Below are 115,343 nucleotides of genomic sequence, written 5' to 3'. Positions count from 1 at the left end.
CCTATGGAATGGCTAACGCCAATTCTCTTTATTTTACATATTTTGTCTTTCTTTGGAATATTTTATTCTATGTATTTTGCTGCAAAGACACTCAAAACTGCTGAATTACAAAGAGAAGTAACTTTTAAAGATTTTGCTAGTGAGTTTTTTATGTTTTGGTTTTTTCCTATTGGAGTTTGGATATTACAACCTAGAATTAATGAAATGGCTGAGAAAAATGATGTTGAGAGCAATGTTTAAAATAGAGAAATATTATATCTTATTTGTGATTACCTCCCTAAACTAAATGAGTAAAATATAAATTCATTCTGACTTACTGTTTCTGAACGTAAAGTGTATTCTTCATCATTTTCATCTTCAAGTCCTTCTAATATAAATCCTAGATGTACTCCAGATTCTAGTTCTAGTCTGACAGATTTTGATTCATATTGATTAGTTTTTTTGCTAAAATTAATTCTTTCTACGTTTAGATATTCAATGACACTGAGAAGATTGATTTTATCTGATTTTTCTAAAAACCATTTCTTAATTTCAAGATATTCTCCTCCATTTAGGTCATTTTCATCTAAATATTTTGAATGAAATAGTATCAGCTTTTCTTCATGAAAGATTAGCTCCACATTTCCATACCTCCAAATATCGTTCTGATATATTTTATCATCTTTCCCAGTAAAGAAATCAGGATCAGGAAAATTATTTATTATCCATTCTTTAGTTTTACCAATTTTGAGATAATCAAATTTACCTGTTTTCAGAAACTCTTTAAAATCTATTACTATTTTGTTGTTTAAATTCATTTTATCTTTGGTATTAATTAATCAGAGGATTTAGAAAAAGGTTTCCAAGCTTCAAAAAACGCCATAAATAAGGTAGCAATTCCTATTATAATCATTCCCAAAAACACAAAAATATAAGAATAATGTCCTTCTGTATATCCATATAAAAATTTATCTTTCTCCTCACTATAAATAAGTTTAATAATTTCTCCCTTTTTGTAATCATTACTTCCTCCTTTCACATAATAGGTTTCTCCTTGAAATAAAACATCCATTGAGTGAATTTTATTTACATAACTTTTAGACAGGACTTTGACTTTTACTTCTCTGCCACTTTTTTTTATATCCTTTAAATCCATATAATCTTGAATAGAAAAATAGGAAATAAAGCCTCCAAATAGTATTGCAAAAATTCCAGTAATTACATTTATTTTATTCAATCGTCTGATAAAACTCATCTTTTACAGTTTTATGTAAAAAAACGCATTTACCCAAAAGCAAATGCGTTTCAAATTTTTAATAAATATTCTATCTAATAAACCTTATCACGGTTTATATTAAGGTAGTTCAGACTTCCAGTCTGAACATCAGAAACAGTATTTTATCAAATTCAACAGTCTGGCAGACTGTTATACAAAAAATAACCTTGATAACCTTTAATCCTAGTCTTTCTTCACAATTCCAGCTGTAAGAGTAGCTTCACAAACTAATTTACCTGCTACATAGGCTTGTCCTTTCATTTTGGCAATTCCTCTACGAATAGGCGCAACAAGTTCACATTTGAAAATAATTGTATCACCAGGTAAAACTTTCTGACGGAAACGACAATTATCAATTCCGATAAAATAAGACCAGTAATTATTTGGATCTTCGACTGTATTCAAGACCAAAATACCTCCCGTTTGTGCCATGGCTTCTATTTGCAAAACACCAGGCATTACTGGGTTTTCTGGAAAGTGTCCTTGAAAAAATGGTTCATTCATTGTTACATTTTTTACTCCAATAACCGAAGTTTCATCTAAATAGATGATTTTATCGACGAGCATAAACGGATAACGATGAGGAAGAATTTTAGATATTTGATTTACATCTAAAACTGGAGGTGTTTTTGGATCGTATTTTGGAATCTGAACGCCTGATGCTTTCTGAATTCTTTTCTTTATTTTTTTAGCAAAAGCAACATTTGCAGCATGCCCTGGGCGAGCAGCCAAAATTTGAGCTTTTAACGGACGACCAACTAAAGCCAAATCGCCAACTAAATCTAATAGTTTGTGTCTTGCAGGTTCGTTTTTATAACGAAGTTCTACATTATTCAATGTTCCTTCTTTCTTAACTTCTATTTTATCTTTATTGAACATTTTTGCAAGACGAGCCATTTCTTCGTCCGACAAAACTCTATCTACAATTACAATGGCATTATCAAAATTGCCTCCTTGTATAAGATTATTGTTATAAAGTGTCTCTAATTCGTGTAAGAAACAAAAAGTACGACAACTTGCAATTTCCTTTTCAAACTCTGAAATATCATTTAAAGCTGCATACTGACTTCCCAAAACAGGCGAATTATAGTCTACCATTACAGTAAGACGATAATTATCTAATGGAAGAGCTGCAATTTCTATATTTTTATCAGCATCAGAATAATGAATGCTTGTATCTATTTCAAAGAAGTTACGAGGTACATTTTGTTCTTCTAGTCCTGCTTCTTTCAAATGATTAATAAAATCGATAGAGCTTCCATCCATAATTGGAGGTTCAGGACCATCCAATTCAATCATTACATTATCGATTTCCAAGCCGACAAGAGCAGCCAATGTATGTTCCACAGTGTTTACTCGTGCTTCTCCTTTTTCGATAGTTGTTCCTCTTGACACATCAACTACAAAATCTACGTCTGCATCTACGACAGGTCTTCCTTCTATATCTATTCTACAAAATTTTATTCCATGATTTGGTTTGGCAGGTAAAAAAGTCATGGTAGATTTTACGCCTGTATGCAGACCGATTCCTGAAACGGTAACGGATTTTTGTATAGTGTGTTGATTGGTTTTCATATATATAAAGACAGATTTAAAAGCAAGTTATTGAGCCAGTTATGACCTTATTATCAATTTCTAATACAGATTAAGAGAAATAACGAAATAGGCTTAGTTTATTAGTTTTACAAAGGTAAAAACTTCTTTTGAATAATGGATTATTGATAATGGTTAATTGTAAATGATAGAGTATAAATGAATATAATTCTTTTTCTAGTAAATAGCATTTTTCTTTTCATAGAAGTTTCAGTAATTCCTGTATCACTTACAATTTACAACCTATCACTTATCACTAACCATTCACTTTCCTATCCAACTCATCTACTTTTTTCTTCAAAGAAGCTAAGTTTTTAATGACGACAAAGTTTTTGATTTGTTGTCCGTGTTCGTTGGCAGGCGAACCCAAAAGGTTTCCTCCTTTTTTGGTATAGGTTTTCGAAACACCACTTTGTGCAGCAATGGTTACTTTATCAGCAATTTTGATATGTCCGACTACTCCAACTTGTCCAGCTAAAATACAGCTTTCTCCAATTTCAGAAGAACCAGAAACACCACTTTGTGCAGCAATAACAGTATTTTTTCCTACCTGAACATTATGAGCAATCTGAACCAAATTGTCAATCTTGACACCTTGTTTTATCAAAGTAGAACCCATTGTAGCGCAATCAATAGCAGCATTTGCACCAATACTGACATTATCTTCCAAAACTACATTTCCAATTTGAGGAATAGCTTGGTACGAACCATCTTTTTGAGGCGCAAAACCAAAACCATCACTTCCGATGACTGCGCCCGAATGAATAATGCAATTTTTACCAATTTTAGTGTTTGAATAGATTTTTACGCCTGCATAAATAACAGTATCATCATCTATTTTACAATTATCTCCAATATAAGAGTTAGGATAAATCTTTACATTATTTCCTATTTTGGTATTCTCACCTACATAACTAAATGCACCCAAATAAACATCTTCGCCCAAATCACTTGTGCTAGACTGAAAAGAAGGCTTTTCGATTCCTACTTTTTTCATCAATGTCATTTGTTGATAAGCTGTAAGGAGTTTTCCAAATGCTGTATAAGCATCAGGAACACGAATAAGTGTAGTAGAAATAGGTTCTTTTGCTTCAAAATTTTCACTTACCAAAACAGCCGTTGCTTTGGTTTCATAAATGAAGTTTTCGTATTTTGGATTTGCCAAAAAAGCAATCGCACCTGCTGTACCTTCTTGTATTTTGGCAACTGTATTAATTTTTGCCTTCTCATCTCCTTCCACTTTTCCACCTACCAAATTGGCGATAGCCTGTGTAGTTAGTTCCATTTGTTATGTATTATTTCCCTACTTTCTATTAAACCCTAAGGGTCTTCAAGACCCTTAGGGTTTTGAATTGTTATGTATTTATTGGTTATATTTTCTTTGCCTTTTGCCAGTAATTTTCCATTTCAGCTAAGGTCATTTCTTCTAATTTTTTTCCGTCTTTATGTGCTTCTGTTTCCAAAAACTCAAAACGACCTATAAATTTTCTGTTTGTTTTTTCAAGTGCATTTTCAGGATTTATACCCAAAAAACGAGCATAGTTAATCATTGAAAAGAGCAAATCGCCAAATTCTTGTTCGGCTTCTTCTTGATTGGTTACTTTATGAATAGTTTCATCAGAAGTATCAATATGTTCGAATAATTCACTTTCTTCTTCCTTGACTTTCTCCCAAACATCAACTGCTTTATCCCAATCAAAACCCACTCCACGAGCTTTTTCTTGAATTCGGATTGCTTTTACAAGCGCAGGCATAGATTTAGGAACACCTTCAAAAAGACTTTTATTTTTTTGTTCAGAATTTGATACAGAATCAGACTTATCTAAACTACTTTTTTCTTGTAATTTGATTCTTTCCCAATTTAGTTTTACTTCTTCCTCTGTTTCTGCAATAATATTGCTATAAATGTGAGGATGGCGATGAATAAGTTTTTCACAAACAGAATTTAAAACATCTGTAATATCAAAATCATTAGTTTCAGAAGCAATTTTGGAATAAAAAACCAAATGTAGCATCAAATCGCCTAGTTCTTTTTTGATTTCTGTTTTGTCTTTCTTATTTTTTTGTGATAAAATGGCATCAGAAAGCTCATAGACTTCTTCAATTGTAAGGTATCGAAGCGATTCTAGTGTCTGTTTTTTGTCCCAAGGACAGTTTTCTCTAAGGTCTTCCATCACAAAAAGCAATCTTTGAAAAGCCTTTGTAGGTTCAGTTTGGGTTTCTTTTACCCGAGCAAGAAGAGATTCTGATTTAGTTTTTTGCAAGAGATATATTCAAAAGTAACTAAAATTACTAATCATCAAAAAAGAAACATGTATTTTCTTTCAAGTTATTTAATTCGTAATTTTTAATTTGTAATTCGTAATTGATTTGTACAAATTTCTTAAAAAAAACTGGATTGACAAAAGATAGCTAATTATTACTTATCTTTCAGAATAATTCTTAGAAAGAAACTAAAAGAAATGGCTACAATTTGCAAAATACAATTTTTAAACAAATCTTTGTCTTATGTTGTATTCAAATTTTAATTAGAAAGTTTTTATACCAAAATCATTCATGTAGAAGTTTGATTTATCAAACCCTCAAAAAACGTAATTTATCATTAATATGACTGCTGATAATCAAGAGCTTAGAGCTAAAATAGAACAGGTTTATACAGAAATGGGAAAAGTTGTCGTGGGACAGCGTTATATGGTCAATCGTCTTTTGATTGGACTTTTCACACAAGGACACGTACTTTTAGAAGGTGTACCAGGTCTTGCCAAAACTTTGACTGTCAATACACTAGCAAAAGTATTGGATTTAGGTTTCCAACGTATTCAGTTTACACCAGACCTTTTGCCTGCTGACCTTATCGGAACAATGATTTATAATCAAACAAGAGGAGAATTTGAGGTAAAAAAAGGACCTATTTTTTCAAATATTATTCTTGCTGATGAAATCAACCGTTCTCCTGCCAAAGTACAGGCTGCACTTTTGGAGGCGATGCAAGAAAGGCAAGTGACGATTGGAGAAACTACTTTTAAGTTGGATAAGCCATTTTTGGTATTGGCAACACAAAACCCAGTCGACCAAGAAGGAACATATCCACTTCCAGAAGCACAAGTCGATCGTTTCATGATGAAGGTTTTTATTACTTATCCTGATAAAAAATCAGAATTAGAAATTATGCGTCGTATGGCAAATACGAATTATAAAGAAGAAGTAAATCCAGTTCTGTCTAGTGATGAAGTTTTTGCTATTCGTGAAGCCATCAATCAAGTAAAAATGAACGAGCAGCTTGAAGAATATGTAGTAGAACTAATTTTTGCAAGTCGTTTTCCTAAAGATTATGGCTTGAAAGAAGAAGCAAAATATGTTCAGTTTGGTGTTTCACCTCGTGCAGGTATTGCTCTTAATCGTGCTGCAAAAGCAATGGCATTTATGGAAGGAAGAGATTATGTTATTCCAGAAGACATCAAAGAAGTAATCTATGATATTTTCGGACACCGTATTATCCTTAATTTTGAAGCCGAAGCAGAAGGAATAACAACAAGAAACATTATTGATGGAATCTTGCAGAAAGTAGCTATTAATAAAGTGTAATTTATTGCAAATTATGCATTTGTGTGAGTTTTTAAAAAGCACGAAAGAGGCTGTCCGAAAAGTACGGATAGCCTTTTTTTTATGGTTAATTTTTTTTATTTTCGAGGTATATATACTTTTATACTAACGTTATATAGCCTATGGCAAAAGTAGTTTTCAAAAACCAAAGTGGTAAGCAGCCCGAACTTTTTCCTGTCAATATATTTGACAAAATTCCAGCTCACCATCCTGTTCGTTTAGTTGAAAAGGTGGTTGATTCATTGGATATTAGCGATTTGATTTCTCAATACAAAGGTGGAGGTTGTTCAGCTTATCATCCAAGAATGCTCGTTAAAGTGCTATTCTATTCTTATTTATCCAATATTTATTCTTGTCGTAAAATAGCTAAAGCTCTTGGGGAGAATATTCATTTTATGTATTTATCAGGCAATTCTACACCAGATTTTAGAACAATTAATGACTTTAGAGGTAAAATTTTGAAGGCACACATTCATCGTTTATTTGGAGAAGTTGTTAAAATGTTGGTTGAAATGGGTTATGTAAGTCTTGATGTTCAATATATTGATGGAACAAAAATAGAGGCTTGTTCTAATCGTTATACTTTTGTTTGGCGTGGTAGTATTGAAAAAAATAAAGAAAAGTTAGAAACTAAAGTAAATAAAATTTTATCTGATATTGAAAGTAGTATTCAATCAGATAATCAAGAAGAAAATAAAGAAGAAGTATCTACTCCATTAGATTCAGAATTATTAAAAGAAAAACTCGCTCAAATCAATAAAAAACTAAAAGAACCGAGTAAACAACAGGCAAGAGAACTAAAAAAAATGCAAGATGAATATCTTCCTAGATTAAGTAAATATGAAGAGTCTCTGAAAATTTTAGGTTGTAGAAACTCGTATAGTAAAACAGATACGGATGCTACTTTTATGCGGATGAAAGAAGATCACATGAAAAATGGACAACTCAAACCTACTTATAATGCTCAAGTGTCCACAGAAAATCAATTTATTACCCACGTTTCTATTCATCAAACGGCAGGAGATACCACCACTTTATCCTCTCATTTAGAAGGATTTGAAAATCAGTACAATAAACAAAGTAAAGAAGTAGTAGCTGATGCAGGTTATGGAAGTGAAGAAAATTATGAATTACTTGAAAAAAAAGAAATTACTGCCTACGTTAAGTACAATTATTTCCATAAAGAGCAAAAAAGGAAAATGAAAAATAATCCTTTTTTAGTTCAGAATTTATTTTACAACAAAGAATTAGATTTTTATGTCTGTCCGATGGGGCAAAGAATGAAGAAAATAAGAGATGGAAAACGTACTTCAAGTAATGGATACGAATCGCAAGTATCTTATTATCAAGCAAAAAGGTGTCAAGATTGTCCTCTTCGCAATTTATGTCATAAAGCTGAAGGCAATAGAATAATACAAGTGAATCATCGTTTAAACCAACTAAAAGAGAAAGCTAGAAATTTACTAACTAGTGAGAAAGGATTAGAGCAGCGCAGTAAACGCCCTATAGAAGTAGAAGCTGTTTTTGGGCATCTCAAATATAATAATAAGTTTAATCGATTTACTTTTAAGGGATTAGTAAAAGTAGAAATGGAGTTTCTATTGATGGCTCTTGGGCATAATTTTAGAAAAATGGTGGCAAAAACTGCCGATAAGCTAAAAAATACTTTCAATTCTAAAAAATCATCTTTTTGCACCTTTTTTTATACTCAAAAAAATCACCAAAAGACAAAATTTGTTTGCATCATCAAAAAAATCAACCAAAAAGAAGAATTACAAAAAATAGCTGCATAAAAAGAGGCTGACCTTTTCGGACAGCCTCTTTTGTATTTATATCAAAAATTAATTTACAGCTCTAATTTTACCTAATAGTACCTCTTTCATATTTCCTTTTGCTTCAATACTCAGCCAAATCAGATAAGGCGCAAAAACAACCATTCCAAGTATAGAGCAGACAATACCTAAAAGAACTCCTCCACCTGAAAAGTTATTTCGCCAAGCTGCCCATAGACCAGAGAGAACAAGATAAGTAGAAAAGTCTAAATTAAATTGTCCTGCCCAATCTACTTGTTTGATTTGTGATAGAAAAATATCAAACAGAATCCAACCATCATTTATTACAACAATAAGTGTATAAATAAAAATACTTATAAAAAGAAAGACTAAAAAAAACTGAAATACTCTCATACTTTTACTCATTATTTACTTTTGACAAAATTGTCAATACAAAATTGCTAAAGAAAAATAGAGAATTTTAGACGGTAACGTACAAAACAAAATATAACTTTTCTATTAAATGGAAGAAACGAACTTTTTTATTTTTATTAATGTTGGTTTCGCTTCAAACAGTCTAACTTAAACAACTCAACTTTCTCTACTTATACTTCTATGATAATCTACGGAACAGGTTCAAAACACCTCAAAACAAAACAACCAAAAGATACATGTTGTCCTTTGTGCAAATCAGAAGATTCTGTTTTAATGAGTGTATATTCTAGGCATGCCCATATTTTTTGGATTCCTTTATTTCCTTTTGGAAAAATGGTTGCTATGCAATGCCAAAATTGCCAAGAGGTTTTGGATAAAAAGAATGTACCTGAACATCTCAAAACTAAATCACAAGAACTAAAAAAAGAAACTACCACTCCAGCATGGCAATTTATAGGCTTACTTCTTATTGCTCTTCTAATTGGTGGTATAGCTTATTCAGATTACCAAAGCGAACAAAACTTTAAATCTTATTTAAAAGCTCCTCAAAAAAATGATGTTTATAAATACACTACTGAAGTAGGAATGTATAGCACATTCAAAGTAATTGAAGTATCAAAAGACAGCATTCTAGTAGTTCAGAATGAATATGAAGTAAACAAAGCATCAGGTATTAGTGATATAGACATAGATCCAAATTATGCAGAATCACTATATATGATGGCTAAAAAAGATATACAACAAATGTATGAAACAAATAAAATATATGATATTGATAGAGAATAATCAATACCAACTCTAAAACAGACAAACCCGTTATTTAAAAAAATAATGGGTTTGTCTGTTTTAAGATACAAATAAAAAAATTTTTAAATAGGAATTTCAATAAAAAAAGTAGTTCCAATTCCTTCTTGTGTTTCAAACCAAATTTTTCCATCATGTTTATCTATTATTTTTCGTGTAATATCTAAACCCAAGCCACTTCCTTCTCCTATCGGTTTGGTAGTAAAGAAAGCATCAAATACTCTATCTTGAATTTTTATTGGAATTCCACTTCCTGTATCTTGAATAGAAACCAAAACCATTTTATTGCCTTGTTTTTCGATAGTTTTGGTAGAAACAATCAATTCTCCTTTGCCTTTCATAGCTTGAATAGCATTATGAATAAGATTTGTCCATACTTGCATAAGCTCATCTGGATATCCTAAAAAAATAGGTACATAATCTAAGATTCGATTTATATCAATTCCCTGTTTAATTTGATTATGATATAATATTAGTGTAGTCTCTAAACTTTGATTGATATCAACATTTGATTTTTCTTCTGAATGATCTTGTCGTGCAAAATTTTTGAGAGCAAACACTGTTTTTGCAGCTCGTTTAGTGGCTTCCTTTATGGTTTGGTTGCTTCTGATAACTGTAGAAAGTTGATATGCAGTTTCGAAAACTTCTTCTTTATTTTGAGTTTGAAGTAATATTTTAATTAACTTTTTCTCTTCGTGCATGTTCAAATCAGCAATCAAATCAGCATATTCTTCTACATTCTCAAAACCTAGATTTTCTAATTCATCTATCAATTCATATTTTACAATTCGCTGTTCTCGTGTAGAAAGTAAATCCGTCTTTTGGGATGATTTTTCGACAAACTCATTAAATACAGCTACTGTATTATCATCTAATTTTTTGAGAAAATTAGATAGATTTGGAAGAGTTTCTAATAGAATATTTTCAATGCTATCAGCCGAAGAACGAATTGCTCCTAAAGGTGTGTTTATCTCGTGTGCAATATTTGCAATGAGCTGTCCTAAGCTGGCAAGTTTTTCGGACTGGATAAGTTGTTCTTGAGTAAATTGAAGTTCTTTATATGCGTTTTCTACTTCTGTTTTTTGTTTTTTTAGTTGTTCTTGAGTAGCTTTTAGTTCTTCTAAATTTCGCTTTAATTCTTCTTCAGATAATTGTAATACTTTGTTACTTTCTTGAATAGTCAATGTTTGTATTTGTATTTTTTTGCGTTGTTGCTCTCTGTCTTTAGATTTTTTGTAATATGAATGTCGGTCTCTATCTACTAAAAAAGCAAATACAAAAGCTAAGATGATAGCACTTACTAAGTCGTTGAGGCTATATTTTGAAATATCCTGCATAATATTAACCTCTAACAACAATAAAGTAATAAAGAAGCAAATTACAGATAAGGTCAGAGCAAGATAATACACATATATGCGAAGAGGAACAAACAAAGAAGCCACCAAAACCATACAATAACCTCCCATATAAGAAGGATTGCCTCTTGTAAGACCTGTAATAATAGCTGTACTGATAAGAGCATATGCTCCTAATACACTCATCAAATAAATAGCTTTTTTTCTAAAAAACGGAATCCAATACAATCCAAAAGCAATAAAACTAACTACAGATAAGCCTATTCGGAGATAAAAAATTCCATCTACATTTGGGTATAATTCTGCATCTAAAGGAATATAACCTATCCAAATAAAACTAAAAACTAAACTAACAAGTGGCAACAGCCTTGCACATTGGTAACTTTGTTCTTCAAAATAAGTATCTGGATATTGTCTATTATCATCTCCATAAACAATAAGACGCAATACTGTTTTTAGTTTATTCATGTTGTATTTGTAGTAATAGGAATTTCTACAAAAAAAAGTAGTCCTGACTCTGCCACCTACTTTACTTTCAAACTAGATATTTGTTTAAAATCTATTTTTTTTGTCAGTTCCATTAAAAAAGAGTTTTTCTAAGAATTAATTTCTGACAATCAAAAAGAGGAATTGATTGTCAGAAATTAAGTACTACAAATTAGTTAACTTTTTAGTATTTCATTCACTTTATCAATCAAATCTTGTTTGTTCCATGGCTTAGAAATAAAATATTTTAGATTGGAGTTTTTAAACGCATTTTGTACGGCTTCATTTTGAGCTTGTCCTGACAGCATAATTTGTCCTACTTTCGGAAAACGGTCTTTTATTTTTACTAAAAGCTCATCACCTTTCATTTTGGGCATCAGCCAGTCGCTAATAATTAGAAGAGTATCAATATCTCTTCCTCCCAAAAAGTCTATAAGCTCTAAAGCTTCTTCTCCACTTTCTGCTGTTTCTATGATAAACTGACCATCAAAACTTTGAGTAAGCTGCAATTTTAGACTCATCAATATCATTGGATCATCATCTACACAGAGAATTGCTTTGTTTTTTTTAGCTGCCATAATTTAAATTGTTAAATAAAATAAGTGAGTAATTATTATATTAATTAAGAGGAAGTTGAATGAAAAATGTTGTTCCGATTCCTTCTAAAGTTTCGAACCAAATTTTTCCATTGTGTTTTTCTACAATTTTTTTAGTAATATCTAGTCCTAGACCACTTCCTTGTCCTGCTCGTTTGGTAGTAAAGAAAGCATCAAAGACACGGTCTTGAACTGCTTTAGGAATACCTCCACCGTTATCTTGGATGGTTACTAAGACATTATCTTTCTCTATGCTTGACTGGATAAATAACCTACCACTATTTTTCATAGCTTGTAGAGCATTATGGATAATATTTGTCCAAACCTGTACAAGTTCATCAGGATAACCCATAAATTCAGGAATATCTCCTAAATCACGAGTGACATCAATACCATGTTTAATTTGATTGTGATAGAGAGTAAGTGTTGTTTCAAGACTTTCATTAATATTAACTACTGATTTTTGTCCTGTTTGGTCTTGACGAGCAAAGTTTTTGAGAGCAAAAACAATTTTTGCAGCTCTATCTGTTGCTGTTTTGACAGTTCGGTTACTTCTCACAATGGTAGAAAGCTGATAAGCTATTTGGAAAATTTCTTTTGCGTTTTCGTTTTTTAGAAAAGGAATAAATAATGCTTTTTCTTCATACATATTCATGTCGACAATTCTGTCTGCAAATTCATTTACATCATCTAGTTGAAATTCTTCAAATTCTTCTACCAAATTATATTTTATTGTGCGTTTTTCTCTACTAGAAAGTATATCAGATTTTTGAGAAGATAGCCTTACAAACTCATTAAAATTATGAAGAGTAGCATCATCTAACGTTTTCAAAAATTTTGGTAGAGTAGGCAATGTTTCTTGTAGAATATCTTCAATACTAATAGCCGAAGAACGAATTGCACCTAGAGGTGTATTAATTTCGTGGGCAATATTAGCAACAAGCTGTCCCAAACTTGCCATTTTTTCAGATTGAATAAGTTGGCTTTGAGTAGTTTGAAGTTCGTTAAAAGCACTTTCTATATTTTCTTTCTGCTGCGAAAGAAGTTGATTTTGTTCTTGTACAGCTATTTCAGTTTTTTTAATATAAGTGATATTACGAGTTACACACAAAATATCTTCTACTTCTTCTTGTTGGTTTAAAATAGGAGAAGCTATCAAACTAAACCACTCATCACCATGAAATAATTCAAGTTTGTACTCAGCAGTTGCTTTTTCCTTATTTTTAAGAGCTTTCTGTAAAGCTGTAATAATATGATGTAACGGTTTTTCAGGAAAGCCAACTTCTGTAATTTTCTTGTTTAGGAAATTTTCAGGCTCTAAGGCTAAATCTTTATCAGATGAAGCATAGTATTGCTTAAATACTAAATCACTATCTAATAAAAACACTAAATCACCTACATTTTCGATAAGATTTTGTAGTCTATTGTTAGTTGCTTTAATTTTATCTTCAAAGTCTTTTTGTTCATTATAATTTGAAGCTACTTTAATAATTTTTACTACCTGACCTTCTTTATTTTTGACTGGGCAATATGCACCATAGAGCCAAACCTCTTTTCCTTCTTTATTTTTTCGTTTAAAAACATCTGTAAAAGTTTCTCCTTTTTCAAGGGTTTGCCAAAGTTTTTCATATTTTTCTTTGTCTTCTGATGTATCTGGAATAAGCTCAGCATGTCTGTGTCCTTGTAATTCTTCAACAGAATACCCCAACCAATCAGCAAATAATTGATTTACTCGTTCTATTTTTCGGTCTGTATTCATTTCTACATAGCCAAGTGTTGTGCTTATAGCTATAAACTGAGCGTCAAGTTCTGAGAAAGCATTATTTATAAGTTCTTGTGTAGTTTGAAGTTCTTCATAATTTTGCTGCAACTCCTCTTCTGATGCTTGTAGTTCTTGATTTTTAGCTTGAATTTGCTGTTCTAATTCTTTGTATTGAGTTATTTCTTGCACAATTCCACTCCAAATAATACTTCCGTCTTCTTGCTTTTTAGGCTTTGAATTTCCTCTTATCCAATATTGTTTACCATTGATTACAGCACGCAAATCAGCTTTCCAATCGGTCATGTTTTGTGCAGACTCTCCCAAACTATGTTGAAAAAGTAATCTATCGTCCTCATGAATAGATGAAATAACAGAAGTTGCATCATTCATAATTACTTGAGGAGGTAATCCATACACTAACTCTGAACCTTTGCTCACAACAGGAAAAGACATATGCCCATTTTTTTCTAGTTTAAATTGATAAATCATAGCAGGAACACCATCAAAAATCTGTTCTAAACGTTGCGTTTGAAAATGCAATTCTTCTTGTGTGGTTTGAAGCTCTTCATAATTTTGTCTTAATTCTTCTTCAGAGGCTTGTAATTTATTATTTTGTTCTTTTATTTCTTGTTCTCTTTTTTGCTGTTCAGTTATATCTCTAGATACAGCTACCATAAATCCTTTATTATTGATTTCTGTATATTTTATAGAGACCTCAACAGGAAACTCTCTGTTTGTCTTCTTATCCAAATTTGTACTTTGCAAAATAAATGTATCGACAGCTTTCACTTCTTCTACATGTTTTTGCCAAGTTCCTTTCTCTTTAAAAGCTGACTCAATATCGGCTGTCGTATAATTTGTAATGTCTTTACCTAATAATCCAAGTCTACTCCTTCCTACATCATTCATATAAATAAAATTTCCCTCAGTAGAAGCCACTTGTACAGCATCAGACGTATTATTAATTAATGTTCTTAAAAGCTGATTATCTTCTTCTCTTTGCTTTGTTTCTGTAATATCTTGTACAGTACCTATAAGTTTTTCAGGGTTACCTATTTGGTCATATATAAGTTCTCCAACGGCTCTATAATATTTATATTCTTTAAAATTTGTTCCTTTCGAACGATAGCAAATATCATAATTTTCTATTTCACCTTTGACAGCTTGTTTTAATGTATTAACCACTGTATCAGCATCTTCTGGATGAGCAATTTCGATAACTTTTTGCACATCGTTTAATTGACTTTCTCCATAGATAAAAGGCAAATTATCAGAATGAGTGAGTTTTTGAGTAACCAAATCAATTTCGTAGCTTGCTAATCCTACTAACTTTTCAGCTCTATTCAATAGTTTTTGTTTTTCTTCTATTTCTCTTTGAATAACAAACATTTGGTCATTTGTACTCTGTAGTTCTTCTGAGTTTTGACGTAATTCTTCCTCTGATGAGCGTAATTCTTCATTTTGTGCTTGTGTCTCAAACTGTTTTTCCATCAGTTTAATGCTGTTTTCTCTAAAAATAACAGCCCACCAACCACAAACAAATCCCATCATGGAAGCGAGTCCAAAATGAAAGAACAATTGAAAAGTAGTGATATAAGGTACAGTTTCGCCTTCAATTGTACGCCCTGAAAAACCAATAAAATAATTACCTAGATTTATTCCATCTAAGAATCTCAAATCAGTCGCATTAGCTTGAAGAATAGCCAGTATGCTATGATGACCAATAGCAAGAAAGGTGTAAGGAATCATAATACGCCAATCTTGATAAATAATCAGAAGGGCAATATTAATGAAAAAGAAAAAATGAGCTTCTGCCATTCCGTGCATCTGTCCAATAAATTGCAGCATAAAAACTGCATAGACTACACTAATAATCATGCGAGCATGAAATTTATTATTTAAAACAAAACGAGCTATCGCATAAAGTCCTGCTATAATAATGCTGTTAGCAATTGTGAATGTCCATGTATCATACACAGGAGCAAGACATAAACCTAAAATAAAAAACATTACCACAAATCTATCTGATATTTTATCAGCCTTATTTTGTACATTGGATAAGTAGGTTTCCAACTCTAAGGTATAGATGGTTGGTTTTTTATCACGAGGATTTGTCAATGGTTTCATAGATTAAAAAATGAATTCTCTTAATTTTTTTAATTTTATTTAGTATTGTTTTACTTAAAATAGTCTTCTGGAAGCTCACAGCCATATGCTTTAGTAGCTAGTTCTCCAAAGTCAGGAGGATTTTTTCCTTCCAATAATGCACCTAGAGCTTGTTCAGCAAAATTTGTATCTCTATTATTACAATATCTACTAACATTATAATTTCCTTTATAGAATAATTTGCCTTCTGATGTAATAATGGCAGCTTGAGGGGTTGCATAAACTCCACAAGAAGAAGCAATCATATTTTTTTTATCTAAAATAGTAGGAATAGAAATATTATATTTTTCTGAAAAATCAATAAATTCCATATCGTATTCTGAATCATTAAAAATAATAGCATAAAAGTGTACTTGTTCTCCATATCTTTCAACAAGATAGTTAATATGAGCAATATTAAACTTCGAACAAGGACAAAAAGGACTAAAAAAGTGCAGAAAGATAGGTTTCTGTGTAGTCTCTTGTTTGTTATTTTTTTGAAATTCAGAAAATTGAAGTAAAACTTTTTGAGGAATTTGTTTGCCTACAAAAACATCTTGATAACCTTCAGGAATAGGAGTAGGGAGTAAATACTGCCATTCTTGCCACCAAAAAGAAGCAAAAACAGCACCTATAAGACCAAGACAGGTTGCCAATGCCAAACGTTGAAACCATTTGGTGTTTTTTATTTTTTGCATATTTGTTAACACTTAACAATGGGGAATAAATAGGAAGTAGATAACACTAATCCATGAGATACAATTATTTAATATAAGGGAATAAATACTTGTATATAAATCATTTAGCTACCTAATTGTTTGATAAGAAAACAGTTCAATTATGTAACCAAATTAACCATTTTTTAGAAAAAAACAAGTTTTTTAGATGTTTTATTCGATAAGCTATTTTATTGCAAAACTTGTTAATATATATATTCTTGTTATTATCCTATTTTTATTCCTACTACTAATTTGTTATTCCTAGTCTTCTTGTACTTACCAAAAATAAGTGTTTATTTTTCTTCTTTGAATTCTAACACTTCTATATAGTTTTTGCTTTTTGTTTAGAATGACGAGATAATTGATGCTTCTGTTGAATAGGGAAAATTTTAATTTATACAAAAAAACTACTTGCTTTTTTAAACTTTGACAGTCCTTTCAGAAGGCTGTCAATAGTTGAAAAAAATACATTTGTACGAAACTATTGTCAGAGTTATTTTGGATTACCAAAAAACTACTGACAAAGTTTTTATGAATATCATAATATACTACTAGCTATCAATTATGCTTTCAATAAATTTAATTCTGCTTTGTATATCCTCAATCCCTTCTGTTTCAACTTGCGTAATAAACGAAGTAAAATCTTGAGGAAAAGGACTATATTCTTCAATAGATTTCAAAGATAGTTGCTCTTGTTTTCTATTTAAATCTGCTTTTTTTGCTGTAGTTATTTTACTGCTCATAACCCAATTTACCGACAACCATTGATAAGAAATCCAACCTGAAAAGGTATAAGAATCATCATTTTCTTTTATAAAAAAAGTAGAACCATTATATAAATGCCAATAATTGTCCTGCTTTTCATTTAATATCTTAATAGCTTCTTTTAACTGAAAATGTAATTTAAAAGAAGTTATGGAGTTTTGTTTTTCAAGGATAAAATCTGATATTTCTTTTAAATCATGAGGTTTATTACTTGTAGCAATCTTACAACCTGCATGTTTTGCATAGTATCTATATAAATTAGCTTTCTCTGTTCTCCAGTCAACTCCAAATATATCTTCAAAATCTATTAAACGCTTATCTACAAGTTTGGTATAATTATCTTTGTCTATATATTTAGATAAGACATCATAAGCATAATCGTGTGTTTGTGTACGAACATTGTTACATTCTCTACAAATAATTTTTTTGAATTTAAGTAAATCTGATTTATAAGATTCTACAGAGTGTTTTTCATTTCCTCGTATGTAAAACATAGCTTTGTCGTTCTTATAATGTTTTCCATATTTTCTCATGTCTGATGATTTAAATTTATGCTCATCAGACAAATCTTCACTTCCACATATCCAGCAATTTTTCATTTTTTATTGAAGTATAAGAGTTCTCTAAAAATAAATGTTATAAGTTACAAAAGATATTTTTCAGGTATCTCTTGGTAATTATATATTACATCCTTCTCCTTAATTATTTGCTTTATTAATCTATCTTCCTGATTAGCTTTTGAAGAATCTAGTATTGGATATATTGTATGAATGTCTAGTTCTTCATTTATTATGACTGTATAAAGTTGATTTTCGTGATATATTACTTTTTTACCTTTCTCAAAGTCACCAGCATCAATAATATTAGCTATATCATTGATTAATGTAAATAGTTTACTTGCTGATTTCGAAGTTTCATCATACAAATCATCAGCAAAAGTAGTCCCATCTCTCTCATTTGTTTTTACTATCTTAAAATGCCTAAATAAAATATGAAAAACAGTAGCATTAGTTAGTTTCAGATTGATATCCTCTAAGGCTGTAAATTCTTCAAATAAACTTATCATAATATCATATTTTTCGTCAAAACTCTTTAGAGATAATAATACTGGCTCTTCACTATCAAATATTTTACCCTTTTTTAGTGCTGAATTTAACTCAATTAAAACTTCTGTTGGAGAACCTATATATGGAGAAAGGTTCATTAAGTCAGATTTGAAATTTTCATATATAAAATGATGAAATTCTTCCTCAGAAATAGGCTCTTTTTCTATTTTTTGACGAAAATCATTCATTCTAATAAATTCAACAAGATTTCTACGATTAACTGATAGACAATCCATCATATCTGTATTGTTAGATAACTCTTTTGAAATATCATTATAAGTTGTTTCTATCAATTTCTTATCTTCAAAGTATTTTTTCCAATATAGATTACTGTTTATCTCCTTTTCTGCCATTATAGTTAAAAATTGGAGGTGATAGTTTATAATTTCAGAATCGCTCATATATTATTCTATTTAAATAAAAAAAAGAGGCTGTCCGAAAAGTACGGACAGCCTTTTTTTTATGGTTAATTTTTTTTATTTTCGAGGTATATATACTTGGTTGTCTGACAATTTTTGTGTTTTAGTTTGAAATAGCTAATGCTCTCCATCTTAGATGCTCAAAGTTAGGCATTCCGAATGCGACTCTTCTTATACTTCTAATTAGATTATTTAATCCCTCTGTTACAGCATTTGATAATGAATTTTTGACATAATTGGCTACATATTCCATTGTACTATTTAAAGTATTTGTAAACGATTTAAAGATGTTTTTCAGCTCCTCATTCATACTTCCTACCCATTCCTCTATTTTTTGTAGTACTATTTCTATTTTTTGGTTATTATCAAGAATATGATGAAACTGTTCTCTTTTCCAATAGACTTCTTTTAACAAGGGACAATCTTCAAAACAAAGTTGTAAGTTAATTAATTCCTTGTCTGATAAGTTATGATATTGTTTATATAAAATCCACTTTAAACGGCGATAATTTAGGTTATCAGTTTCTGACTTTCTGAGCAGTTTACGAAATTTATCAACACAACTATTGAGTAAGTTAGTCACATGAAATCTATCTAAAACGATAGTTGCACTAGGAAAACAGTGTTGAGCTACACTAATATAACCTCTCCAATAATCACAAGAAACATCTGTAATTTGCTCACAGAAGGAACTACCTAACGACTCAAAATGAGCAATCAAATCTTCTTTTTTGCGACTTTTTAGTATATCTACTAGTGTTCCTCTATCTAAATCTGTTAAAACACATAGATAATCTTTCTTACCTTTTCTATGGCTTTGTTCATCAATTCCTAAACGTTTTACTTGAGCATAACGTTGGGCTAAATCAACTCGTTCTTTACAAAGAGACAAAACTGTACGCTCAACCGTTTTAGGATGAACATTTAAAATGACTGCACTTTCTGAATAGCTTTGTTTCCGAGCCACCATAAACATAAAATCTTCTTGACGATGAGTATGAGATTTATTCGCATCTGCAAAATCAAGTGACTCAGTAAAATAACTAGTACAGGTTTTACAGTAAAATTGACGTATTTTTATGGATAAATAAACCTCTCTTGAAATTAAATTTAAATCACGAACAATGCGTTTATAACTCTGATGAACTTGAGAACTAACTTGACCACAAGTAGGACAAATACAAGAACTCGTTGATAATTTACAAGAAATAGTAACTTTGTCTTTTGTCAATTCAACAGCTTCTACTTTTACAGAAGACAAATTGAGTAAGTGTTCATATAATTCTAAATTTTCCATTGCTAAATATAAATACTTTTTGTGTTTCCACAAAAATTGTCAGACAACCATATACTTTTATACTAACGTTATATAGCCTATGGCAAAAGTAGTTTTCAAAAACCAAAGTGGTAAGCAGCCCGAACTTTTTCCTGTCAATATATTTGACAAAATTCCAGCTCACCATCCTGTTCGTTTAGTTGAAAAGGTGGTTGATTCATTGGATATTAGCGATTTGATTTCTCAATACAAAGGTGGAGGTTGTTCAGCTTATCATCCAAGAATGCTCGTTAAAGTGCTATTCTATTCTTATTTATCCAATATTTATTCTTGTCGTAAAATAGCTAAAGCTCTTGGGGAGAATATTCATTTTATGTATTTATCAGGCAATTCTACACCAGATTTTAGAACAATTAATGACTTTAGAGGTAAAATTTTGAAGGCACACATTCATCGTTTATTTGGAGAAGTTGTTAAAATGTTGGTTGAAATGGGTTATGTAAGTCTTGATGTTCAATATATTGATGGAACAAAAATAGAGGCTTGTTCTAATCGTTATACTTTTGTTTGGCGTGGTAGTATTGAAAAAAATAAAGAAAAGTTAGAAACTAAAGTAAATAAAATTTTATCTGATATTGAAAGTAGTATTCAATCAGATAATCAAGAAGAAAATAAAGAAGAAGTATCTACTCCATTAGATTCAGAATTATTAAAAGAAAAACTCGCTCAAATCAATAAAAAACTAAAAGAACCGAGTAAACAACAGGCAAGAGAACTAAAAAAAATGCAAGATGAATATCTTCCTAGATTAAGTAAATATGAAGAGTCTCTGAAAATTTTAGGTTGTAGAAACTCGTATAGTAAAACAGATACGGATGCTACTTTTATGCGGATGAAAGAAGATCACATGAAAAATGGACAACTCAAACCTACTTATAATGCTCAAGTGTCCACAGAAAATCAATTTATTACCCACGTTTCTATTCATCAAACGGCAGGAGATACCACCACTTTATCCTCTCATTTAGAAGGATTTGAAAATCAGTACAATAAACAAAGTAAAGAAGTAGTAGCTGATGCAGGTTATGGAAGTGAAGAAAATTATGAATTACTTGAAAAAAAAGAAATTACTGCCTACGTTAAGTACAATTATTTCCATAAAGAGCAAAAAAGGAAAATGAAAAATAATCCTTTTTTAGTTCAGAATTTATTTTACAACAAAGAATTAGATTTTTATGTCTGTCCGATGGGGCAAAGAATGAAGAAAATAAGAGATGGAAAACGTACTTCAAGTAATGGATACGAATCGCAAGTATCTTATTATCAAGCAAAAAGGTGTCAAGATTGTCCTCTTCGCAATTTATGTCATAAAGCTGAAGGCAATAGAATAATACAAGTGAATCATCGTTTAAACCAACTAAAAGAGAAAGCTAGAAATTTACTAACTAGTGAGAAAGGATTAGAGCAGCGCAGTAAACGCCCTATAGAAGTAGAAGCTGTTTTTGGGCATCTCAAATATAATAATAAGTTTAATCGATTTACTTTTAAGGGATTAGCAAAAGTAGAAATGGAGTTTCTATTGATGGCTCTTGGGCATAATTTTAGAAAAATGGTGGCAAAAACTGCCGATAAGCTAAAAAATACTTTCAATTCTAAAAAATCATCTTTTTGCACCTTTTTTTATACTCAAAAAAATCACCAAAAGACAAAATTTGTTTGCATCATCAAAAAAATCAACCAAAAAGAAGAATTACAAAAAATAGCTGCATAAAAAGAGGCTGACCTTTTCGGACAGCCTCGTTTAGACATTACAACTGCTTAAATGATTTTGCAATTTCAACCATTTGTTTTTCAAATAAGGCTCTCTGATTTTTGGCAGTCCATTGAGCAATCTGATAATAATTGTCTTTTCCTTTTATGATTGTAAAGCTATAATAAACAGCAATTTTATCTTGTGTTTGTCCTTGAATGGTAAAGTTTTTGGCAGCTAAACCATTAATTTCCCAATCTTCGATTTCAGTACGTGCGCTGATAGTTATGGTTTCACCAATAGAATGATTTATAATATCTGTATAACCTTTTAGATTTGGTGGATAGACTTCTTCTGCATTATTATCTATTATCTTTTTAGTAAACTCTTTACGATCTTCTTCTATTACAATGACAAAGAGTTCTTTATCAAGATTTTGATATTGAAGTGAAGCATTAGGATTTAGAGAATCGGTTGTACTCAAGAAGTCAGGCAATTCTAAAGAATAGTCGGTGTTGATTTCTATAATTTTGTTCATAATTTAGTATTTTTAGGTTTTATAGAAGCAAAGTTAGTCATTTTAAAATCTCATCATTAGAATTTTTGAAATGACTTTATAGTTTTATTTTTTATCAAAAAGCTATACAAAAAGTAATAATAAAGTCAGAATAACTCCTGCTAAGGTAAAATACAAGCCTTTCTTGAAAACACTTGTCTTAGGTAAAAACATAAAGAATGAAGAAAATGAAAAGAATAGTAGCGCAATTCCAAAAAAGATATTAAGAAAAAACAATGAATCCCCAGATTTTGATTTGTGTAAATGTGTCATTTTATCCAAAATAAAAGGTAGTTCTTTTACTTTATAGTCAGCAATTCCAGTTTCTTTATCATATACTCCATTTTGAAAATAGATTTTATTACCTTCTTCTTTAGTAACCTTTAGTCTCCTCATTTCTAACAATTTACCTAACTCATCTGAAGAAGCATTTACTTTTATTTGCGTTGTAACTTCTCTTTCTTGTTTGAACGCATCCGAATCTCTAAAAATCAAAATAATTCCACTAAGCGCATACACACTCATAATCCCAACTAGAAAAAAGCCTAAATAGCGATGAATAATTCGTATCTTTAAAGACATAGAGTTTTTATTTGCCATTGTTTTTTTGATTGATTTTTATAAAAATAGTTTTGTAGTCTATAAAAATACATTTATTTAGAATGATTATAAACAAAATCAAAAGTAATAAATCTTTTGGGTTTTGCTACCACTCATATTGCTTTTTAAGTTATATTCTATTTTAACCACATGGCATTCTGTGTGAAACAGAGTTTTTTTTTATTAGTTTGAGTATAAAATGGTAGGCAAATCAAAAAAAGCACTTGTTTTTTACAAAAAAAAACTCACTCATTTGAAATAAGTGAGGAAATACTATTAAGAAAAGTGTCTTTTATTAACGTAATTTAAAGCGTTTGCTATCTCTTACTTGACTTACTGTATTCTTGATACGAGTAATATCTTCCATAGAAGCTCCTGCTGTAAGAATATCCAAATCTGCACTTGAGACAATTACTTCTACATTTTCCAAACGTTGGCGCAGTTCATCATTTTCTTGCATTATCATATCAAGTTGTTGTTGTTCTTGTTGGCTAAGACGACGAGCAACTTCTAGTTTTTTTACTTTATAGAAATAATTTGTGACAATGGCACTTGTAGCAATTCCAAATGTACTACCAAATATAATTAATAGCTCTAGCATAAATGTTGGATTAAAGTTGATTTTAATGTTATCCTAATGTACGAAAAAAAACTAAATCAAGTTATATGAAAAAAAGCTATTCACTCAAATTTGAATGAATAGCTTTATCAGATTTATTAAAATAGTTTTAATTTATACTTTTTGCTAAAACTACTTTACTTTTTTTTCCATTGCAATAGACTAGTTTCAATGCTTGCTTTACGAGCGTCATAAAAACCACCACCATTTTTTGCACCCATTTCTTGTGCTTTTTTGGCATGTGCAATAGCTTCTTTATATTTTCCTTGTTTTGCTTTTACTTGTGCCATAATCCACTGAGGAAAGAAATGTTGTTCATTTAATTTTGTAGACAGAGTAGCCCAAGTAGCTGCTTTTGCTATATCCAAATCATTCTGAACATAATATTCAGCAGCCGAAGCATAATCATACCATGCTCTACCATAAATGCCCATTCCTTTATCAATAGAAGCAACAGCATTTGCTTTTGTATCTGTCGTAATCTTTACAGCAATACTCAATTTTTCCCAACGCATTACTAAATGTGCTTCCATATCTGACTGAGGCAAAATCATATAAGATAAATATTCACGCATATCCGTTTCTTTTGGAGTTACTTCTACACGAATTACATCATCTTCTTCTAAATAAGAAAACACGCCATTGCCTTTAGAATCTTTATTTAAAATAACAGTCCATTTTTTTTCATTTGGAATGGTAATAATTGTATAAGAACCAGCCTCTACTTTTTGTCCTTCTACCATAACATCAGTACTGAAAGTAACTTTTGTAGGTGAGTTTGCACCTGTACGCCACATTTCGCCATAAGGAATAAGTTTTCCCCAAATCTCACGATCACGAACAGCAGGAGAAGAGTAATCTACTGAGATTTTGGTAACCCCAATTACTTGTGAAACCGAAGCTGCTGGACTAGGGACAGGCATTTCTACTTGAGCACAAGATTGTTGAATGGCAAGCAAGAAAAGTGCAATGATAATGGGAACGATTAAGAGCGTATGTAAATGTTTCATAAAAAAGAGAGAAATAATAAAAAATAGTGAATAGTAAATATTGTCTTTAAAATTACCCAAAATTTACGTAAAAAATTGATTCAAAGATAAAACAATTCTTTATTTATGAAATGATTTAGTTTTTTTTACGAAAAAGTAGTTGTCTTGTTGCCAAACTCTTTTAATTTTGTGCCTTTGATTATGAAAAACAAGACTTTAGAAATAAAATAAAAAAGAATTTATGGAATGGTTGGAAGCTCTCATTTTAGGTATTTTGCAAGGATTAACAGAATTTTTGCCTGTCAGTAGTAGTGGACATTTAGAATTAGGAAAAGCTCTTTTGAGAATAGAACCCTCTGATGATCTTCTTTTTTCTATCATCTTGCATGCTGCAACAGCTCTTAGTACAGTTGTTATTTTTAGAAAAGAAATTGGTTTTATTTTGAAAGGAATGCTCAAGTTCAAATGGAATGATGAATGGGAATTTGCTGTAAAAATGGTTATTTCGATGATTCCTGTCGGAATAATTGGTGTGTTTTTTAAGAAATGGGTAGAGTCTTTCTTTGTAGGAAATATTCCTTTTGTGGGTGGCATGTTGATGATTACAGGAGTTTTGTTACTCATTACTCGCCTAAAGCAAGAGAATAGTGTTCCTACAAGTGGACAACAATCTATTTTAGACGATGAAACAACTCCAAAAGAAACGCATAGCCAAACGGCTGCTCTCAATCAAAATATTTCTTATTTACAGGCTTTTATTATCGGACTTGCACAAGCAATAGCTGTTTTACCAGGAATTTCTCGTTCGGGTGCTACCATTGCAACAGCTCTTTTGATTGGAGTTCCACGTAGTGAAGCTGCTCGTTTTTCGTTTTTGATGGTTCTTGCACCTATTTTTGGAGCTACACTTTTAGAAGTAAAAGATTATTTTGAAAGTCCAAATCCTGCTTCTTTAGATATTTCTTTTCTCTCCATTGGATTTATTACAGCTTTCATAGTCGGACTGATTGCTTGTTATTGGATGGTAGAGCTAGTTAAGAAACGTAAACTTATTTATTTTGCTATATACTGTTTGATTGTTGGTTTGATTGCGTTTTTTATATAATATTTTTCTAAGGAATAAGAAGTAAATAAACTACTATTTTCAAATATTCAATTAACTGGTAATCAATAAATTAAATTCGTAATTGTTCCTAAAGTTATTATTAGCTAAAAATGTAAATTTATTTTTTTAGTCTTCCTTTGCTATCCTCATCTTAGCAAACAGACAAATCAAGAAAACTATATTCTATAAAAATATCTTTACACAAACAAAAGCAAAAAAAATATATTCTTTTTTGTTGGAATAATTCTGAAATAGCTATAAAAGTGTTATTTCCAGTCAAATAATGAACAGATTTTTAATTTTGCTTTTAAAAACTCTTAACTTGCCTACTTGTTATATCATTTTCAACTAACAAACCCTAAGGGTCGCTGAAGACTCTTAGGGTTTCGAAACTAACTAATCAACTATGTTATTCCGAAATTTTAAAACTGTTTTATCAGTATTGCTCTTTATGAGTATTTGTTTTGCTGGTTTTTCTCAAAAAATCAATTATAAAATAGAATTTCCTGCTCCACAAACGCATTACACAAGCGTTACGATTGAGGTAAATGAAATTCCGAAAGACAAAGAAACAATTGACTTTGTGATGCCTGTTTGGGCTCCAGGGTCGTACCTGATTCGTGAGTTTGCAAAAGGTGTAGAGAGTGTAAAGTCTGATTCTGATATTGAAAAAACATCAAAAAATGTATGGAAAGTCCAAACAAATGGCAAATCAAGTGTCAAGATTATGTATGATGTCTATGGTTTTGAGCATTCTGTAAGAACGAGTTTTATTGATGCTTCTCACGCTGCACTTATTCCAACAAGTATTTTTATGTATGTGGACGGAATGAAAAATGAACCTGCCATTTTAGAAGTTGAAAAGCCGAGTGATTGGAAAACTATCTCTACTTCGTTAAAGAACAAAGATGGAAAAGAAAATATTTTTGAAATTCCTAATTATGATATTTTGGCAGATTCTCCTATCGAAATAGGCAATCAAGATATTTTAGAGTTTGAGGCAGCAGGTGTAAAACATTCTGTAATTATGTATGGAAAAGGAAACTACAACAAAGACCAAATCACAAAAGATATGGCGAAAGTAGTAGAAGAAGCAACAAAAGTTTGGGGCGAAAATCCAGCAGAAGACTATAAGTTTATTGTTCATAATTCAAGATATGGAGGAGGAGGATTAGAACATCTCAACTCTACAAGTTTGGTTGTCGATAGAATGTCGTATGGAACAGAGAAAGGTCATTTACAGTTTTTAGGTTTAGTTGCTCACGAATATTTTCATCTTTGGAATGTAAAGCGTTTGCGTCCTTTTGCACTTACTAATTACGATTACACACAAGAACAGCATACCAATTTGTTATGGATTTTTGAAGGTTTTACTTCGTATTATGATGAATTGCTACTTACTAGAGCAGGTTTTGTAGATGATAATTATTATCTCAATACACTTTCAGGGAATATTTCTTCAGCAGAAAACAAAAAGGGAAGACACGTTCAGCCAGTTACAGAAGCAAGTTTTGATGCGTGGATAAAAGCCTACCGTCCAAATGAAAATTCTGGAAATACTACTGTTTCATATTATGGACAAGGAAGTGTTTATGCTGCTATGTTAGATTTAATGATTATTGAAGCAACTGATGCAGATAAAAATTTGGATGATGTAATGCGTTATTTATACAATGAATATTACAAAAACCAAAAAAGAGGTTACACAGATGAAGAGTTTCAGGCAGCAGTTGCAAAAATTGCAGGAAAACCTTTTAAATCGTTTTTTGATAATGTAGTTTATGGAACACAGATGCCAGATTATGCAACTTATTTGGGTTATGCTGGTCTTAAACTAATGGTTTCTGAAAATACAAGGAAGGCTACTCTAGGAATCAGAACTTCTGAAAGTGGTGGAAATCTAAAAGTAAGAAGTACAGAAAGAGATGGCGCAGCTTACAAACAAGGGTTAAATGTAGATGATGAAATTATTGCAGCCGATAATTTTAGAGTAACTTCAAATGGGGAACTTTCAGAAGTTTTGCAATATAAAAATGTAGGTGATGAAGTAACTTTGCTTATTGCTCGTGATGGACTTTTGCAAACGCTTACTATAAAATTAGAAGCTGATGACACAAAAGGCTACAGAATTGATAAAATAGATAAACCTTCTAAAACACAGGAGAAAATCTATAAAAAATGGTTTGAGAAAAAGTAAAAAATAGCTTTTCAATCTTTTTTAAAAGCAAAAAACCAATCTTTAAATAGCTTTAGAGATTGGTTTTTTTGTTAGTTTGATTTTAGATGTTTAATCACAATCGTATTCAAAATACGATTTGAATCTAATCTTATCACCATCATATACAGAGTAATAAGACTCTAATAATCCTCTCTCATCATATTCAAATATAGTCATAGTTATGTAAGGGTTTCTGCCATTTTCGCTAATATAAGTGATTTTATTTATGGAGCAACCAGATCCACAGCCTAAATACAAATACTCATCTATCTGACCTCTAGTTACTTGAAATATATTATCAGATATATATTTGGTGTTTCCTCCTAACTTACAATTATTGTAATCATATTTCCTAGTTTCCCATAAATTTCCATGGCGATCATACAATAAAACTAAAGTAGGCTGACCAAAAGAATTATACTCTTGTACTATAAACTCTTCTTTGTATCCTAATTCTACTGCGTAGTATGTCGTCCCCTTGATTCTTCCTTTTGAATCATATTTGATAATGGTTTCGAACTTACTATTGTTGCGATAGCTGCTTCCCTTAATATTCGTTTTTTGTCCATTATTATTATAAGTAACTATACTCTCATACGAGAGTTCATTTTGGTAATAATCCTTAGAACCAATATGACGGTTATTATTATCATAAGACATTTCTGTATAATATTCTATATCTTGTCTCAAAAATTTATCTAAAAATTTTTCTCCATTTATAACTTTATATTGCCATATTATACTATTGTCACTACTATCAGTTACAGTTCTAACACTAGAAATATAACATTTGGGTACATCACAATTTCCTTCTACTCCTAGATTTTCATTTTCATCGTCTTCATTGCAGCCATTAGACAATAACACAAGACACAATAAAAGCAGAGATAATAATTTAGTAATTTTCATTTTTGTATAAAGATTAAAATAATTTTGATTTTTATTAAAAGGAATGCAAAGGTAAGGTTTATATTTTTAAAAGTGAGTTTATACCCTCAAATAAAACAGACAATTGAAAACTAAATTTGTATTCAATTCGTTCCAATAAAAAAAATAGCTAAAAAATTTACATCAAAAATATAGAATTATGGAAGGTTATCGCTTCGGAAAATATACACCACCCAAATCAAAAAAAAATAGTGGCTTTGATAAATTATTAGATATTTTTCTTCAACTTTTATCAATGGCAGGAGGAGATGTCGGAAAAGCAATGTCTTGGCTTACTGATTTGGACAGACAGCACTCACTTACTTCAGAAGGTTATGGAATAGGAGATTTTTTTGAGGATTTGAAGGAAAAAGGCTACTTAGAAGAAAATGCAGCCACTGGAGAAATAAAGGTTACACCAAAAAGTGACCAAACTATCCGAAGAAGTGCATTAGAAGAAATATTTGGAAAACTCAAAAAATCTAAAGGAGGAAATCACAGAACGAAGTTTCACGGAAATAGTGGCGATGTTTCGGCAGACGAACGTCCGTATCGTTTTGGAGATGATTTAGACCAAATTTCTTATACAGAATCTATCCGAAATGCTCAAATAAATGGTGGGATTGGAGAGTTTAGAATGACAGAAAACGACCTTACTATCAGAGAAAAGGAATATTTAGCACAAACTTCAACCGTTTTGATGATTGATATTTCGCACTCTATGATTTTGTATGGAGAAGACAGAATTACACCAGCCAAAAAAGTAGCGATGGCACTTGCCGAACTTATCACAACCAAATATCCAAAAGATACATTAGATATTATAGTTTTTGGAAATGATGCTTGGCAGATTGAAGTCAAAGATTTGCCTTATTTGGAAGTAGGTCCTTATCATACCAATACAGTTGCAGGTTTGGAACTAGCAATGGGAATTTTGCGTCGTAGAAAAAATCCAAACAAACAGATTTTTATGATTACAGATGGAAAGCCAACATGTATAAAACAAGGTTTAAAATACTACAAAAATAGCTTTGGACTGGATTCAAAAATCTTAAATAAAACATTGAATTTGGCAGCACAATGTAAAAAACTCAAAACGCCAATTACGACTTTTATGATTGCTTCTGATCCTTATTTACAGCGTTTTGTAAAAGAATTTACAGCTACAAATGGTGGAAATGCCTATTATTCGGGTCTGCAAGGACTAGGGCAATTAGTTTTTGAAGATTTTAAAAGGAATCGTAGAAAGCAGTTTTAATAGTAAAAAATTCAAACTTTGACAGACCTTTCAGAAGGCTGTCAATAGTTTAGAAAACGAATAGTTTTTATATAAAAATGATACTTTCAAAAAAGTATCATTTTTTTTTAGTTTCATTTCAATTTAGCTTTTTCGATAAAAAAAGCTGATTATCAGACAAATAACTTTATTTTTTCTGTTAAAACATTCTTAAAAATCAGTAGTGTAAAATTAACACTAATATAATAGGCTTTGTTACCTCTTTTTTGTAATTTTAAGTCTGATTTTTGCTTTATTATGCAATAATTACTTTCCTCTAAACAAAAAGACTTCATATAACTATGAGTAACAATACTTCTACTACAACAATTGATCGATTACTAACTACTAAACAGAAAGCATTAAAAATTAACCTTGATGCAAGTATTTATGGCTCATTTGCCGAAATTGGAGCAGGACAAGAAGTAGCTGCACAATTTTTTAAGGCAGGAGCAGCTTCTGGAACAATTGCCAAAACTATGTCAGCGTATGACATGGCTTTTAGTGATGCTATTTATGGAGCAGAGGAAAGTGGACGTTATGTTTGTGAATCTCGTCTGATAAAAATGATTTCACACGAATATGAACTTGTAGAAGAGCGTTTGAGAGAACACCGTCCTGATACATGCTTTTTTGCTTTATCGAATACGATTGAAGTTTTGAATTATAATAAAACCAATCGTGGACATGGTTGGATTGGACTTCGCTTTCAATTAAGACCAAACACACCTCCCAATGAAGTAATTATTCATATTAATTTATTAGATAATCATAAGTTTTTACAAGAACAAGTTGTTGGAATTATTGGTGTTAATCTGATGTATGCTTGTTTTTATCATTCCCATACTCCTGACTTGATGCTTACTTCGCTGATGGATAATCTTTCTAGAGATAGAGTAGAGATTGATATGTTTAGAATGACTGGTGCAGATTTCGAACATGTAGATAATCGTTTGATGAGTTTGAAATTAGTAAAAAATGGAATGAGTAATGCAGCTATGTTTGGTGCAAATGGAAATGTTTTGCAACCTTCAGAAGCTCTTTACAAGAAAAATATTTTAGCTCTTCGTGGTCGTTTTCGTCCACCTACCCACGTAAATGTGGACATGTTAGATAAAGGTTTGGATATGTTTAAAGATGAACCTGATGTAGCTAATAAAGATGTGTTGGTCTTGGTAGAACTTACTCTTGCCAACCTTCGTGCAGAAGGAACAATTAGTGATGAAGATTTCTTGGATAGAGTAGATATTCTTTGTTCGATGGGAAAGACAGTAATTATTTCTAATTACCAAGAATATTATCGTTTGGTAGAATATTTATCCCTCTTTACTCGTGGTAAAAAAATCGGAATTATTCTTGGTATTTATTCACTTGCTGATGTTTTTGAAGATGAATTTTATACAAATTTGAATGGTGGAATTTTGGAAGCCTTCGGAAAGCTATTTGGCTCAAATGTAAAAATGTATGTTTATCCTTCACGTATTCCAGGAACAGATAAAATTTTGGGTTGTGAAGACTTTGAGGTTTCTCCTAAACAGACATTTTTGTACAAGTATTTATTAGAAACTCAAAAACTAGCTACTATTCAGAATATTAATACTGAAAACTTGCATATTTTCTCTGATAACGTATTAGAAATGATAAAATCAGGAAAAGAAGGTTGGGAATCAATGGTTCCTAAAATTGTAGAAAAAGCAATCAAAGATAAATGTTTGTTTGATTATCCTTGTCCGACTGATAAACTTTCAGAAGCTGAAAAAGAACGCAAACAAGCCACTTTGGAAAGAGAACAAAAAGAAAGACAAAAAGTAATTGATAATAATTTATAAAGATTTGAATAAAAAAACGCCTTATAAATCAAAAATTATAAGGCGTTTTTGATTTTAGAGCAATTCCATTTTACTCTACAATTTTCTCTACATAATTTGAATTCATAAGAGAAAGTGCGCCCATATATTTAAGTCTGAAAGCAACCACATCTCCAATTTTATAATTATTTGGATTCGTTTTTAGGTCAATAACAAGCATATCTGAGCTTGCTCCTACAAGTTCAATTGTTTCATCTTTGGGAATTAAAAACTCGGGACGGATATCAAGCAAACCTACATCGATGATACAACGATAAGACATCTTTCCATAATCCTCTTCATTGATTTGAAACATTTCACCACTTGGATTTTCTGCCAAAACACCTGTCGGAATAAGAGGTTTTTTAGTGATTTCTACAATTTCAGCAAAAAACTCTAAAATATCAGTTTCCATCCCTTCAATATAACCATTTGAAAAAATATCATTTCCCCAATAAAGAGCTTCTCCAATTCTAAAATGGTTTACTCCCTTTGGAAGCTGTTTTCTCAATAAGAGAGGAAGTGTTACAGTTGTTCCTGCCGAAACCCAAGGGATTTGTCTACCAAATGTAAGTTCAATGATTTTTTTATAAAGAGAAAGTTGAATAAGTTTGTCCTCTGAAGGCAAAACACCGTGCAAACAATTTAGATTTGTTCCCAAACCAATAACACGAATATTTGGAAGTTTGAAAATTTGAGCATAAAACTCAACGACATCATCAGGCATGACTCCTTCACGAAGGTCACCCATTTCTATCATAATAATAATTTTGTGAAGTTTGTCTTGTCGTTGAGCTTCTTTTGAAAGCATTTCTATGGTATCAAGTTCTGTATTCAAACTCACATCAGCATAAGAAATAATATCTTTAATACTTCTTTTTGCAGCAGGTTTTATATAGACAGTCTGAATATCAGGCTTTAATTCTTTGAGTTTTCTGAGATTACTAATTCGTGAATCGTGTACTTCTATAACCCCCAAGTTTACTATTTCTTGAAGGTATTTTTCTGTTCCACAAAATAGTTTTGTTACCACACCCCATTCTACACCTTCTTCTTTGAATAGTTTGTTTAAAAATGCGTGATTGTGTTCTAACTTTTTCTTGTAAAGTTTTACGTAAGCCATAATTTGTTTTTTTATACTGGATTATCAATAATATGAAATAAATTTTTCATATTTATTCTAATCCTTCAATACGAAATAAAATCTACTCATTAATCAAAACAAGTAGTTTAATCGTTTTACTAAAAGTAAACAAAAAGTAGGCTATATTGTTTTTATGGGGGAATTTGTCAGGTTTCTACATCTAATCCATTAACCAAAATAGTAAAGAAACTAATATAGAAACAACAATAAAAAGATAAAACTGTACTTTTCCATTTTGCAAACTCTTCAACTGTTTGCCTGTATAGTTTATTAAAAAGACTATAAAATGAGTCATAAAGTCCACTATATATTTGTCTGTCCAAGCCAAAAAATAACCACTAACCACAGTAATTTTTGAAAAAGTATCAACAAATGAATCTAATTTTCTATCCAAGAGAGAGAGAATTGCTGCTATGCCTACCCAAAGGTTAGCAAACTTTTGAGTAGTAACCACAGATTGTTTTTGTGCTGTTAAGTAAGCTACTTGAGTCATTGGCTTCCAAAAACAAAGAATAAAAAATTTATCTTGCCATAAAAAATAATTTTTAATACTGGCTATAAATTCTATTTGATTTAATCTTTTATTTATTTTTTTAGAGAATCCTAATATCAGTCCTATAACAGTCAGAAAGATAGCCAAAATAGGAAGCCAAATTTTAAAATGATGAGGAGCATGGGAAAATAATTTTGGCAGTTGTTTGAGCCAATAACTTTCATCAGGTTTGAGAGGATGAAGCGAAAAGGTAAACCAAAAACTTCCTACAAAAAGGAGTATCAAAGGCAAATACCAAAACCATTTTTTAGATGTAGAAATTATTCTTTTATTTGAATTATCGTTATCCTCATCATTAAAAAAAAGTGGTTGAAGTTGTCTTCCTCCATAAAATGCTGTTAGAAAAGTAGCTATAAACAACCCTATTCCTACAAAAAAATGATTTGATAACGTTTCTTTCAAAATCCATTCTTTAGATAAAAAACCTGAAGTGAGAGGAAAACCAACCAATGCAGCTAATGCAAAAATATAGATGACAGAAAATAAAGGTAATTTTTTATAATTAGTATTTCCCATTTCTGACATTTCTTTTGTTCCATTTTTTTCTATCAAAAAACCAGCTCCCAAAAATAGAGTTGCCTTAAAAAAAGCATGTGTAAAAAGATGTAAAAGAGCAGCCTGCCAAGCTCCTACACTAACTGCAATTGCCATAAAACCGAGCTGAGAAACTGTCGAAGCTGCTAATTCTTTCTTTAAATTAGTAGTAAAATAAGCTGCTAGAGCTGAAAAAATAGTAGAAAAAAGAGCTATCCAAACTAAAAACTCGGCAATGATTTTGACTTCCTCAAAGACAAATTCCATTCGTATCAAAAGATAAATTCCTGCTGCAACCATTGTAGCAGCGTGCAGAAGCGCAGAAATGGAAGTTGGTGCTTCCATAGCATCAAAAAGCCAAGTAGAAAAAGGAAATTGTCCAGACTTGACCAAAGCAGCTAACAAAATTCCTATCGAAATAAGAAGTTTTGAAGAAGAAGGAAGTGTAACAAAAATATTCTTTAAATCAGAAATAGACAGCGAATACTCAAACAGTAAAGCTATTGCAATAAGTAAACCTACATCACCAATACGATTGATTAAAAATGCCTTTGTAGATGCACGAGAAGAGCTTTTTGTTTTGTCAAAATCAATTAAAAGAAAAGAAGCAAGTCCGATAAGTTCCCAAAACACAAAGAATAAAACAAGATTATCTTGTGCTAAAAGTAGTTGCATGGCAAAGACAAAAAGTCCTAAAACTCCATAATAAAATGTCTTTTTATTTTTTATATAAGCCAAAGAATAAATATGAACAGCAAAAACAATAAGACTAATTACAAACTGAAAAAAGGCTGTTAGAGAATCTATCTTTATCAAAATATTTATTTCTCTTGTTCCTGTATTTGCCCATACAAAAGAATTTTCAATGATTTTTTCTGTATTAAAAATCTCAAAAAGCTGCGTGCTTGTAGCTAACAACGCAAAAAAAGAAAAAATAAGAGCAGCATATTCTACCTTCTTTTTTGAGTAGTCTGTTTCTTTTTTAGCAGAAAAGAAGATGGAACTCAGTAAAGAAAATAGGAAACTAAAAAGTGGAAAAAGATAAACTAGAAAATAAATAGAATTCATATCACAAAAATAATCAAATCTACAATCAAAAAAACTTTAAACCTTACTGAATTATGAAAACAAGAATATTTTGGATTACTAAAAACTTGGCAATTATGCCAAAACCAAATTCAGATAACTTTTTAGAAGAAGATATTATCCATTTTTCCAACCAAAAACTAAACATTTTAGTCAGTTTGCTGACAAGAGAAGAAAGTTTTGATTTGGGATTACAAAATGAAAAATCTATCTGTGAAAAATATGCTATTGATTTTATTTCGCTCCCAATTATTGATAGAAGTGTTCCCACTGAAAAACAAACTGCTCAGATTAGAGAATTAGCAAAAAAATTAGTAGAAAGAATCAATAATATTCTTGATAAAAACGAAAAAATAATTATCCATTGTAGAGCAGGAATTGGACGTGCTGGAATGCTTTGTTCAGCTATTTTGATAGAACAAGGAGTTTCTAATTTGAAAGCTATCGAAAAAATAAGTGATGCTAGAGGATTGAGAATTCCAGATACAGAGGAACAAAAAAACTGGATAATGAAGTATTGAATAATGTCTATTTAACTAAAAACTTGCCTCTTTTTATTACCTCACTATCTGTTTGAAGAACCCAATAATAAATTCCTTTCTCAAAATTTTGCTCTAAAGTAAAAGGAGTTGTAAGATTTTCAAATTTTGTTGTTTCTTTCCTTGAGTTGATGACTTCCAAATAAATTTCTTCCTCGCTTGTTCCACTCCATTCAAAAATTAAATTTTGAGTATAATTTTCGACATCAGTATTGGGAGATTTCAAATTAATTGAACTACGAGTATTTTGATTGAGTTTATTTTCTAATTCGGCTATTGGCTGAAAAGCAAGTAAATTTTCTGTTTCTGAAATTGTTTGTTGTTGTTGGGAAGTAGTAGTTCTATCTTTTTCAGTTGTCGAATTTTGTGCTATTATTTCTTTATTTTTAGAAGAAAAAAGAGAATTATCTTCTGATTTATCTAATGCATCAGCTGGATTAGTTTCTACTTCAACAAGTGTAGGAACACTTATTTCTGCTTGTAATGCTTTTTCATTTTGCTCATCAATAAGACTAGTGGCTACTACAAAAACACTTGTTCCAATAGCTATTGCCCCAAAGAACACAGCAGCTATCTTATAAATCGATGGCTGATTAGATTGAGCAACTTTACGTTCCCAACTTTGTTGTTGTTCTGTTTTCTGTTCTTTGATTTTCTCAAGTTCTTGGCGAAGTTGATTTCTCCGATAAATACGTTCTTGTTTCATATAATCAACGTCATTTTTTTGGTCTAATAAAGAAGAAATATTTTGCTCTTGTTTTTTTTTCAAAAGTTCCACGAGCTTTTTATGTTTATACAATTCTTCTTGCAAAACAGGGTCATTTTCCAGTCTTTTATTAAATTTTTCTAATTGTTTAGGCGAGAATTTACCTTTCAGAAAATCTGAAATAAGTTGCAAACGCTCTAATTCTTGGTTGATATTTCCCATTATTTATACAACTATTCATACAAACAGAGTTTTTAGTTTACTTAACTATTTTAATTCCCAATTATTTGCATACAATTTACTTCTAGCTTTAGATGAATTGCATTTTTATTCATAAATACTTACCTGCTTCAAAGAAACTATTTACTTTTAAAGATACAAATTATAAAGATAAATAGAGTTATTTTTACACAAAAAAAACTGAATTTAATCTCATTATTTCCATTAAAAATTAAATTTTTATTCTTTTCAGAGGTTTTAAAATGATTGGGAGGGTTTGTATGATTTTTTTTTAGTGTTAATAATAGCAATATCTTATCCAATTATTATTTTCTAAATATTTTTTAGACATTCCAAAATTTGTATTTCTGAAATAGAAATATCAAAAGTTGCTTTTCCAATTTCTTCTAATGCACAAGTCAAAATTGTATTTTGAGCATTTTTTTTATCTTGTTTTGCCCACTCCGTTATTTTTTGTGCTGTATTTTCTGTTTGAATAGCTTTTCTAAAATCGATAATTGTATCTTCAAAAATAGAATTGATATAATTTCTGATTGCTACAAAATCATTTTCTGAAATAAATGTTTGATGTGGATATAATTCTTTACACAGATAAGCTGAAAAGTAACTTTCTGCTATCATGCCTAGTGCAATAGCTTCTCCATGCAGAAAAACAGGTTTGGTAATAGTACCTTTTTTACTCTCTTTTATATTTTCCTCTATAAAATAAGATTCAATAGCATGTCCGATTGTATGACCAAAATTGAGAATTTTGCGTAATCCTTTTTCAGTTGGATCAGCTTCTGTTACTTTAGCTTTTAGAGCAACCGAGTGAGCTACAATTTTATCTATCAATTCATTTTTTATATCAATTTCGCTTTGATTTTCAAAACTATTCTTAATTATATCTTTATCGTCTAAAAGTTTTTGCCATGCCTTTTTATCTGCAATAAGTGTATGTTTTATTACTTCTGCGAAACCTGATCGCATTTCATTTTGAGGTAATGTTTTTAAAAAAGGACTATGAATCCAAACTTTTGAAGGCGTTTGAAAAATTCCGATATGATTTTTAAAACCATTAAAATCGATTCCTAACTTTCCTCCTACACTAGCGTCTACTTGTGATAAAAGTGTGGTAGGAATCTGAATAAAATCAATTCCTCGTTTGTAAGTAGAAGCACAAAAACCTCCCATATCTCCAATTACTCCACCACCTAAATTAATCAAAATAGCTTTTCTATCAAAATGATTTTGGGTAAGTTCGTACCAAATATGTGTACAGGTTTCTAGTGTTTTATTGGTTTCTCCTGATGGGATTTCTATCAATAAAGGTTTTTGAAGTTTAGCCTTTTCAAAGACTTTATCTAAAATAGGATAGCAATCTCTTTTCGTATTTTCATCTACCAAAACAGCTACTTGCTTGTTTTGAAGCAATGAAATTATTTTTTCTAAAGGCTCAAAGGTAATATAAGTGGGCAGGGAATTAGTTTGCTTTATCATTTCTAGTTATCTTATTCAGTTTTTGATAAAAACAGAAATTTGTAATTGTAGTTTCATTAATTACAAATTAACCATTAATAATTGACAACTAGAAGTCCAGATAGTTATTTTTTAATCATTATTTCTGCTCTAATTCTTCAATACGTTTTTGTAGAACTTCTTTTTCTGAGTTATGTCTAGCAATTAACTTTTCTAACATATTTTTTTGAGCTTGCAACGCATATTCAGAACGTCTTTTTTCAGCATTTCTACTCTCTTCTATTTTTGTAGTTTGTTCTTTTACTTTTGCTTCGTTAGCTTTGAGTTGAGAAATATCTGCCAAAACAAGTACATAACGATCAATTGTTCCAGAATTATTAAAAAGAGCCACACCGATAGCCTGAATCCAAATTTCTTCTCCTGTTCGATTAAGCATTGTTGTTTCAGCTTTCCAAATTGTACCTTGTGCCATTGTATTAAACCCTTGTTGAAGCTCGCCTTCTTGTGCAAAAATTCCAAAGGCAGAACGCTCTAAAAGAGTTGATTTGGAATACCCTAAAACATCAATAGCCAAATTATTTATGCTCGTAATATTCTTTTTGTAATCTAACTCTAACAAGTAAAAGCTAGATTGGATAAGTTCGTTTCTATATTGTAATTCTTTCTGAACCCTTCCCATTTCTTCTTGGGTAGCTTGAAGTTCTTCCATATTTTGACGCATTTCCTCTTCCTGCGCTCGTAATTGTTGTGTCATTTGTTCAGATTCTTGAAGCAAACGCTGACCTGTGACATTACTTTGTAAAATAGAAAGCGTAGCTGCAACTGTTTCTCCTATTGTCTCTAAAAATTCAATTTGATACGATTCAAATTGCTTAAAAGACGCTATCTCTATCATTCCATATACTTGTTTGTTGAGAAGCATAGGAATAATCAAAATAGAACGAGGATTTGCTTTACCAAGACCAGAAGTAACAGTAACATACTCCTTAGGCACATCTGTAAGGTGCATTGTTTGTCCTTCCTGCCATGCTTGTCCTGTCAAACCTTCGCCTAATTGAATGGTACTATCCAAAAAGCGTTTTTTATCCCACGCATAATATGCCATTAGTCGCAATTGTTCATGTCTTCCTTCCATTTCTTTCAAGAAAAAACCTCCTTGATTTGCTTCTAAATAGCGCACTAAAGCTGTAATGAGTTCGTCTGTAATTTCTTCAAATGAACGATTACTATTTCTTAGAATATCTGAAATAAGCATTGTACCTTCATTTTTCCATCGTCTTTCTTTTGCGCTGTCTTCTGTTTCTCTCAGATTATTACGCATTTTGAGCAAGGAATTCCCCAAAATATCTCTTTCAGAAAGGGGCGTAAAATCAGATTGATAATGACCTTGACCAATTTCTTTCGCAAAATCTGATGTATCTTTTAATCCAAGTATAAGCGTTTGTAATGCAATTTCCATTTCTCCAATTTCATCTACTTGAGCATTTTCTTTATCATCTTTATACTTTTCAAAACGTGGCAAAACTCCTTCACTCAATTTTTTTATACTATCTTTTACTACTTTTATACGTGAGATAATACTTTGAGCCAAGAAAAATGCCAATGAAAAGCCTAAAATAATAGCAATTATACTTACAAAAATAGCCTCATTTCGAAGTGTAACAGAAGCACGATTAACGGCATCTTGTGTTTGTTGTCCTGCTATTTTTTTGTTTTCTATTAAGACTTCTAAATCTAATTTTATCTGCTCAAAGATAGCATTCAATCCCTGCATTTGGAGTTGAAAACCTGCTTCTTGTACTAAAAGATTTTTTTCAGTTGCATTTTTATTGTTTAATATGGAAATAATACGCTGTTCGATACTGTGCATGCTGTCTACTGCAATAAAGGTATTATTCAAAATTTCAAAAGAGGTTTCTTCATCATTTTGCCAACCTTCTGAAAGTGAAATGAGTTTATCTTTGACAGCAGGATAAGTTTTACTTTGGAGTTTGCGAAGAGAGTTTTTGGCTGCATCGTTTTGACTTTCACTCTGAAAATAAACATAACTTGTAATGAGTCGCATAGAATTATTGGCAAGACTGCGAAGCTCTTTCAGATTTTCAACAGAAGGCTGAACTACTTCTGTATATTCGTCTATCTGTGCTACATTTTGATTGAGCTGTACAATCAGCGTAACTGCCCCTACAATAAAGAGCAGAAGGAGAATAGAAAATCCTCCAAAAATGCGTTGCCAAATAGTAAGACGAAAATTATTCATTAATCTGATTAATACGTTTTTTTGTTTTTATTTCTTGAATGAATGACAAAATACGAATAATTTTTTTGAATAGAAATAGTTATTTTTAAATTCTTTTTATGAAATTATAAGGATTTGAACATAAAACAGTTGGTAAAGAACAATGTTCTTCATCTAAAGAATTATCTACTTTCTTACTTACCTTCAACTACTTAACCTACATGAATCAATTTTTCAAAACTATCTTTCGTAGAAAACGAACTTATATTTTTCTATTCTTAATAATAGGTTTACAATTAATTTCTAGCTGTATGCAATTCCGAATTAGTGATCGAAAAGTAAGAAAAGAATTTAAAGATCAAAAATTCAAACCTACCTTTGACTATGTAGAGTTCGAAGAGCGCAAGATTCATTATGCCAAAATTGGAAATGATTCACTTCCCACATTATTTTTTATACATGGTTCTCCAGGAGATTGGAGTGCATTTTTAGATTATTTCAAAGATTCTACTTTACTTTCTCGTACAAATATGGTTGCCTTGGATAGAACAGGATATGGAAAATCTGATTTTGGAAACTATGAGAAAAACCTAAAAGAACAAGCTCGTTTTTATAAAGGAGTTTTAGAAAAATATCAAGATTCTACCAAACAAAAGCCTATTTTAATTTCTCATTCTTATGGTGGTGCTGTTATTCTTCAAATGGCTATTGACTATCCTGATATGATGAGTGGCATAGTAAGTTTAGCAGGTCTTTCTTCGGCAGAACTAACTGTTCCTCGTTGGTATAATGGTGCTGCAAAGTCTGTTTTTGTGCGTTGGTGGCTTCCTGCTGCACTTACAGTTTCAAATAAGGAAATGTTACACCTACAAGAAGATTTGAAAGCGATTGAGAAGGATATTGATAAAATAAAAGTTCCACTATTAGTTTTGCACGGACAAAAAGATAAAATTGTTCCTTATGGACATGCTCTTTTTTTAAAAGAAAAATTAGCAAACAATCCTTCTTTTGAACTTAACACTCTTCCAGAAGCAAATCATTTTATTCCTTGGACACATCAGGATACCGTCAGGACGCTGATTTTGAAAATGCTAGATGAAACGAAAAAATAGTAGTTCATTCATTATTATAAAATTAATGGATATATCAACACTAACAAAGAACAACTGCTTTTTTATTTACGCTTTATAATTTGAAATTAAATAAAACTTTAACTTTTTTAAAGTACAATCTTTTTTCAATCTATCTTGAAATTGAGTAACTTGTATAGTTATTATAACTCCCAAACCTATAAGGTTTTGAAAACCTTATAGGTTTAAATGAACAGAATAAAAAAATGAAAACATCAATAGAGGCATTATATGCCAATATCCAATCCTATAAAAGAAAATATTACAAAAACCTCCTTCTAAAAGGTTCTCTACTTGCTATTTCGGCATTTTTGGGAGCGTTTGCTATTGTGAGTATTTTGGAATATTTCGGTAATTTTAGTTCTACTTTTAGAGCTGTTTTGTTTTATAGTTTTATTTCGGTCAGTATTTTTTCCCTTGTTTATTGGGTAATTATTCCGATTTATCAACTTTTTACGCTAGACAAACAACTTCCTCACAACGAAGCTGCCAAGCAAATTGGGCGATATTTTCCACAAGTTCAAGACCGTTTATTAAACGTTTTGCAACTGCATTCTACAAGTTCGAATGCTCAAAGTTCAGATTTGTATCAAGCCAGTATCGAACAAAAAGCCTCACAGTTTGCACCTATTTCTTTTGCTGATGCCATTAAGTACGAGCAAAACCGTCGTTATCTTCGTTTTTTATTTATTCCTATTGTTCTGATTGCTGCTTTTTTGATTTGGGATTTGGATTTTTATAAAGCAAGTGCCGTTCGTTTGGTCAATTATGAACAAGATTTTGCGCCTAAAGTACCGTTTCAGTTTTCTGTCGATACAAAACAACTTATTGCTTTTAAAGGCGAAGATTTGAATTTTGATGTAAATTTGAGTGGAGAGGCTTTTCCAAATGAAGTATTTTTGATTACAGAAAATGGTCGTAAAATTAAATTAGACAAAAATTCGGCTTCTTCATATTCCTATCAATTTACAAATATTCAACGTCCGTTTGAGTTTTCATTGGAAGGCGAAGGTTATACTTCAAAGATGTATGAAATTATTGTTCGTGAGCGTCCACAGCTTCGCAATTTTGTAGCTTATCTCAATTATCCAAACTATACAGGGAAAAAAGATGAACGTCTGGAAAATACAGGAAATCTTATCGTTCCAGCAGGAACACAAATTGAATGGCGTTTTCAGACACAAGAAACTGAAAAGCTAAATTTCGTTTCGATTATCTCAGACGATTCTACCAACGTAAAAACAGCTAAAAAAGCAGATGATGGATTTTTACTTCAAACTACAGCTTTGAAATCCGAAGCCTTTGAAATAGAATTGGAAAATAAATACAGCAAAAACAAAGAAAAGATTAGTTATTTATTGACAGTTATTCAAGATGAATTTCCGAAGGTTTCGCTCAATCAATTTCAAGATTCGGTGATGTACGATTATTTGATGTTGGGAGGAAATATTTCTGATGATTATGGAATTACGAATTTGCGTTTTAACTATCGTGTTACCTCAGGGACAAACTCAAGTAAGAAAACAAGTGAATATAAATCATTGCCTCTTAAATTCAATCCAAATGCGATTAATCAACAATATTTCCATCAAGTAGAATTAACGCCTCTGAATCTTCAAGCAGGAGATGAATTGGAGTATTTTGTACAAGTTTGGGATAATGATGGTGTAAAAGGTAGAAAAAGTAGCAAAACAGGAAGTTATCGTTTCAAGATTCCGAAAGAATCTGAAATGCGTGAATCGGTTTCAGAAACAAGCAAAAGTGCAGAATCTCAAATCGATAAAACGCTAGAAGAAGCACAAGATTTGAATAAAAAATTAAAGAAACTTGCCGAAGATTTAAAAGGTAAAAAGAATCTAAATTGGCAACAGCAAAAAGATTTGGAAAAACTTTTAGAGCAAAAAAAGCAATTAGAAGAAGACATTAAAAAAATGCAAGAGCAAAACAAAAAGCTCAATGAACAGCAAGAAAAATTTACAGAACAAGATGAACGAATTGCTGAAAAATCAAAGAAATTGCAGGAATTGATGGACGAACTTATGGACGAAAAAACAAAGGAATTGTACGACAAACTACAAGAACTTTTGCAAGAACAATCGAATAGTGAAGAAATAAAAGAAGTTTTAGAAAAACTCCAAAACAAAGAAATGAATCTTGAAAAGGAGTTGGATAGAACGCTTGAAATGTTCAAAAAATTGGAAGTCGACAAGAAAATGCAAGACATTGCAGAACAGCTTGAAGATCTTGCCAAAGAACAAAAAGATCTCGCTAAAGAAACCAAAGAGCAGCAAGAAAAAGAAGAAAAACAAAGCAAAAAAGACGCTGAGAAAGATGCCGAAAAAGACGCTGCCAAAAACGAGGAAATCAAAGAAGAGCAGAAAGAACTCAATGAAAAATTTGAGGAAATGAAAGAGCAGCTAGAGGAATTGGACAAAATGAATGAAGAACTCAAAACTCCAAAAGACTTAGAAGACACCAAGAAAAAAGAAGAAGAAGTTTCGAAAGACCAAGAGCAAAGTAGTGAGCAATTAGAGCAAAAAGAAAAGAAAAAAGCAGCTCAATCTCAAGAAAATGCTGGTGAAAAAATGGAAGAAATGGCGAAGCAGATGCAACAAATGACTTCTTCTGCAGAAATGGAACAAGCACAAGAAGATTACGACGATTTGCGTCAGCTTTTGGAAAATCTTTTGAAACTTTCGTTTGAACAGGAAGAAATTATGAATGGTTTTAATGAAATTGACCAGCGAGACCCAAAATATATTACGCTTAGTCAAGATCAATTAAAACTAAAAGATGACGCAGAGATTGTTGAGGATAGTCTTCGTGCGTTGGCTTCTCGTGTCTTTCAGATTGAGAGTTTCGTTATGCGTGAACTTACTGATATGAACGATTATATGGCACAGGTTACGCAAGAGGTAAAAGACCGTAAAAATCCTCGTATGCTTGCTAGTCGTCAGCAATCTGTCATGACTTCGATTAATAATTTGGCGTTGATGCTCAATGATGTTTTGGAACAAATGCAACAATCTATGTCACAGATGGGAATGGGAAAGCCAAAGTCAGGTAAACCAAATGGAAGTCCGTCAATGAGTGAAATGCAACAATCTATCAATCAACAAATCGAAAACCTAAAGAAAAGTGGAAAATCGGGAAGGCAGCTTTCTGAAGGTCTTGCCAAAATTGCAGCACAACAAGAAGCCTTACGCAGAGCCTTACAAAAAGCCATGCAACAAGGAAAAGGCAAAGACGGCAAGGAAGGAAAAGAAGGTAAAGAAGGAGGTCAGAAAGGACAAAATGGAATGCAAGACGGTGAAGGCGAAGGTGGCGAAAACGGCAATCAAGACGGAGGTTCGCAAGGAAACGGTGGCAATATGTCCAAAATGATAAAAGACATGGAAAAAACCGAAGAAGATCTAGTAAACAAACGCCTAACCCAAGAACTCATCGAACGCCAAAAGCAAATTATGACACGTCTTTTAGAATCTGAAAAAGCCGAAAGAGAACGTGATTTAGACGAAAAAAGAGAAGCCGAACAAGCAAAAGTAAACAAACGAAGAGTTCCTCCACAGTTTGAGGAATATTTCAAGCAAAAGGAACAACAAATCGAACTTTTAAAAACGATTCCTCCTGCGCTTAGTCCGTATTACAAGCAGCAAGTGAATGAGTATTTTAAGAAGTTGGAGGAGTAAAGTAAAAACGCTAATTCAGTTTTAACTGGATTAGCGTTTTGTAATTAAGTTTATTCTCTGTATAAGGCAGTTACTTCTTCTTGACTTAGCGCACGTTCATAGATTCTTAAATCATCTATCACTCCTATAAAATTTCGATTCTCTCTTTGATAAGGCATTTTTCCTAATGAACTTGTTTAAGAATGGTGATTTATTTTTTTAAAAAGAGGTCAAAATAGTTATACTTGTAAATCATCACATTTTCAATCTAACTATTTTTCCCTCTATGTACGTAAACTTATCAAAAAAATTTATAACCGAAAATATTTTACCTTATTTACATCAATTTACAAAAGGTCGTCGTATAAAAGTAGCTCTTTGGCGTATTATCCAAGCCATTGTGTATCGCTTAAAATCAGGGAGTCAATGGCGAGAACTTCCTATGAAACAATTTTTCGGAAACTTATCAATTATCTGGAATACAGTATATTACCATTATAATAAATGGTCAAAATTAGGAAGTTGGAAGAAATTATGGATCAAGTATTTAGAAGATTATCGTGGAGAATTAGATTTTTCTATTTGTCAGCTAGACGGCAGCCACACTTCAGCTAAACGAGGAGGAGAAGGTATTGGATATTCCAAAAGAAAAGCAGGAAAAACAACCAATGCACTTTTTCTAACGGATAAAAATGGTATTCCAGTAGCGATGTCTGTTCCAAGAGCAGGCAATCATCACGATGCTTTTGAACTTGAAAAAAATATGCAATCTATGATAGATGATTTGAATGCTTCTCAAATTAGAGAAGGAGGAATTTTTCTCAATGCTGATGCAGCCTTTGATACACAAGCCTTTCGTTCTTTTTGTAATCATTTAGATATTGTAGATAATATAGATTTTAATAAAAGAAATAAAAAAGACCTTGATAATCAACCATTTAAAGATGAAGAAATGTATGAATTGAGATTCGTTATTGAAAGAACTAATGCGTGGTTAGATGCTTTCAAAGCCTTAATTATGAGGTACGAAACTAAAATTCATACGTGGCAAAGTTTACACTATTTAGCCTTTACTTTAATATTTGCCAGAACTAGAAAAAAACATTCGGTTGTCTGACAATTTTTGTGTTTTAGTTTGAAATAGCTAATGCTCTCCATCTTAGATGCTCAAAGTTAGGCATTCCGAATGCGACTCTTCTTATACTTCTAATTAGATTATTTAATCCCTCTGTTACAGCATTTGATAATGAATTTTTGACATAATTGGCTACATATTCCATTGTACTATTTAAAGTATTTGTAAACGATTTAAAGATGTTTTTCAGCTCCTCATTCATACTTCCTACCCATTCCTCTATTTTTTGTAGTACTATTTCTATTTTTTGGTTATTATCAAGAATATGATGAAACTGTTCTCTTTTCCAATAGACTTCTTTTAACAAGGGACAATCTTCAAAACAAAGTTGTAAGTTAATTAATTCCTTGTCTGATAAGTTATGATATTGTTTATATAAAATCCACTTTAAACGGCGATAATTTAGGTTATCAGTTTCTGACTTTCTGAGCAGTTTACGAAATTTATCAACACAACTATTGAGTAAGTTAGTCACATGAAATCTATCTAAAACGATAGTTGCACTAGGAAAACAGTGTTGAGCTACACTAATATAACCTCTCCAATAATCACAAGAAACATCTGTAATTTGCTCACAGAAGGAACTACCTAACGACTCAAAATGAGCAATCAAATCTTCTTTTTTGCGACTTTTTAGTATATCTACTAGTGTTCCTCTATCTAAATCTGTTAAAACACATAGATAATCTTTCTTACCTTTTCTATGGCTTTGTTCATCAATTCCTAAACGTTTTACTTGAGCATAACGTTGGGCTAAATCAACTCGTTCTTTACAAAGAGACAAAACTGTACGCTCAACCGTTTTAGGATGAACATTTAAAATGACTGCACTTTCTGAATAGCTTTGTTTCCGAGCCACCATAAACATAAAATCTTCTTGACGATGAGTATGAGATTTATTCGCATCTGCAAAATCAAGTGACTCAGTAAAATAACTAGTACAGGTTTTACAGTAAAATTGACGTATTTTTATGGATAAATAAACCTCTCTTGAAATTAAATTTAAATCACGAACAATGCGTTTATAACTCTGATGAACTTGAGAACTAACTTGACCACAAGTAGGACAAATACAAGAACTCGTTGATAATTTACAAGAAATAGTAACTTTGTCTTTTGTCAATTCAACAGCTTCTACTTTTACAGAAGACAAATTGAGTAAGTGTTCATATAATTCTAAATTTTCCATTGCTAAATATAAATACTTTTTGTGTTTCCACAAAAATTGTCAGACAACCAAACATTCTTAAACAACTTCAATGTAAAATTACTAGCTGATAACAATTCAGAACTATACCCAAGACTAATAATTTCATTTTTTTGAAGTGTTCCATTGAGATAAATGCTAATGTTTCTTTTATTTTCTTCAACAGCATACCATGTTACTACAATATTATAATAATTACCTATCCACTCTCCTACATCTTCTTGTCTAATGGAATGACGAAAGTCGGTTCTTGGATAATTTTCTAAATTAACTGTTAGGTTTTTATTAGAAAGATAAATCTCGACATCTGGCGCAGCAAGATTACCTCCAATTCCAGGACTACTAAAGATGTAGTGGTAATTTGCTCCATCTTTGACTTCACTAGGTTTAAACCAAATGCTTACAGTTCCATCATCATATACATGATTTCTACGAGAAAATGGACGTGGAACTTCAATCGAACTTTCCTCTGAAAATAAATAAGCACTATTTGCGTTTCCTTTTCTATCATTAGTAAGTTCTGTTCTACTAATTACTCCTACTTTTCCATTTCCACTTTCATCATTAGCATTACCATTAAAAGGATAGTAAGCATGCAAACCTTCTATTGGGGTAGTTGGAGTTGGTTCTACATAACCATTAACTTCAATTCTAAACTCGGTTTCCCACTTGCTATATAATGTTGCTAAAGCTGATTCTGTAACATTAACTCCACCCTCTACTATTTTAGCTGCTCTAAATATAGAATTAACAGAAGAAAGACTCTTTTGTAAAGTTTCTTGAGAAAAATTACCACTAAGATTGAAATTTTGTTTTATTAAATCGTAGAATAATTTAACATTTTCCCTATCTCCCATAAAATCAGTCGTAAAAAGCATTATGCTTTTTAGTATGTCTTCTGTACTATTATTTATTGTTGCATTCGTTATGTCTTGATGAAAACCTGTATCTCTTGCTAATCCTAATGTCCATTTTTCTATTATTTTACTCAAAGGGTCATCACTAGGTCGCCCTCTAAATTCAGATCCTTTTGGTAAATTTTTAATCCCTGTAACTATTGAAGTTATAGGTATAGCATAATCAAATACTGCTGTGAGCGAAACTGCTCTTGTTCCTCTCCCAAAAGACTGACTAGTAATTGAAGGAAATGAATTTTCAGCTAGTCCTAATCCATAACATTTTAAATAAATTAGTTCTGCATCTTCCTTGTTTACTTTAAATGTAGAGCTTTCTTGAGTAATTTGGTCAGAGAAAGTTAATAAACCTTCTATCCAAGAGAAACTACCAGAGGTTACATATTGAAAATCTAGCCATCTAACTTCCCCTTCTGTTTGAGATATTTGCGTGTTTGTTAATTGTCCATTCTTATATTTTTCTGCATAAACTGCTACATAGCGTTTTCTATAATTTTTAATTTTAAATGTTATCTCTTTGTCAGTTTCATTTACTTCTATTACTTCTAGTCCATCTTGTTCTATAAAGTAGTTTTGATTTAACTGAACTAAAGTTTCCACTAAAACCCTTTTATAGCTTGGTAAGTCATCCGTATTTATATTAGGCGATAAATTATTAATAGCTCCTCTTTTCTGTATTGTTTCTACTTCTCTAACTAAACTAGGAAATGATTGAGAACTTTTAATCTTTTCAATAATTACATTTGCAGTAGAAGGGTTTTCTGTTATTAGTAATTTATGTAAAAACATTAGTGATATAGCAGTAGATTCTGCATTTATACTTACAGATTCATCTTCTTTTACATCTACAGAAAGCGTATAGTACAATGGCTGTCCATTATTTAGAACAGTATGTAATTGTACAGAGTTTTTGAAAGTATTAATATGACAACTTAAAAATGTATTTTCTTCGTATCTTCCATTTCTTGAACCTACATCAGAAACATCTCCTTGATAGAATCCTGATACTATTTCTAAAGCACCTATCTTTTCCTCAGGTATTTGATCTGATATTTCTACATTTCCTATGGCTAAAACCATTTCTAAGTCTTTTACGACTTGTTGCTCCTCCTCTTTTTTACAGGAAAAAATGAAAGAGCAAAGCATCAAAATTAAGAATGCTTTTTTCATAATTATTTTAATTTTAAATAAGATACAGTAAGTAATAAATTGACATAAAAACAAATTTAATATTTTAAATAAAATGATTTTATTGTAAAATATACCACGCCGTTGTTGGTCTTTAGTTTCTGCTTGCCGTTACGTTGACCAACAACAGAAATACGCACGAGCTTAGGCAAAATGATTGCTCTCTTGTTGTTTGAATTAAATACTCTTTTTTTTAGAGAAGATTAATAGATTTGTAGTAGTGTTTGTTGTTGGTCGTCACAACAGCAAGCCGAAGTTAAAGACACAACAACGGCATTTTTTTTATTCTTTTGGGATTATGAAAGACCAACAAGAACACAGTTGAATGAAAAATTTATACTAATCAAAAAACTATTTCAACAATCTTATATTATGGATAATAAGACAAAACCGTTCATCTTCTTAGCTGCCTTTTTTACGATATTATTTATGTTATTTCCGATGCTATTTCTTGACATACCTTTTGGGTCTGGTATGAAAGGTATTATATTCAGTACTGCTTTTGCTATTGTAGGAGGTCTTTTAGTCATTGCTTTACCCTACTTTTTTAAAGGTTTGAGTGATGTATCTTGGAAGTCTGTATCAATAATCTGCTTAATTTCTATTTCTGTTTATTTTGGATTGGCTCTTTTGTTTAAGCAAACAAATAACGAAAATGTATCTGAAACGGTAGATTTTTACGAAAAATTAAAAGGTAGTTGGAAAAGTCAAGTAGATAGTGACGCAGTAGTAATATTAAAATTTATATCAAACGAGCTACTTACAGTAAATGTTGAAACAGTAGATGAAGACACTGCTAATTATGATTATTCTGTCTTTGAATGTAATTACTCTTTTCTGAACGAAAAAGAAATATATGCAGTAGATTCTACTGGTGAATATGAGCTAAATATAAAAATTGTAAATGATTCTACAATTATAGTAGAAGAGGAGGAAGGTAATGTGACCTTCAAAAAAGAAAGTCCTGCTATTCGGTAAATTTAAGTTATTGGTTAGTTATAGGTAAATAATATGCAATACATAGAAAAAATAAAAGACAAAGAATATTTTGTAACAGAACTAAACTCTTCTAAATTTAAAAGCTATAAAAATTTGATAGAAGAATTTAGTCTTGCTTTTTCTATTCCTTCTATTGTTTCAAACCTTGATGCCTTAGATGATTATTTGACTCATTTGGAGTGGATAGAACAGAAAAACTACAAACTCATTATCAAGAATATGAATAAAGTAGAAAAGAACAAAAACGACTATAAACAGTTTTTCTCTATAATTGAAGGTTTAGAAAATCATTGGAAGACCAAAGAGAATGATTTTATTGTAGAATATGTAGGTAATTCTTAACCACATATCAATTCATAATTTAAAAGAAAATGCTGCCAGAAATAGAAATAGATTATCTAACTGAAGATGAAGACGAAAAAGAACTTTGTCGTTGTTATTGGCTTCTAAATACAGAAGAGCAAGAGCTTTTTGATGCAAAAGAAAAATTTCGTTATACACTTGCCGAACTCTCGTTGAATTTTCGTTTAAAGCCTCGCCAAATTCATAATAAAGTAGCAAAATACAGTCGTGCTTATATCAAAAAATCAAAGTGTGATTTATGTGGAATGCCAAATCACTTTCTAAATCGTAGGAATGATTATTATGCCAATAGAAAAGTATATGAATATCAGCCTTGGGAAAATCCTGTGCCTTATTTGTGCGACAACTGCAAAGATGCCTTAGAAAAAAGACAAACCCAAAAAGCAAAAGCAAAAAATCCATTACAGTTTTCAGGAAAAGTAAAATCTATATTTCCCACTTCACAGCATTTGCAGTTTTTTAAGCACCTTCGAAGAGAAGAACACTTTGTTTATCCTCAAATTGCTATTTCTGTTTTCTTAGAAGAAAATCACTCTGAAATAGTAGAAGGATTTGAAAATTTAGAAAATGAAATAATCAATTTTTTAGTTTGTGATGGACAAGGAAATCCCAAAAAAGCAATTGATTTTGTAGTGGTTAATCAAAAAAATAATAGAGAACTAACAGAAGGACAAAAAGAAATATTCTATCAAAAAGAAAGTCTATTTGATAGAATAGGACTAGAATACAAAATTGAATTTTCTTAAAAAATTAGTTCTTCTATTTCTTATTTATACGTTCTAAAAATGCTCGCACACCTGTTTTGAGGTTTTTTACGCTGCCTTTCATTCCCTCTACATTTACATAAACTGTGTTATGATCCTGTGCAATTTCGTTCTCTGGACGAGTTTTAGTGTAGTAATAAGCTGCTATTGACTTTCTACTTTGTCCGTCAGGAGTGTTCAGTGAATGAGGATGTCCATGAAAAGAAATTTCATTGGTTTCAAAAATCACACAGCGATTAAAACGAGGTTCTACATTTTCTATCTGGACTTTTTTATCCATATCCCAAAGCTCTAAATATCCTTCGTATTCTCTTTTCCAATCCTTGTTCATGTAGATAATAATATTCATTCTACGATGATAATTCGTTTCAGGATGATAATTAAAATCAACGTGTACATCCAAGAAAGCTCCTTTTGTAGATTGATGAAGTCCACCACCAAAAAGTTTTGGATCAGCTTGTAAGTCTTCTATTCCTGTAATTTTTTCTATTATTTGAAGTAACTTATCACTATTAAGTTCTTCAAAAACTTGTTTGATAATAGGCTGATTATCAAACTCTGTCATCACAAATTTATTATTCTGATTGATATAGGTCGTATATTTCCAATTTGGATCTTCCTCAAAATTACCAGTTGGGTCTACTTGTTTTACTTTCGGATAACTTTGATGTATTTTTTCAGCAGCTTCTGGGCTAAAAAAGTCTTCAAAGACAATATAACGAAAGGCTTTTTTTTCGTCATTCCAACTTTTATTAAGTTCTTCTTTTCTATCTTCTAATTTTTGATAATTGATGAAGTTTTCCATAATTGAATTAAAAATTATTTTAAAATATTTATTCTATTTGTTTTTTATTCTTGCCAAAATTTTATCTCCACCAGCCTCCAAAACTTCTTGAGCAAGCTGAATAGCTAGTTTTTGTCCTTCATTTTTATGAATTTTACCTGACTTACGAATAATTTTTTTACCACTAAGACTAATCAACCCTGCATCAATTTGAAGCATATCACCTTCTAATTTTGCCAAAACAAAAGAAGGAATACTACAGCCACCATCTAAATGCTTGAGATAAGCACGTTCGGCAAGCAAACAATATTCAGTTTGTTCGTCATTAATAATCCTTCGAATATCTTCTCTCAGTTGATTGCTTATTTTGCTAGAAACCTCAATTGTCATTGAGCCTTGTCCTGCTTGTGGTGTAAACTCATTTAATGGTAAATGATCAACAATATAGTCTTCAAAACCCATTCTGTGTACACCTGCATACGCCAAAAGAAGAGCATCACATTGTCCTTCTTCCAGTTTTCTCATGCGTGTTTGAAGATTTCCACGCATATTTGTAGTTCTGATATTTGGATAATAATGTTTGAGCATTGCTATCCTACGTGTAGAAGAAGTACCTACAAGCCATTTATCAGCAGCATCTAGCCTAAAATCTGAATTATAACTTACCACTACATCATGCGCTTTCTCTCGCTCAGTGTATGCTATCAATTCTAATCCATCTGGAAGTGTCGAAGCCATATCTTTTGCACTATGGACAGCCAAGTCTACCTTACCTGTATGTAGCATTTCTTCAAGTTCTTCCGTAAAAACGCCTTTGCTTCCAATTTTGGAAATTGCTTTGTGCAAAATTTTATCTCCTTTGGTTTCGATAGCAATTATTTCAGTAGCCAAGCCATGGGATTCAAGCAAACGTTGTACATGCTCTGCCTGCCACATAGCAAGCTGACTGTTTCGTGTTCCGATTTTGATAGTTTTTTTAGCCAATTTTTTTGCGCTTAGATAGTGAGCGATAAATTGAAAGTAGTATTTAATAGAATAGGAAAATAACTCTCTTTATCAAATTTTTCTACAAAAAAGTTACATAAAACGCAACTTTAGTGCTTAGTCAGAAATATTCAAAAAAAAATGATTATCATGCAAGTTTTTTGAGTTTTTTTTTGTATAAAACTCACTTTTTTTTAAAAAAACGTATACTTTCTATCAAATGTTTGCCATTTTTTACTAAATACTTGATTAAAAGGATATTATTTTGAATATAATCTTTTTATAGAACCATAGCAACTATTCCAAAGCAAGTACCAAACCCTATCAAAAAACCACTCCAAACTTCATTCGGTGTATGAGCTTTTAGATACAACCTTGAACTCATTACCATTCCAGTAAGGAAAAATAAAATGACAATAGGCAATAAGAGTGCAAGCGATGTATTTGCTGCTTGGAAACCAAATAGAAATCCCAAAAGCCCACTAATTCCGATGGTATGAACACTTGTTTTGTGAAAAAGTGTAACAAGTGTAGTCAAACACATAGAGAGTGCAACACCACCAGTCAGTAAAACTACTTGAATTTCATAACTTACTTTTTGTATCATCAGATAAGCCAAAAGCGTATAAAAAATAGTAGTAAACATAAACGGAACAGCTCTTTCTTTTCTATTTTCCATATTCAGAGAAGAAATAAAACCTGTGTAACGTAGAGTCAGCAAGAAAAAAGCAGGCACAACAAAAGTACCTAAGAAAATAAGGCTTAAAAACAGTATTTGTCGTTGTCCAAAAGGTTCACTGCTTAGAAGAAAGAAAAAAAGCAAATACCCCACAACTGGCATTAGTGCAGGATGAAAAATATAAGAAATGAGTTTACAAATTTTTTGAATCATATATCAAAAATACGAATGTTTTGATTTGAATGTTTATTTCTGAATGAAAAAACCGTTTTACTTTATCAAAAAAGCAAAACGGTTTTTATCAAAATCTGTATATATAAAAATTATTGCGTAATAATTTCTTTAATATCTTGCATAATTTTTTGTGCTAAATGTTCGGCTGTTGCTTCTGATTGTGACTCAGAATAGATACGAATAATTGGCTCTGTATTCGATTTACGAAGATGAACCCACTCACTATCAAACTGAATTTTGACACCATCAATTGTATTGACTGGATAGTTTTTATATTTATCCAAAATCTCTTCTAAAACATTATCAACACTTATTTCAGGAGTAAGTTCGATTTTATTTTTCGAAATATGATAACTTGGATATTTCGAACGAAGCATTTTTGTAGTTCCTTTAAACTTTGCTAGTTGAGTCAAAAATAAAGCAACTCCGACAAGTGCATCACGTCCATAATGTAACTCAGGATAGATAATTCCTCCATTTCCTTCTCCTCCAATAACAGCGTTACACTCTTTCATTTTCTCTACTACATTTACCTCTCCAACAGCAGCAGCAAAATATTGCCCTCCTGCTTTTAAAGTTACGTCTTTGAGTGCTTGTGTAGAAGAAAGATTAGAAACTGTATTTTTTGTCTGTCCTTCTTCTTGATGTTGCAAAACATAATCAGAAATAGCAACAAGTGTATACTCTTCGCCAAATGGAGTTCCATCTTCACAAATTAGTGCTAATCTATCTACATCTGGATCAACTACAATTCCTAAATTATAATTTCCACTTTTTATAGTAGAACAAATATGAGTTAGGTTTTCAGGAAGTGGCTCTGGGTTATGCTGAAAAATTCCTGTTGGTTCGCAGAAAAACTTATCTACTTGTGTTACTCCTAAGGCTTCTAAAAGCATTGGAATAGCAATTCCACCACTAGAGTTTACACCATCAACAGCTATTTTGAAATCTTTTGCTTTTATTGCCTCTACATCAACTAAAGGAAGTGCTACTATTTTTTCAATATGTTTTTGAATGTAACTATCATCAGTAGTATAACTTCCCAAATCAGAAACTTTTACAAATTCAAAATCATCATTTTCAGCAAATTTTAAAATTTCCTCTCCTTCTTTTGCTGAAATAAACTCCCCTTTTTGATTCAAAAGTTTGAGTGCATTCCAATTCCCTGGGTTATGACTTGCAGTAAGAATAATTCCACCACTTGCATTTTCCATAGGAACAGCCATTTCAACAGTTGGTGTTGTAGAAAGACCTAAGTCTATCACATCAAATCCCATTGATTGTAAAGTAGAGCTAACAAGCTGCGAGACGAGCTGTCCAGAAACTCGTGCATCACGTCCAATTATTATTTTTTGGTTTTGTGGTGTAGTTTCTACTTCTTCAGATATATTTTGAGTTGCACTAACACTAACCCATTTTCCATAAGCAGCAGCAAATTTTACTACATCAACTGGAGAAAGACCTTCGCCTACTTTTCCACCAATTGTTCCACGTATTCCAGATATTGATTTTATTAAACTCAAAATTTCAGTATTTTATATTTAGCTAGTTTTCAGACTTGCAAAAGTAGTGAGCAAAAAGCAATTTTCATAGTAAAAAAACATCTTTATTTTTTTTAAAAACTTGTTTTTGGCAGATATACATTTCAAGAAATAAATTTTAGTCAAATAACTCTTTTATATTCTTGAATTGAACTTCTTTATCAAAACTATATTGAGCTGATCTTCTTCCATTTTCTCCAAAGATTTGTCTTTCTTTAGAAGAGAGCTTTCTCAAGTGTTGTATTTTAAATTCAATTACCATTTTATCAGCAATTGATTTCATTTTATCTTCTAAGGTACGAGTATCTACAAACAAATGTTCAAAACCAGACAATGAAATATTAGATGTTTGTGTAGATATTGTAATTCCTAAATTATATTTTTTAATTAAATAGGCACTCTCTCCACTTCCAAACAATAAAATAGGCAATCCTGCTGCCATAGCTTCATATATTTTTGAAGGAACAGTTCCTAAAATTTGTTTTTTCTGAATGATAATAGCTGCATCATAATCAGCTAATTTTTGGGCAATTTCTTTTGAAGGGATGGCATCATAAAGAAATACAGTTTGTTTTTTACCAGTATTGAGAAATTTAGTTTGGATAAATTTTTCTATCAAATCTCGTTCATTTCCATTTCCATACAAATGCAACTGAGCATTTACTTTTTCAAAATCTATATTTTCTATCACTTCCAAAATTCCTTGTGCAACACCCAAAAGTCCTGCATAAACCAATTTTATAGGTTCTCTTCCTTTTATTTTATAATCTTCTTTTACCTTAAATGATTGAGAATGTACACCATTTCTGTATAAAAAAACAGGCATAGAAGGCGCTATTTCTTTAACATAATCTACTATTTCATCAGATTGACCAATAATAAAATCCATTTTTTTATAGATAAATGCTTCAAAATTCAAAAGTAGATTGTATATTGTATGCCCTTTTATTTTGTCTAAATTAATTCTACCCAAATCTAAAAGCACACGAGGATAAAGGTCGGAAAGGTTTAGGATAAGTGAAGGAGAATATCCTTTTTGGGCATTTAGCTTTATTAGTTGCGATAAAAGCCAAACTGTAAAAACAGGTAAAAGAGGAGGACTCTGAACTAGAATAATACTAGGATGCTGTTTTTTGAGTGATGGAAATGCAAAAAACCAACTCAAAGCTAAAGTTAGCATGCTAAAAAGACGAACAAAAGACGAAGAAGAATTGGAAGGGTAAAAAGAAAAACGAATCACTTTTATTCCATTTATATTCTCTCTATGAATGATTTTTTTTGAAAGAAGATTTCTATAATCTGAAAAAATATTTCCTGTTGGATAATTGGGAAATGTTGTATAAACAGTAACTTGATTACCTTCTTTTTGTAAACGTTCTGCCAAGTGCTGAATACGGGAGGCACATGCTCCGAGTTCAGGGGAATAATTGGGCGAAAAAATGGCTATTTGCTTCAAAAAAAGTAAGGATTATAATATTCTAAACTCAAACCCTAATAAGGGTCTTGAAGACCCTTAGGGTTTAGACACTACAAATTTACGCAAGTTTTTAGAACAAAAAACTAACCTAGTTGCTTTCTACTTTCCCATTAATCATATCAAAATTATTAAACATATATTTTTTATGTCAAAAACACATCAAATACAAATTCAGATTACTGTTTTCGAAACTGAAAATGACCTTTCAAAAGAAGATTTATTTTTATTAAATGAAGCTAGAGAAGCCACAAAAAGGGCTTATGCTCCTTATTCTAAGTTTTCAGTTGGTGCAGCTATTCAATTACAAAATGGAGAAATAGTATTGGGAAGCAATCAAGAAAATGCTGCTTATCCTTCTGGACTTTGTGCTGAAAGAACAGCTATTTTTTCAGCTTCTACACAATTTCCTAATGAAGTAATAGAAACAATTGCTATTGCAGCCAAACCACAACAAGCGACAGATTTTATTGCTATTTCACCTTGTGGTTCGTGTCGTCAAGTGATGTCTGAGTATGAAAATAAACAAGTAAAACCTATTCGGATGATTATGCAAGGAGAGAGTAAATCTATCTACATAATAAGTTCGATTGCAGATTTATTACCTCTAAAATTTACTAAAGAAAGTTTGTTTTTAGAAAACTAAAATAGTTTAAAACAAAAAGTAAAAAAGTTTAAGTTAGTAGTTTTTTTAAAAAAAAATGGACAAAAAAAAATAAAAAATTAGATTTAAACATGTAGAAATTTAATGTTCGTCGAAAACTTTAAAGTTAGCTTTAAGAGACAAATTTATTAGCATAAGATTTGACTATAAATTAGTTTATTTTTATGTAATTCTTTCCCTTATATATTCTCTTATTTCTTCAAGCCGAACATCATGAAAAATCTATATATTTTTATCTTCTTTTTTTTCTTGCTTTCTGCTATTTTTAAACCTATTAGTAGTTATGCACAAATAGATACACGTTTTTGGTTTGCTGCTCCCGATATTACTTCTGGACACGGAGACAATCCTATTTATTTACGTTTTTCTACTTTAGATAAACCTGCTACAGTCGTTATCAGTATGCCCAGAGATGCTTCATTTCCCACACAGGTAGTGAACTTAGCTGCTTTTGCTACAGGTGAAGTCAATCTTACAACATGGATAAATTTAATAGAAACACCTCGCATGACGGTTGCTGCGACTGGAAATACAGATGCAAATAGAAATTATAATAATAAATTTCCTAGTGGAATTTTAGTAGAATCGACATCAAAAATAACAGCTTATTATGAAGTTGGATATGGTAGTAATCCAGATATTTTTGCGTTAAAAGGAAAGAATGGATTAGGTACAGATTTTTGGATACCTATGCAAACAGCTTGGGCGCATCAAGGACTTACTCCAAATGGACATTCAGGCTTTGTAATTGTTGCTACTGAAGATAATACTTCTATTACTATTACTACTACAAGACCTACTCGTACCTTTAGTGCTACAGGGGCATCAGGGGCGACAGCAGTAGCAGGTACTCGTACCATTATACTTAATAGAGGAGAAACATTCAATGTAGCTTCCCAACAGCCCACAGTAGGTAATACGCCAGCAGGCTCTCATATAACCTCTACCAAACCTATTGCAGTTACTCTCTTCCACGACTCTATTAAAACTGGAGCTTCAACTGGGTGTTATGATTTAGCAGGCGATCAACTTGTTCCTACAAATATTATTGGAAAAGAGTATATTGTTATGCGAGGTTCTTTGGGAGTAGGAGGAACTGCACAACCTGAGAAAGTATATGTTTTGGCAACTCAAGCAGGTACTGTGCTTACAATAAATAGAGGGGGAACAGCTATTGGAGGTATTCCAATTTTAGCAGCAGGAGCGCAGTATGTTTTTGATATGGATTTTACTACTCATCCAAGTGCTTATATTAGTTCGAATAAGCCTGTATATGTACTTCATATGTCGGGTTATGGATGTGAAACTGGAGCAGCTATTTTACCCCCTATTAACTGTACAGGTTCTCGTTTGGTGCAAGTAAAACGTTCAACAGCAGATAATTTCACCCTTACTCTTTTAGTCAAAACAGGTGGAGAAGCTAATTTTTCTTTAAATGGAGGAGCTGTAAACACAGCAATTCCAGCAAGTGCTTTTACTAACGTAGCAGGTGCAACAGGTTGGAAATCAGCTCGCATCACCCTAACAACTGCTCAAGTAGCAAGTTTAGGAGTTGCTTCTATTACTAATACAAGCACTCTTTTTCATTTGGGAGTAACAAATGGAGCTGCAACTAGTGGTTGTCGGTATGGTTATTTTTCTGCCTTTAACTCTCTCAATTTAGGTCCTGATATTAGTATTTTTTATGGTTCGAATACTACTTTAGATGCTGAAACGTATGGAGCTATTGGTTATTTGTGGTATCCAACCTTAGAAACTACACCCCAAATCACAGTAGACGTACGAAGAACAAAAGATTATATTGTAAGAGTAGATTTGGGGCAGTGTTTTGTTTATGATACAATTTGTGTAGGAACAGTAGAATATGTTTGGGTAGGTGATGACCTTACAAAACCTGGGGAATATGGGGCTTTTTCTAATTGGAGTGCGCCTTGTGGACAAACAGGAATTCCAGATTGTAGCCAAGATATTGTTATTCCTGCTTTAGTAAATGGAGTAGCTCCAGTATCTTTTCCGATTGTAAAAGCGAATCGTTCATGTAGAAACATCATCATAGAAAATGGTGCAAATATAACTATTAATCCAGGACAACGTTTAGATGTTTGTGGAGATATGGTGCATTCAGGAACTCTTTTTATGCCTTTGGGTTCTACTCTACAATTTATTGGTCTGCAACCACAAACCTATACACGAACAGCTACAGGACAAGGAAATTTTGAGAATTTACGCATCAATAACCAAACTAACTCCCTTGATGTTCCACGAGTAAAAGTATCTGATGCAGGAACTCAAAATATGGTTATTAGTAAAACAGGTTCACTTAATTTCATAAGAGGAATATTACAAACAGAAGGAAATAAAGAAGTGGTAGTTCATAATCCAAATCCAAATTCAATACTAGGGTTTGTTGCAACTAACAGTTCGAATGACCGTTTTGTAGGAGGAAAATTAAGAAGAGCCATAAACACAATGGGGATATATGATTTTCCTGTTGGATTAGCTGTTGAAAATTTGGGTAATGCTATAATAGCAACTAATAAAAGAGCAAGCATTGTAAATACTATTGCCACCAATTGGGTAATACCTACTGCAACAGCTGATAAATTTTGTCAGTTAAATCCATTTCCTAACAATCATATTATTCATCTAACAGATAATTCATCTGCTGTAACTGATGCTGTTAATGCAAGACATTTACAATTTCCTGCTGATGTAGCTATTTTGGGAGACAATCCACGTACTTTAGAGGCTTGGGTTTCCATAAACCCAAGTCCAAGTAATGGAGCAATTTTTTATATGGGTACAGACAAGCCCAAACAACTCTTTGCACTTCGTAAAAACGGAACAACTAATCAGTTTAGAATAGATTTAGGAGGAGGAATTGTAAAAGATTTTACGTATAATGGATTGATTAGTACAGCGACAACTACTTATAATTGGCATCACTTTGCCATGACATACAATGGCTCAGAAATAGTAGTGTATATAGATGGAAATGAAGTTTCTACAGCTAGTTATAATGTCACTAACTTAAATACTACTCTTACGGCTGCAACAAATAACAAATTTTATGTAGGTAGATATAGAAGCGATGCAGGAAGTAATTGGTATTTATCTGGAAAATACGACAATATACGTATTTGGAATGTAGCTAGAGCGCAAGCAGAAATAGCTTCTAACTATTGTGTGCGTTATGAATGTACAATACCACCAGAACTTATAGGAAATTATGACTTAGAAGATGGCTTTGGAATTGCAGACCATAAAACTAGAACCTGTACTATTTCTCCTCTACAATATGAGAGAGCAAAAGTAGAGTTTCAAAATCCAATTACAGATACAAAATACATACTGAGTTATTTTAATCAATATGGAAGTACGCCTAATTCGCCTACTGAATATCGCTGTCAAGCTACCTTTGGAAGTTGTCCTGTTTTAGACCATGGTTTTTGGACACTTTCTGCGTATGCCGATTCTACTTTGACTACTAAAGTTACTGGAAATGGAAGTTATAGACTAACTCTCTATAATAATGCCTATACCAATGCAGGTACTTGTGGAAGTACAAAAACAGCAATTATGAAGCGTTCTATCAGTACAGATCCTTGGTCAATTCCAAATTTTCCAGCTCTTTGTTATGATAATTCCGTTGTTTCGACATCGATGGAATGGATGTCTGGATTCTCTGATTTTGGTGTTCCGATGACCTTAGACTTAGTTATTTTACCAATAGAATTACTTTCTCTTACTGCAAAACCATTACTTCCTAGTTCTATTTTGATAGAGTGGAAAACAGTAAATGAAATAGATAACAAAGGTTTTGAAGTTTGGCGTTCAACTGATAACAAAAAATTTGTAAAAATAGGATGGATGGCTCAAAACAAGTCAAATATATATTCTTTTGAAGATGACGAAGTCAAGACAAATCAAATCTATTATTATTACCTCAATCAAATTGATAATAATGGAAAAGTAAAAGCAAGTCCTGTAGTAAGTGCCAAAATTGATGGAAGTATAGAGGGAGGAATAAAAATTTATCCAAACCCTACAGATAATGACTTTACAATTGATTTGAATGAAATTTATCTAGCAAATACAACCTATAAAATAGAAATTTATAATAGTATAGGAATGCTCTTAAAAACAAAAACAAGCATCAATTCATCTAAAATCAATATGTCTTTAGAAGGATTAGCAAAAGGAATGTACTTAGTAAAAGTAACTACACCTACTCGTACCAAATTTGTAAAAGTAGAAAAAGAGTAATTATCCTGTTGTTGGTGTCACTTCGCTAAAATCCCAACAACGGCTTTTCTATCTAAAAGTGAAATATCCTTTATCAAAAAAATGATGAAGGATATTTTTTTATGTCAAGTTTAATTCAAATCTAAAATAGAATGCGTAGAAACTTCCAAATGATACGCATTCAGACCTGTCAAGAGTGCGCCTTCAATATGTTGTGGACTATCATCTATAAAAAGTGTCTTTTGAGGATTCAAGTTATTTTCTTGAATTACAAAATCAAAAATTTCTCTGTTTGGTTTTCGCATTCTGACCAAATGAGAAAAATAAGCCTTTTCGAAAAGCGACTCTAGTCCTTCCATTTGATGAGATTCTAAAACAATTTTATCGAAAGCTGTTTTATGAATTTCATTTGTATTACTCAACAAAAAAATACGTTTTTCTTTTCCAATTTTTTGTAAAAGCTCTATTCTTTCTTTGGGAATATCCAAAAGCATAGCATTCCAAGCAGTAATAATTTCTTGATGAGAAATTTCTTTAGAAGATAAATTTTTCATAGATTCTACAAACTGTTCTTCAGAAATATCTCCTGTTTCCAATCTATTAAAAATCTCTGTCTGTCCTTGCTTTGAATACATTTCTGAAAAATCAGTTCCAAAAAGTCTTTTAAATTCTTCTTCTGTTTTTTTATAATTCAGATTAATGATTACTCCTCCCAAATCAAAAATAATAGCTTCGTAATCATCTAGTTTTGGTAGTTTTGGAATTTTTACCGACATAATTTTTTAAAGTTGATTTTGAAAAAATAAATTCACAAACAAAATTAGACATAAAAAAAAGGTTTTAAAAAATAATCAAGTGAATAATCTTGAGTAGTTTTTTAAAACCTTTCTAATTTTCTTAAAATGTGGGCCCAATAGGATTCGAACCTATGACCCTCTGCGTGTAAGGCAGATGCTCTGAACCAGCTGAGCTATAGGCCCATTTTAATTTTCTCAATAGTATAGAATAAATAAAAATAACTTTCTAAAAAATGTGGGCCCAATAGGATTCGAACCTATGACCCTCTGCGTGTAAGGCAGATGCTCTGAACCAGCTGAGCTATAGGCCCATTTTTTAGCTTTTGCTATTTTCTCTTTATTTTTAGATAAACTTGTCTTTACTTTTAAGACTTGTTTACCCGAATTGAGAATGCAAAGGTAGCCACAAAACTAATATGAGTCAAGTATTTTATTAAAAAAAATGATTTATTTTTGAATTATTTTTCACAAATCTCATAACTTGTTCATTATCAGTGTTTAATATCATTTTTATTTTCTTATTTTTTTCTCTTTAGAGTTTTTACTTATTTTTAATCGTCTTTAATTTTCAGAAATACTGTTCTTGCTAAACGAATTTAGTAATTTTGAAGAATTATTCAGCTACAACTTTTTATTCTGACATTATTCGATTAGTTAATATATGAAATTCAATCATTTCGTTTGCCCTTTTACTTATCTGTTGGCTTCTATTACGTTTATTTTTTTCTTAGCTGCATGTGCAAGCCAAAGTATGCCCACAGGAGGCTTGAAGGATATTACACCTCCAAAACTTATTTCTACGTATCCAAATGACCAATCGACTAATTTTAATGGCGATATGATTATTTTGGATTTTGATGAAGATATTACAACACAAAAGTTACAAGAAGAGTTACAAATTTCGCCTTTTATAGAGGGTACATATAAATCAACTGTCAAAAGAAATCGTCTGACTTTAAAGTTTGATAAACCTTTTGCAGAAAATACAACTTATACATTTTCTTTTGGAAAAGGAGTAGTTGATTTTAATGAAAAAAATGTTCCTAAAAATATCAAACTTGCTTTCAGCACAGGAGATAAAATAGATTCTTTACTCATTACAGGAACAGTTTCAAGTCTTATGAGAGGAAATAAGCTAGAAAACGCCATGGTAGGACTATATGCCTATAATGATAGTGAAGCAGATTCTTTTGATATTGATAACCGTCGTCCTCTTTATTTTTCTTTGACTGATTCGATGGGAAGATATGCTATTGAAAATATAAAAGCTGGAAAGTATAAAGTTTATGCTTTGGTAGAACCTAAGGACAAAAGAGATTACATTTATAACAAAAATACTGAATTGATTGGGTTTTATGAAGAGCCTTTGCAAATAAAATCAAGCTATTCAGGAGTTGATTTTAAAGTAATACGCTATGATATTTTACCTTTTAAATTGTCAGGTGCAAGGCAACGAGCACAGTATTTTGAAATCAAATTTAATAAGAATGTAGCTGATTATACCATTGAATATCAAGATGAAGGAAAAGACGCTGATTATGATACCTTATTTTATCCTGTTTTACAAGACGAATATATCAATTTTTATAATCGAAATATGAATACAGAAGATTCTATTTCTGCTCTCATGTCTTTTACAGATTCGATTGGAAATAGAATTGATACAACTCTGACTGTTCAGTTTGGCACAGTTAGAAAACCTCGTGAATCACCTTTTACTTTCCGAGAAGATCCTCCCTCAAACACTCCTATTATTCCTACAGAAGGACTTAATTTGAGATTTCTATTTAGTAAGCCTATCCTAACTATGCAGTATGATAGTATTGTAATAGGTTTTAAGGGAGATAGCACAGGAAACCGAACCACAGCAGCAGATTGGAAGTTTAATAAAAACAGAACTGAAATTTCATTTATCAAATCAATAGAACTTTCTACTGAAAAAGAAAAAGCATTTCAATTACAAATTCGTTCAAATACTTTTGTTTCAGTAGAAAATGATACCCTAAAAGACAATAAAAATTTAGAATATACGCAGGGAAAATTATCTGATTATGGTGTAATTAGTGGCGAAGTTTTAGGTAAATATGACAATTTTATCATTGAAGTAATTGATGCTAAAGGAAATGTAGAACAGACACTTCAAAACATAAGAAAATATAGGTTTGAAAATTTATTACCTGGAAAAAAGACTATACGAGTGCTTGTTGATACAAATGCAAATGGAAAATGGGATAACGGAGATTTTAAAGAACGTACTATACCTGAACCTGTTCTAACCCTAACAAGAGAATTAGAACTCAAGGCGAACTGGGAACTGGAAGATATAAATATAGATTTGGGTTACTAATTTAATTTCAATCAAAAAAAACAGACTTAAAGTAAAGTTTAAGTCTGTTTTTTATTTTTATTAATAGGTGCTTTTATCATCAAAATCATCAATGAGAAGTTCTTTTGTCTTTTTTAAGATATTTGCAAAAAATCCTCCTGCTACTTTCTCAGGTTGTTTTTTTACTTCTTGTCCTTGGCTATTAATTTCATAACCTGTTGTTGGTGTTTGGCTTATCTGATCATAATTTCTTTGATAAACATCTCTGTCATCTAATGTTCTAAAACCTGCCAAAACTAAGCCTACACCTGTTGCATACATTGGGTTTTTGACAGAATCAGACTGACTTCTTCCTAAATATTCGTTTGGATAACCAATACGAACATCTAAGCCTGTTTTGTACTCAAAAAGTTCTTTCAAATACTGTAAAAGCGAACCTCCACCAGTAAGAACAATTCCACCAGCCAATCGATTTTTGTAACCCGAACGAACGATTTCACTATAAACAAGTTCTACAATTTCTTCCATTCTCGCCTCAATAATATAAGACAGATTTTTGATAGAAATTTCTTTTGAAGAACGATTGCGAAGTCCTGGGATAGAAACTACTTCATTATCAGGTGCATCTTTAGCCAAACAACGACCAAATTTTACTTTTAATAATTCTGCTTGATTTTGCATTACAGCACAACCTTGTTTGATATCCGAAGTAATAATGTTTCCACCAAATGGAATAACGGAAGTATGACGAATAATTCCATCAATAAAAATAGCCAAATCAGTAGTTCCTCCACCAATATCAACAATAGCAACCCCCGCTTCTTTTTCTTCTTCACTCAAAACAGAAAGTGCAGATGCCAACGGTTCAAGAATCAGATTTTCAATTTCTAAACCTGCTCGCTGAACACATTTTTTGATGTTTCGAATCGCATTTGTTTGAGCTGTAATGATATGAAAATCAGCTTCTAGCTTTACGCCAGCCATTCCGACAGGGTCTTTTATATTTGGCTCATAATCAACAGTATAATGTTGAGGCATAACATGAATAATATCTGTTCCTGCTTCAGTTACGATGCGATACATATCATTTGTAAGACGATTTACATCAGAAGGAGTAATTTCACCATCTTTTGAACTTCTTGTAATTCCTCCATGATGCACCGAACTTTTGATATGCTTTCCTGCAATTCCTACGTTTACGATACGCAAATTTACGCCTGAATTACGTTCAGCTTCTTCCACAGCTTGCGTAATGGCTGCAACCGTTTTATTAATGTTGCTAATAATTCCTTCTTTTACACCTTCGGAAACAGCTTGTCCTACGCCTAATACTTCTAGTTTGTCGTATTCATTCATTCTGCCTACGATAACACAAATTTTTGTTGTTCCGATGTCTAATCCTGCTACTATTCTTTGATTTTGCATACGTCTTTATATAAAAATGAATGTCTTGTTTTTATGAAAACGATTGACATCATTAATTGATTTTATATTTTAAAGTTTATTTACAGACAATCTGATTGTCGTATCTAACACTTACCATTTGATAACTTCCCCATCCTTTTATTGGAATAATTTTATCATAAAACGTTTTCAAACGAGTAAGTTTATCTTCCATATTTCTAGCTGAGCCTAACTCAATGAGCTGTTCGCCCACTTGTGGATAAGCTATCAAATTTCCTTTACTATCTCTTTCTAGTTGTGTAATCTGAGCTTTCCAAAATGTTCTTTTATCTATTTCTTTGAGAGCGTTTATAAATAATTTTCCATCTGGAGTTCTCCAAAAAGCAGTATCCAAAAGCTCTGTATCATTACTTTTCTGACTAGAAAGTAACATAACTCGTGCTGTGAAATTAGTAGAAAGAGGAATTAGTTTTCCTGATTCGGTAATATAAGCACCATTTGCTGAGTTTTTGTTCAAAATTCGTGCAAGTGGTTTGAGTTCTTCTACTTCTATATGTAAAATTCCTTTTGAATCTACGGCTACTTGACAACTGGCTACAAAGTTATTAGTTTTTATGGAGTTTTCAATTTTTTCGGTATCTATCTCTTTAACTTTGAGGTTGTTTACATCAATTTTTGCATCCTGACGAACCAATTTTAATATTTCTACTTCTGTCAAAAAATGAGAAGTATCTTGAGGATTTTGTGCTGCATTGCGTACCAAAATATGGACACTATCTATCATTTGCCCACGTTGATATACTTCTGTTGCTGCAATAGTAACAAGAATAACTAAAACAAATAAGATTATTTTTACAGATATTTTCATGATTTTAAATATAACATAAATTTTCTACAACTCCACTTAAACCTATAAGGTTTTGAAAACTGTATAGGTTTGTATATTAATCAAATAAAGCTATCGTATTTCTATCAAAAAAGCAAAAAACCTTATTCTTTTTCAGAATAAGGTTTTTGTCTGATTAATAAAAATCAATTTTAATCTTAGTTTTGAGCAGCTTTTTCAGCAGCTATTGCTTCTGCTTCTAATTTAGCATTTGCAGCTTCTAACTGTTCTGCTGTCATTTTTACGCCTAATTTATTCAAAACCAAAAGAGTTACGTCAATTTTATCAGCAGAAAACAAAAAGTTATCTTGTCCCATTCCGTCTTGACTACTCAAAATAAATGTATAGCCATTCTCTTTTCCTACTTCTTCAATAGCAGTTTTTACTTTTTGAAGGATTGGAGTTTGTAATGCAGATTGCATCTTTTGAAGCTCTTGAGTGTATAGATCACGCTCTTGTGCAATTTCTTGTTGCATTTTTTGTAAGTCTCTTGCACGAGTTTCTAAAAGAACAGGAATTGCATTTGGGTCTTGACGATCAACTTCAAACTTTTTTACTTTAGCTTCAAACTCTTTTTGTTTCTCCATAAGCGTATTTGTAAGAGCAGTTTCAGTCTTTTTGAGTGAGTCTTGCGCTTTCATATAAGCAGGAACGTGAGGCAAAATCAAATAAGCACTTGTATAACCAATTTTTATATCTTGTGCTTGCACTGAAGCAACGAACACAAATAAAGTGAGTAAAAGGAATATCTTTTTCATCGTTTGTTTTATGATAAATGAATTATATAGATTTTATGATTTTCCTCTATTATTAGTAGGCTTTCATAAAAATAATTCTGCAAAGGTAAGTAATTAATTAAATTTAATTGTTGTGAGAATTCAGAAGTTGATTAAAGTCCTAATTTTTTGACAACTAGGTCAGTAATGTCTGTTCCTTCTGCTGAATACAAAATATAGGCAGTATTTGTACCATCTAATTCATTCAAAATAAGAACATAGTTATTTTCCTTTCCTACTTCTTTAATCGCTTCACGGATTTTGGCATAGATAGGAAAAAGTAAGTCATTTTGTTTTTTATTAAAACGCTCTTCTGCTTGCTTCTGTTGATCTTCAAATTTTGCAAACAACTCTTGAAGTTCTTGTTGTGCAGCAGCTTGTTGTTGTTCGTTTGTTACCGTTTTTTTCAATTCTTCTTGTCTTGCCTGTAATTTTTGATATTCTCCTTGCAAATTTTTCTGAATTACTTTTTGTAATCCTTCTAATTCTGAACTAGAGGCTTTGTATTCAGGCATCATACTAGCTACCGAATCTACTTGTACATAACCAATTTTAAGGTTTTGAGCTGTTGCTTGTGTATTTTGGAATACTACAAAAGCAAATAAAAGACTTAGAGATAAAATTATTTTTCTCATAATTTTGATATAATTTGTTTTAAGTGAGTTTGAAGGGAAATTTATTTTTATTGTTGTAATTACTTGTTTATCCTTTATCAATAGAAATATTAGGGTCTTGTATTCCTAATTCTTCTAAGACAAAATCAGTAAAGTTATAAGTATCGTCATAGAAAAGCATGTGTAAGTCACTTGCTTTATCAAACATAAAATGAAGCTTCTTTTGTAAGGAAACAATACGAACAGCCTCCATTATTTTGTCTTGAATTGGACGAATAAGTTCACGTCTTTTCTTAAAAAGCATTCCGTTTGCACCAAAGATACTTTCTCGGTAAGCAATCAAATCGCCTTCTTTTTTCTGAACTTCTTTTTGTTTTTCGACATACATTTCTTCTGTCAGAAGCACTCTTTCAGCTTCCAATTTTGTGCGACTATCCAATATTTCTTGTTCTTTCTTGGCTAGTTCGGCTTTCCATTGCTTTGTCATTTCTTCAAGCTCTGTATTGGCTTGTGAATATTCGGGCAAACGCTCTAATATTTTTTGAGAATCAATAAAACCAAAACGCTGTGCAGAAGCTGTATTAAAGCTACTCAAAGCAAATAATCCTACTAAAAAAAGAGTAGAAAAAGTAAAAGCGATATTTTTTTTAAAAGGGATTTTCATCATATATAAGTATAAAATTCAAAATCATTGCCAAGTTTTTTACAGTTACCAGTAATCAGTTAATAGTAACCAGTTAATACGTATATTTTAACAATTACTAAGATAAATTGACTGTTTTAGTTTATAGTCATTAGAAATTGACTGGTCACTGTTTATTGATTCTTGTTGTTTTTAAGATAGCAAATAGCATTTTAGAAATTTCTTCTGCATCGATTATCATACTTTCGAATATTTTGATGTCTATATAGCCTGTATCTTTCAAAAGATTGAGCCAATATTTAGTTTCTAAACATTCTTTATAAGCAATACTCATTTTTGCAGAAAAATCATTATCAGAAATTGCACCGTTTGCCTCTGCTATATTTGCACCTATGGAAGTTCCACATCGAACGAGTTGATTTGATAAGTTATATTCTCGCTTATCATTCTGTAAAAACTGAAATGCTTTTACAATACGAATAGCAAAAAGATACGCCTTATCATAAACCAAACTCTTGCCTTTTTCCATAAGCTCTTTTTTTCATTTAATAATTCAATTCCAAAAGTAATTAATTCTGTATTAGAAATTGACTGGTTACTGATAATTGGTAACTGATTACTGGTAACTGTTTAACGAATCATTTGTCCAATAGTAAAGTGGAATTGCGCTCCATTTGCATTTGGATTTCCAGGTATTTGGTCAAAACCATACGCCCAGTCAATACCTAAGAGACCAAAAGCAGGCATAAAGATACGTGCGCCAACTCCTGCCGAACGTTTCAAATCAAAAGGTTGAAAAGTCTTAAAGCTACTCCAGTTGTTTCCACCTTCTGCAAAAGCAAGTACAAAAATAGAAGCAGCTTGATTAAGAGTAACAGGATAACGCAGTTCCATTACAAATTTATTATAAGCTACACCACCTTCACTTCTAGAATCACTCGGAACAACTGAATTATCTTCATAACCTCTCAGTCCTACAATATCAGAACCTAAAAGTAAGTTACCAAATCCTAAACCAGAACCACCTAAAATAAAGCGTTCGAAAGGACTAATAGGAACTTTTTTATTATATGAACCAATAAAGCCCATGTGTGACCTTGCACTAAATACCAAATCACCCACAATTGGTGTGTACCACGAATTATCAAACATCCATTTGTGATATTCTACAAATTTAAAAATTTCTGAATCTTCTGCTGTTTCATAATTTATATTTCTAAAGGAAGAAAAAGGAGGTGTAAGTCCTACACTAAGTGAAATACTTGCTCCATTACGAGGATAAATTGGACTATCTACACTTGAACGTGACAGAGTAGTATTGAAAACTATACTATTAAAACTACCATCAGTAATATTTCTAAAATTAGCTCTTGTATAGTTATTTAGACCATAACGCAGATACGCCAATGAATTACTAAGTGTAAAATAGTTATCAGGAACTCTTAAACGACGACCTAATGCAAGTGTAATACCTGAAACTTGAAAGTTACCTGTGCTTTCTCTAGTAAGACTACTAATCTGATTCTGAACTGAATGTTGTAAGCTAACAGAGAATGAGTTTGGTTTTTTACCTCCTAACCAAGGTTCTGTAAAAGAGAATGAATAAGTTTGAAACTGACGTCCACTTGCTTGAAAACGTAAAGAAACTTGTTGTCCATCTCCTTGTGGAAGTGGTGACCACGAACTAAAGTCTAATAAACGACTAGAAGAAAAGTTGTTAAAGGTAAGTCCTAGTGTTCCGATAAAGCCAATTGCTCCACCTCCCCAACCACCAGAAAGTTCGATTTGGTCATTTGGTTTTTCTTCTACTGAATAATGAATATCTACAGTTCCGTCGGCTACATTTGGAATTGGGTTGATTCCGATTGTTTCTGCATCAAAATAGCCTAACTGAGAAAGTTGTTGTTGTGTACGAAGAAGTGCTGAACGACTAAATTTCTGACCTGGTAATGTATAAACTTCTCTCAGAATAACATGATCTCTTGTACGAGTGTTTCCTGTAACAATTACTTTGCTGATTGTAGCTTGGTCGCCTTCATAGATTCTCATTTCAATATCAATTGAATCATTATCTACTCTAACTTCAATTGGTTGAACATTGAAGAATAAATAACCATCATCCATGTAAAGAGAAGTAATATCCAAACCTGTAGGATTATAAGACATACGTTTTTGTAAATCTTCTGGGTTATAAACATCTCCTTTACGAACACCTAGAACAGAATTTAAAAGAGTATCAGAATGAATATAATTGCCTGACCAAGTAATGTTTCTGTAGTGGTACTTATTTCCTTCATTGACAGTCATTTTTATTTTTACTCCGTCTTCTACTGTTTTGACAGTATCTGAAATAATATAAGCATCTCTATATCCTTCTTTATTATAATAAGCAATAAGGCTTTTCTTATCATTTTTGAATTCACTAGGAATAAATTTGGAAGACCTAAATATATTCAAAGGTGAATATTCTTTTGTTTTCTTGAGTTTACGTTTGAGCTTTTTATCTGTAATTGCTGCATTTCCTTCAATTTCAATGTCTTGTATTCTTACTTTTTTGCCTTTGTTTACATCAATCTCTAAACGAACACTGTTTGCTAAAGTAGTATCTTTTTTCTGAACAATATTAACTTCTACATTTCTAAATCCTTTTTGAATGTAATGTTGTTTGATAGCTACTTCTGTATTTTTGAGAATAACATTATTGACAATACGTCCACGAACAAGTGTTACTTTGTCTTTTAATGTGCTTTTTTGACCTTTAGGTATTCCTGTAAACTCAAAGCGAGAAAGTCTAGGTCTTTCTGTTAAGATAAGTTTTAAAAATACTTTTTCAGCTTCAATTTTGTCTACTTCTATACTAACATCTCCTAAAAGTCCTTGTTTCCAAAGTTTGCGAATAGCAAGTCCAATATCTTCTCCTGGAAGTTTTATTTTATCTCCAATACGCAACCCTGTAAGTGAAATAAGTGCATTTGGGTCAAGATAACTAGCTCCTTTTACACTAATTCCTCCAATGGTATATTCTTTTGGGTTAGCATAATCAAAATCTTTTGTAGAGGTAGTTTCAAATCCTCCCAAACCTTTAAAAGGAGTTGTTTGAGCAAAAACAGATACAGAACTGTTCAAAAATAAAGAAGAGATAAGAAGAAAAAAAACAAAACTAATTGAGTATTTATTTTTTATAGAATGCAATGAATTATATGAATACATAAAGTCGTATGAAGATAGTGAATGAGTAGAATAGCGTAGCTTTTTCATAAATGTAGTTACTACAAACTTTTTATTTTTTAGAGCTAATTTGATATTTGACTATTATTATTTATTGTGTTATTTTTATGTGTTTGATTTGTCTTCGAATTGTTCGCTTGTCTTGCCGAAACGTCTTTCTCTATTTTGATAACTGAGGAGCGTTTCAAATAAATGTATTTTTCTGAAATCAGGCCAAAGAACATCTAGAAAAGCAAGTTCAGAATAGGCAAGTTGCCAAAGTAAGAAATTACTAATTCTCATCTCACCACTTGTACGAATAAGAAGTTCTGGATCAGGAATAGAAGCTGTATAAAGATGATTTGCAATTAAATCCTCATCTATTTGACTTGATTTAATTTCTCCTTGTTCTATTTTCTTAGCAATTTTTTGAATAGCCGTTTTCATTTCTGTACGTCCACTATAACTCAAAGCAAGTGTCAAAACTAGTCTATCATTGTGTGCTGTTTTGGCAATAGATTCATCAAGCTGAATTTGGCATTTATTAGGAAGAGATTCTAGTTCACCTATTGCTCCCAATTTCACACCTTTTTCACTCAACTCTTTTACTTCACTTCGCAATGTTGAAACTAAAAGCTGCATCAATCCGTTTATTTCATCTTCAGGACGCTGCCAGTTTTCAGTAGAAAATGTGTAGAGAGTTAGGTATTTTACGCCCATTTCCACACAGCCTTCTATTGCTTCTCTGACTGCTTTGACAGCATTTTTGTGTCCAAATATTCTAGAAAAACCTCTTTGTTTTGCCCATCTTCCGTTTCCATCCATGATAAGAGCAACGTGAGAAGGCATACGATTTTTATCCAATAATTCTTGTACTTCTTCTTTTGTACGAGAAGATATTGGAACAAATGCTGTAAAGTTTTCTATCTTTTTTGAAGTGTTTTCTTTTTTAGCTGATTTCATAGTTTAACTTCCCTTTTTGCTTTCCTTTTGGTTATTATAACCACTTTTAAATGTCTAGTTACAGATTACTTTTGTAACAAAACTATACTACTTGTAGTTTAGTCAGATTTAAGACATTATAATTTGGGGCGCAAGTTACAAAAAGATTCACCAAATTCAGTTTTCTATTTTCTCAAAACCTTCAAAAAGGCATATTAATTAGTAAAATTATTGAAGTTCTTGACTAAGAAGACAAAAACTTACCTAATTGTTAGAAAGACGAGAGCAAGTAAAGAAGTGTGGCAATTGGAATAAATTTACTGTCTTAAAAAATGTAAATAGATAAAACGAAGAGTTAGGATAAATTATTACTTTCGAAATATATTTCTGTAGATAAGGTATGATTTATACACATTATTACTTTATTTTAATTCCTACCACCACTACATCATCTGTTTGTGAAGTTTGGTATTTCCATGTTTCAAAGGCAGATTTTATTTCTTTATGTATTTGACTCATTGATTCAGAAGGATTTTCGTTTAGAAGTTGACGAAAACGTTTACTTCCAAATTTTTTATCATTTTTTCCTCCAAACTGATCAGGGTAGCCATCAGAGAATAAGTAAAAATGACTCCCTTTTTGATATTCTAAAGTATTGAGTGTAAATATTTTTTCTTTCTTTCTTCTCTCTCCTCCTAGTGCAGCACGACTTCCTTTAATCACTTGAATAGTTTCATCCATAGGACTTCTATAATAAAGAGGACGATTTGCACCTGCGTAATATAATTTTTTATCTGATTCATTCACAACTAAAATAGATGCATCCATTCCTTCTCTTACTTTTATACTTCTATCTGAAGATGAAGAGGATGTAAATGCTTCTGTAATGCCTTCATTAAGAGCTTCTAAAATTTCGTTAGGCATTACAATTTTTTCTTTTTCTATTATTCTTTCTAACAAAAAGTAACCTACAATTGTCATGATTGCTCCTGGTACGCCGTGCCCTGTACAATCTGCTGCAATTATTATTTTATACTCTTTGTTTTCTAGAGTAACACTTCTGAACCAATAAAAATCACCACTAATAATATCTTTTGCCTTATAGAAAATAAATACTTCATCAAAAGCAGCTTGCAAGTTTGAGAGGTCTGGAAGAAGAGCAAGTTGCAACCTTTCAGCAGTACGAACACTTGCTTGTATATCAGAAAAAAGTTTTTCTACTTGTACACGTTGGTCTTTTATTTTATCACTTTGCGCTTGTAGCTCGTGCGAATACTGTGTAACAATTTGATTTTGTTGTAATAATTCTTCATTATATGTTTCTACATCTTGTCTTACTTCAGTTACTTCATCAAGATTACGTCCTGCAAATCCAAAAGCTATTCCTAAAAAAATAGGCGCACTATCTATTATAAAATGAAGTGGATTTAGATGATGAATACTTACAAAACTCTCAGCACTAAAAGGCAAGCCTTTGAGAAATAAGGTATCAAAGAGTAAGGAAAAAACAGGAAAACAAAAGCCGAATGCTATACCAAATAAAGAATATTTAAAAGTATACGATTTTCTAGAATATACAGGCATTTAATAGTAAAAGGGATAAATTAATTTTAGCAGACGAGGTGCTTAAACATTTACTTAGAAGAATTTAATCCTAAATTCTAAAACAAATAGATTTAACAATATACGTTTTTTTTTTGAAAAACCTTTATATAAAAACTGAATAATTCTATGTTTTAATTAAACTATTTTACCAACCTATTTTTTATTTTTTCAAAGGAGTATAACTTCTACTAAACCATTTGTAATCTCAACTTTTTCCTCTTTACATTCATTGCAATCTTGGCAATCTTTAAAAAGAAATCTTCCATACCCTTTTGCAAAAAGTCTATTTTCATCTATTCCTTTTTCTCTTAAAAACTGTTTTAGTTGTCTAGCTCTTCTTTCAGTAAGTGCTAAATTATATCTTTCGCTCCCTCTACAAATTGAATAAGCTGCAATCTCTATTTTCAATTCTTGATGTTTCTTTAAAAAGAAATATAAACTATCTACTATTTCTATACTTCTCTTTTGATAAGTTTCTCCAGTTCCATATATCAAATCCAAAGTTTTAGTTTGTCCTTTGTAAAATTTTTCATCGTCATAACTAAATGAAGCAGGGTGCGTTTGATTTGATGAACTAAGAATTAATCCAAAGAATAAAATTATAAATGGTATTTTCATAAGGTAAAATTAATTTATTTTGCAAAAATTATGATTCAATAACTATGAAGTTAACAGACGAACATTTCCAATTTTTGAAAAAATTTATTTTGCAGTATTATCCTGCAAGTGATGAATCTATTGCATTACTTGAGTCTAATGCAAATATTGAATATATACATAAAAAAGATTTTTTGCTTACTATTGGACAAACAGCCAAAACACTTTATCTGTTGTACAGTGGAAGTATTATAGCTTATTTTATTTGCGAAGACGGAAAAGCCTATCATAAAAACATCTTTTTAGAGGGAAATTTTGTGGGTTCGACAGTATCAATGCTCACCAATAAACCTTCTGAATTTAGCTTAGAAGCAATTGAGAATTGTACAGTAATTAGCTTTGATTATAATGAATATAGAAAATTGATAGCAAAAGATATTGACCTAAAAAACTTTTACATTGCATATCTTGAAAAAAACTGGGTAATAGATAAAGAAAAACGTGAAATTGATATAATAACAAAAGATGCCAAAACAAGGTATTTAGAGTTTTTGGAACAACATCCCAATATTGAAAAAAGAGTTCCTCTTCATTATATAGCCTCAAATCTTGGAATTACTCCCACACAACTCAGTCGTATTCGAAATGAGTTAAAAAAATAATTTCCTCTCAACCTATGTAAAGGCAAAGCATAAATCTATCGCTTAATTTTGGGATATGAAATTATTACTCTTATATCTATTAGCCTTTACAGGTGGTGTTTTTTTAGCCATTCAAGCTGGTTTCAATTCTCAACTAGGCAGTTTATTAAAGCAACCTGTTTTAGCTGTGATTGCTACCTCAATAAGTAGTGCTTTTTTTGGAAGTCTATTTATTTTTTCTATGACAAAAGATAGGATAACATTTAATCTAATTTATCAAATACCTTGGTATTTATGGTTTATTGGTGGACTTTTTAGCTTCGTTGGGATTTCCTTGTATTTTTATACAATTCCTAGATTAGGTGTTTCTAAAATGATTGTTGCTGGACTTTGTGGACAACTTCTTTTCTCTTTACTTGCTGGGCATTTTGGGTGGCTCAATCTACCATTAGAACCTATCACAACCAAAAGAATAATAGGCATTTTAGTGATAATAACTGGAATTGTTTTAATTAACGACAAATAATAATGAATACAATACAAGCAAATATCACTAACCTAACTTCTCTTTGGACAACAACAAGCAGTATTTTTAAAACCTATGATGTTCAGCATAACATTAGTTATGGTTATATCCAAAATTCTCAATGGCCCAATAAAATTTGGTTAAATAATGACGCTGAACTTAAATCAGAAGATTTATCTAAAATATCAGAGTTGATAAATCTTAACTCATCAATGCTTATATTTTCTTATTTTGATACAAATGGAGATAAGAACAATGATTTGATTACAAGGAATGGTTTTATAAAAAGAGGAGTTCAGTATGGAATGAATTTATACCTCAATGATTTATTTGAAGTATTAACACCATTGATATTGAAAAAAGTAACTAATTCTGTAGATGCAAAAACTTGGTCTACCACATTTGAGCAATGTTTTGGTTATCTTATAAGCGAGAAAACTATTAACAAAACCTATCACAAAATAAATTATTTTACTGTTTACTCTCAAGACGAGTTGGTAGGCACAGTGTTATTACATTTTACAGAAAAGGTAGTTGGAATACACAGTTTAGGAATATTGCCTACTAAGAGAGGAAAAGGATTTGCAAATCAAATTATGTCTCAAGTTCTTAATGAATCTATTCGTTTAGGAATGGATTTGGCAACTTTGCAAGCCTCCTCAATGGCAAAAAAAATGTACCAAAGAATAGGTTTCTCAGAAGATTTTTTGGTGCAACATTATCAATTAGAAAAATAATAAAGGCTACAAATCAAAACTAGCACACAGAATGCTTTATCTGTGTGCTAGAAAATTAGATAAAAATCAAAAATTATCCTCCTATTCTAAAGATAGGGTATTTTAAATGTGTTTTTTCATAATGTATAGAATGTTGATAAATAAACTCTAATTGCAAATATGCACTTTTTGCCAACTCTTCATCGTTTGCTTTTTTATCTTCTAGCTCTTTTCTCAGGGCAGGATTTTCTTCCAAAATTTGAGCTGCAATATCTTCAAAAACATAAGGCGAAAAATGTTCTTTTTGCTGCAAGATTCCATCAAAGAAATTCCATGCAAAAAATGAATCTTTCCCTTGTGGCTCTAACATTTCGAAAATATATCGATTAGCTGCTTGATTCATTTTGACCAAGACATATTTTTGTTCTGGATAGCGTAGAGCTTCTCCAAATGTCATTATCTCTTTCGAAAGCTCAACATCATAATGCACATAATGACTTTCATAAGCTGATTGAGAGGTTTTATATTCTTTGATAGAATAAACACCTACTTTATGGTCTTTGTGCTGCTCGTTGATTAAAGTATCTATTTCTACTTCATTCCATTTCAAACGCTCCAAAACTTCGGTATAAGCAAGTGGAATCAAATATCCCTTCGGTACATCAATTTTTAAAGAGGGTTTAAAAGCATCATAATAGTTTACTTCTTTCTCATAAGGTTTTGAAGTATCGTATTTCATTCTATCCAAACCTGAAACTTTACTTTTTTCTGTTGAAGATTCATAGCCTTTAAAATTTAATATTCGATGTCTTTCTTTGTCCAATTCCCAATTTAAAACAAATTCTTTCTGCGTTTTGACTTCTTTTTGGTCTTCTGCCTTTATTTTTTGAAGTTCTGTTCCATTAGTTTGAACGTATTTTAAAAGTTCTTCCATAAAAATAGAAGTTGCTTTTACTCGTTTGTTGTAAGGCTTCAACATGTGCGTTTCGGTCAGCATTGAAAAGGTTTGAAAAAGAGCTGCATAGCCAGTCGAATAACGAGGTGAATCCATAAAACCTTCCCACCCATTTATAGGGTCATAACCAAAAACATTTACATACGGAGTCATTTCTTCATTACGACTAATCATCGCTTTTTCTAAAGCTGGGGTGAAATTTTTATTCAAAAACTCTCCCATTTTTCCTCCTAATTTATCAGCTTGAGTGGCTAAGTGTGTCATTGTATATTGATAATCTGCCCCATTCGAAACATGATTTTCAAGATAAACTAAAGGCTGCCACTTTTGAAACATTTTGGTAAAACTCTCTGCATTTTTGGAATCACATTTTACAAAATCACGATTTAAGTCTAAATTTTTGACATTGCCACGAAAACCATATTCTTCTGCTCCATTTTGATTGGCTCTTGTTGTTGAGTTTCTTGTTAATGCACCACTCACATTATAAAATGGAATAGCTACCAAAACGATATTCTTATACTGATTTCTAACTTCTTCTTTTGTACACAAATCTCTCAAAAGTAGTAGAGTTGCATCAATTCCATCTGATTCTCCTGGATGAATTCCATTATTTATAAAAACAACAAACTTAGTTGATTTCTCTGCTTCTGAAAGTGGACTAAATTTTCCATTTACCTCAAAAATAATTTCGTGCAAAGGTTCACCACTATCAGTCATTCCAAACGCATTGACTTGCAAAAATTGAGGATAAGCAGCTGATAATTCATTCAAAAATTCAATTCCCTCTTTATAAGTAACTGTCTGATTTTTATTTGTGTCAAAAGGAATGGAAAAGTCATTCTTCGCTGAAGATATTGTTTTTTGAGCCATAGAACAAGATGAAAATAGAAACGTAGAGAATACTAAAGTAGAAAAGAGTAAAGGTATTTTTTTCATAAAAACAGAAATGAAGGGTAAAAAATGAAATTAAGTCTTCAAATTACAGTTTTTTGGAGAATAGAAAGCATTTTTTAAAGTTCTTTTTATAAAAATTAATATCAAAAACTGAATATTTTAATTTGTAGCTCTCATTCCCCACCCTAAATTTCAAAAAAGTAGTATTTAAATAAATTATAATTATAGCAATAATTAACTGTATTTTTTACACAATTGGGGGGTATAAATAGCATCAATCATTTTTACCATTTTGAAAAATGATTTGTAACAATTTTTAAAATTCATATTTAATATTAAAATAATACATTTTTATTTAAATTAAAAAAAACAAAAAAGGATGAGAAATGATAGATTACTCTAAAACACTACATTAGGATAGGAAAATTTTATCAAAAAAAAACCTTAGCCGTTCCGTTGGCTAAGGTTTTTCTTGCTTTTGCACAAAAGGAGAGGGAAATATTCTCTTTTGTTAAGTCTTTTGTAGTTCTCTAAGTAGGTGACAATTAAATGTCTTTTTTTATATAAATGAAAGTGAATAAATAGAATTAATACAACTATTCAATCAACTTTGTAAGTTTTCTGTTAAAATGGGATTATCCCATTTCTATTTCTTCTCCATTGGCATTATAAAAATGATGCTGTGTGAGAGCTAAAGAAGAATCTTTTACTAATGTTACCCATTTGTAATATTTAAAAAACCATTTCATACGTTCGGAAATAAATCCTGCTGTAAAAAAAGCATATAAATAAGGATGTAAAGCAATAGTAACTTTCTTCTCATTTTGTTTGCCTAAGATATAGTCTAGCTTGTGTGTAATAGCTTCAGCTACACCAATAGATGCCGAAATTTTGCCTGTTCCGTTACACGAAGGACAAATTTCTCTAGTTGCAATGTTTAGTTCGGGACGCACACGCTGACGTGTAATTTGCATCAATCCAAACTTAGAAAGTGGTAAAATAGTAAATTTGGAACGATCGGTTTGCATGACTTTTTTCATGTGGTCATACAAGGCACGACGATTCTCTAATTTTCGCATATCTATAAAGTCAATCACAATAATTCCTCCCATATCACGAAGTTGCAACTGACGTGCAACCTCTGCTCCAGCCTCCATATTGACTTTAAGTGCAGTAGTTTCTTGGTCGTTTTCTGAGGACGATTTGTTACCACTATTTACATCTACAACGTGCAGAGCTTCTGTATGTTCGATAACCAAATATCCACCACTTGGCAAACTTACTGTTTTTCCAAATAGCAATTTGAGTTGTCTTTCGATACCAAAGGTTTCAAAAATTTTGCCTCTTCCGTTATACATCTTTACGATGCGTTCTTTATCAGGGGCAATTTTATGAATATATTCCTTTATAGTATCAAATGTACTTGCGTCATCTACTGTAATGCTATCAAAACTCTCATTTAAGAGGTCTCTGAGCATAGAAGTTGCTTTGCTAATTTCTCCAATTACTTTATCTCTAGGCTTTGCCTTAGCAAGATTTGCCATTCCTCCACGCCATTTATCAGAAAGTGTACTCATGTCTCTGTCGAGTTCTGCTACATCTTTTCCTTCTGCAACTGTCCGTACAATTACTCCAAAACCTTCTGGTTTGATAGAATCTATAAGACGTTGAAGACGACGGCGTTCGGTTTTGCTAGTAATTTTACGAGAAATAAGAACACGTTCATCAAAAGGAACTAACACCAAATATCTACCAGCTAATGAAAGCTGACACGACAAACGAGGTCCTTTTGTTGAAATTGGTTCTTTAACTACTTGTACCAAAACAAGCTGATTTGGCTTCAAAACATCACCCATTTTACCGAGTTTATCTATTGGCTTTTCAAGCTGGAAGTTGGTAAACTTGTAGTCTTGCTGTCCGTTTTTTGGATTATTACTACGTACTTGCTTCGTATATTTTATCAAAGAACTTACATTTGGACCTAAATCCAAATAATGCAAAAACGCATCTTTTTCATATCCAATGTCTATGAAAGCTGCATTCATGCCTGGAACAATACGTCTTACTGTTCCTAAATACATATCTCCTACTGAAAACTGATGATTTCCCTCATCGTGATGAAACTCTACTAAGTTTCTATCTTGCAAAAGCGCAATTCGCCCTCCTTCAGGAGTGGCATTAATTACTAATTCGTTACTCACATTCGTAATTCGATTAGTTGAATAATTTATCTAAACTAACCTGCGCTTTAACTCGGTTAGGAAGATTCTTTGCTTCGTTTATGGCTAGGCATAAAGAATGCAAATTTTGTAGCAGACAATCCAATACAGTTGTTTTGCTTGTCTTAAATAGTATTGATAAGAGTTTAATAATCTATCTCAAAAATACATCAGAAAGTGTTTGCTACATTTTGCCACAAACGCTTTTCAATACCAAAAGCAGAAACTTTCAGAAACAGATAGAATCTGTTTATTAAAGTGTCTGCTTTTGTAAAGAGTGTCAATTATTTTTTCTTATGACGATTTTTACGAAGACGTTTTTTACGTTTGTGAGTAGCAATCTTGTGTCTTTTACGTTTTTTTCCGCAAGGCATAATGTTTTGATTTAAATGATTAAAATTTTATAAAAATGATTTTGAAATATAATTACTAATAAATGACTGTATTAGAAAAAACACAATCCAATTTATTATATAAGTCAAATAAAGTATAAGGTTGATTTAGTGAATTTTGCCGTTTTTCAAAAGAATTGAAATCTAAATCACAAAAGGCTTTTTTTGAGTAAAAATTTGAAACAAAATATACTCAAAAATTGTAAGGAAACCAATTTTAATTGATTTTAATTACTCTACACCTAATTTTGGCAAATATACCATAAATAGTGCAAAAATCATACAATTAATAAAAAAATAGTAAGTTTTACACAATTTGTCAGTTTATTTCACGTTTAGAGTCCTTTTAAATACTCTTTAGCTGCTTCTTTCAAAGCTGGGTCAGTTGCATTATCAAAGACAAACTCTAATTGTTTTCTAGCTTTTTCTTTTGCTCCTGTTTCTTTGTAGCTTACTCCCAAATACAAATGAGCCGAGACATCATCGGACTTGAGTTCTACTAATCTCTCAAAACGAGTAACAGCTTTGTCATACTGCCCAGACTGTACAGAAAGTAATCCTAAATTCTCAATCGCCTTGGTATGATTTGGGTCTTGCTCTACAATTTCTCTAAGCATTGCAATTCCCTTCATCGGATTAGGAGTTGTTACATAGGTCATTGCAAGTTGTGCCTTTGCATCTGTATTTTTTGGATTTTCCTTCAAAACTAACTCATAATACTTCCTTGCTTTTTCAGAGGCTGCACTTGCTTTTGTTGGATCAATAGCAAAAACAGAGGCTTCATAATAGGCATCAGCAGCAGCAAGATTATGCCCCAAAGTTGGATTTTCTTCTGCTTCAATAGCCAAATAATAGGCAGCACTATCAAATAAACTAATTTTTTTGAGATTTTCAATAAAGTTCTCTAAGGCTTGATGTTTATCGTTATGACTTACATTTTTCGTATTAGAAACTTCAAAATAAAGAGTACGAGCTGAGTTTAATAATTCTTTATCTTCTTCTGAAACAGTCATCATGTGCTGTGCAGTAGCATTTTGAGTTTCTTCATTTGATTCTGAATTACTATGGTCATGTCCGTCGTCTTCACTATGTCCATCAGGAATAGTATTTTCCTGACTAAATTCTTGATTGAGAGAAGAAGAAGCCGAAACAACACCTTTATCACGATTTGCAGAAGTATCAGAATCATTTTTTACAACCCCTTTGGGTAAAAAAGCCAAAAGAGCTGTTAGTCCAACTCCTGCTGCGATAAGTGAATACTGTTTGATTTGCATAACTTGAAAACAATGGTAAATGATTAATGATGAATGGTAAATTATGAAGACAATACATTAAATATATTTTTATTAAAATAGGTTTTATTAAAAAATATACTTCAATATTAAACTATGACTTAATGAAATTTCATAATTTACCATTTATAATTCATAATTGCAATTTAAGCTGTTGCTTTCATTCTTCTATCAGATTCTTCTAATTCTACTTCTGCAAGTAGTTTTTCGCTAGTTTTTACAGCTTCTACAAATGTTTTGGCTGGTTTGAAACTAGGAACAAAGTGAGGTTCGATAACCATTGGTTTTTTGGCTGCAATATCACGAGCTACTTTTCTAGCTCTTTTTTTATTGACAAAACTTCCGAATCCACGAACATAAATGTTCTCTCCCTCTGCCATGTTGTCTTTTACTACATTAAAAAATTCTTCTACGATATTTTGAACGTCGAATTTATCTTTTTCGGTGCGGTTAGCAATTTCTGCAATAAGATCTGCTTTAGTCACTGTGGTTGTTTTTTTTAGGTTAAAAGAATGAATTTTAAATAAAATTGATGCTGAGTTTGATGTATCAAAACCAGTTTATCAAAAATAAAATTCAATAAGTATGATAACAAAAATCAAAATAATAGATAGAATATTCTATCTAACTCTAATTTTTATATAGAATTTGGTAAAATATTTAGTAAAATAGCTTACTAACTAAACTATTTGTATAAACACTTTCCCAATTATATTCAATTGATATTTAGTTGTTTGTGTTCCAAATAAGGATAAAATAGCAAAATCAAATAAGTAAGAAAAATCTATATATAACCAAACAAACTATTGTAAAAAATATCAAACTCAGAATATAAAATCATGTAATAAGATTTCTGCGTATATTCTAATTTTAAAATTCTATTTCACAGTCCATTTTTGACTATTATTTTTTTATCTTTTTTGAGGTTATAGTTTAATAAATTAACTTTTATTTGATAATATACCAAAACTAATCACTTCATTGTCAGATTGTTGTCAATCCTTTTGGGAGTGCAAAGGTACTTTTGTAATTTGTATTTAGCAAGTAAAATTCTATTAAAAATTTGATTTTATAGTAAGGTCACTTCTTGAATTAAATTATTTTCAAGAGAAATCCTGTTGTTTATCTATTTTTTTTACAAGTTTTGAATCATTTTTAGCTGCAAAAATAGTTTGAAAGTCATCTTTCTAATTCCCAAACGCTAAATTACTGAAAATGAATGAATTAGCAAGTTTTTTTTATTAAAAAATAATATAACAGGAGTTGTTGTTTCTAGTTTATTTAAAATTGAATGAAACAAAATGATAATTGATAGTATTACTATAAACTTTTTAGTAAATGTAGAGTTATGAGTTTCTAAAGGTTCATCTCATAAAAAAAGGTTTGATTATGAAAAATACTGTCAAGAAAATAATGTGGATAACTGGAATATTATTTATTTTTTTATTGGTCTTAGCCACTAACCTAATAGATAGAGACCATATTAAAGGCATCAGAGGTTCTGTTTCTACCATGTATAAAGATAGATTGATTGTAAAAAACTTGATTTATAACATTTCTAACCTTACACAAGAAAAAAGGATTGCTTTTTTACTTTCAGATTCTAATTTTTATTCTACAAAAAATGCTGCTATAAACGACTCTATTTATACTTTAATTGATAAATTTTCAAAGACTCAACTTACTTCAAACGAAACACATTACTTAGAAAGGTTGTATAACAATTTTAAAGATGTGGAAATATTAGAAAACCAATCCTTAAATAATAAAGATATTTTGCAAGATAAAGAGTGGAGAAATACCATGGAAACAAAGTTATTACGACTCAGAAATAACCTTAACTATTTATCTGATATACAAATTAATGAAGGAAAAAGAGAGTTAGCTAGAGTAAACAGAGCCTTTAATACAATAGATTTATTTACCAATATAGAAATTGCTTTTCTTGTTCTAATTGGTATTATTACTCTTTTAATTGTACTTTATCCTACAAAACAAGAAAAACAATAGTTTGATTAGAGTTTAATTTTTTGTTAGAAATTCTTTCAAATCATCAAATTTAGAAGACAGAGAAACAACTTCTTTATCTTTCCTCAATACTTCTTCCAAAAAAGGAGGCATTTCTAATTCGACATCCAAAATGGTTTGTTTAACTACTTCATAGTACTTGGCTGGATGAGCTGTAGCAAGAAAAATTCCTACTTCACTTTCTGGTGTAAGATAGTTTTTGAGTGCAGCATAAGCAACTGTAGAATGAGGATCTGCCAAATAATTATAACCTTCATAAAGATCCTTGAGGGTATTTTTTGTTCTTCGGTCAGTTAGTCTATAGCCTGCAATATCTGCCGAAAAGCGAGTATAAGAATGATTGTATAGAGTCAGTAAACGTCTAAAATTAACTGGATTGCCTGTATCCATCGAACTAGAAATAGTACGAACAGCAGGACGAGGTTCAAAACTTCCATTGAGTAAATACTGTGGAACAACATCATTTATATTCGTTGCAGCAATAAAACGACTGATTCGAAGCCCCATTTTTTTTGCAATAATTCCTGCTGTTATGTTTCCAAAGTTACCACTTGGGACTGAAAAAATAGCTGTTCGTTTTTCGCCTTTCAACTGAGCAACAGCCCAAAAATAATATACACATTGTGGTAAAAGACGAGCAATATTATAAGAATTAGCGGTTGTAAGTTGTATTTTTTTATTGAGTTCTTTATTTGCAATGGCTTCTTTAACAAGCCTTTGACAATCTTCAAAAGTTCCATCAATTTCCAAAGCTATAATATTTTTGCCCCATGTATTGAGTTGTTTTTCTTGCAATAAACTCAATTTGTTTTTTGGATAAAGAATACAAAGTTTTATACCTTCTTTTTCGAAAAATGCACTTGCTGCTGCACTTCCTGTATCGCCTGTTGTGGCTACTAAAACAGTTATTTCTTCTTTATCTTTGTTTTTTGCTAGAAAATAACTCATTAATTCTGCCATAAAACGCATTCCTATATCTTTGAAAGAAAGGGTGCTGCCATGAAAAAGCTCTAATGAATACACTTCTTTTTCATAAATTTCTACTAATGGAATTTCAAAATCAAATGTCTTTTCAATTATTTCTTCTAAATCTTGTTCAGGGATTTCATTTCCAAATAAATTCAAACAGATTTTCAAACAAATCTCTTTAAAAGAAAAAGTATGAAGATTCAATAAAAATTCTTTTGGTAAAAGATTTATTGTTTCAGGCATCAAAAGACCTCCATTTGAGCTAAAAGTTTGGAATAAGGCTTCACTTAGTGAACCGACCTGTGCATCTCCGTTTGTACTAGAATAATTCATTAAAAGTAATCAAGAAAGGGCTAAAGAATAAGATTTTGATAAAAATAAAAAATCATTTTGCCAAAACCTATATTATCATTTATTTTTTAGTTAATTCCTTTTCTATCCACCTTAAAACCCATCAATAAAATATCATCTACCTGATTTTCTTCTCCTTCCTTCATCCAGTTCTCAATAGTAGACGTAAATATTTCTTTTTGTTTTGAGAAAGGTTGAGCATACTGCTCTAAAGCTATTTTTTTAAGATTTTTCTTCATAAACTTTCGTCCTGCTTTTCCTCCAAATTGATCTTGATATCCATCTGAGCCTGTGTAAAACACTGTTGGTTTTGAAATATCAATTATTTGTTTGGAATATTGTCTGTCTTTTCCATAATGATTACTACCTATTGGTTTTTTGTCAGCTTTCAGTTCTATCAACTCATTATCTTGAATAAAATAAATAGAATTCATAGCTCCTGCAAATTCAGCAATTGGAATAGAATCATAGATAACCAAAACACTTACATCCATTCCATCAGAGCTTTTTCCTTCTTCTTGTTGTAGCGATTTAAAGATATAATCGTGTAAATGGTTGAGAATTTTGTCAGCTCTGAAAATGCCTTCCTGAAAAACAATAGAATTAAGTCCTGTAACACCAAGCATAGACATAAATGCCCCTGGCACTCCGTGTCCAGTACAGTCTGCTGTTACAATGATAGCACAGTCTTCTAATTTTTCAAACCAATAAAAATCGCCTGATACTATATCACGTGGTTTGTTAAGTATAAAAAACTCATCCTTAAAATAACCTTTAATTTTTTTATCGATGGGTAAAAGTGCATTTTGAATACGACTAGCATACAAAATACTTGACCTTACTTCTGTATTTTGCTTTTCTATAAGTCTGTTTTTATCTCGTACTACTTCAAGAATAGTTGCAAGCTCTTCTTTTTGTTGAAATAACTCTTCATTACTTGCTGCTATCTCATCTTGTTGTTCTGTGAGTTGTAGATTTTTTTCTTCTACTATTCTCATGGCTTGATTTTTTCCAGTTTCAAAAATTAAGTTGCATAAGAATATTACCAATACAAATCCAGAAAGAGCCATAGCATCAAAAGGTATAATCCAATCTTTATTAAAAGCAATATCGAATTGATGACCTTGATATTGAGGAATTGCAAAAGCATATACAACTAAAATCATGATTACTGTCCAAAACCAAGCAGACTTTTTATCTAATAATAACAGAGCCATCACAGGAGTAATAGCCAACCATGGAGTTACAGCAGAAAATAATCCTCCAGAGTAATAAATGAGTATACATGTAGCTATAGAGGACGTTATCATAAAAAAATGAGCTAACAAACCTATTTTATCTGGCATTCTCAAGACAAATGGAGCAACTAAATAAGCGAAACCCAATACAAGTGTAATATAAAATCCAGCATCAAACTTGATAATTAAACTAATCAATGTATAGGAAAACGCAAATAATACAACAACTAAATAACTATTTAAAACTAGAGTTGCTCTAGTTTTATCCACTTTACTATTTAGATAACAAGAATTTATATATAATTGGTGTATTGTATTTAGTAATTTCATTTTTTATTATTTGTTTTTTCTTCGTTTCTTATATAGTAATAAAGTATAGCATAAATCAAGAATAAAAATAATAACTCCTAGTGAAACCAAAAGATAATTTCCCTGCCAATGTATAGCGGCAAAAACACCAACGAAAGCAGTTCCAAACATTTTTGTCCAAGCTACTGTGTAAGAAAAATTATTTAGATACTTACTATCTACATTTAAAATAACATAGTTATATAATACTGATATTACGATATTAATTACAAAAGCTGATAATGCACCTACAATATCATCATATTTTAAGTACATCATAAAGTAGAGAATAGCAAACCAACTAATAAAATTAAATGATAAAATCAACTTAAAATATTTTTTGACTGCTGGAGTAAACACTAGCTTATCTCCATATCTGTAAGCTCCATATAAAATGTAAAGGTCTAGGAAAAACCAACCAGCATAGGCAATATTATAAAATTTACCCATATCTGTAAGGAATATAAAACTTTTTAAAAATTCCCAAGATATATTTGCACATACTACCCAAGCAGGAATTTCACAAAATTTATTTTTATATATGTTGTATATCGTAACTGCATATACCACAAACCATAAAGCACAACCCAAAGCAAAAATAATTTGCTCAGATATAGTATAATCGACAAGATTAAACCACTCATTCATAAAATTAATTGTTTATAAAATCCCCAAAATATCTTTAAAGCTTACCCAAGCTATGTTCAACCAATTTACAATATTGTATGGAAAAGGTAGTTTTCCATCTTTTTCTACTTTCCAAGGAAGTCCTTTTCGAAAACGAGTAAGGTCATACCAACGATAAACGTGTAAAATATCTGGCTCGTGTAAATCCCAAATTTCACAATACTTGCCAGAATAATTTTCATAATTTAGAATTGCATTGACTGCTCTTCGTGCAGCTTCATTTGCTCCTTCCATAGTTGCAAGGTCAGTATTTGTTCTTACATAATCCGAAGCTAAGAAAAAATTAGGAATATTGGTGTAAGCATCTGGGCGAAGTATCCAAGTATTTATCTTATTTACAAGTAAAGGTTCTTCATTTGTGGTTGCCATATTTTTCTGAAACCCAATATCTCTATCAAGATAATAATCTTCCAGCATGTCATCCGTCAAAACTTCCTGTCCGTCTACATTAAGACTTCGTTTGAGTTCTGCCCAAACTTCATCTTTTACCTCATCTTTAGAAATACATTGACTTGCTTGTTTACCATTAAGACCTTCTGTAAACCAATCTGAAATATCTACTGAAAAAACACCTCTGACCTTTCCATTACCTCTGTCTTCAATAGTATAATTTGTCCAAAACTGAAGTTGAGAAATAGAAGTTAATGCCCAAGGCGAATCAGTATAAATAGTATGTCCTTTATTAAGTTTTACGTCTTTATTTAAATAAAATTGAATTCCTGTCATCCAAGAAACATCATTTGTAAGACTTTGGATACCTTTTAAAACAGGATCTGCCTCTAGTATTTCTTCTGTCAGAAGCTCATTCATTCTTTCAACAGGAACACAAGAAATAAAATAATCTGCTAAAACCTGTTTTTCATTTCCTTCTTTATCTTTTACAGTAGCTGAATTTATTTTTCCATTTACACATGAAATATGAGTTACTTCGTGATGATGAAAATAATTTACTCCTTTTTCTAACAAATAATCTCTCCAAGGATAAAGCCATGCTTCATTGGTAGGTTTATTCAAAACTCTATCAGCATGTGCCTTAGGGCTTCCCATCAAGAATAATAATTGCAGTAGAATATCTCCACCTGTTTTTGTACTTACTTCTTTTGCTTTAGCAGCTACCAAAGTACGTGTAAGTCCTCCTACAAAATAAGTTTGATAGGCTTCACTTTGGTTATCAGCATCTGTATATTCCCACCAAGAAATGCGTTCGTAATCACTTTTTCGACGTTGATAGGAACTTGTAGCTAATCTCCATAATTTTTCAGCAAAAAATTCGGCATCTTGATGTGTAAGTCCTGTAACTTGTGGAGCTTCTACAAAATCGTGAAGAATTATTTTTAAGTCTTTAAGAGATTTGGGGAAATTCACAAGGGTAACCAAAGGAGGTTTATCAAAACTAGCCATCATAGCTGTTTCTGAAAAAACTAAATTATCAAAACAAGTTTGTTTTTTTCCATCTGCATCTATGAAAGGTGTTCTTTGCATAGTATCAACAATATGGCGATAAAATCCAGGAAAAAAACGAAAACCATGTTCACCAGGAAGAGGTTTTAAATAAGGGTCTTGCTCTTCTCCAAAATAATCCACACTACGAGCTTTTCCACCTACATAATGAGGTTGTTTTTCATAGACTTCTACTTCAAAGCCTCGTTCAATAAGCTCATGTGCTGCACTCATTCCAGCAACACCACCTCCTAGAATAGCTACTTTTTTAGCCATTGTAATAGAATTATTTTAATAATAGTTAAGTAAATTTTATAGTGTAAGAAAGGAATTTTTTACAAAAAAAGCAAGTTTTTTTATTTCCAATTCATTTTTCCTAAAACTTTCAACTCAATAAATTACTATTTTTTTTCATAATTTTCTTGTTAAAATGTATTTTCTATTCTAGAAAGAAAAATAAGATTTTGTCATCACATTTTTTCAAAACAATAAAAATAAATAAAGAGTTAGCAAGACATTAAAAAAAATAAAAACTATTCTTAAAATTATATGCCTAGTAAAAAACAAATTTCTATCTTTTGGTTTCGTAGAGATTTACGTCTTGATGATAATGCAGGATTGTATCACGCCTTGCGCTCAGAATTTGAAGTCTTGCCTCTTTTTATTTATGATACAGAAATTTTGGAGCAGTTAGAAGATAAAGATGATGCTCGTCTGACAATGATTTTTAGGTATTTAGATAAGATAAAAGAAGAATTAGAAAGTAAGAAAATAGGCAGTTCGTTGTGCATAAAAATAGGAAAACCCATAGAGATTTATAAAGAATTAACCGAAGTCTATGATATAAAAGAAGTTTATACCAATCACGATTATGAACCTTATGCACAAATTAGAGATGAGAACATAAATGAGTTTTTAGCAGAGGAAAACATTAAATTCAAGACTTTTAAAGATCAAGTTATTTTTGAAAAAAATGAAGTTTTGAAAGATGATGGAACTCCTTATGTTGTCTATACACCATATAGTAAAAAATGGAAAGATGCTTTAAAACCTTATTATCTCAAAAGTTATCCCACAGAAAAGTATTTTGATAATTTCCTTAAAATAAATGCCTCAGAAGTATTTGATTTTCCTACTTTGAAAGAAGTAGGCTTTGAAGAGAATAAAAATCCTCATATTCCCTCAGATGATTTTCCTAAAGATATAATCAAAAATTATGAAGAAACAAGAGATTTTCCAGCAAAAGAAGGAACAAGTAGATTGAGTCCACATTTGCGTTTCGGAACAATTAGCATCCGAAAACTAGCACGACTAGCCAAACAAACCAATGAAAAATATTTTAATGAACTAATATGGAGAGAATTTTATATGACTATTCTGTATCATTACCCAAAAGTAGTTGATACAGCTTTTCGTTCGAAATATGATAGAATTCCGTGGCGAAATAATGAGACTGAATTTGAAAAGTGGTGTGAGGGAAAAACAGGTTATCCATTAGTAGATGCAGGAATGCGACAGCTCAATGAAACAGGTTTTATGCACAATCGTGTCAGAATGGTGGTAGCTAGTTTTCTGACAAAACATTTGCTTATTGACTGGCGATGGGGAGAGGCTTATTTTGCTAGAAAATTATTAGATTATGAGCTTTCTTCGAATAATGGAGGTTGGCAATGGGCTGCAGGAAGTGGTGTAGATGCTGCACCTTATTTCCGTGTTTTTAATCCTGAATCACAACTCAAAAAATTTGATAAAAATCAAAAATATATTCGCACTTGGATAAAAGAATATGACACCAAAAATTATCCAAAACCAATTGTAGAACATAAGATGGCACGAGAACGAGTTTTAGAAACCTATAAAAAGGCTTTAAATGATTGAAATAGAAGCATTATTAGTTTGTTTATTTTATCACTAAATTGCTCAAATTATACTAGTATCAAAGTTACTTTAAATAAAATAACTTCTGCATTAACACTAAAAACATGAAAATTCTTCACACAGCAGATTGGCATTTAGGAAAAAAATTAGGTGATTTTCCTCGTTTGGAAGAACAAAAAATCATTTTAGATGAGCTTTGTCAGATTGCTGATGCTCAAAATGTTGATGCAGTTTTAATAGCAGGAGATTTATTTGATATTCCTTTGCCTTCTAATGATGCTAATCAGTTATTTTTAAAAACACTTCAACGTCTTTCAAAGAATGGTTCTCGTCCTGTGATTGCTATTGCAGGAAATCACGATTCGGCTCAATATATTGCTAATTTTAGTGTTTGGGGAAGTGAATTAGGAATTTTTCTTTTAGGTTATCCAAATGATAAACTTCCAAAAATAAAGCTAGAAAATGGATTAGAGATTTTGAGAAGTGAAGAAGGTTTTTTAGAATTGATGATGCCTTCATGGGAATGTCCGTTGCGTCTTTTGCTTACTCCTTATGCAAATGAACTACGTTTGAAAACATATTTTAGCTTAGATAATCAAGAGCAAGAATTAAGAGATTTTCTACAAAATCTTTGGCAACAACAAGCTGACAGTTATCTTGATAAAGATGGAATCAATATCTTGATGGGACATTTATTTGTCATGCAAAAAGGCGAGCCACAGCCAAAAGAATCTGATGACGAAAAGTCCATTTTGGTAGGTTCTGCACAACCCATTTATACAGAAAATTTCCCTAAAACTGTTCAATATGTCGCTTTAGGACATTTACATCGTTATCATTCTACTCAAAAAGAGCCTTTTCCTGTGGTTTATAGTGGTAGTCTGTTGGCATATAGTTTTTCAGAAGCCTTTCAGAAAAAATATGTGGTTTTATTAGACGCTAAACCTGCAAAAGAAGAAGAAATAATAAAATATGAAAAAATAGAACTAACGGGTTGTAAAGAACTCAAACGAAAAACTTTTTCAGAAGTAGATAGAGCAATAGAATGGCTCAATGAAGACCAAGCTAGTACAAAACCATCTCTTATAGAACTTACTATCGAAACAGACAATTTTCTTTCTGCTGCTGATGCACAGCTTTTATATGCTGCTCATAAAGGGATTGTAGGAACAATTATTCCAAAGGTAAAGGGAAGAAATACTAATTCTGAAACTCAAATGGATTATTCAAGAAACATTGGTGATTTGTTCGTAGATTTTTTTAAAAAGCAGAATAACGGACAAGAACCTAATCAAGAAATTATGCAGCTTTTTGAAGAGGTTAGAAATGGAGAAATTAAGGAATAAAAAATCAAATATTCAGACATAAAGATTTTGTCCAACAAAAAAGCATATTCTAAAAAAAATAGAATATGCTTTTTTATTTGATTACAAAATTGAATCAATTATTTTTATTTGTAAGGCGCACCACTTGTTTTACTTTCAGCACCTTCTACATTTCCTTTGAAAGAAATAGTAGTTTGTCCACCTTCAATGTTTGCTTTTACGGTAGCTGTTTTGTTTTGCGCTCCTACTTTGCCAGAAGAATTAAAGCTAAGAGAGATTGTTCCTTCTTCACCTGGTGCAACTGGGTCTTTTGTAAAATCGGAAGCCGTACAACCACAAGAAGGCTGAACACCTGTAAGAATAAGAGGAGTTTCTCCTACATTTTTGAATTTAAAAATATGTTCTACTACTTCTCCTTCTTTGATATTTCCAAAATCGTGAACAGTTTCTTCAAACTCAATAGCAGCCAAATTTGCAGCTACTTCTGTTGTTGTTTCTGCTGTTACATTTGCAGTAGAAGCATCATCAGTTATTGTATTTGTAATTTCTGCATTTGCATTTGTTTCATCTGTGCTTGCTTCACTTGATTTTTCTCCAGAACAAGCTACAAAAAAACTACTCATTCCTAAAATAAGAAATGTTCCGATAATTTTGTTCATTTTCATATATGATTGATTTTTTGATGGAATAATTTTGATTAACAAATAGTTTTACAAAGATACTACAAATTATTTTGCTTAAGATAAAATTTAAAGCACAAATAAAATTTTGTATTTTTTAATGGTAAAATATCTTTTAACCCTACTTTTGAGTACGAATTTGAGAAATAAGTGCATCAATTTCAGAACGTAAATCCTCTGTGCGTTCTCTTACTTCTTCAATTACCTTTTTGCCTTCTTCTTGTGCATCTTTCGAAAACACACTTTCATTAGTAGAATTTATTTTATCTAAAAGAGAGTTTACTCTATCACGAGTACGATAAAGACGATAATTGAGACGACTACGAGTATTTTTTCCTTTGTCTGGAGCATATAAAATCCCAAAAAATGTTCCAATAGCTGCTGCACCCACTACGCCAGCAAGCAATCCGATGTGAGATGGTTTCATAATAATGTTATTTTTGTCAGTAATTGAGAATAAAATGAAACTCAATTACCTTTACCTTAATTTAAGTTTGTGTTTTAGTAAGCCTTGTTATTTGAATCTACTAACGCATTTTTTGATGTATTAGTTTGACAAAAAACAGATTTTGGTTTTAAGAAAACGTATTTTTCAATTTTTATTGATTATCCAAAAGTCCACGTCCACTTTTCTTAATTTTTCCTTCATTAACCAAATATTCAGAAAGTGTATCCAAAATACCATTTACAAACTCTTTACTTTTGGGAGTGCTATAGTTTTTGGCTAACTCTACATATTCGTTTATAGAAACCTTTACAGGAATACTTGGACAATGTATCATTTCACTAATTGCCATTTTCAAAATCAATGTATCTGTCATGGCAACTCTATTGATATCCCAGTTTTTGAGTCGTTCACTAATAAGTTGTTCGTTCTGTAAGCTCTCATTAACTGTATTCTGAAAAAGTTCTTCAAAAAATTCTTTGTCGTCTTCCCAGTTACGTGAAAGCAAATACAATTCCACAGGTGTATTATTTACAACATTCTCTTCTTCTATATTTTTGACCGTTTTGAGAAGCATATTACGAAGAACACTACGATTTTCTGACCAATAAATATCATTTTCGTCGAAAAAGCCATCCAAAACCTCATTTTGCATAATAAAATCTCTTGTAAGACTTATCATAAATTCTTTATCTTCTAAAAAAGTAGGTTGTTTGATAGCTAGATATTTTTTATAAAACTCTTCTTCTCTAAGAAGTTTAAACCAATGTTTTATGTTTTCTGTTGCCCAGTTTGAGCCTATCAATAGCTCTTGTAGTTCTTTATGCCCTATTAAATGTTTTATTAGAGCATTATTTGTAAAATGAAGTTCTGATTCAAAGACTACTTCTTTAGAATACTGTCTTGCCTTACGAGAATTGTAATCGGCTTCTGAATGGTCAGCCAAAGACATAAGAAGTTTGAGTAGTTTGAGATAATCGTCATGAATTCCTTCTGTTTTCCTTACCATTTCTTGTTTTTGGAAACGTCTTTCCTTTTGGATTTGGGTATTATACATGCGCATAGCTTCACTAACAGCCAAATCTACATCTCCATGTTCACTTTTAGCTTCCAAAGTTTCGTTTTGATAATTTGCTTCGAAAAGTTCTTTACCTAATTTTCTTTTTTGAGCTACTTCTTCGGCTGTCGGAATGACCATCGAATTAAGATTGGGTTCAAATTTTTGATGGATATAGTCCAAAGCTAATTGATAATTGGAACGTTGAGCTTGCTCTAAAGCATACAAAGCCTGCATAGCTTTCAGGCGTAGAATACGACGATTTAACATTTTTGTATATGGAAAGTATCAAAAGGAGTGAAGAAAAAGAATAGCCATTTGCTATTCCTATCATTTGTCTAAGTTCATTTTTCTCTGTTTATTCATTTATACCGTTGTTGTTGTATTAATTCCCAACGGTATAAATAATATATTAGCGTACAAAAGTACGAAAAATGTTTGAGTAGAGATAACCTAGTCAGGATATTTTATCAGGATATTCTTATTTTACTCAATTAATTATGTTTTTTATTGAACAGGAATAGTCTGATTGATGATTGGCAAAATAGCATTGTGCAAATAAGTTCCTTTCAAAAATGCGAACAATGAACCACGAGTAGTAGAAATAGCAGTTTCATTAAGATCTAAAATAAAATCTGTTGGTAGATTGAGTTTTTTATTTGCTGCATCTACATGATTTGATAATCCTTCTATTTTATAAACCGTATTGGTTTTAAACTTAGCAAGAACATTTTCTTTTCCATTTGTATAAATAGAAATATTAGTAACCACAATAAGAATTTCATCATCTGTATTCCAACGATGTTCTAAATTAACATCAAATTGAAAAATAATTTCTTTTGGTAAATTCTGAGTAGGTGCAATAAGATTAGCTTCTAAAACGTCTAGGGCTACGATTCTGTATTCCATAATAAATGAGTTTTTGGTTAATTTATAAAAATATACTGCACAAAACTACTTGTTTTATGTTTCCTATAAAAATAGCAGCAAATAAAATTCTGATTTATTGAATATTTTTAATGAATAAATTCTTTATAGAGAATAAAAAAAGCAATCACTAAGACCATATAACCAAAAATTTGTTTGAGCTTTGCAGCAGGAACATATTTACAAAAATGAGTTCCTAAAAGAATTCCTACAATAGTAAAACTTGTAAAGGGAAGAAGAAAAGCCCAGTCAATTTCATGGTGTTGCCAATCTCCCAAAAAACCTAAAAGTGAATTAATCGCAATAATAAAAAGAGATGTTGCAATGGCTTCTTTCATCGGAATACGAGCTAAAAAAACAAGTGAAGGAACAATCAAAAATCCACCTCCTGCACCCACCAAACCAGCAATCAGTCCCACTAAAGTAGCATCCAAAATCAAAACTGGAATATTTAAGGCTTTATTCGAAACAGCTTTTGGAATGTGATTTTGTTCTTGTTGCCTTGCACCCTTTCGAATCATTATGGTGGAAGAAATCAACATTACAATAGCAAAGAAAACTACAATTGCTGCATTTTTGGTAAGAATAAAAAGATCAAAAGTCAGAAAGGGATCAGGCAAAGCAGGAACAATGTATGCCCGAGTCAGATAAACCATAACCAAAGAAGGAGCACCAAAAACAAGAGCTATTTTCAGATTAACTAAATTTTGTTGAAAATATCTATATGCACCTACAAGTGCAGCAGCACCTACCACAAAAAGTGAATATCCTGTTGCAATAACAGCTTCAATATTTAAAACATAAACAAAAATAGGAACAGCCAAGATAGAACCACCACCACCTAACAATCCCATCGTAAAACCGACTACAATAGCAATCAAAAAACCTAAAAACTCTTCCATTTTATATTATTCTTGTTTTTTATTGTTTTTTTTAAAGAAAAAAATCTATTTTTATTTATTTATGAGAATACAATTTGAATAGCTCAAATTCAAGCCCAAAAATTGTTAAAAACAAGAAAAACTTAACTTTCTAAAAAGGAATACTAAAATCATCTTTTGGAGGAAGAATGGTATATGGACTTTGTGCTGCACGAGTGTCTTTGTATTTCTGCCAATCAAATGTTTTTAAAAAATAAGCTGCTGCTTTTGCACCACGAACAAAAAGATCTAATTTGTCATCATCAGAAAGCGTAAAATCTATCCAATTATGACTTCCAATATCTATCCAAGTGATAAGCTGACGATAATCTGGGTTTCGAAGAATAAAATTATAATCTGCAATTTGTCGCATTGACTCTACAATTGCTCTAGTAAAAATAAATGGATTTGAAATATCATTTGGGCGATGCCTTTCAGTTCCTAGTTTTACTCCAAAAGAAGGCAGTCTTGGCACATGAGATTTATGAAAGACATCAGCAGGGAAATTTGAAATAATTCCACCATCTACAAAAAAGACTTCTTTTGGAATATCTCCTCTATAAGCAACTCTACTTTTCCAGTTTTCTTGTGCCTTTTTTCCATTTGGAATATCTGTAACTTTAAAAGGAGTAAAAAAGAAAGGAATAGACATAGAAGCACGTACAAAGTTAGTAGGGTTTATCAGATGACTATTTTTCCAGTAAAGCGAACGCATAGCAGGAAAAATAACCTTTGATTCGGTTGTAATGTCAGTCGCAATAATAGAAATAGATGCTTTTACTCCTTCAATAGTGTGATTGACACCTTGGCGAATACGTAACGATTTTGGTAAATCAGCAACAGCTTTCTCTAAATGTTTTGAGGTATAAATTCCTTCTTTTCCTAGGGCTTCTGTAAACCAATAGTAAAAATGCGTCCCTGGGTTTAGTCCCCAATCTTCCCATAATTTACTAAATGCTTTTACGCCTGTCCATATTAACTTACTCCAATGAATCTCTCCATTATTTTCACTAATTGCAATAGCAAATTCTCGTGCATTTTCATCGCCATCAATAAAATCAATAAAATTTTTGTTGGCAATTAGTTCTATCATTTTGTCAGTTTTGAGTTTGGTTCTATCACCAAGAGAAGCTATATAAATTGTATTTATTGCTCCTACAGAAGTTCCTGCATAACCCAAAAAACGGATTCCCATTTGTTCCAAAACGTGTACATAGCCAATCAAAGCAATTCCCAAAACTCCACCTCCTTCTTGTACCAAATCTACATATTGATGTCCTTCATCATCCAAAACATCTGAGAAAATCTTGCGATGAACACCCTTTTTTTTGAGTTGTTTGATAAGATTGGTAATAATGTCGTGCTGAGTAAAATCTTCGGCTGTCATGTTTTTTATAAGGAATACTGAAAAGACACATAAAATAATAATCCAAAATGAGACGACTATTTTGAAAGTAAAAAGGATTCTAAAACTACAAATAAAATTAGATTTTGTTTACTTTAGGCAAATACAAGACGTTCTCATTCACAAAAATTTAAAAAAACATAACTTTTATTTTTTATTTATGTATTTTAATCTAGAAAAGCATCATTTTTTAGAACTCGCCGTACTGGCTAGTGTATTTTATTTTTTAATCTTAACCCAATAATTGTCTATGTATCACAAATCAATAATCTTTAGTATTTTATTATTTTTTATTTCCTCTACTTTTATGATAGGATTTTCTCAAACAAATAATGATAAGGGACAACGAGTAGCCGTTTTTAAAAATGGAACTGGCTTTTTCTTTAACCCAATGAGTCTGAAAGCTGAAAAAGACGGAGAACAGAAAGGAAAATTTATTATCAAATCTTTACCTCAAGCTCTTTTCGGAACGTTTTGGTTTTATACCAATGGAAAACCTATTAGTAGTCTAAAAAGCTATGAAAGCGAAGAAAGTACAGAGAGTAAAAAATCAACTAGCCTTCCTGAAATGTTGTATGGAAATGTAGGTCAAACTGTGGAATTGACTTTAAAAGGCAATACTGAAAATCAAACTGAAATTGTCGGCAAAATTCAAGATGTAAACTTACAAACTGGAATGATTTTCTTAGAAACAACAAAACCAAAAGTAGGTTTTATGGCAATTTCTATGAATGAAATAAAATCAATTTCATTTACAAAAAAACCAAATATAGACTATTCTCCTACTGAAAAACAGCGAATTATTGAAGTAGAAATTGATAACGCTTCTTCACAAGAAAATGTAGAAATGGCATATTTACAACGTGGAATTGGTTGGTTGCCTTCTTATTTGGTTCATTTAAAAGATGATAAAAAGGCACAGATTGTCTTACGTGCCGAACTGGTAAACGATGCAGAAGACATCAAAGATGCTACACTTAGTTTAGTGGTTGGAGTTCCAAATTTTAAGTATGATAAATTGGTTTCTCCTTTTGTTTCTAATCAAAGCTTAGAATCATTTCTGAATCAGCTTAATGGTTCTGGCAATAATTTATATAGGAGACAACAAGGAGCAATGTCAAATATGATTACTACTCAATCTATGAACTATGAATCGATGGATATGGATGTTGTTGGAGGTGGAGGAAATACAGACGAAATAGAAACGCAGTCTCAAGAAGATTTATTTTTCTATACTAGAAAAGGTGTTTCGCTGCCAAAAGGTGGACGAGCTTTATATTCTCTATTCAATGAAGAAGTAGATTATAAACATATTTACGAAGTAGAATTACCTCAAAACAATGGTTATAATGTAGTTTATAAACAAGAAAATGAACAAAAAAACGATGTTTATCATTCTTTAGAACTCAAAAATACAACTGGTTTTCCTTGGACAACAGGAACGGCAATGGTTACACAACCTAGAAAAACAAAAGAAGGAACTGTAAGTACGACAGCAGAGCCACAAGTTTTGAGTCAAGACATGCTAAAATACACAGCCAAAACTTCAAAAACAATGTTGCGCCTGACAGTTGCACCTGATATTATGGTAAAAGACAACGAACAAGAAACAGACAGAGAAACTGATATTAAGAAAAAGAAAATTGTCTATGATTTGGTTACAGCAACAGCAACCATTGAAGTCAAGAATTATAAAGACAAGGAAATAAATCTGAAAGTAAGTCGTACAATTATTGGTGAAATGCTAAAAACAGATTCAGATTGGGAAACCAAAAAACGTCCCAATTATTACGCTATCAATCCTGTAAATGATGTCACTTGGGAATTGAAACTAGCTAAAGGAGAATCAAAAACGATTACCTATTCGTATCAGTTTTATGTGAGGAAGTAGTCTTTATTATTGCAAAATTAGAAAGGGAAAAGCTCAATCTTTTCCCTTTTTTTTGTAAACTAGGTTTGTGAATATGTATTCTATTCTGACTTCATACCTCTAATTTTATTTCTACATTTCCCCTTCTTTCAAATAATGAATTTTCTCTTTTTTGAATTTTGGACAATTTACAGCATCATTATTAAAAGGCGTAAAAGTAATTCCAATAAAACCTAAAATCGCATTATTTCTATATTCATCATTATCGTTAAAGAATTTTTCAGGTGTCAAATATTCTGTCAGAAGATATTGTATTCCCACACGCAAACGCCAACGAGGATTGAATTTGTAACCAACAAACAGTTCATTATTAAGCGTTCCTCTAACTTTAGGAAGTTGAACTAAAGAACGAACTTCTGCCTCTGTAGAAAGTGTATCTTTAGTTAAAGAATTAATAAGAAAAGCATTTTTTTTACTTCCAAAACCAAAACCGACCAAATCGGTACTTGCTCCAATTTCCCATCTATCATTTATGTCATAACTCATATAAAAACCCAAATTAGCACTTCCTAAAAATGGTTTTTCTACCAAAAGAGAATCTCTATATGAATTACCTGAACTATCTTTATACTTTTCGGAACAATAAGGAACACTATCTGTAAGTCCCAAAACCAAATTGACCCGAACTCCTGCTCCAATACGAAAACGCTGTGACTCTCCAAAGCCATACATAGCAGCATAACCCAAAGAACCAGCACCAAGTTGTTCTCCTGCTCCTAAAGCAAGTGTAAAACGATGCTGCCAATGAGAAATAGTTTTTTCTTTCTTCACTTTTACCATTTGTCCAAACGATAAGTTTGTACAAATAAAAAGCATCAAAAAGCAACTAAGAAGAGAAAATACTAATTTTGAAGGTAATTTTTGCATAAGTGATTAATGTATAACAGACTTCCCAGTCTGTTGAATAAATAGAACTTTTTTCGAACAGACTGGGAAGTCTGTTATACATATACTACATCAAAAAGCAATGATTTTTTCAATCTGTAAATCTATCAAATCATTATATTTGGCATACTCATTATCATTGACAATTTCATCATTTTGGAAATGTTTGTCAATAAATGGCATTCTAGCACGCAGTGGCAAAACAGTTGCTCCCAAATAACCAAAAATATCAGCTAAATGACTTGTTGCCAAAACTGCACCTTGCGAACCCGAAGAAAGACCAACTAGAGCGACCATCTTATCTTTTACTCCATTAGGAAATTCTAATCCATCTAAAAATGATTTGATAACACCAGGGAAAGAACCATTGTACTCTGGAGTAACAACAATTAGTTTTGTAGAATCTTTTAGAGGAGAAATAAGCCTATTGAAACCTTCATTTTTTCCTGTATTTTCATAAAGAGCCGAAAAAGTAAAATCATGAGGAAGTTCTTTCAAGTCAATTATAGTAGCATGAACACCTTTTTCTTTGAGTTTTCTTTGATATAGAAGAGCCATTTGATAAGTTACAGAGTCTTTTCTATTTGTTCCAGAGATAATAGTTGTCATTTATTTTTTGGTTGTGGATATAAATTTTAAAGTCTAATTATATTTAATTCATTGTTTTACTGAACGACTAAAGTATTGTGCAGACGTACATAACCAGTCTGATTGTCTATTGTTACTTTATACCAAGAATCTTCTTTATCCAAAATTTGATAGCGATTTCCTTTCTTGACCACCTTCAAAACAGGAGAAGCAGCCGATGGATTTTCAACAAAAGTAGTATAATCATTCTGAATAATACCTAAAGTACGCTGTGTAGCAAAATTATGAAGTAAAAGCAGAATAACAACAACAGAAAAACCAACAGCTAATGGAGGCACAATCGTTCTTTCTTGTCGTACTCTACTAATAAGCCAAATAGCCATAATAAAAATAATAACTCCAAAAAATGAAATAATATACCAACGATACGAATCATAAAGTGACAAAAAATAGGTTTTATCTGTATATTGATACCCTTCTAACTGATGAGTTTGGGCAAGCTCTTCTAGTTTTCTCAAAACTTGCTTATCAGGACTAACTCTGTAATGAAGATTGAGATAATAAAGAGCTTTAGGATAATTATTTTTACTTTCTTCTACAAAAGCCATCCTCAAAAGCATTTGAGGACTAAATTCTTTGCCCTTATTTAATAAATGTTCGTAGAGCAGAAGAGCTTCTACATAAGCTCCAGAATTAAATAAAGAATCACCTTGTTTGAGAAATTTTTCATTTTGAGCCTGACTTCTAAAAGAAATACTAATAAATCCTACTAAAAGACAAAAAACAAAAATGCCTTTATAGAAAAACTGAATACTTTTGCTTTTTTTTGTATTATTATTTTGCATCATAAAATTATTGTATTACCTTTGCAACGCATTTGAGGGAAACGCCTCTCAATTTTTATTGAATTTTAAATGGTTTTTGAGATGATTTAGGAACAAATATAAGTTGAAATAATTCAGTTTAAAAATAGTTTAAAGATATTTTGAACTATTTATAATTTCAATCTGTTGTTCGTTCAACTATCAAAACAAAAATTTATTCGTTTTCAAATTCATTAAAGATTTGTAAATCTGATTCCGTAGCTCAGCTGGTAGAGCACAACACTTTTAATGTTGGGGTCCTGGGTTCGAACCCCAGCGGGATCACTTATCGTAAAAACTGATTTTATTTTAGATTGCTTTTAAAGTGAAATTAGTTTTTGCTCACGTGGTGGAATTGGTAGACACGCCATCTTGAGGGGGTGGTGCACTATGTGTGTGAGCGTTCGAATCGCTCCGTGAGCACGTAAAGATTTAGTAATTAAGTTGATAATTTGTTTTGATTCCGTAGCTCAGCTGGTAGAGCACAACACTTTTAATGTTGGGGTCCTGGGTTCGAACCCCAGCGGGATCACTCTAATTAGTAAAGCCATACAATTTTGTTGTATGGCTTTTTTTATGTTCTTTTCTGAAATAAATTTATCAAAAATGGCTACCTTTAGTTTTTGTTTTGCCTTTTTACTCTATCAAAAAATATAGTTTTATGTCTTCTCCTAACTATTCACATTTTTTACGTGCTATATTCTCATCTTTTTTATTTCTATCATTAATCGGAATAGGAATATTGAGTTTTGTTTCTTGTAATGGAACTTCTACTACTGAAAAGCCTATAAAAAACACAAATACAGTTCAAGAAAAACCTCTTTTACCTGTTCCTAATTTCAATCAAGACTCTGCTTATCATTTCATAGAAGAACAAGTAGCTTTTGGCGCACGTTTTCCAAATAGTGAAGCACACCAAGAAACAGGAGATTATATTATAAATAAACTCAAGGGATTTGATAAAATAAATGTTCAGGTTCAGAACTTTACAGCTACTTCTTTTGATGGTAAAATGCTCTCAGGTCGTAATATTATTGCTTCATTTAATCCAAGTGTTAAAAAACGTGTTTTGCTGGCAGCTCACTGGGACACTCGTCCTTTTGCAGACCAAGACGACGAACGTAAAGACGAGCCTATTTTAGGAGCAAATGATGGAGGAAGTGGAGTAGGTATTTTATTGGAGATTGCTCGTACTTTATCTGTTTCTACCGAACAACCACAAGTAGGAATTGATATGATTTTCTTTGATTTAGAAGATTATGGAAACAATACACAAGATTCATACTGTTTGGGTTCTCAACATTGGGGCAAAAATAGAATGCCTGCAAATTATACAGCCTATTACGGAATTTTATTGGATATGGCGGGCGCAAAAAATGCAAAATTTGCTCAAGAAGGATATTCTAGGCAAACAGCACCATCTGTGGTGAAAAATGTTTGGAATATGGCACACCGAATTGGGTATGGTGGATTTTTTCCTTTTCAAGAAGCTCCTGCCATTACAGATGACCACGTTTATGTCAATCAATTAGCACAAATTCCGATGATTGATATTATTGAATACTCAACAGAAGGAAAAGGATATTTTGGAACTTATTGGCATACACATGATGATAATATGGATGTTATTGGAAAAGAAACTCTAAAAGCTGTCGGGCAAACAGTAACTCATGTTATCTATAATGAGGAAAATAAAGTACAGTAGTATTTATGTTTTGAAGCTAAAAAAATTAAGAAACACGTTTCTACTTTTGTATATAGTTACTCTACTTTATTAGAATCAAAGTTTTTTGTACTTTTGCTAAACTATTACCGTCCAACAGAAAGCAGGTAATCAATTTGATTGATTATCTGTTTTTTTATTAGATTTTTTTTAAAACTGGCTAATCAAACCAAAGTGAATTTTTGAGTTAATCACTGAAACAGCCTGTGTCTTTGAATTTCCCATCGCATAAATAAAATAGAAAATACCTGTTTTGGTAGCAAAACTAATTCCTGCACCTGCCGAAGTAGGTAAATCTAAGTACACCTCATTCCGACGAGTGTGCGCACGAACAACTGCTTGCTCTGCAAAAGCCATCAAATACGAACGCTCTTCGAAATAAAAATGCCATTCTGCTCCTAACAGTCCATACCGAGAAACAAAAAAACTATTTGGATCGAAGCCACGAAGATTTTGTAATCCTCCCACTCTTAAAAGTTCATTCAAAAATAAATTTTTACTTTCTATAAACTGAATCTGTGTTTTGAGTCGAAGAGAAGATAGTTTATTAACTTTGAAAAATAGATTCATTTCTGATATAAACTTTAATTGAGGGCTTTTAAAATCATTTTCTGCATTTGGGTTTTGTGTATCTGATATTCTGCTTCTACTAAGTGAATCTGTAAATGTCTTATTTCCTGTCGATATTTCAGTAATAATTTGAAAGCCTTTTCGTGGAAAGTAAACATCATCTAAGGTATTGTAAGAATGTGAAATTCCATAGTGCCAAAAACGACTGTCTGCTGTCGGCACGTTGGCTGTATCTGCATTTCTGATAATTCCTGTACGTGTAGTTGTAAGAAGAGAAGTAAAAAAACCTATTTTGCCAAACTTTGCACTCGGATAAGCTATGTTAGCACGTCTTTCGACAATACTAAAAGTAGAATCTTCTTTGATAAAATTAAATATTCCACCAATCTCAAGATTAGTCTTTAAAAAATTAGGATGCTGATAATTTGCATATAGAGTTTGAGATTCTGGGCGAATTCTTTGCCATTCAAAAGCAATTGTTTTTCCTGCTCCAAACGGATTGATAAGATTTAATTTTACTTGCCCTGTCAGAAGTAAATTAGAACCCTTTGAACTTGAAGAACTTGCTGCTGACTGACTTTTGGGTAAAAAACCAATTACACCATCAAACTGACTGCTTTTTACTCTTTTTAAAGGAAGTCTTAAATAAGCTCTATCGTATCTAAATTCTACCTTTGGTTTGCCATTTAGTTTTAGATAAGGCATTGTTTTGAGCAATCGAACTGCATTTTTGACATTATTTTCTTGATAGATTTTGCCTTGTTGAATATGTAAATAATTCATCAAAAAATCTTTTTTTATTTTTGCATCTCCATCAATAATTAATGAATCAAACTGAATAAATGAACCACTTTGATAAGTCAGATTTGCAGAAAAATAAAGACGTTTTTCAGTTTCGATAATCTCGGCACTATCTAAATTTGTTCTTGCCATTGGACAACCATTATTTTCGGCATAAGTAAGGATAGCTTCTTGTAATTTTTTTATATCTTGAGTTTTTACAGGAACATTTGTATCATTTTTTGAAAGTTTTTTTAGAAAATCCTTTTTTTCAAAATCTGAAATAACATTTCTTTTTATTAAATTAGGAATTGAGTTGGTCTTTAATTCCTTCCAAAAAGATTGCTTGCCCAAATCAATAATAAATTCTATTCTCTTTTTAGAATTTGATTTATCAAGGCTATCAATAGCAAAGGGAAGTAGTTTTGCATTCCAATATCCTTCATTGTGTAGATTTTGAATTAGATTGGTAGACAATGCTTTTAGCTCTGAAAGTGATTTTAATGTTTTAGGAATACTAACAGCAGGTAATTTTTTTTCAAAAGAATTTTGATAAGAAACAACAAGCTCAACCTGAGCAGCTACTTTTCCTACACTAAAGATTACTAAAAAAATAAATAAAGTAATAGAAAACTTTAAATCTGTAAAACAAGTATTCATAAGATTAGGATAATTTGACTGTCTGAAGGTTGGATTCGTCAGTGAGATACCGACATTGCATTTTTTGGAAACCAAGTTTGTTTGTGTATCAGTAAAGCAATAACAAAATAAAATTTGGTAAGTTATTCACTTAGTGAAATTAAAAAAAATAAAATGAAGCAGACATAAATATATGAAAGAACAAAATGAAGATTCGGTAAACAAAAAATTAGATGAAAAGGAATTAAAAGCTCTAATTTCTCTTTTAGAAGATGACGATGCTCAAATTTTAGAACACGTAGAAAACAAAATCTTGTCTATCGGACAATCAATTATTCCTCTCTTAGAAGACTCTTGGACGAGCAGTTTTAATCCAACATTACAACGTAGAATAGAAGATATTTTACATACATTGCAGTTTGATATTTTGAAAGAAAAGCTGCAAAAATGGTACGAAAATGAGCAAGACGATTTATTAAAAGGATTGTGGATTTTGGCAACCTATCAATATCCAGATTTGCGTTTTGATGAACTTCAACTAAAGATAGAACAACTTTATTTTGAAACATGGGTGGCTTTCCAAAATGTAGAACATCCAATTGACCAAGTAAGAAGATTGAATAGTGTTTTTTTTGAAAAACTAGCTTTTAAAGCCAATGTAAATAATTTTCATTCAGTTAATAATTCGATGATAAATCAAGTTTTGGAATCAAAAAAAGGAAACCCTCTTAGTTTGGCAACTGTATATATGTTGATTGCTCAAAAACTCAAACTTCCTATTTTTGGTGTAAACCTTCCCAATTTGTTTGTCTTGATTTATAAAAGTGATGAACTAGATTTTTATATCAATGTATTTAATAGAGGAGTTATTTTTTCGAAACAAGATATTGATAATTACCTCAAACAACTCAAACTTCCCAAAAGTGATGTTTTTTACTCTCCTTGTGACAATTTAGCCATTCTTCGTAGAATGATTCATAATTTGATGCAATCTTTCGAACACGCAGCGCAAGGTGAAAAAATTCCAGAACTGATAGAACTATTGGGCATTTTGGGAGAGGTTGTAAGCAATAGAGAATAAAACAATCTTGTAAGCTGACTATAACAAACTGAAATTCAATCAATTAAAACTTTTTGTTTCACAAAACATTATCTATATTAAAACATAGTTTTTATAAAGAAATACGTATTTTTGCAAAATAAATCTAATGTATTCTTTAAGAGTGCAAAAATATACTACAGAATTTAATCTGTATCCTTATAAGAAAAAGAAATCAATTCAAAAATATAAAAATAAGAATGAACACAACTATCGAACACAATAAAACACAAAAAAACGGACAATACACACCGTCTGAAAAATCTAGCATTACTCCAAAAAATGTAAACGACGAATTCGTTTCTCCAGATTTTTATGCTTTAGATTCACTTCTTACTGAAGAACAAAAATTGATTCGTGATTCAGTTCGTGAATTTATCAAAAAAGATATTTCTCCTATCATTGAAGAATGTGCAGACAAGCATATTTTCCCAAACTGGTTAGTACCTAAATTTGGTGAAATGGGTTGTTTTGGACCTTCTATTCCTACTGAGTATGGAGGAGGTGGAATGGATTATATTTCGTATGGTTTGATTATGCAAGAAGTAGAACGTGGCGATTCAGGAATGCGTTCGATGGCTTCTGTACAATCTTCACTTGTTATGTATCCAATTTATAAATTTGGAAATGAAGAACAACGCAAAAAATACTTACCAAAATTAGCTACTGGCGAATGGCTAGGCTGTTTTGGACTTACAGAACCAAATCATGGTTCTAATCCTTCTGGAATGCTTACAAACATAAAAGACATGGGAGACCATTATCTTTTGAATGGCTCAAAAATGTGGATTACAAATTCTCCTGAGGCTGATATTGCTGTTGTTTGGGCAAAAAATGAAGAAGGACGTATCAAAGGTGTAATTGTGGAAAAAGGAATGGAAGGTTTTTCTGCTCCAGTTATTAAAGACAAATGGTCTCTTCGTGCAAGTGTTACAGGCGAACTTGTTTTTGATAATGTAAAAATTCCTAAAGAAAATTTATTACCAAATAAAGATGGTTTGGGCGCACCAATGATGTGTCTGGATTCGGCTCGTTATGGCATTTCTTGGGGTGCTTTGGGTGCTGCAATGGATTGTTATGATACAGCTCGTCGTTATGCTGGAGAGCGTATTCAATTTGGCAAACCTATCGCTTCTTTCCAATTGATTCAGAAAAAATTAGCTGAAATGCTTACCGAAATCACTAAAGCACAGCTTTTGAGTTGGAGATTAGGAACTTTAATGAATGAAGGAAAAGCAACAACAGCACAAATTTCGATGGCAAAACGTAATAATGTAGAAATTGCTATCAATATTGCTAGAGAAGCTCGTCAGATTTTGGGTGGAATGGGAATTACAGGAGAATATCCAATTATGCGCCACATGGCAAACCTTGAATCTGTCTTGACTTATGAAGGAACACACGATATTCATTTGCTTATCTTAGGAAGAGAAATTACTGGAATTCCTGCATTTGAATAAAGGTAATTAGGTTGTTGGTGAGAATACAACAATAGCAATTTATTCAAGATTATATAAAAAAACCTATTTGATAGAAAATTATCAAATAGGTTTTTGTTTTTATGCCAAAACAGCATTTGTATTTTGAATTTTACTAACCGAATCAAACATATTTTTGGCTAAACTAGAAAGCGTATTTTGCTCTTCTCTAAAAACCATCCATTCATATAAAAATTCTTTTCCAACAATATGCGCTCCTACTCTACATTTGGCTTGACTAAGCAAAAGTATTCTTTCAAAAAGAGCTACATTATGATTACTGATACAGAAAAGATAATCAAATTCTGCTGAGATAAATTTTTGTACTGCCACTACATCCATATTTCCACTCCAATCCATTTGCTCTGGATGAACCAAAAAAAAGCGATACGAAACTTGTAGTTCTTCTTTTACTTTTTTGGTTTGAAATAAAATAACTTCTACTTTTTTATTGTCTTTTTGAAGTTTTTCTATTATTGGACTGATTTGTTTTGCATCTTCTGCACTTTCTATTTGCAATAAAATGCCAAAACTCTTTGCCTCTTCATAAGGCAACGTTTGATGCTTGGAAGTCGAAGGACGGACTTTTCTATTCTTACGACTAACCAAATAGTTTTTTATGGGGTAAAGTAAATTATTCATTTTCATAATAGGCTGGTGAATATTGTAAAATTACTATTTAAAAATATATTTTCTCTTTTTCGATAGAAAACACATAGTTAATTAACTTCATTTAGTAATAAAATGTTGTTTTTCAAGCATTTTACTTTTTTAAAACTCATACAAACGCTGCCCAATATTCAAACGTAGCCCTACTGAAAAAACTGTCGAACTCAAATCTCTAGCTACAATTGCAGATGTTTTGTTTCTCTGAATGACATCAGCATCTAAAAAAAGATTGTGATAAAGCTGATAAGTTGCTGTCAGACGACCAAACAAAATGCTTGTTTCTACGCCTTGTCCAATTGTATTTCCATATTCATTGGTATCATCTACATCTTCATTTGAGATAAGAAGATTACCTCCCCAGTTACTGCCATTCGAATCTTCTCCAGTTTTGGCATAAATAAATTTACCTGTAAGATTAAGTCTTGGAATAGGTTGATAACGCAAAATTCCCAAAAACTCCATAAAATTAGCTCCTAAAGGATGTGCAAGAGGTTGTCTGTAATTCACGAAATTAGAAAGCTGCTCATCAGAAGAGTGTGTGTAGGTATAAGGACGTACAATATTTGTTTCCATCTGCAAGTCCAAATTCTTGATATTTGCTACATCGATATAATTCAAGCCCAACTGAATACCATATTTATTTCCCCACCATCCATTATTATCTATCAATTCTCCTACCTTCAACTCATCCAATACAAACTGTCCATAAAGTTGAAAATCTTTTAAAGCAAGCCATTTAAAATCTGCGCCAACAAGTGCATTATCTATACTTCCAATTCCTTGTTCAACAGCACGATAAAAAATAAAAGGATTTAGATATGTCAAATCAAAAGTATCATTCTGTCCTTGGTCTTTTCGCCCATAAGCTACACTTTCAAAAATACCTAAATTAAATTTCTTAGAAAAATCTATACTCAAATGATGATAAATAACGTATTTTTTAGGATATAATGAATTTGCACGCTGCACATCAGCCACCATTTGTGTATAAAGATTGGTATAATTGATTTTCCAAAACTTAGTTTGAAGTTTCAAAAATAAATGAGGTGCTGCAAAATCTGATAAAACAAGCGAACGATAGCCATTTCCAATAAAATTTTTATCCTGTCCAAACTGTACATCCACTACTTTTGCTACATTAAAAGTAATATAACCTGTTGCTCTCAAAAAATCTACACCATTTTCTTTAAATGGTTTTGCAAAGGCTTCATTCGGAACTACAAAATTTTCTAAAGAACGATCAGGACTAAGTGAATCAATTAAGTTCTGTACATAACGGGGAAAAATAGCCTGTGTTTCGGTTACAGAAGCATAAAAACCAATACGACGAGCCACCACACCATGTACTTCTGCACCTCTAGTGTTTAAAGTAAGCATTTCATCTCTTGTATTATCCTTTCCAACTCCTAAATGTAAAATTGGATTGGCACGAATGACAAAATCAAACTGCCCTTTTTCCAATTTCATATCATAATTATCATTCAGAAATGAAAGAAAATCAGGTTTTCTTTTATAGAAATATTTCAAAATTCCTTTCTGTTTTACACTATCTTTTTTAGTAAACTCATAGTTATCAGTAAGTAAATAATTGATATTGAATTTATCAGATTGAGATAGAAATTTTGTACTATCATTTGCCAACGAGTCAGCAAAAAGTGCAATGTTATAGCGAGAAATTGGAAGTGTTGAGCTATGAAAAGGCTGAAAAAATTTACCTCGTTTTATTTCATAGCGTTTCAAAAGGTGATAATAATCTGTTTGATAAGGAACAAAACTAGAAGTGTTTGTTTGTGCAAAACTAGATTGAGCAGTAAAAACTAAACAACTCAATGTTATAATAAGAAAAAAGGGATAATAAATCTTCATTAGGTAATTACTTTTTTATAAGATTCTATTTACAATGTTTTTTAATTAATTCTTCTACTTCATTTTGGTCAGATTCATTTCCAAATTCTTTGTAACCTAAACTTTTAGCTTTTTGTAGAGATTCACAAGCTTTTTCTAAGTTATTAGTAGCAAAATAGTAATAAAATAAATTTTTGTAGGTATAAGGATTATTTTCTTTTAAATATAAAGAAGACATAATCATTTTTTTTCCTTCCTCATGTTTTTTGAGTCTAATCAAAGCAAGACCTGCATTATTGTATGCATAAGCTGATTTAGGATTTATTTCAAGGGCTTTTCGTGCTGCTTTGAGGGCTTTTTTATTTTTTGATATTTGTAAATATTCATAAGAGAGGGTTGTCTGAACTTCAAAGAGCATATTGTTGTATTTTAGGCTTTTCTTCAATTCTGAAATGGCTTTTTTGCTATTTCCTTGATTTGAATATATACGAGCATAGAGAAAATGAACTTTACTCAAAAAACGATTAGGTTTGTATTTTTTTAATAAATTATATGATACATCTAAATAAGTAAGTGCTTTTTGATAGTCACTTTCATTAAAACTCTTGAGAGCAAGTTCACGATATAAAACTCCATCAATTATTTGTTTCAAATCTTCTTTTGGTACTTCTGCTATTGCTTTATAATCTATATCTTTTGATGAACTATTTGTTTTTTCATCAATACTTTGAGGTTGAGCAAAGCAAGTTGAAAGAGAAAAACTAAATAATAAAATGAATATAAATTTCATAAGAAGACTTTTTTGAGAGAAATAATTGAAATAATATGGTTTGATTATTAGAGTGTTAGCAAAAGAATATTACTTTTTATATATCAAAAATCCAGAAATAGGCAGCAAGTCATTTTCGTATTCTTCGAAACGAACAGTTTTAGATATTTTTTTTAATTGATTTTCAAAGATAGATTTTTCTGCCGAATCTTTATCCAAATTTGAAAAAAATTGAGGAACAGAATTTTTGATTTGCAGAGGATAAAGGGAAATAGTATTTATTTTTTGACTTTGAATTTCAAAACCAACTAAAATACACCTATCTCTAAATTCTCCTTCTTGGTCAAAAACAAAATTGCCTAAGCTATAAAAAACAGGTTTTTGGTTTACAAACTCTATGCTTTGTGTTACGTGTGGGTGATGCCCAATAATAGCATCTGCACCTGCTAGAGTGAGCAAATGAGCTTCTTTCCGTTGCTCTGCTTTTGGCGAAAATTTATATTCTGTTCCCCAATGCAGCGAAATAATAATAATTGTTTGAGGTTCTTTTGCTCGTAATTCTTTTATTTTTTGTACTAATTCTTGTGTTGATAACTGGCAAATAGAAGGCTTATCTTCCATTCGAAACCAATTTTCTAAAGGAACTCTGACAATTGAAAAAATTGCAACTTTTTGATTATTTCTTTCTATAAAAACAGGCTCACAACTTTCAGAATGTGTTTCTCCATATCCAATTCCTATAATTCCAGCTTTTTTGAGAGAATTAAACGTGTTTGAAAGTCCTTTTCTATGATGGTCGTTGGTGTGATTGTTTGCTAAAAACAAATGTGTAAAACCTGCTTTTTTGAGAGAATCTGCATAAGTAGTAGGCGCACGAAAACTAAAACGCTTAGGAATAGGCGAAATTTCATCTGTCAGTGGACATTCCAAATTTGCCGAAATAAAATCATATTCAGAAAAAACAGATTGCACACTATCGAAGAGCGAAACAATTCCTTTTTTTTCTATTTCTATTTGCACTCCTCTATCCAATAAAATATCTCCACCAAAAAGTAACCTTATTGGTTTATTTTTATCAGAATTCTGACAAGAAAAACAGAGAAATAGACCTAAAAATAAAATTACAAAGTATTTATGTAAAAAGTATTTGAAAAAGATATTTAGCTTTGCTGCTTTATCAGGTTTCATTTCTCGATTTTCTCTATGAACTCTGTGTTTCAAAAATCATTTTTTCTTTTTATAAAGAATCGCAAAGATTTCGAACATAAAACCAGCAAAAGTGACAATAGGTCCTAGTGTAAGTCCTAAAAATCCGAAGCCATGTTTTGCATCTTCCATTGCCATAATGGTAAAGCCTAGTGTAATAATAACTACTCCAGCAATCATCATGATATAATTGATTTTTTCGAAAGCAAAAGCAGGGTTTTGTATATTTTCTACCTTATGAATAGGTTTTTTGTTAGGGTCAGGTTTTTGATATTCCATAATATAAATTTAGAATTAAGATTTTAGAAATTAGAATTGAAATTCAGAATAAAGTAGTGATAAGAAATTTTATTTACTTCTAAAATCTAACTTCTAAATTCTGACTTTCTTTTTGCAGCTTCCAATGTATTAAATAAAAGAGCTGTTACTGTCATAGGACCTACTCCACCTGGCACAGGCGTAATAAATGAACATTTTTCAGCTACTTCATCAAATTTTACATCTCCCTTGAGTGAAAAACCTGATTTTTTGCTTGCATCTGGAACTCGTGTTGTTCCTACATCAATGACAATTGCTCCTTTTTTTACCATATCTTCTGTTACAAATTCAGGTTTTCCAATGGCTGCAATGATAATATCTGCTTGTAGTGAAATTTCTTTTAAATTCTTGGTTCTGCTATGTGTAAGTGTAACGGTACAGTTTCCTACTTTTTCATT

94 protein-coding genes and 5 tRNA genes (2 of these 99 only partly in view) are annotated in these 115,343 nt (G+C 31.3%); 32 read left to right on the top strand and 67 right to left on the bottom strand.

Annotation, left to right across the window (positions count from 1 at the left end):
- Positions 1-240 carry the 3' portion of a hypothetical protein gene (locus tag V9L05_RS09315; protein WP_338815258.1) on the top strand. The gene continues 381 nt to the left of window position 1, outside the view, so only the last 240 of its 621 coding nucleotides appear in the window; the start codon falls outside the window, past its left edge; it ends in the stop codon at positions 238-240.
- 29 nt (positions 241-269) lie between these two features.
- Here the strand turns inward: V9L05_RS09315 and V9L05_RS09310 are convergent, their stop codons facing one another.
- From V9L05_RS09310 to mazG, 5 genes are all read right to left on the bottom strand, one after another.
- Positions 270-797 carry a hypothetical protein gene (locus V9L05_RS09310; protein WP_338815257.1) on the bottom strand — a complete coding sequence of 176 codons (528 nt, stop codon included), beginning with the start codon at positions 795-797 and terminating at the stop codon, positions 270-272.
- 17 nt (positions 798-814) lie between these two features.
- On the bottom strand, positions 815-1,234 hold the full coding sequence (locus V9L05_RS09305) for a hypothetical protein (protein WP_338815256.1): 420 nt from the start codon (positions 1,232-1,234) through the stop codon (positions 815-817).
- 204 nt (positions 1,235-1,438) lie between these two features.
- Complete coding sequence (locus V9L05_RS09300; RefSeq protein ID WP_338793531.1) at positions 1,439-2,830, bottom strand: bifunctional UDP-3-O-[3-hydroxymyristoyl] N-acetylglucosamine deacetylase/3-hydroxyacyl-ACP dehydratase; 1,392 nt, start codon at positions 2,828-2,830, stop codon at positions 1,439-1,441.
- A 274-nt stretch (positions 2,831-3,104) separates the two neighbouring features.
- Positions 3,105-4,133: a UDP-3-O-(3-hydroxymyristoyl)glucosamine N-acyltransferase gene (gene lpxD, locus V9L05_RS09295; RefSeq protein ID WP_338815254.1), complete on the bottom strand. Its 1,029-nt coding sequence runs from the start codon at positions 4,131-4,133 to the stop codon at positions 3,105-3,107.
- Between the two features lie 85 nt (positions 4,134-4,218).
- Positions 4,219-5,112, bottom strand: a complete 894-nt coding sequence (gene mazG / locus V9L05_RS09290) for a nucleoside triphosphate pyrophosphohydrolase (protein WP_338815253.1) — start codon at positions 5,110-5,112, stop codon at positions 4,219-4,221.
- A 343-nt stretch (positions 5,113-5,455) separates the two neighbouring features.
- On the opposite strand from mazG, the gene V9L05_RS09285 reads away from it, so the two are divergent.
- Together V9L05_RS09285 and V9L05_RS09280 are read left to right on the top strand one after the other, a co-directional pair.
- Entirely contained in the window at positions 5,456-6,433 is a 978-nt protein-coding gene (locus tag V9L05_RS09285; protein WP_338793534.1) for a MoxR family ATPase, read from the top strand.
- A 140-nt stretch (positions 6,434-6,573) separates the two neighbouring features.
- Positions 6,574-8,244: an IS1182 family transposase gene (locus V9L05_RS09280; RefSeq protein WP_338812234.1), complete on the top strand. Its 1,671-nt coding sequence runs from the start codon at positions 6,574-6,576 to the stop codon at positions 8,242-8,244.
- 48 nt (positions 8,245-8,292) lie between these two features.
- On the opposite strand, the gene V9L05_RS09275 is transcribed toward V9L05_RS09280, so the two are convergent.
- Positions 8,293-8,637 (bottom strand): hypothetical protein, encoded by a 345-nt coding sequence (locus V9L05_RS09275; RefSeq protein ID WP_338815252.1) that lies wholly within the window; start codon positions 8,635-8,637, stop codon positions 8,293-8,295.
- A gap of 201 nt (positions 8,638-8,838) precedes the next feature.
- On the opposite strand from V9L05_RS09275, the gene V9L05_RS09270 reads away from it, so the two are divergent.
- Positions 8,839-9,444: a hypothetical protein gene (locus tag V9L05_RS09270; protein ID WP_338815251.1), complete on the top strand. Its 606-nt coding sequence runs from the start codon at positions 8,839-8,841 to the stop codon at positions 9,442-9,444.
- Positions 9,445-9,527: 83 nt separating this feature from the next.
- Here V9L05_RS09270 and V9L05_RS09265 read toward each other — a convergent pair whose 3' ends face one another.
- The 7 genes from V9L05_RS09265 to V9L05_RS09235 all read right to left on the bottom strand — a co-directional run bounded on the left by V9L05_RS09265 (position 9,528) and on the right by V9L05_RS09235 (position 20,112).
- Positions 9,528-11,285 (bottom strand): ATP-binding protein, encoded by a 1,758-nt coding sequence (locus tag V9L05_RS09265; protein WP_338815250.1) that lies wholly within the window; start codon positions 11,283-11,285, stop codon positions 9,528-9,530.
- Between the two features lie 194 nt (positions 11,286-11,479).
- Positions 11,480-11,881, bottom strand: coding sequence for a response regulator (locus tag V9L05_RS09260; RefSeq protein WP_338815249.1), 402 nt, complete (start codon positions 11,879-11,881; stop codon positions 11,480-11,482).
- Positions 11,882-11,921: 40 nt separating this feature from the next.
- Complete coding sequence (locus V9L05_RS09255; protein ID WP_338815248.1) at positions 11,922-15,788, bottom strand: PAS domain-containing protein; 3,867 nt, start codon at positions 15,786-15,788, stop codon at positions 11,922-11,924.
- Between the two features lie 50 nt (positions 15,789-15,838).
- Entirely contained in the window at positions 15,839-16,504 is a 666-nt protein-coding gene (locus V9L05_RS09250) for a redoxin domain-containing protein (RefSeq protein WP_338793538.1), read from the bottom strand.
- 572 nt (positions 16,505-17,076) lie between these two features.
- Positions 17,077-17,889 (bottom strand): hypothetical protein, encoded by an 813-nt coding sequence (locus V9L05_RS09245; protein ID WP_338815247.1) that lies wholly within the window; start codon positions 17,887-17,889, stop codon positions 17,077-17,079.
- A 44-nt stretch (positions 17,890-17,933) separates the two neighbouring features.
- Positions 17,934-18,797 (bottom strand): hypothetical protein, encoded by an 864-nt coding sequence (locus V9L05_RS09240; RefSeq protein ID WP_338815246.1) that lies wholly within the window; start codon positions 18,795-18,797, stop codon positions 17,934-17,936.
- A gap of 121 nt (positions 18,798-18,918) precedes the next feature.
- On the bottom strand, positions 18,919-20,112 hold the full coding sequence (locus V9L05_RS09235) for an ISL3 family transposase (RefSeq protein WP_338812543.1): 1,194 nt from the start codon (positions 20,110-20,112) through the stop codon (positions 18,919-18,921).
- A gap of 79 nt (positions 20,113-20,191) precedes the next feature.
- On the opposite strand from V9L05_RS09235, the gene V9L05_RS09230 reads away from it, so the two are divergent.
- Complete coding sequence (locus V9L05_RS09230) at positions 20,192-21,862, top strand: IS1182 family transposase (RefSeq protein ID WP_338812820.1); 1,671 nt, start codon at positions 20,192-20,194, stop codon at positions 21,860-21,862.
- Between the two features lie 37 nt (positions 21,863-21,899).
- Here the strand turns inward: V9L05_RS09230 and V9L05_RS09225 are convergent, their stop codons facing one another.
- From V9L05_RS09225 to V9L05_RS09210, 4 genes are all read right to left on the bottom strand, one after another.
- Positions 21,900-22,379: a hypothetical protein gene (locus V9L05_RS09225; protein WP_338815245.1), complete on the bottom strand. Its 480-nt coding sequence runs from the start codon at positions 22,377-22,379 to the stop codon at positions 21,900-21,902.
- 102 nt (positions 22,380-22,481) lie between these two features.
- Positions 22,482-22,997: a hypothetical protein gene (locus V9L05_RS09220; RefSeq protein ID WP_338815244.1), complete on the bottom strand. Its 516-nt coding sequence runs from the start codon at positions 22,995-22,997 to the stop codon at positions 22,482-22,484.
- A 295-nt stretch (positions 22,998-23,292) separates the two neighbouring features.
- A complete protein-coding gene (locus tag V9L05_RS09215; RefSeq protein ID WP_338793567.1) occupies positions 23,293-23,598 on the bottom strand; it encodes a hypothetical protein in 306 nt (101 codons plus the stop codon).
- Between the two features lie 155 nt (positions 23,599-23,753).
- Entirely contained in the window at positions 23,754-24,626 is an 873-nt protein-coding gene (locus tag V9L05_RS09210) for a DUF2911 domain-containing protein (protein ID WP_338815243.1), read from the bottom strand.
- 220 nt (positions 24,627-24,846) lie between these two features.
- On the opposite strand from V9L05_RS09210, the gene V9L05_RS09205 reads away from it, so the two are divergent.
- Both V9L05_RS09205 and V9L05_RS09200 read left to right on the top strand, forming a co-directional pair.
- Complete coding sequence (locus tag V9L05_RS09205; RefSeq protein WP_338815242.1) at positions 24,847-25,710, top strand: undecaprenyl-diphosphate phosphatase; 864 nt, start codon at positions 24,847-24,849, stop codon at positions 25,708-25,710.
- Between the two features lie 406 nt (positions 25,711-26,116).
- The gene (locus V9L05_RS09200) at positions 26,117-27,907 is read left to right on the top strand and encodes a PDZ domain-containing protein (protein ID WP_338815241.1); all 1,791 of its coding nucleotides are present in this window, start codon (positions 26,117-26,119) and stop codon (positions 27,905-27,907) included.
- Positions 27,908-27,997: 90 nt separating this feature from the next.
- Here V9L05_RS09200 and V9L05_RS09195 read toward each other — a convergent pair whose 3' ends face one another.
- Positions 27,998-28,837 (bottom strand): hypothetical protein, encoded by an 840-nt coding sequence (locus V9L05_RS09195; RefSeq protein WP_338815240.1) that lies wholly within the window; start codon positions 28,835-28,837, stop codon positions 27,998-28,000.
- A gap of 178 nt (positions 28,838-29,015) precedes the next feature.
- Between V9L05_RS09195 and V9L05_RS09190 the strand changes: the two genes are divergently transcribed.
- Entirely contained in the window at positions 29,016-30,113 is a 1,098-nt protein-coding gene (locus V9L05_RS09190) for a VWA domain-containing protein (protein WP_338815239.1), read from the top strand.
- A gap of 320 nt (positions 30,114-30,433) precedes the next feature.
- Entirely contained in the window at positions 30,434-31,960 is a 1,527-nt protein-coding gene (locus V9L05_RS09185; protein WP_338815237.1) for a TonB-dependent receptor, read from the top strand.
- A 70-nt stretch (positions 31,961-32,030) separates the two neighbouring features.
- Here the strand turns inward: V9L05_RS09185 and V9L05_RS09180 are convergent, their stop codons facing one another.
- Together V9L05_RS09180 and V9L05_RS09175 are read right to left on the bottom strand one after the other, a co-directional pair.
- Entirely contained in the window at positions 32,031-33,101 is a 1,071-nt protein-coding gene (locus tag V9L05_RS09180) for an alanine/ornithine racemase family PLP-dependent enzyme (RefSeq protein ID WP_338793576.1), read from the bottom strand.
- A gap of 181 nt (positions 33,102-33,282) precedes the next feature.
- On the bottom strand, positions 33,283-35,277 hold the full coding sequence (locus V9L05_RS09175; RefSeq protein ID WP_338815236.1) for a proton-conducting transporter membrane subunit: 1,995 nt from the start codon (positions 35,275-35,277) through the stop codon (positions 33,283-33,285).
- 53 nt (positions 35,278-35,330) lie between these two features.
- Here V9L05_RS09175 and V9L05_RS09170 point away from each other — a divergent pair, with 53 nt between their 5' ends.
- Positions 35,331-35,816 (top strand): dual specificity protein phosphatase family protein, encoded by a 486-nt coding sequence (locus V9L05_RS09170; RefSeq protein ID WP_338815235.1) that lies wholly within the window; start codon positions 35,331-35,333, stop codon positions 35,814-35,816.
- Positions 35,817-35,823: 7 nt separating this feature from the next.
- Here the strand turns inward: V9L05_RS09170 and V9L05_RS09165 are convergent, their stop codons facing one another.
- From V9L05_RS09165 to V9L05_RS09155, 3 genes are all read right to left on the bottom strand, one after another.
- Positions 35,824-36,762 (bottom strand): hypothetical protein, encoded by a 939-nt coding sequence (locus tag V9L05_RS09165; protein WP_338815234.1) that lies wholly within the window; start codon positions 36,760-36,762, stop codon positions 35,824-35,826.
- Between the two features lie 330 nt (positions 36,763-37,092).
- Positions 37,093-38,259 carry a 3-dehydroquinate synthase gene (gene aroB, locus V9L05_RS09160; RefSeq protein WP_338815233.1) on the bottom strand — a complete coding sequence of 389 codons (1,167 nt, stop codon included), beginning with the start codon at positions 38,257-38,259 and terminating at the stop codon, positions 37,093-37,095.
- A gap of 118 nt (positions 38,260-38,377) precedes the next feature.
- A complete protein-coding gene (locus V9L05_RS09155) occupies positions 38,378-40,498 on the bottom strand; it encodes a GAF domain-containing protein (RefSeq protein WP_338815232.1) in 2,121 nt (706 codons plus the stop codon).
- Between the two features lie 290 nt (positions 40,499-40,788).
- Between V9L05_RS09155 and V9L05_RS09150 the strand changes: the two genes are divergently transcribed.
- The 3 genes from V9L05_RS09150 to V9L05_RS09140 all read left to right on the top strand — a co-directional run bounded on the left by V9L05_RS09150 (position 40,789) and on the right by V9L05_RS09140 (position 46,392).
- A complete protein-coding gene (locus V9L05_RS09150; RefSeq protein WP_338815231.1) occupies positions 40,789-41,589 on the top strand; it encodes an alpha/beta hydrolase in 801 nt (266 codons plus the stop codon).
- Between the two features lie 224 nt (positions 41,590-41,813).
- Positions 41,814-45,296 carry a DUF4175 family protein gene (locus V9L05_RS09145; protein WP_338815230.1) on the top strand — a complete coding sequence of 1,161 codons (3,483 nt, stop codon included), beginning with the start codon at positions 41,814-41,816 and terminating at the stop codon, positions 45,294-45,296.
- Positions 45,297-45,561: 265 nt separating this feature from the next.
- Entirely contained in the window at positions 45,562-46,392 is an 831-nt protein-coding gene (locus V9L05_RS09140; protein WP_338815229.1) for an IS5 family transposase, read from the top strand.
- A 13-nt stretch (positions 46,393-46,405) separates the two neighbouring features.
- On the opposite strand, the gene V9L05_RS09135 is transcribed toward V9L05_RS09140, so the two are convergent.
- Together V9L05_RS09135 and V9L05_RS09130 are read right to left on the bottom strand one after the other, a co-directional pair.
- Positions 46,406-47,599 (bottom strand): ISL3 family transposase, encoded by a 1,194-nt coding sequence (locus V9L05_RS09135; RefSeq protein WP_338812543.1) that lies wholly within the window; start codon positions 47,597-47,599, stop codon positions 46,406-46,408.
- Between the two features lie 2 nt (positions 47,600-47,601).
- Positions 47,602-49,701, bottom strand: coding sequence for a hypothetical protein (locus V9L05_RS09130; protein ID WP_338815228.1), 2,100 nt, complete (start codon positions 49,699-49,701; stop codon positions 47,602-47,604).
- 390 nt (positions 49,702-50,091) lie between these two features.
- On the opposite strand from V9L05_RS09130, the gene V9L05_RS09125 reads away from it, so the two are divergent.
- The 3 genes from V9L05_RS09125 to V9L05_RS09115 are packed head-to-tail and all read left to right on the top strand — an operon-like array spanning position 50,092 to position 51,827.
- Positions 50,092-50,697: a hypothetical protein gene (locus V9L05_RS09125; RefSeq protein ID WP_338815227.1), complete on the top strand. Its 606-nt coding sequence runs from the start codon at positions 50,092-50,094 to the stop codon at positions 50,695-50,697.
- A gap of 33 nt (positions 50,698-50,730) precedes the next feature.
- A complete protein-coding gene (locus V9L05_RS09120; protein ID WP_338815226.1) occupies positions 50,731-51,060 on the top strand; it encodes a barstar family protein in 330 nt (109 codons plus the stop codon).
- Positions 51,061-51,089: 29 nt separating this feature from the next.
- Entirely contained in the window at positions 51,090-51,827 is a 738-nt protein-coding gene (locus V9L05_RS09115; protein ID WP_338815225.1) for a hypothetical protein, read from the top strand.
- Positions 51,828-51,840: 13 nt separating this feature from the next.
- On the opposite strand, the gene V9L05_RS09110 is transcribed toward V9L05_RS09115, so the two are convergent.
- From V9L05_RS09110 to V9L05_RS09090, 5 genes are all read right to left on the bottom strand, one after another.
- Positions 51,841-52,650 (bottom strand): 2OG-Fe(II) oxygenase, encoded by an 810-nt coding sequence (locus tag V9L05_RS09110; RefSeq protein WP_338815224.1) that lies wholly within the window; start codon positions 52,648-52,650, stop codon positions 51,841-51,843.
- 33 nt (positions 52,651-52,683) lie between these two features.
- Positions 52,684-53,613, bottom strand: a complete 930-nt coding sequence (hemC, locus tag V9L05_RS09105) for a hydroxymethylbilane synthase (protein ID WP_338815223.1) — start codon at positions 53,611-53,613, stop codon at positions 52,684-52,686.
- Between the two features lie 280 nt (positions 53,614-53,893).
- Positions 53,894-54,505: a hypothetical protein gene (locus tag V9L05_RS09100; RefSeq protein WP_338815222.1), complete on the bottom strand. Its 612-nt coding sequence runs from the start codon at positions 54,503-54,505 to the stop codon at positions 53,894-53,896.
- 110 nt (positions 54,506-54,615) lie between these two features.
- The gene (gene glmM / locus V9L05_RS09095; RefSeq protein ID WP_338793592.1) at positions 54,616-56,049 is read right to left on the bottom strand and encodes a phosphoglucosamine mutase; all 1,434 of its coding nucleotides are present in this window, start codon (positions 56,047-56,049) and stop codon (positions 54,616-54,618) included.
- Positions 56,050-56,185: 136 nt separating this feature from the next.
- Positions 56,186-57,523 carry a glycosyltransferase family 4 protein gene (locus V9L05_RS09090; protein WP_338815221.1) on the bottom strand — a complete coding sequence of 446 codons (1,338 nt, stop codon included), beginning with the start codon at positions 57,521-57,523 and terminating at the stop codon, positions 56,186-56,188.
- Positions 57,524-57,689: 166 nt separating this feature from the next.
- On the opposite strand from V9L05_RS09090, the gene cdd reads away from it, so the two are divergent.
- Complete coding sequence (gene cdd, locus V9L05_RS09085; RefSeq protein WP_338815220.1) at positions 57,690-58,187, top strand: cytidine deaminase; 498 nt, start codon at positions 57,690-57,692, stop codon at positions 58,185-58,187.
- A 231-nt stretch (positions 58,188-58,418) separates the two neighbouring features.
- Positions 58,419-62,471: a LamG-like jellyroll fold domain-containing protein gene (locus tag V9L05_RS09080; RefSeq protein ID WP_338815219.1), complete on the top strand. Its 4,053-nt coding sequence runs from the start codon at positions 58,419-58,421 to the stop codon at positions 62,469-62,471.
- Positions 62,472-62,581: 110 nt separating this feature from the next.
- On the opposite strand, the gene V9L05_RS09075 is transcribed toward V9L05_RS09080, so the two are convergent.
- From V9L05_RS09075 to V9L05_RS09065, 3 genes are all read right to left on the bottom strand, one after another.
- Positions 62,582-63,226 carry an HAD family phosphatase gene (locus V9L05_RS09075; RefSeq protein ID WP_338815218.1) on the bottom strand — a complete coding sequence of 215 codons (645 nt, stop codon included), beginning with the start codon at positions 63,224-63,226 and terminating at the stop codon, positions 62,582-62,584.
- A 129-nt stretch (positions 63,227-63,355) separates the two neighbouring features.
- A tRNA-Val gene (locus tag V9L05_RS09070) sits at positions 63,356-63,430 on the bottom strand.
- A 53-nt stretch (positions 63,431-63,483) separates the two neighbouring features.
- A tRNA-Val gene (locus V9L05_RS09065) sits at positions 63,484-63,558 on the bottom strand.
- Positions 63,559-63,908: 350 nt separating this feature from the next.
- Between V9L05_RS09065 and V9L05_RS09060 the strand changes: the two genes are divergently transcribed.
- The gene (locus V9L05_RS09060; protein ID WP_338815217.1) at positions 63,909-65,594 is read left to right on the top strand and encodes an Ig-like domain-containing domain; all 1,686 of its coding nucleotides are present in this window, start codon (positions 63,909-63,911) and stop codon (positions 65,592-65,594) included.
- Between the two features lie 60 nt (positions 65,595-65,654).
- Here V9L05_RS09060 and ftsA read toward each other — a convergent pair whose 3' ends face one another.
- The 10 genes from ftsA to V9L05_RS09010 all read right to left on the bottom strand — a co-directional run bounded on the left by ftsA (position 65,655) and on the right by V9L05_RS09010 (position 76,268).
- Positions 65,655-66,998, bottom strand: a complete 1,344-nt coding sequence (gene ftsA / locus V9L05_RS09055; protein WP_338793598.1) for a cell division protein FtsA — start codon at positions 66,996-66,998, stop codon at positions 65,655-65,657.
- Positions 66,999-67,074: 76 nt separating this feature from the next.
- Positions 67,075-67,845: a cell division protein FtsQ gene (locus V9L05_RS09050; protein ID WP_338815216.1), complete on the bottom strand. Its 771-nt coding sequence runs from the start codon at positions 67,843-67,845 to the stop codon at positions 67,075-67,077.
- Positions 67,846-68,021: 176 nt separating this feature from the next.
- Entirely contained in the window at positions 68,022-68,621 is a 600-nt protein-coding gene (locus tag V9L05_RS09045) for an OmpH family outer membrane protein (RefSeq protein WP_338815215.1), read from the bottom strand.
- A 131-nt stretch (positions 68,622-68,752) separates the two neighbouring features.
- The gene (locus V9L05_RS09040) at positions 68,753-69,274 is read right to left on the bottom strand and encodes an OmpH family outer membrane protein (RefSeq protein WP_338793601.1); all 522 of its coding nucleotides are present in this window, start codon (positions 69,272-69,274) and stop codon (positions 68,753-68,755) included.
- Positions 69,275-69,341: 67 nt separating this feature from the next.
- The gene (locus V9L05_RS09035; RefSeq protein WP_338815214.1) at positions 69,342-69,917 is read right to left on the bottom strand and encodes an OmpH family outer membrane protein; all 576 of its coding nucleotides are present in this window, start codon (positions 69,915-69,917) and stop codon (positions 69,342-69,344) included.
- Between the two features lie 145 nt (positions 69,918-70,062).
- Positions 70,063-70,425 (bottom strand): four helix bundle protein, encoded by a 363-nt coding sequence (locus V9L05_RS09030; RefSeq protein ID WP_338793603.1) that lies wholly within the window; start codon positions 70,423-70,425, stop codon positions 70,063-70,065.
- Between the two features lie 101 nt (positions 70,426-70,526).
- Complete coding sequence (gene bamA, locus V9L05_RS09025) at positions 70,527-73,154, bottom strand: outer membrane protein assembly factor BamA (RefSeq protein WP_338815213.1); 2,628 nt, start codon at positions 73,152-73,154, stop codon at positions 70,527-70,529.
- A 75-nt stretch (positions 73,155-73,229) separates the two neighbouring features.
- Positions 73,230-74,066 (bottom strand): isoprenyl transferase, encoded by an 837-nt coding sequence (locus tag V9L05_RS09020; RefSeq protein ID WP_338815212.1) that lies wholly within the window; start codon positions 74,064-74,066, stop codon positions 73,230-73,232.
- 396 nt (positions 74,067-74,462) lie between these two features.
- Complete coding sequence (locus tag V9L05_RS09015) at positions 74,463-75,629, bottom strand: SpoIIE family protein phosphatase (protein ID WP_338815211.1); 1,167 nt, start codon at positions 75,627-75,629, stop codon at positions 74,463-74,465.
- A 189-nt stretch (positions 75,630-75,818) separates the two neighbouring features.
- Positions 75,819-76,268, bottom strand: a complete 450-nt coding sequence (locus V9L05_RS09010; RefSeq protein WP_338815210.1) for an OmpA family protein — start codon at positions 76,266-76,268, stop codon at positions 75,819-75,821.
- A gap of 44 nt (positions 76,269-76,312) precedes the next feature.
- On the opposite strand from V9L05_RS09010, the gene V9L05_RS09005 reads away from it, so the two are divergent.
- From V9L05_RS09005 to V9L05_RS08995, 3 genes are read left to right on the top strand one after another with little or no spacing between them, the layout of a single operon-like run.
- Complete coding sequence (locus V9L05_RS09005) at positions 76,313-76,909, top strand: Crp/Fnr family transcriptional regulator (RefSeq protein WP_338793608.1); 597 nt, start codon at positions 76,313-76,315, stop codon at positions 76,907-76,909.
- A 55-nt stretch (positions 76,910-76,964) separates the two neighbouring features.
- Positions 76,965-77,414, top strand: coding sequence for a DMT family transporter (locus V9L05_RS09000; protein ID WP_338815209.1), 450 nt, complete (start codon positions 76,965-76,967; stop codon positions 77,412-77,414).
- Between the two features lie 2 nt (positions 77,415-77,416).
- Positions 77,417-78,151, top strand: a complete 735-nt coding sequence (locus V9L05_RS08995; RefSeq protein ID WP_338815208.1) for a GNAT family N-acetyltransferase — start codon at positions 77,417-77,419, stop codon at positions 78,149-78,151.
- Between the two features lie 73 nt (positions 78,152-78,224).
- Here the strand turns inward: V9L05_RS08995 and V9L05_RS08990 are convergent, their stop codons facing one another.
- The 4 genes from V9L05_RS08990 to V9L05_RS08975 form a co-directional block, all read right to left on the bottom strand.
- Positions 78,225-80,024: a M14 family zinc carboxypeptidase gene (locus V9L05_RS08990; RefSeq protein WP_338793611.1), complete on the bottom strand. Its 1,800-nt coding sequence runs from the start codon at positions 80,022-80,024 to the stop codon at positions 78,225-78,227.
- A 593-nt stretch (positions 80,025-80,617) separates the two neighbouring features.
- A complete protein-coding gene (locus V9L05_RS08985; protein WP_338793618.1) occupies positions 80,618-82,183 on the bottom strand; it encodes an Rne/Rng family ribonuclease in 1,566 nt (521 codons plus the stop codon).
- 745 nt (positions 82,184-82,928) lie between these two features.
- Entirely contained in the window at positions 82,929-83,867 is a 939-nt protein-coding gene (locus tag V9L05_RS08980) for a tetratricopeptide repeat protein (RefSeq protein ID WP_338815207.1), read from the bottom strand.
- Positions 83,868-84,031: 164 nt separating this feature from the next.
- A complete protein-coding gene (locus V9L05_RS08975; protein WP_338793620.1) occupies positions 84,032-84,370 on the bottom strand; it encodes an HU family DNA-binding protein in 339 nt (112 codons plus the stop codon).
- Between the two features lie 904 nt (positions 84,371-85,274).
- Here V9L05_RS08975 and V9L05_RS08970 point away from each other — a divergent pair.
- Entirely contained in the window at positions 85,275-85,895 is a 621-nt protein-coding gene (locus V9L05_RS08970; RefSeq protein ID WP_338815206.1) for a chemotaxis protein, read from the top strand.
- A gap of 12 nt (positions 85,896-85,907) precedes the next feature.
- Here the strand turns inward: V9L05_RS08970 and thrC are convergent, their stop codons facing one another.
- From thrC to V9L05_RS08950, 4 genes are all read right to left on the bottom strand, one after another.
- Entirely contained in the window at positions 85,908-87,215 is a 1,308-nt protein-coding gene (gene thrC, locus V9L05_RS08965) for a threonine synthase (RefSeq protein WP_338815205.1), read from the bottom strand.
- 86 nt (positions 87,216-87,301) lie between these two features.
- Positions 87,302-88,801, bottom strand: a complete 1,500-nt coding sequence (locus tag V9L05_RS08960; protein WP_338815204.1) for a SpoIIE family protein phosphatase — start codon at positions 88,799-88,801, stop codon at positions 87,302-87,304.
- 6 nt (positions 88,802-88,807) lie between these two features.
- Positions 88,808-89,467 carry a hypothetical protein gene (locus V9L05_RS08955; RefSeq protein WP_338815203.1) on the bottom strand — a complete coding sequence of 220 codons (660 nt, stop codon included), beginning with the start codon at positions 89,465-89,467 and terminating at the stop codon, positions 88,808-88,810.
- A 12-nt stretch (positions 89,468-89,479) separates the two neighbouring features.
- The gene (locus V9L05_RS08950) at positions 89,480-91,222 is read right to left on the bottom strand and encodes an FAD-dependent oxidoreductase (RefSeq protein WP_338815202.1); all 1,743 of its coding nucleotides are present in this window, start codon (positions 91,220-91,222) and stop codon (positions 89,480-89,482) included.
- A gap of 273 nt (positions 91,223-91,495) precedes the next feature.
- Here V9L05_RS08950 and V9L05_RS08945 point away from each other — a divergent pair, with 273 nt between their 5' ends.
- Together V9L05_RS08945 and sbcD are read left to right on the top strand one after the other, a co-directional pair.
- Entirely contained in the window at positions 91,496-92,824 is a 1,329-nt protein-coding gene (locus V9L05_RS08945) for a deoxyribodipyrimidine photo-lyase (RefSeq protein ID WP_338815201.1), read from the top strand.
- A 104-nt stretch (positions 92,825-92,928) separates the two neighbouring features.
- A complete protein-coding gene (gene sbcD / locus V9L05_RS08940; protein ID WP_338815200.1) occupies positions 92,929-94,170 on the top strand; it encodes an exonuclease subunit SbcD in 1,242 nt (413 codons plus the stop codon).
- A 104-nt stretch (positions 94,171-94,274) separates the two neighbouring features.
- Here sbcD and V9L05_RS08935 read toward each other — a convergent pair whose 3' ends face one another.
- The 6 genes from V9L05_RS08935 to V9L05_RS08910 form a co-directional block, all read right to left on the bottom strand.
- Positions 94,275-94,814, bottom strand: coding sequence for a DUF1573 domain-containing protein (locus V9L05_RS08935; protein ID WP_338793628.1), 540 nt, complete (start codon positions 94,812-94,814; stop codon positions 94,275-94,277).
- A 136-nt stretch (positions 94,815-94,950) separates the two neighbouring features.
- Positions 94,951-95,256 carry a YtxH domain-containing protein gene (locus V9L05_RS08930; protein ID WP_338793629.1) on the bottom strand — a complete coding sequence of 102 codons (306 nt, stop codon included), beginning with the start codon at positions 95,254-95,256 and terminating at the stop codon, positions 94,951-94,953.
- 172 nt (positions 95,257-95,428) lie between these two features.
- Complete coding sequence (gene nusB / locus V9L05_RS08925; RefSeq protein WP_338815199.1) at positions 95,429-96,601, bottom strand: transcription antitermination factor NusB; 1,173 nt, start codon at positions 96,599-96,601, stop codon at positions 95,429-95,431.
- Between the two features lie 237 nt (positions 96,602-96,838).
- Positions 96,839-97,240 (bottom strand): hypothetical protein, encoded by a 402-nt coding sequence (locus V9L05_RS08920; RefSeq protein WP_338793631.1) that lies wholly within the window; start codon positions 97,238-97,240, stop codon positions 96,839-96,841.
- A 107-nt stretch (positions 97,241-97,347) separates the two neighbouring features.
- Positions 97,348-98,160, bottom strand: coding sequence for a sulfite exporter TauE/SafE family protein (locus V9L05_RS08915; RefSeq protein WP_338815198.1), 813 nt, complete (start codon positions 98,158-98,160; stop codon positions 97,348-97,350).
- Between the two features lie 130 nt (positions 98,161-98,290).
- Positions 98,291-99,565, bottom strand: a complete 1,275-nt coding sequence (locus tag V9L05_RS08910) for a patatin-like phospholipase family protein (RefSeq protein ID WP_338815197.1) — start codon at positions 99,563-99,565, stop codon at positions 98,291-98,293.
- Between the two features lie 325 nt (positions 99,566-99,890).
- On the opposite strand from V9L05_RS08910, the gene V9L05_RS08905 reads away from it, so the two are divergent.
- The gene (locus V9L05_RS08905; protein ID WP_338815195.1) at positions 99,891-101,474 is read left to right on the top strand and encodes a hypothetical protein; all 1,584 of its coding nucleotides are present in this window, start codon (positions 99,891-99,893) and stop codon (positions 101,472-101,474) included.
- A 111-nt stretch (positions 101,475-101,585) separates the two neighbouring features.
- Here the strand turns inward: V9L05_RS08905 and V9L05_RS08900 are convergent, their stop codons facing one another.
- The 3 genes from V9L05_RS08900 to V9L05_RS08890 all read right to left on the bottom strand — a co-directional run bounded on the left by V9L05_RS08900 (position 101,586) and on the right by V9L05_RS08890 (position 103,834).
- Positions 101,586-102,380 carry a hypothetical protein gene (locus V9L05_RS08900; RefSeq protein WP_338815194.1) on the bottom strand — a complete coding sequence of 265 codons (795 nt, stop codon included), beginning with the start codon at positions 102,378-102,380 and terminating at the stop codon, positions 101,586-101,588.
- A 90-nt stretch (positions 102,381-102,470) separates the two neighbouring features.
- Positions 102,471-103,007, bottom strand: a complete 537-nt coding sequence (locus V9L05_RS08895) for an NAD(P)H-dependent oxidoreductase (protein WP_338793642.1) — start codon at positions 103,005-103,007, stop codon at positions 102,471-102,473.
- A 56-nt stretch (positions 103,008-103,063) separates the two neighbouring features.
- Complete coding sequence (locus V9L05_RS08890) at positions 103,064-103,834, bottom strand: SH3 domain-containing protein (protein WP_338793643.1); 771 nt, start codon at positions 103,832-103,834, stop codon at positions 103,064-103,066.
- 227 nt (positions 103,835-104,061) lie between these two features.
- Here V9L05_RS08890 and V9L05_RS08885 point away from each other — a divergent pair.
- The 4 genes from V9L05_RS08885 (at position 104,062) to V9L05_RS08870 (ending at position 105,554) form a co-directional block, all read left to right on the top strand.
- Positions 104,062-104,134 (top strand) — tRNA-Lys (locus tag V9L05_RS08885).
- A 55-nt stretch (positions 104,135-104,189) separates the two neighbouring features.
- A tRNA-Leu gene (locus V9L05_RS08880) sits at positions 104,190-104,272 on the top strand.
- Between the two features lie 36 nt (positions 104,273-104,308).
- A tRNA-Lys gene (locus tag V9L05_RS08875) sits at positions 104,309-104,381 on the top strand.
- A gap of 129 nt (positions 104,382-104,510) precedes the next feature.
- Positions 104,511-105,554 (top strand): M28 family peptidase, encoded by a 1,044-nt coding sequence (locus V9L05_RS08870; protein WP_338815193.1) that lies wholly within the window; start codon positions 104,511-104,513, stop codon positions 105,552-105,554.
- A gap of 168 nt (positions 105,555-105,722) precedes the next feature.
- Here V9L05_RS08870 and V9L05_RS08865 read toward each other — a convergent pair whose 3' ends face one another.
- A complete protein-coding gene (locus tag V9L05_RS08865; RefSeq protein ID WP_338815192.1) occupies positions 105,723-107,582 on the bottom strand; it encodes a hypothetical protein in 1,860 nt (619 codons plus the stop codon).
- A gap of 172 nt (positions 107,583-107,754) precedes the next feature.
- Between V9L05_RS08865 and V9L05_RS08860 the strand changes: the two genes are divergently transcribed.
- Entirely contained in the window at positions 107,755-108,642 is an 888-nt protein-coding gene (locus V9L05_RS08860; protein WP_338793646.1) for a transglutaminase-like domain-containing protein, read from the top strand.
- Positions 108,643-108,860: 218 nt separating this feature from the next.
- Positions 108,861-110,120 (top strand): acyl-CoA dehydrogenase family protein, encoded by a 1,260-nt coding sequence (locus V9L05_RS08855; RefSeq protein ID WP_338815191.1) that lies wholly within the window; start codon positions 108,861-108,863, stop codon positions 110,118-110,120.
- Between the two features lie 99 nt (positions 110,121-110,219).
- Here the strand turns inward: V9L05_RS08855 and V9L05_RS08850 are convergent, their stop codons facing one another.
- The 6 genes from V9L05_RS08850 to V9L05_RS08825 all read right to left on the bottom strand — a co-directional run.
- Positions 110,220-110,780 (bottom strand): hypothetical protein, encoded by a 561-nt coding sequence (locus V9L05_RS08850; protein WP_338793649.1) that lies wholly within the window; start codon positions 110,778-110,780, stop codon positions 110,220-110,222.
- A gap of 129 nt (positions 110,781-110,909) precedes the next feature.
- The gene (locus V9L05_RS08845; RefSeq protein ID WP_338815190.1) at positions 110,910-112,637 is read right to left on the bottom strand and encodes a hypothetical protein; all 1,728 of its coding nucleotides are present in this window, start codon (positions 112,635-112,637) and stop codon (positions 110,910-110,912) included.
- A gap of 61 nt (positions 112,638-112,698) precedes the next feature.
- Positions 112,699-113,442, bottom strand: coding sequence for a tetratricopeptide repeat protein (locus tag V9L05_RS08840; RefSeq protein ID WP_338793652.1), 744 nt, complete (start codon positions 113,440-113,442; stop codon positions 112,699-112,701).
- Between the two features lie 69 nt (positions 113,443-113,511).
- Positions 113,512-114,609: a CapA family protein gene (locus V9L05_RS08835; RefSeq protein ID WP_338815189.1), complete on the bottom strand. Its 1,098-nt coding sequence runs from the start codon at positions 114,607-114,609 to the stop codon at positions 113,512-113,514.
- Positions 114,610-114,645: 36 nt separating this feature from the next.
- The gene (locus V9L05_RS08830) at positions 114,646-114,906 is read right to left on the bottom strand and encodes a DUF3098 domain-containing protein (RefSeq protein WP_338793654.1); all 261 of its coding nucleotides are present in this window, start codon (positions 114,904-114,906) and stop codon (positions 114,646-114,648) included.
- An 86-nt stretch (positions 114,907-114,992) separates the two neighbouring features.
- On the bottom strand, positions 114,993-115,343 hold the 3' end of the coding sequence (locus tag V9L05_RS08825) for a tetrahydrofolate dehydrogenase/cyclohydrolase catalytic domain-containing protein (RefSeq protein ID WP_338815188.1). It continues 537 nt past the right edge of the window; only the last 351 of its 888 coding nucleotides appear in the window; the start codon falls outside the window, past its right edge — the gene reads right to left on this strand; it ends in the stop codon at positions 114,993-114,995.

Origin of the sequence: Bernardetia sp. Wsw4-3y2, assembly GCF_037126295.1 — a bacterium.
Lineage (GTDB): Bacteria > Bacteroidota > Bacteroidia > Cytophagales > Bernardetiaceae > Bernardetia.
The sequence above is the reverse complement of the archived record's forward strand: the minus strand, read 5'-3'. Positions and strand labels throughout refer to the sequence as shown.

Bases quoted from the DNA above. Each gene is read 5' to 3' on its own strand.
- V9L05_RS08990 (WP_338793611.1), bottom strand. From the start codon at position 80,024: ATGAAAAAAATACCTTTACTCTTTTCTACTTTAGTATTCTCTACGTTT.
- V9L05_RS09185 (WP_338815237.1), top strand. From the start codon at position 30,434: ATGAGTAACAATACTTCTACTACAACAATTGATCGATTACTAACTACT.
- V9L05_RS08830 (WP_338793654.1), bottom strand. From the start codon at position 114,906: ATGGAATATCAAAAACCTGACCCTAACAAAAAACCTATTCATAAGGTA.
- V9L05_RS09240 (WP_338815246.1), bottom strand. From the start codon at position 18,797: ATGAGCGATTCTGAAATTATAAACTATCACCTCCAATTTTTAACTATA.
- thrC (WP_338815205.1), bottom strand. From the start codon at position 87,215: ATGAATTATTCTAGTACAAACGGAGATGCACAGGTCGGTTCACTAAGT.
- V9L05_RS09155 (WP_338815232.1), bottom strand. From the start codon at position 40,498: ATGAATAATTTTCGTCTTACTATTTGGCAACGCATTTTTGGAGGATTT.
- V9L05_RS09165 (WP_338815234.1), bottom strand. From the start codon at position 36,762: ATGGGAAATATCAACCAAGAATTAGAGCGTTTGCAACTTATTTCAGAT.
- V9L05_RS08860 (WP_338793646.1), top strand. From the start codon at position 107,755: ATGAAAGAACAAAATGAAGATTCGGTAAACAAAAAATTAGATGAAAAG.
- V9L05_RS09205 (WP_338815242.1), top strand. From the start codon at position 24,847: ATGGAATGGTTGGAAGCTCTCATTTTAGGTATTTTGCAAGGATTAACA.
- V9L05_RS09300 (WP_338793531.1), bottom strand. From the start codon at position 2,830: ATGAAAACCAATCAACACACTATACAAAAATCCGTTACCGTTTCAGGA.
- V9L05_RS09275 (WP_338815252.1), bottom strand. From the start codon at position 8,637: ATGAGAGTATTTCAGTTTTTTTTAGTCTTTCTTTTTATAAGTATTTTT.
- V9L05_RS09170 (WP_338815235.1), top strand. From the start codon at position 35,331: ATGAAAACAAGAATATTTTGGATTACTAAAAACTTGGCAATTATGCCA.
- V9L05_RS09195 (WP_338815240.1), bottom strand. From the start codon at position 28,837: ATGAAAATTACTAAATTATTATCTCTGCTTTTATTGTGTCTTGTGTTA.
- V9L05_RS09080 (WP_338815219.1), top strand. From the start codon at position 58,419: ATGAAAAATCTATATATTTTTATCTTCTTTTTTTTCTTGCTTTCTGCT.
- V9L05_RS08980 (WP_338815207.1), bottom strand. From the start codon at position 83,867: ATGCAAATCAAACAGTATTCACTTATCGCAGCAGGAGTTGGACTAACA.
- V9L05_RS09190 (WP_338815239.1), top strand. From the start codon at position 29,016: ATGGAAGGTTATCGCTTCGGAAAATATACACCACCCAAATCAAAAAAA.
- V9L05_RS08955 (WP_338815203.1), bottom strand. From the start codon at position 89,467: ATGAATGAGTGGTTTAATCTTGTCGATTATACTATATCTGAGCAAATT.
- V9L05_RS09115 (WP_338815225.1), top strand. From the start codon at position 51,090: ATGCTGCCAGAAATAGAAATAGATTATCTAACTGAAGATGAAGACGAA.
- V9L05_RS08910 (WP_338815197.1), bottom strand. From the start codon at position 99,565: ATGACAGCCGAAGATTTTACTCAGCACGACATTATTACCAATCTTATC.
- V9L05_RS09135 (WP_338812543.1), bottom strand. From the start codon at position 47,599: ATGGAAAATTTAGAATTATATGAACACTTACTCAATTTGTCTTCTGTA.
- V9L05_RS09235 (WP_338812543.1), bottom strand. From the start codon at position 20,112: ATGGAAAATTTAGAATTATATGAACACTTACTCAATTTGTCTTCTGTA.
- V9L05_RS09005 (WP_338793608.1), top strand. From the start codon at position 76,313: ATGAAGTTAACAGACGAACATTTCCAATTTTTGAAAAAATTTATTTTG.
- V9L05_RS09260 (WP_338815249.1), bottom strand. From the start codon at position 11,881: ATGGCAGCTAAAAAAAACAAAGCAATTCTCTGTGTAGATGATGATCCA.
- V9L05_RS09035 (WP_338815214.1), bottom strand. From the start codon at position 69,917: ATGAAAATCCCTTTTAAAAAAAATATCGCTTTTACTTTTTCTACTCTT.
- V9L05_RS09310 (WP_338815257.1), bottom strand. From the start codon at position 797: ATGAATTTAAACAACAAAATAGTAATAGATTTTAAAGAGTTTCTGAAA.
- sbcD (WP_338815200.1), top strand. From the start codon at position 92,929: ATGAAAATTCTTCACACAGCAGATTGGCATTTAGGAAAAAAATTAGGT.
- V9L05_RS09285 (WP_338793534.1), top strand. From the start codon at position 5,456: ATGACTGCTGATAATCAAGAGCTTAGAGCTAAAATAGAACAGGTTTAT.
- bamA (WP_338815213.1), bottom strand. From the start codon at position 73,154: ATGAAAAAGCTACGCTATTCTACTCATTCACTATCTTCATACGACTTT.
- V9L05_RS09145 (WP_338815230.1), top strand. From the start codon at position 41,814: ATGAAAACATCAATAGAGGCATTATATGCCAATATCCAATCCTATAAA.
- V9L05_RS09110 (WP_338815224.1), bottom strand. From the start codon at position 52,650: ATGGAAAACTTCATCAATTATCAAAAATTAGAAGATAGAAAAGAAGAA.
- V9L05_RS09140 (WP_338815229.1), top strand. From the start codon at position 45,562: ATGTACGTAAACTTATCAAAAAAATTTATAACCGAAAATATTTTACCT.
- V9L05_RS09265 (WP_338815250.1), bottom strand. From the start codon at position 11,285: ATGAATAAACTAAAAACAGTATTGCGTCTTATTGTTTATGGAGATGAT.
- V9L05_RS09010 (WP_338815210.1), bottom strand. From the start codon at position 76,268: ATGAAAATACCATTTATAATTTTATTCTTTGGATTAATTCTTAGTTCA.
- V9L05_RS09220 (WP_338815244.1), bottom strand. From the start codon at position 22,997: ATGGCAAATAAAAACTCTATGTCTTTAAAGATACGAATTATTCATCGC.
- V9L05_RS08945 (WP_338815201.1), top strand. From the start codon at position 91,496: ATGCCTAGTAAAAAACAAATTTCTATCTTTTGGTTTCGTAGAGATTTA.
- V9L05_RS09015 (WP_338815211.1), bottom strand. From the start codon at position 75,629: ATGCCTGTATATTCTAGAAAATCGTATACTTTTAAATATTCTTTATTT.
- V9L05_RS09130 (WP_338815228.1), bottom strand. From the start codon at position 49,701: ATGAAAAAAGCATTCTTAATTTTGATGCTTTGCTCTTTCATTTTTTCC.
- V9L05_RS09030 (WP_338793603.1), bottom strand. From the start codon at position 70,425: ATGGAAAAAGGCAAGAGTTTGGTTTATGATAAGGCGTATCTTTTTGCT.
- V9L05_RS08895 (WP_338793642.1), bottom strand. From the start codon at position 103,007: ATGACAACTATTATCTCTGGAACAAATAGAAAAGACTCTGTAACTTAT.
- V9L05_RS09225 (WP_338815245.1), bottom strand. From the start codon at position 22,379: ATGAACAAAATTATAGAAATCAACACCGACTATTCTTTAGAATTGCCT.
- aroB (WP_338815233.1), bottom strand. From the start codon at position 38,259: ATGATAAAGCAAACTAATTCCCTGCCCACTTATATTACCTTTGAGCCT.
- V9L05_RS09150 (WP_338815231.1), top strand. From the start codon at position 40,789: ATGCAATTCCGAATTAGTGATCGAAAAGTAAGAAAAGAATTTAAAGAT.
- V9L05_RS09215 (WP_338793567.1), bottom strand. From the start codon at position 23,598: ATGCTAGAGCTATTAATTATATTTGGTAGTACATTTGGAATTGCTACA.
- V9L05_RS08865 (WP_338815192.1), bottom strand. From the start codon at position 107,582: ATGAATACTTGTTTTACAGATTTAAAGTTTTCTATTACTTTATTTATT.
- V9L05_RS09270 (WP_338815251.1), top strand. From the start codon at position 8,839: ATGATAATCTACGGAACAGGTTCAAAACACCTCAAAACAAAACAACCA.
- V9L05_RS09100 (WP_338815222.1), bottom strand. From the start codon at position 54,505: ATGATTCAAAAAATTTGTAAACTCATTTCTTATATTTTTCATCCTGCA.
- V9L05_RS09050 (WP_338815216.1), bottom strand. From the start codon at position 67,845: ATGAAAATATCTGTAAAAATAATCTTATTTGTTTTAGTTATTCTTGTT.
- V9L05_RS09180 (WP_338793576.1), bottom strand. From the start codon at position 33,101: ATGGCTTACGTAAAACTTTACAAGAAAAAGTTAGAACACAATCACGCA.
- V9L05_RS09120 (WP_338815226.1), top strand. From the start codon at position 50,731: ATGCAATACATAGAAAAAATAAAAGACAAAGAATATTTTGTAACAGAA.
- V9L05_RS09040 (WP_338793601.1), bottom strand. From the start codon at position 69,274: ATGAGAAAAATAATTTTATCTCTAAGTCTTTTATTTGCTTTTGTAGTA.
- V9L05_RS08870 (WP_338815193.1), top strand. From the start codon at position 104,511: ATGTCTTCTCCTAACTATTCACATTTTTTACGTGCTATATTCTCATCT.
- lpxD (WP_338815254.1), bottom strand. From the start codon at position 4,133: ATGGAACTAACTACACAGGCTATCGCCAATTTGGTAGGTGGAAAAGTG.
- V9L05_RS09020 (WP_338815212.1), bottom strand. From the start codon at position 74,066: ATGAAATCAGCTAAAAAAGAAAACACTTCAAAAAAGATAGAAAACTTT.
- V9L05_RS09255 (WP_338815248.1), bottom strand. From the start codon at position 15,788: ATGAAACCATTGACAAATCCTCGTGATAAAAAACCAACCATCTATACC.
- V9L05_RS09000 (WP_338815209.1), top strand. From the start codon at position 76,965: ATGAAATTATTACTCTTATATCTATTAGCCTTTACAGGTGGTGTTTTT.
- V9L05_RS08960 (WP_338815204.1), bottom strand. From the start codon at position 88,801: ATGAAATTACTAAATACAATACACCAATTATATATAAATTCTTGTTAT.
- V9L05_RS08915 (WP_338815198.1), bottom strand. From the start codon at position 98,160: ATGGAAGAGTTTTTAGGTTTTTTGATTGCTATTGTAGTCGGTTTTACG.
- V9L05_RS08855 (WP_338815191.1), top strand. From the start codon at position 108,861: ATGAACACAACTATCGAACACAATAAAACACAAAAAAACGGACAATAC.
- V9L05_RS09045 (WP_338815215.1), bottom strand. From the start codon at position 68,621: ATGAAAAAGATATTCCTTTTACTCACTTTATTTGTGTTCGTTGCTTCA.
- V9L05_RS08970 (WP_338815206.1), top strand. From the start codon at position 85,275: ATGAAAAATACTGTCAAGAAAATAATGTGGATAACTGGAATATTATTT.
- V9L05_RS09125 (WP_338815227.1), top strand. From the start codon at position 50,092: ATGGATAATAAGACAAAACCGTTCATCTTCTTAGCTGCCTTTTTTACG.
- V9L05_RS08935 (WP_338793628.1), bottom strand. From the start codon at position 94,814: ATGAAAATGAACAAAATTATCGGAACATTTCTTATTTTAGGAATGAGT.
- V9L05_RS08900 (WP_338815194.1), bottom strand. From the start codon at position 102,380: ATGCAAAAATTACCTTCAAAATTAGTATTTTCTCTTCTTAGTTGCTTT.
- V9L05_RS09250 (WP_338793538.1), bottom strand. From the start codon at position 16,504: ATGCAAAAAATAAAAAACACCAAATGGTTTCAACGTTTGGCATTGGCA.
- V9L05_RS09175 (WP_338815236.1), bottom strand. From the start codon at position 35,277: ATGAATTCTATTTATTTTCTAGTTTATCTTTTTCCACTTTTTAGTTTC.
- V9L05_RS08835 (WP_338815189.1), bottom strand. From the start codon at position 114,609: ATGAAACCTGATAAAGCAGCAAAGCTAAATATCTTTTTCAAATACTTT.
- V9L05_RS08905 (WP_338815195.1), top strand. From the start codon at position 99,891: ATGATAGGATTTTCTCAAACAAATAATGATAAGGGACAACGAGTAGCC.
- V9L05_RS09280 (WP_338812234.1), top strand. From the start codon at position 6,574: ATGGCAAAAGTAGTTTTCAAAAACCAAAGTGGTAAGCAGCCCGAACTT.
- V9L05_RS08930 (WP_338793629.1), bottom strand. From the start codon at position 95,256: ATGAAACCATCTCACATCGGATTGCTTGCTGGCGTAGTGGGTGCAGCA.
- V9L05_RS08920 (WP_338793631.1), bottom strand. From the start codon at position 97,240: ATGGAATACAGAATCGTAGCCCTAGACGTTTTAGAAGCTAATCTTATT.
- V9L05_RS08995 (WP_338815208.1), top strand. From the start codon at position 77,417: ATGAATACAATACAAGCAAATATCACTAACCTAACTTCTCTTTGGACA.
- V9L05_RS08950 (WP_338815202.1), bottom strand. From the start codon at position 91,222: ATGGCTAAAAAAGTAGCTATTCTAGGAGGTGGTGTTGCTGGAATGAGT.
- V9L05_RS08850 (WP_338793649.1), bottom strand. From the start codon at position 110,780: ATGAATAATTTACTTTACCCCATAAAAAACTATTTGGTTAGTCGTAAG.
- nusB (WP_338815199.1), bottom strand. From the start codon at position 96,601: ATGTTAAATCGTCGTATTCTACGCCTGAAAGCTATGCAGGCTTTGTAT.
- V9L05_RS09060 (WP_338815217.1), top strand. From the start codon at position 63,909: ATGAAATTCAATCATTTCGTTTGCCCTTTTACTTATCTGTTGGCTTCT.
- ftsA (WP_338793598.1), bottom strand. From the start codon at position 66,998: ATGCAAAATCAAAGAATAGTAGCAGGATTAGACATCGGAACAACAAAA.
- V9L05_RS09075 (WP_338815218.1), bottom strand. From the start codon at position 63,226: ATGTCGGTAAAAATTCCAAAACTACCAAAACTAGATGATTACGAAGCT.
- V9L05_RS09230 (WP_338812820.1), top strand. From the start codon at position 20,192: ATGGCAAAAGTAGTTTTCAAAAACCAAAGTGGTAAGCAGCCCGAACTT.
- V9L05_RS09210 (WP_338815243.1), bottom strand. From the start codon at position 24,626: ATGAAACATTTACATACGCTCTTAATCGTTCCCATTATCATTGCACTT.
- V9L05_RS09245 (WP_338815247.1), bottom strand. From the start codon at position 17,889: ATGAAAAATTGCTGGATATGTGGAAGTGAAGATTTGTCTGATGAGCAT.
- cdd (WP_338815220.1), top strand. From the start codon at position 57,690: ATGTCAAAAACACATCAAATACAAATTCAGATTACTGTTTTCGAAACT.
- V9L05_RS08840 (WP_338793652.1), bottom strand. From the start codon at position 113,442: ATGAAATTTATATTCATTTTATTATTTAGTTTTTCTCTTTCAACTTGC.
- V9L05_RS09200 (WP_338815241.1), top strand. From the start codon at position 26,117: ATGTTATTCCGAAATTTTAAAACTGTTTTATCAGTATTGCTCTTTATG.
- V9L05_RS09305 (WP_338815256.1), bottom strand. From the start codon at position 1,234: ATGAGTTTTATCAGACGATTGAATAAAATAAATGTAATTACTGGAATT.
- V9L05_RS08890 (WP_338793643.1), bottom strand. From the start codon at position 103,834: ATGATGCAAAATAATAATACAAAAAAAAGCAAAAGTATTCAGTTTTTC.